The organism is Flavobacterium sp. CFBP9031 (assembly GCF_034044945.1).
GTDB lineage: Bacteria > Bacteroidota > Bacteroidia > Flavobacteriales > Flavobacteriaceae > Flavobacterium.
The window spans coordinates 1-115,343 of the sequence record NZ_JAXCWF010000003.1 but is presented as its reverse complement, the minus strand read 5'-3'; the positions used below and the strand labels follow the sequence as shown (position 1 = coordinate 115,343).

Annotated in this window: 103 protein-coding genes and 2 tRNA genes (1 of these 105 running past the window's edge); 44 read left to right on the top strand and 61 right to left on the bottom strand. The window is 33.8% G+C overall.

Annotated elements, in window-relative coordinates; all coding sequences use genetic code 11:
• Together SOM12_RS06200 and SOM12_RS06195 are read left to right on the top strand one after the other, a co-directional pair.
• On the top strand, window positions 1-316 hold the 3' portion of the coding sequence (locus SOM12_RS06200; RefSeq protein WP_320492779.1) for a PA2169 family four-helix-bundle protein. The gene continues 140 nt to the left of window position 1, outside the view; 316 of the gene's 456 nt are visible here — the last part of the coding sequence; its start codon lies beyond the left edge, outside the window; its stop codon occupies window positions 314-316.
• Between the two features lie 235 nt (window positions 317-551).
• Window positions 552-2,420: a U32 family peptidase gene (locus tag SOM12_RS06195; protein ID WP_320492778.1), complete on the top strand. Its 1,869-nt coding sequence runs from the start codon at window positions 552-554 to the stop codon at window positions 2,418-2,420.
• A gap of 40 nt (window positions 2,421-2,460) precedes the next feature.
• Here SOM12_RS06195 and SOM12_RS06190 read toward each other — a convergent pair whose 3' ends face one another.
• Window positions 2,461-3,222, bottom strand: coding sequence for a hypothetical protein (locus tag SOM12_RS06190; protein WP_320492777.1), 762 nt, complete (start codon window positions 3,220-3,222; stop codon window positions 2,461-2,463).
• A 640-nt stretch (window positions 3,223-3,862) separates the two neighbouring features.
• On the opposite strand from SOM12_RS06190, the gene purT reads away from it, so the two are divergent.
• From purT to SOM12_RS06175, 3 genes are read left to right on the top strand one after another with little or no spacing between them, the layout of a single operon-like run.
• On the top strand, window positions 3,863-5,023 hold the full coding sequence (gene purT, locus SOM12_RS06185; protein WP_414655670.1) for a formate-dependent phosphoribosylglycinamide formyltransferase: 1,161 nt from the start codon (window positions 3,863-3,865) through the stop codon (window positions 5,021-5,023).
• Between the two features lie 3 nt (window positions 5,024-5,026).
• On the top strand, window positions 5,027-5,347 hold the full coding sequence (locus SOM12_RS06180; protein ID WP_095928538.1) for a DUF6370 family protein: 321 nt from the start codon (window positions 5,027-5,029) through the stop codon (window positions 5,345-5,347).
• On the top strand, window positions 5,347-5,922 hold the full coding sequence (locus tag SOM12_RS06175; RefSeq protein ID WP_073407828.1) for a Crp/Fnr family transcriptional regulator: 576 nt from the start codon (window positions 5,347-5,349) through the stop codon (window positions 5,920-5,922). The genes SOM12_RS06180 and SOM12_RS06175 overlap by 1 nt, the downstream gene beginning before the upstream one ends.
• 194 nt (window positions 5,923-6,116) lie before the next feature.
• Here SOM12_RS06175 and aceA read toward each other — a convergent pair whose 3' ends face one another.
• Complete coding sequence (gene aceA, locus SOM12_RS06170) at window positions 6,117-7,397, bottom strand: isocitrate lyase (RefSeq protein WP_320492775.1); 1,281 nt, start codon at window positions 7,395-7,397, stop codon at window positions 6,117-6,119.
• Window positions 7,398-7,723: 326 nt separating this feature from the next.
• On the bottom strand, window positions 7,724-9,325 hold the full coding sequence (aceB, locus tag SOM12_RS06165) for a malate synthase A (RefSeq protein ID WP_320492774.1): 1,602 nt from the start codon (window positions 9,323-9,325) through the stop codon (window positions 7,724-7,726).
• A gap of 197 nt (window positions 9,326-9,522) precedes the next feature.
• Between aceB and SOM12_RS06160 the strand changes: the two genes are divergently transcribed.
• The 6 genes from SOM12_RS06160 to SOM12_RS06135 all read left to right on the top strand — a co-directional run bounded on the left by SOM12_RS06160 (window position 9,523) and on the right by SOM12_RS06135 (window position 14,318).
• The gene (locus SOM12_RS06160) at window positions 9,523-11,004 is read left to right on the top strand and encodes a helix-turn-helix domain-containing protein (protein ID WP_320492773.1); all 1,482 of its coding nucleotides are present in this window, start codon (window positions 9,523-9,525) and stop codon (window positions 11,002-11,004) included.
• Window positions 11,005-11,010: 6 nt separating this feature from the next.
• Window positions 11,011-11,370: a hypothetical protein gene (locus SOM12_RS06155; protein ID WP_320492772.1), complete on the top strand. Its 360-nt coding sequence runs from the start codon at window positions 11,011-11,013 to the stop codon at window positions 11,368-11,370.
• A gap of 112 nt (window positions 11,371-11,482) precedes the next feature.
• Window positions 11,483-11,893: a DMP19 family protein gene (locus tag SOM12_RS06150; protein ID WP_320492771.1), complete on the top strand. Its 411-nt coding sequence runs from the start codon at window positions 11,483-11,485 to the stop codon at window positions 11,891-11,893.
• A 604-nt stretch (window positions 11,894-12,497) separates the two neighbouring features.
• Window positions 12,498-13,214, top strand: a complete 717-nt coding sequence (locus tag SOM12_RS06145) for a pirin family protein (protein WP_320492770.1) — start codon at window positions 12,498-12,500, stop codon at window positions 13,212-13,214.
• A gap of 165 nt (window positions 13,215-13,379) precedes the next feature.
• Window positions 13,380-13,610: a (4Fe-4S)-binding protein gene (locus tag SOM12_RS06140; protein WP_095928532.1), complete on the top strand. Its 231-nt coding sequence runs from the start codon at window positions 13,380-13,382 to the stop codon at window positions 13,608-13,610.
• A gap of 174 nt (window positions 13,611-13,784) precedes the next feature.
• Window positions 13,785-14,318, top strand: coding sequence for a YceI family protein (locus SOM12_RS06135; protein ID WP_073407833.1), 534 nt, complete (start codon window positions 13,785-13,787; stop codon window positions 14,316-14,318).
• Between the two features lie 155 nt (window positions 14,319-14,473).
• On the opposite strand, the gene SOM12_RS06130 is transcribed toward SOM12_RS06135, so the two are convergent.
• Complete coding sequence (locus SOM12_RS06130) at window positions 14,474-15,334, bottom strand: helix-turn-helix domain-containing protein (RefSeq protein WP_320492769.1); 861 nt, start codon at window positions 15,332-15,334, stop codon at window positions 14,474-14,476.
• Window positions 15,335-15,514: 180 nt separating this feature from the next.
• On the opposite strand from SOM12_RS06130, the gene SOM12_RS06125 reads away from it, so the two are divergent.
• Both SOM12_RS06125 and fabD read left to right on the top strand, forming a co-directional pair.
• Window positions 15,515-15,877, top strand: a complete 363-nt coding sequence (locus SOM12_RS06125; protein ID WP_320492768.1) for a DUF983 domain-containing protein — start codon at window positions 15,515-15,517, stop codon at window positions 15,875-15,877.
• A gap of 71 nt (window positions 15,878-15,948) precedes the next feature.
• Window positions 15,949-16,821, top strand: a complete 873-nt coding sequence (gene fabD / locus SOM12_RS06120; protein ID WP_320492767.1) for an ACP S-malonyltransferase — start codon at window positions 15,949-15,951, stop codon at window positions 16,819-16,821.
• 89 nt (window positions 16,822-16,910) lie between these two features.
• Here fabD and SOM12_RS06115 read toward each other — a convergent pair whose 3' ends face one another.
• From SOM12_RS06115 to SOM12_RS06095, 5 genes are all read right to left on the bottom strand, one after another.
• The gene (locus tag SOM12_RS06115; RefSeq protein ID WP_320492766.1) at window positions 16,911-17,228 is read right to left on the bottom strand and encodes a hypothetical protein; all 318 of its coding nucleotides are present in this window, start codon (window positions 17,226-17,228) and stop codon (window positions 16,911-16,913) included.
• Complete coding sequence (locus SOM12_RS06110; protein WP_095928526.1) at window positions 17,216-17,410, bottom strand: hypothetical protein; 195 nt, start codon at window positions 17,408-17,410, stop codon at window positions 17,216-17,218. The genes SOM12_RS06115 and SOM12_RS06110 overlap by 13 nt, the downstream gene beginning before the upstream one ends.
• A 50-nt stretch (window positions 17,411-17,460) precedes the next feature.
• Complete coding sequence (locus SOM12_RS06105) at window positions 17,461-18,366, bottom strand: DMT family transporter (protein ID WP_095928525.1); 906 nt, start codon at window positions 18,364-18,366, stop codon at window positions 17,461-17,463.
• 81 nt (window positions 18,367-18,447) lie between these two features.
• Window positions 18,448-19,464 (bottom strand): UDP-glucose 4-epimerase GalE, encoded by a 1,017-nt coding sequence (gene galE / locus SOM12_RS06100; protein WP_095928524.1) that lies wholly within the window; start codon window positions 19,462-19,464, stop codon window positions 18,448-18,450.
• A gap of 46 nt (window positions 19,465-19,510) precedes the next feature.
• Window positions 19,511-20,641: a DegT/DnrJ/EryC1/StrS family aminotransferase gene (locus SOM12_RS06095; protein ID WP_320492765.1), complete on the bottom strand. Its 1,131-nt coding sequence runs from the start codon at window positions 20,639-20,641 to the stop codon at window positions 19,511-19,513.
• 137 nt (window positions 20,642-20,778) lie between these two features.
• Between SOM12_RS06095 and SOM12_RS06090 the strand changes: the two genes are divergently transcribed.
• Both SOM12_RS06090 and SOM12_RS06085 read left to right on the top strand, forming a co-directional pair.
• The gene (locus SOM12_RS06090; protein ID WP_320492764.1) at window positions 20,779-22,008 is read left to right on the top strand and encodes a 3-deoxy-D-manno-octulosonic acid transferase; all 1,230 of its coding nucleotides are present in this window, start codon (window positions 20,779-20,781) and stop codon (window positions 22,006-22,008) included.
• A gap of 317 nt (window positions 22,009-22,325) precedes the next feature.
• Window positions 22,326-22,541, top strand: a complete 216-nt coding sequence (locus tag SOM12_RS06085; RefSeq protein WP_008467260.1) for a hypothetical protein — start codon at window positions 22,326-22,328, stop codon at window positions 22,539-22,541.
• Between the two features lie 122 nt (window positions 22,542-22,663).
• On the opposite strand, the gene SOM12_RS06080 is transcribed toward SOM12_RS06085, so the two are convergent.
• The 4 genes from SOM12_RS06080 to mutS all read right to left on the bottom strand — a co-directional run bounded on the left by SOM12_RS06080 (window position 22,664) and on the right by mutS (window position 26,200).
• Window positions 22,664-23,050, bottom strand: coding sequence for a DUF1508 domain-containing protein (locus tag SOM12_RS06080; protein ID WP_320492763.1), 387 nt, complete (start codon window positions 23,048-23,050; stop codon window positions 22,664-22,666).
• 207 nt (window positions 23,051-23,257) lie between these two features.
• Window positions 23,258-23,343, bottom strand: a tRNA-Leu gene (locus SOM12_RS06075).
• Window positions 23,344-23,358: 15 nt separating this feature from the next.
• Window positions 23,359-23,431: transfer RNA gene (locus tag SOM12_RS06070), tRNA-Gly, on the bottom strand.
• 162 nt (window positions 23,432-23,593) lie between these two features.
• Window positions 23,594-26,200: a DNA mismatch repair protein MutS gene (gene mutS / locus SOM12_RS06065; RefSeq protein WP_320492762.1), complete on the bottom strand. Its 2,607-nt coding sequence runs from the start codon at window positions 26,198-26,200 to the stop codon at window positions 23,594-23,596.
• 156 nt (window positions 26,201-26,356) lie between these two features.
• On the opposite strand from mutS, the gene SOM12_RS06060 reads away from it, so the two are divergent.
• From SOM12_RS06060 to SOM12_RS06050, 3 genes are all read left to right on the top strand, one after another.
• Window positions 26,357-26,788, top strand: a complete 432-nt coding sequence (locus SOM12_RS06060) for a DUF1573 domain-containing protein (protein WP_095927851.1) — start codon at window positions 26,357-26,359, stop codon at window positions 26,786-26,788.
• Window positions 26,789-26,863: 75 nt separating this feature from the next.
• Window positions 26,864-27,400, top strand: coding sequence for an RNA methyltransferase (locus SOM12_RS06055; protein WP_095927852.1), 537 nt, complete (start codon window positions 26,864-26,866; stop codon window positions 27,398-27,400).
• A gap of 112 nt (window positions 27,401-27,512) precedes the next feature.
• Complete coding sequence (locus tag SOM12_RS06050) at window positions 27,513-30,830, top strand: T9SS type B sorting domain-containing protein (RefSeq protein WP_320492761.1); 3,318 nt, start codon at window positions 27,513-27,515, stop codon at window positions 30,828-30,830.
• A gap of 88 nt (window positions 30,831-30,918) precedes the next feature.
• Here the strand turns inward: SOM12_RS06050 and folK are convergent, their stop codons facing one another.
• Window positions 30,919-32,052 carry a 2-amino-4-hydroxy-6-hydroxymethyldihydropteridine diphosphokinase gene (gene folK, locus SOM12_RS06045; protein ID WP_320492760.1) on the bottom strand — a complete coding sequence of 378 codons (1,134 nt, stop codon included), beginning with the start codon at window positions 32,050-32,052 and terminating at the stop codon, window positions 30,919-30,921.
• Window positions 32,053-32,190: 138 nt separating this feature from the next.
• Here folK and sppA point away from each other — a divergent pair, with 138 nt between their 5' ends.
• The 3 genes from sppA (at window position 32,191) to SOM12_RS06030 (ending at window position 37,681) form a co-directional block, all read left to right on the top strand.
• Window positions 32,191-33,948, top strand: coding sequence for a signal peptide peptidase SppA (sppA, locus tag SOM12_RS06040; protein ID WP_320492759.1), 1,758 nt, complete (start codon window positions 32,191-32,193; stop codon window positions 33,946-33,948).
• A gap of 12 nt (window positions 33,949-33,960) precedes the next feature.
• Window positions 33,961-34,908, top strand: coding sequence for an alpha/beta hydrolase family protein (locus tag SOM12_RS06035; RefSeq protein ID WP_320492758.1), 948 nt, complete (start codon window positions 33,961-33,963; stop codon window positions 34,906-34,908).
• Window positions 34,909-35,083: 175 nt separating this feature from the next.
• On the top strand, window positions 35,084-37,681 hold the full coding sequence (locus SOM12_RS06030) for an AsmA-like C-terminal region-containing protein (protein WP_320492757.1): 2,598 nt from the start codon (window positions 35,084-35,086) through the stop codon (window positions 37,679-37,681).
• 117 nt (window positions 37,682-37,798) lie between these two features.
• Here SOM12_RS06030 and SOM12_RS06025 read toward each other — a convergent pair whose 3' ends face one another.
• Window positions 37,799-38,881 carry a glycosyltransferase family 9 protein gene (locus SOM12_RS06025; RefSeq protein ID WP_320492756.1) on the bottom strand — a complete coding sequence of 361 codons (1,083 nt, stop codon included), beginning with the start codon at window positions 38,879-38,881 and terminating at the stop codon, window positions 37,799-37,801.
• A 249-nt stretch (window positions 38,882-39,130) separates the two neighbouring features.
• Entirely contained in the window at window positions 39,131-39,925 is a 795-nt protein-coding gene (locus tag SOM12_RS06020; RefSeq protein ID WP_095927858.1) for a DUF2797 domain-containing protein, read from the bottom strand.
• Between the two features lie 241 nt (window positions 39,926-40,166).
• Here SOM12_RS06020 and SOM12_RS06015 point away from each other — a divergent pair, with 241 nt between their 5' ends.
• Genes SOM12_RS06015 through SOM12_RS06005 form a run of 3 tightly spaced genes read left to right on the top strand, consistent with a single transcriptional unit; the run spans window position 40,167 to window position 42,917 of the window.
• Window positions 40,167-41,678, top strand: coding sequence for a GH3 auxin-responsive promoter family protein (locus tag SOM12_RS06015; RefSeq protein ID WP_320492754.1), 1,512 nt, complete (start codon window positions 40,167-40,169; stop codon window positions 41,676-41,678).
• Between the two features lie 12 nt (window positions 41,679-41,690).
• Window positions 41,691-41,933, top strand: a complete 243-nt coding sequence (locus tag SOM12_RS06010) for a redox-active disulfide protein 2 (protein ID WP_320492753.1) — start codon at window positions 41,691-41,693, stop codon at window positions 41,931-41,933.
• Window positions 41,934-41,993: 60 nt separating this feature from the next.
• Window positions 41,994-42,917: a restriction endonuclease gene (locus tag SOM12_RS06005; protein WP_320492752.1), complete on the top strand. Its 924-nt coding sequence runs from the start codon at window positions 41,994-41,996 to the stop codon at window positions 42,915-42,917.
• A gap of 98 nt (window positions 42,918-43,015) precedes the next feature.
• On the opposite strand, the gene serB is transcribed toward SOM12_RS06005, so the two are convergent.
• From serB to SOM12_RS05975, 6 genes are all read right to left on the bottom strand, one after another.
• Window positions 43,016-44,245, bottom strand: coding sequence for a phosphoserine phosphatase SerB (gene serB / locus SOM12_RS06000; protein ID WP_250834083.1), 1,230 nt, complete (start codon window positions 44,243-44,245; stop codon window positions 43,016-43,018).
• 156 nt (window positions 44,246-44,401) lie between these two features.
• On the bottom strand, window positions 44,402-44,839 hold the full coding sequence (locus tag SOM12_RS05995; RefSeq protein WP_095927862.1) for a VOC family protein: 438 nt from the start codon (window positions 44,837-44,839) through the stop codon (window positions 44,402-44,404).
• A 90-nt stretch (window positions 44,840-44,929) separates the two neighbouring features.
• Window positions 44,930-45,370 (bottom strand): SRPBCC domain-containing protein, encoded by a 441-nt coding sequence (locus tag SOM12_RS05990; RefSeq protein ID WP_320492751.1) that lies wholly within the window; start codon window positions 45,368-45,370, stop codon window positions 44,930-44,932.
• 1 nt (window position 45,371) lies between these two features.
• Window positions 45,372-45,782, bottom strand: a complete 411-nt coding sequence (locus SOM12_RS05985) for a VOC family protein (protein WP_095927863.1) — start codon at window positions 45,780-45,782, stop codon at window positions 45,372-45,374.
• 112 nt (window positions 45,783-45,894) lie between these two features.
• Window positions 45,895-46,299 carry an SRPBCC family protein gene (locus tag SOM12_RS05980; RefSeq protein WP_095927864.1) on the bottom strand — a complete coding sequence of 135 codons (405 nt, stop codon included), beginning with the start codon at window positions 46,297-46,299 and terminating at the stop codon, window positions 45,895-45,897.
• Between the two features lie 32 nt (window positions 46,300-46,331).
• Window positions 46,332-46,742 (bottom strand): VOC family protein, encoded by a 411-nt coding sequence (locus tag SOM12_RS05975; RefSeq protein WP_320492750.1) that lies wholly within the window; start codon window positions 46,740-46,742, stop codon window positions 46,332-46,334.
• 141 nt (window positions 46,743-46,883) lie between these two features.
• Here SOM12_RS05975 and SOM12_RS05970 point away from each other — a divergent pair, with 141 nt between their 5' ends.
• Window positions 46,884-47,849 carry a GlxA family transcriptional regulator gene (locus tag SOM12_RS05970; protein ID WP_320492749.1) on the top strand — a complete coding sequence of 322 codons (966 nt, stop codon included), beginning with the start codon at window positions 46,884-46,886 and terminating at the stop codon, window positions 47,847-47,849.
• Window positions 47,850-47,986: 137 nt separating this feature from the next.
• Here SOM12_RS05970 and SOM12_RS05965 read toward each other — a convergent pair whose 3' ends face one another.
• The 6 genes from SOM12_RS05965 to SOM12_RS05940 all read right to left on the bottom strand — a co-directional run bounded on the left by SOM12_RS05965 (window position 47,987) and on the right by SOM12_RS05940 (window position 53,727).
• Complete coding sequence (locus SOM12_RS05965; RefSeq protein ID WP_320492748.1) at window positions 47,987-48,628, bottom strand: murein L,D-transpeptidase catalytic domain-containing protein; 642 nt, start codon at window positions 48,626-48,628, stop codon at window positions 47,987-47,989.
• 145 nt (window positions 48,629-48,773) lie between these two features.
• Window positions 48,774-50,006 (bottom strand): ATP-dependent Clp protease ATP-binding subunit ClpX, encoded by a 1,233-nt coding sequence (gene clpX, locus SOM12_RS05960; protein WP_095927868.1) that lies wholly within the window; start codon window positions 50,004-50,006, stop codon window positions 48,774-48,776.
• 164 nt (window positions 50,007-50,170) lie between these two features.
• Entirely contained in the window at window positions 50,171-50,845 is a 675-nt protein-coding gene (gene clpP / locus SOM12_RS05955) for an ATP-dependent Clp endopeptidase proteolytic subunit ClpP (RefSeq protein ID WP_095927869.1), read from the bottom strand.
• Window positions 50,846-51,128: 283 nt separating this feature from the next.
• Entirely contained in the window at window positions 51,129-52,451 is a 1,323-nt protein-coding gene (locus tag SOM12_RS05950) for a trigger factor (RefSeq protein WP_320492747.1), read from the bottom strand.
• Window positions 52,452-52,563: 112 nt separating this feature from the next.
• Window positions 52,564-52,908, bottom strand: coding sequence for a phage holin family protein (locus SOM12_RS05945; RefSeq protein WP_095927871.1), 345 nt, complete (start codon window positions 52,906-52,908; stop codon window positions 52,564-52,566).
• Between the two features lie 54 nt (window positions 52,909-52,962).
• On the bottom strand, window positions 52,963-53,727 hold the full coding sequence (locus SOM12_RS05940; RefSeq protein WP_320492746.1) for an alpha/beta fold hydrolase: 765 nt from the start codon (window positions 53,725-53,727) through the stop codon (window positions 52,963-52,965).
• Between the two features lie 210 nt (window positions 53,728-53,937).
• Here SOM12_RS05940 and SOM12_RS05935 point away from each other — a divergent pair, with 210 nt between their 5' ends.
• The gene (locus SOM12_RS05935) at window positions 53,938-55,350 is read left to right on the top strand and encodes a hypothetical protein (protein WP_320492745.1); all 1,413 of its coding nucleotides are present in this window, start codon (window positions 53,938-53,940) and stop codon (window positions 55,348-55,350) included.
• 31 nt (window positions 55,351-55,381) lie between these two features.
• Here the strand turns inward: SOM12_RS05935 and SOM12_RS05930 are convergent, their stop codons facing one another.
• The 3 genes from SOM12_RS05930 to SOM12_RS05920 all read right to left on the bottom strand — a co-directional run bounded on the left by SOM12_RS05930 (window position 55,382) and on the right by SOM12_RS05920 (window position 59,318).
• Complete coding sequence (locus SOM12_RS05930; protein ID WP_320492744.1) at window positions 55,382-56,251, bottom strand: DUF4249 domain-containing protein; 870 nt, start codon at window positions 56,249-56,251, stop codon at window positions 55,382-55,384.
• 6 nt (window positions 56,252-56,257) lie between these two features.
• Window positions 56,258-58,525 (bottom strand): TonB-dependent receptor plug domain-containing protein, encoded by a 2,268-nt coding sequence (locus SOM12_RS05925; RefSeq protein WP_320492743.1) that lies wholly within the window; start codon window positions 58,523-58,525, stop codon window positions 56,258-56,260.
• 79 nt (window positions 58,526-58,604) lie between these two features.
• Window positions 58,605-59,318, bottom strand: coding sequence for a pyridoxine 5'-phosphate synthase (locus tag SOM12_RS05920; protein WP_320492742.1), 714 nt, complete (start codon window positions 59,316-59,318; stop codon window positions 58,605-58,607).
• Between the two features lie 115 nt (window positions 59,319-59,433).
• Here SOM12_RS05920 and SOM12_RS05915 point away from each other — a divergent pair, with 115 nt between their 5' ends.
• The 8 genes from SOM12_RS05915 to murI all read left to right on the top strand — a co-directional run bounded on the left by SOM12_RS05915 (window position 59,434) and on the right by murI (window position 67,889).
• Window positions 59,434-60,093, top strand: coding sequence for a CBS domain-containing protein (locus SOM12_RS05915; protein ID WP_250834099.1), 660 nt, complete (start codon window positions 59,434-59,436; stop codon window positions 60,091-60,093).
• A 100-nt stretch (window positions 60,094-60,193) separates the two neighbouring features.
• On the top strand, window positions 60,194-61,078 hold the full coding sequence (locus SOM12_RS05910; protein ID WP_320492741.1) for an NAD kinase: 885 nt from the start codon (window positions 60,194-60,196) through the stop codon (window positions 61,076-61,078).
• Window positions 61,079-61,251: 173 nt separating this feature from the next.
• Entirely contained in the window at window positions 61,252-61,944 is a 693-nt protein-coding gene (locus tag SOM12_RS05905) for a DUF6089 family protein (protein ID WP_320492740.1), read from the top strand.
• Window positions 61,945-61,947: 3 nt separating this feature from the next.
• Window positions 61,948-62,688 carry an isoprenyl transferase gene (locus tag SOM12_RS05900; protein ID WP_320492739.1) on the top strand — a complete coding sequence of 247 codons (741 nt, stop codon included), beginning with the start codon at window positions 61,948-61,950 and terminating at the stop codon, window positions 62,686-62,688.
• Window positions 62,621-65,371, top strand: coding sequence for a BamA/OMP85 family outer membrane protein (locus SOM12_RS05895; protein ID WP_095927881.1), 2,751 nt, complete (start codon window positions 62,621-62,623; stop codon window positions 65,369-65,371). The genes SOM12_RS05900 and SOM12_RS05895 overlap by 68 nt, the downstream gene beginning before the upstream one ends.
• 42 nt (window positions 65,372-65,413) lie before the next feature.
• Window positions 65,414-66,448, top strand: coding sequence for an OmpH family outer membrane protein (locus SOM12_RS05890; protein WP_320492738.1), 1,035 nt, complete (start codon window positions 65,414-65,416; stop codon window positions 66,446-66,448).
• A gap of 14 nt (window positions 66,449-66,462) precedes the next feature.
• Window positions 66,463-66,966, top strand: coding sequence for an OmpH family outer membrane protein (locus SOM12_RS05885; RefSeq protein ID WP_172426837.1), 504 nt, complete (start codon window positions 66,463-66,465; stop codon window positions 66,964-66,966).
• Window positions 66,967-67,112: 146 nt separating this feature from the next.
• A complete protein-coding gene (gene murI / locus SOM12_RS05880) occupies window positions 67,113-67,889 on the top strand; it encodes a glutamate racemase (protein WP_320492737.1) in 777 nt (258 codons plus the stop codon).
• Between the two features lie 4 nt (window positions 67,890-67,893).
• Here murI and SOM12_RS05875 read toward each other — a convergent pair whose 3' ends face one another.
• Window positions 67,894-69,129, bottom strand: coding sequence for an aromatic hydrocarbon degradation protein (locus SOM12_RS05875; RefSeq protein WP_320492736.1), 1,236 nt, complete (start codon window positions 69,127-69,129; stop codon window positions 67,894-67,896).
• Complete coding sequence (locus SOM12_RS05870; RefSeq protein ID WP_320492735.1) at window positions 69,130-70,458, bottom strand: DUF4270 family protein; 1,329 nt, start codon at window positions 70,456-70,458, stop codon at window positions 69,130-69,132.
• 231 nt (window positions 70,459-70,689) lie between these two features.
• Between SOM12_RS05870 and SOM12_RS05865 the strand changes: the two genes are divergently transcribed.
• From SOM12_RS05865 to SOM12_RS05840, 6 genes are all read left to right on the top strand, one after another.
• Window positions 70,690-71,529, top strand: coding sequence for a DUF6268 family outer membrane beta-barrel protein (locus SOM12_RS05865; RefSeq protein WP_320492733.1), 840 nt, complete (start codon window positions 70,690-70,692; stop codon window positions 71,527-71,529).
• A gap of 14 nt (window positions 71,530-71,543) precedes the next feature.
• Window positions 71,544-72,551, top strand: a complete 1,008-nt coding sequence (locus tag SOM12_RS05860) for a Kelch repeat-containing protein (protein WP_095927887.1) — start codon at window positions 71,544-71,546, stop codon at window positions 72,549-72,551.
• A complete protein-coding gene (locus SOM12_RS05855; RefSeq protein WP_095927888.1) occupies window positions 72,541-72,867 on the top strand; it encodes a DUF4907 domain-containing protein in 327 nt (108 codons plus the stop codon). Before SOM12_RS05860 ends, SOM12_RS05855 begins: the two co-directional genes overlap by 11 nt.
• Complete coding sequence (locus tag SOM12_RS05850) at window positions 72,868-73,983, top strand: sensor histidine kinase (RefSeq protein WP_095927889.1); 1,116 nt, start codon at window positions 72,868-72,870, stop codon at window positions 73,981-73,983.
• A gap of 12 nt (window positions 73,984-73,995) precedes the next feature.
• Window positions 73,996-74,706 carry an intradiol ring-cleavage dioxygenase gene (locus SOM12_RS05845; RefSeq protein WP_095927890.1) on the top strand — a complete coding sequence of 237 codons (711 nt, stop codon included), beginning with the start codon at window positions 73,996-73,998 and terminating at the stop codon, window positions 74,704-74,706.
• Between the two features lie 108 nt (window positions 74,707-74,814).
• Window positions 74,815-75,528 (top strand): LytR/AlgR family response regulator transcription factor, encoded by a 714-nt coding sequence (locus SOM12_RS05840; protein WP_095927891.1) that lies wholly within the window; start codon window positions 74,815-74,817, stop codon window positions 75,526-75,528.
• 116 nt (window positions 75,529-75,644) lie between these two features.
• Here SOM12_RS05840 and SOM12_RS05835 read toward each other — a convergent pair whose 3' ends face one another.
• Window positions 75,645-76,163 (bottom strand): gamma carbonic anhydrase family protein, encoded by a 519-nt coding sequence (locus SOM12_RS05835; RefSeq protein ID WP_095927892.1) that lies wholly within the window; start codon window positions 76,161-76,163, stop codon window positions 75,645-75,647.
• Window positions 76,164-76,173: 10 nt separating this feature from the next.
• The gene (locus SOM12_RS05830; RefSeq protein ID WP_095927893.1) at window positions 76,174-77,163 is read right to left on the bottom strand and encodes a PorP/SprF family type IX secretion system membrane protein; all 990 of its coding nucleotides are present in this window, start codon (window positions 77,161-77,163) and stop codon (window positions 76,174-76,176) included.
• 143 nt (window positions 77,164-77,306) lie between these two features.
• On the opposite strand from SOM12_RS05830, the gene SOM12_RS05825 reads away from it, so the two are divergent.
• From SOM12_RS05825 to SOM12_RS05815, 3 genes are all read left to right on the top strand, one after another.
• A complete protein-coding gene (locus tag SOM12_RS05825) occupies window positions 77,307-78,206 on the top strand; it encodes a NifU family protein (protein ID WP_095927894.1) in 900 nt (299 codons plus the stop codon).
• 143 nt (window positions 78,207-78,349) lie between these two features.
• Complete coding sequence (locus tag SOM12_RS05820) at window positions 78,350-78,760, top strand: hypothetical protein (RefSeq protein ID WP_095927895.1); 411 nt, start codon at window positions 78,350-78,352, stop codon at window positions 78,758-78,760.
• An 86-nt stretch (window positions 78,761-78,846) separates the two neighbouring features.
• Window positions 78,847-79,659: a mechanosensitive ion channel family protein gene (locus SOM12_RS05815; protein WP_095927896.1), complete on the top strand. Its 813-nt coding sequence runs from the start codon at window positions 78,847-78,849 to the stop codon at window positions 79,657-79,659.
• 3 nt (window positions 79,660-79,662) lie between these two features.
• Here SOM12_RS05815 and tsaB read toward each other — a convergent pair whose 3' ends face one another.
• The 7 genes from tsaB to SOM12_RS05780 all read right to left on the bottom strand — a co-directional run bounded on the left by tsaB (window position 79,663) and on the right by SOM12_RS05780 (window position 87,556).
• On the bottom strand, window positions 79,663-80,334 hold the full coding sequence (gene tsaB / locus SOM12_RS05810) for a tRNA (adenosine(37)-N6)-threonylcarbamoyltransferase complex dimerization subunit type 1 TsaB (RefSeq protein ID WP_320492732.1): 672 nt from the start codon (window positions 80,332-80,334) through the stop codon (window positions 79,663-79,665).
• Window positions 80,335-80,423: 89 nt separating this feature from the next.
• Window positions 80,424-81,716: an efflux RND transporter periplasmic adaptor subunit gene (locus SOM12_RS05805; protein WP_095927898.1), complete on the bottom strand. Its 1,293-nt coding sequence runs from the start codon at window positions 81,714-81,716 to the stop codon at window positions 80,424-80,426.
• Between the two features lie 6 nt (window positions 81,717-81,722).
• Window positions 81,723-83,105 (bottom strand): TolC family protein, encoded by a 1,383-nt coding sequence (locus tag SOM12_RS05800; RefSeq protein WP_320492731.1) that lies wholly within the window; start codon window positions 83,103-83,105, stop codon window positions 81,723-81,725.
• Between the two features lie 85 nt (window positions 83,106-83,190).
• Entirely contained in the window at window positions 83,191-84,312 is a 1,122-nt protein-coding gene (locus SOM12_RS05795) for an efflux RND transporter periplasmic adaptor subunit (protein WP_095927900.1), read from the bottom strand.
• Window positions 84,313-84,349: 37 nt separating this feature from the next.
• The gene (locus SOM12_RS05790) at window positions 84,350-85,615 is read right to left on the bottom strand and encodes an ABC transporter permease (RefSeq protein ID WP_095927901.1); all 1,266 of its coding nucleotides are present in this window, start codon (window positions 85,613-85,615) and stop codon (window positions 84,350-84,352) included.
• Window positions 85,616-85,617: 2 nt separating this feature from the next.
• Window positions 85,618-86,862, bottom strand: a complete 1,245-nt coding sequence (locus tag SOM12_RS05785) for an ABC transporter permease (RefSeq protein WP_095927902.1) — start codon at window positions 86,860-86,862, stop codon at window positions 85,618-85,620.
• Window positions 86,855-87,556 carry an ABC transporter ATP-binding protein gene (locus tag SOM12_RS05780; RefSeq protein ID WP_320492730.1) on the bottom strand — a complete coding sequence of 234 codons (702 nt, stop codon included), beginning with the start codon at window positions 87,554-87,556 and terminating at the stop codon, window positions 86,855-86,857. The genes SOM12_RS05785 and SOM12_RS05780 overlap by 8 nt, the downstream gene beginning before the upstream one ends.
• A gap of 178 nt (window positions 87,557-87,734) precedes the next feature.
• Between SOM12_RS05780 and SOM12_RS05775 the strand changes: the two genes are divergently transcribed.
• Window positions 87,735-89,141 carry a DUF4403 family protein gene (locus SOM12_RS05775; RefSeq protein ID WP_320492729.1) on the top strand — a complete coding sequence of 469 codons (1,407 nt, stop codon included), beginning with the start codon at window positions 87,735-87,737 and terminating at the stop codon, window positions 89,139-89,141.
• 22 nt (window positions 89,142-89,163) lie between these two features.
• On the opposite strand, the gene SOM12_RS05770 is transcribed toward SOM12_RS05775, so the two are convergent.
• The 19 genes from SOM12_RS05770 to SOM12_RS05680 form a co-directional block, all read right to left on the bottom strand.
• A complete protein-coding gene (locus tag SOM12_RS05770; protein WP_320492728.1) occupies window positions 89,164-89,427 on the bottom strand; it encodes a hypothetical protein in 264 nt (87 codons plus the stop codon).
• Window positions 89,417-89,959, bottom strand: coding sequence for a DUF420 domain-containing protein (locus SOM12_RS05765; RefSeq protein ID WP_095927904.1), 543 nt, complete (start codon window positions 89,957-89,959; stop codon window positions 89,417-89,419). Before SOM12_RS05765 ends, SOM12_RS05770 begins: the two co-directional genes overlap by 11 nt.
• 2 nt (window positions 89,960-89,961) lie before the next feature.
• The gene (locus tag SOM12_RS05760) at window positions 89,962-90,648 is read right to left on the bottom strand and encodes an SCO family protein (RefSeq protein WP_095927905.1); all 687 of its coding nucleotides are present in this window, start codon (window positions 90,646-90,648) and stop codon (window positions 89,962-89,964) included.
• 13 nt (window positions 90,649-90,661) lie between these two features.
• Entirely contained in the window at window positions 90,662-91,303 is a 642-nt protein-coding gene (locus tag SOM12_RS05755) for a hypothetical protein (RefSeq protein WP_320492727.1), read from the bottom strand.
• A 79-nt stretch (window positions 91,304-91,382) separates the two neighbouring features.
• The gene (locus SOM12_RS05750; RefSeq protein ID WP_095927907.1) at window positions 91,383-91,733 is read right to left on the bottom strand and encodes a cytochrome C oxidase subunit IV family protein; all 351 of its coding nucleotides are present in this window, start codon (window positions 91,731-91,733) and stop codon (window positions 91,383-91,385) included.
• A 19-nt stretch (window positions 91,734-91,752) separates the two neighbouring features.
• On the bottom strand, window positions 91,753-92,736 hold the full coding sequence (locus SOM12_RS05745) for a cytochrome c oxidase subunit 3 (protein ID WP_095927908.1): 984 nt from the start codon (window positions 92,734-92,736) through the stop codon (window positions 91,753-91,755).
• 42 nt (window positions 92,737-92,778) lie between these two features.
• Window positions 92,779-93,366 carry a cytochrome c oxidase subunit 3 gene (locus SOM12_RS05740; RefSeq protein WP_248729378.1) on the bottom strand — a complete coding sequence of 196 codons (588 nt, stop codon included), beginning with the start codon at window positions 93,364-93,366 and terminating at the stop codon, window positions 92,779-92,781.
• 5 nt (window positions 93,367-93,371) lie between these two features.
• Entirely contained in the window at window positions 93,372-94,274 is a 903-nt protein-coding gene (cyoE, locus tag SOM12_RS05735) for a heme o synthase (RefSeq protein ID WP_320492726.1), read from the bottom strand.
• A gap of 157 nt (window positions 94,275-94,431) precedes the next feature.
• Entirely contained in the window at window positions 94,432-96,555 is a 2,124-nt protein-coding gene (locus tag SOM12_RS05730; protein ID WP_320492725.1) for an energy transducer TonB, read from the bottom strand.
• 19 nt (window positions 96,556-96,574) lie between these two features.
• On the bottom strand, window positions 96,575-97,318 hold the full coding sequence (deoC, locus tag SOM12_RS05725; RefSeq protein ID WP_095927912.1) for a deoxyribose-phosphate aldolase: 744 nt from the start codon (window positions 97,316-97,318) through the stop codon (window positions 96,575-96,577).
• A 113-nt stretch (window positions 97,319-97,431) separates the two neighbouring features.
• Window positions 97,432-97,815: a VanZ family protein gene (locus SOM12_RS05720; protein WP_095927913.1), complete on the bottom strand. Its 384-nt coding sequence runs from the start codon at window positions 97,813-97,815 to the stop codon at window positions 97,432-97,434.
• Complete coding sequence (gene gcvH, locus SOM12_RS05715) at window positions 97,808-98,188, bottom strand: glycine cleavage system protein GcvH (RefSeq protein WP_095927914.1); 381 nt, start codon at window positions 98,186-98,188, stop codon at window positions 97,808-97,810. The genes SOM12_RS05720 and gcvH overlap by 8 nt, the downstream gene beginning before the upstream one ends.
• An 86-nt stretch (window positions 98,189-98,274) precedes the next feature.
• Window positions 98,275-105,474: a cell surface protein SprA gene (gene sprA / locus SOM12_RS05710; protein WP_320492724.1), complete on the bottom strand. Its 7,200-nt coding sequence runs from the start codon at window positions 105,472-105,474 to the stop codon at window positions 98,275-98,277.
• Window positions 105,475-105,499: 25 nt separating this feature from the next.
• Window positions 105,500-106,081, bottom strand: a complete 582-nt coding sequence (gene ruvA / locus SOM12_RS05705) for a Holliday junction branch migration protein RuvA (RefSeq protein WP_320492723.1) — start codon at window positions 106,079-106,081, stop codon at window positions 105,500-105,502.
• A 78-nt stretch (window positions 106,082-106,159) separates the two neighbouring features.
• On the bottom strand, window positions 106,160-108,451 hold the full coding sequence (locus SOM12_RS05700; protein WP_320492722.1) for an NADP-dependent malic enzyme: 2,292 nt from the start codon (window positions 108,449-108,451) through the stop codon (window positions 106,160-106,162).
• A 153-nt stretch (window positions 108,452-108,604) separates the two neighbouring features.
• Window positions 108,605-109,030, bottom strand: coding sequence for a CBS domain-containing protein (locus SOM12_RS05695; RefSeq protein WP_095927918.1), 426 nt, complete (start codon window positions 109,028-109,030; stop codon window positions 108,605-108,607).
• 482 nt (window positions 109,031-109,512) lie between these two features.
• Window positions 109,513-111,525: an OmpA family protein gene (locus SOM12_RS05690; RefSeq protein WP_414655669.1), complete on the bottom strand. Its 2,013-nt coding sequence runs from the start codon at window positions 111,523-111,525 to the stop codon at window positions 109,513-109,515.
• 8 nt (window positions 111,526-111,533) lie between these two features.
• On the bottom strand, window positions 111,534-112,445 hold the full coding sequence (locus SOM12_RS05685) for a type IX secretion system membrane protein PorP/SprF (protein ID WP_320492720.1): 912 nt from the start codon (window positions 112,443-112,445) through the stop codon (window positions 111,534-111,536).
• Window positions 112,446-112,492: 47 nt separating this feature from the next.
• A partial coding sequence (locus SOM12_RS05680) for a gliding motility-associated C-terminal domain-containing protein (protein WP_320492719.1) occupies window positions 112,493-115,343 on the bottom strand: 2,851 nt, incomplete at its 5' end.

The following is a 115,343-nucleotide window of genomic DNA, read 5'->3' as shown; positions in this document are numbered from 1 at the left end:
ATACGCCCGCGAAAGAGCATTGTTTATTGTAGAATTACAAGACCAAATCAACAAATTAGGAAAATCTACAGACAACTCTGGCGGAGGACCACTTGGCGCACTTCACCGAGCTTGGATTGATATTAAATCGGCATTTACTGGCGGCGACACAGAATCCATTATAAACGCTTGTATTATAGGTGAAGAAGCTGCTGTTGAAAAATACAAAAAAGCACTAGAAGAAAATCATTTAGAACACGATCAGATCTATATTGTTTCTAAACAATTAAATAGTATCCAAAATACTTTATCGCAAATTAAAATGAGAGCAAGCTAAACGATTCATGCTTTTTTTTTGAAAACTGCTCAGTCTTCGGATTGGGCGGTTTTTTTGTTTTATATACATAACATTGAATAAACAGATTAATTCAGTATTAAAAAATTAAACCGATTCATTCCATATTGCGTTAACAATTTCAAAAAAATCGCTTCATCACTAGCAAACTCGAATAATTTATTAGACCTTTGCACACTTTTTTTCGGGAATACCACAAAAGTCTAAAGTTTTAGAAATGAAGAAGAAAATCGAAATATTAGCTCCTGCTAGAGATTTAATTGGAGGAATCGCTGCCATTAATAGTGGTGCAGATGCTGTATATATTGGCGCGCCACAATTTGGAGCACGCTCTAATGCCAACAACTCAATTGAAGATGTTGCCGAATTGGTAAAATACGCGCACTTATTTAACGCACAGGTTTTTGTGGTTATGAATACCATTTTGTACGATAACGAATTAGAAACTTGTCGTGCCATGATCTGGGAATTGTACGATATTGGTGTCGACGCCCTGATCATTCAAGATATGGCGATTATGGAAATGGACTTACCTCCTATTGTGCTTCACGCCAGTACACAAGCCAATAATCGTGATGCAGATAAAATTAAATTCCTTAAAGATGCTGGAATCAAACGTGTCGTTTTAGCACGTGAATTAAACTTGCATCAAATTAAAACAATATACGACGAAGCTGATGTTGAACTAGAGTTTTTCGTAACCGGAGCTTTATGTGTTTCTTTTAGCGGAAACTGTTATATGAGTGTGGCCAACGGAGAACGAAGCGCTAACCGTGGTTCATGCGCGCAAAACTGCCGTTTACCTTATAACCTAATCGACGGAAACGGAGATACTTTAATCCGAAACAGTCACTTGCTTTCTATAAAAGATTTAGATGTTTCAGATCAGATTCCGAATTTGATTGAAGCTGGAATCGTTTCTTTCAAAATCGAAGGAAGATTAAAAGACGTTGCTTATGTTAAAAATAACGTATCTTATTTACGTCAAAAACTAGACAGCTATTTAGAAGGAAGTGATAAATACATTAAAGCCTCTTCAGGAAAATGCACGTATACTTTTGATTCTACTTTAAGCAGAACCTTCAATCGTGGTTATACCGATTATTTCGTAAACGAAAGACACAGTTCTATTGGTTCTTGGGAAAGCCCAAAATCAAAAGGACAATATATTGGTAAATTAATTCGAACTGTTGGAAACGCATACGAAATCGAAAACGGCGAATTATTAAATAACGGTGACGGACTTTGTTTCATCAACGAAAATAATGAAGCTGACGGAATCTACGTAAACAAAGCCGAAAACGGAAAAGTATATCCAAACGTTTTAAAAGAAATCAAAGACGGGACTTTCATCTACAGAAACAACGACGCTGCTTTCATCAAAATTGTTGAAAGAGAAGACAGTGCAATCCGTAAAATCGGAACTACTTTATTGCTTACAGAAAACGAAAACGGTTTTGAATTAATCGCTACCGACGAAGATGGAAACATAAGTACAGTAAAATTAGAGCATCCTAAAGAACAAACTAAAACTGGTGAATCGATCGAAGAAAACATTAAAGTTCAATTGGCAAAAACAGGTTTTACACCTTACAGCGCCGATGAAATCAATGTAATGTTCTCTCAAAACTGGTTCCTTCCTATTTCAAAAATCAACGAAATGAGAAGAAATGTTTTCGATCAATTATCAGAAATTCGTTTGGCAAATTACGTGCGCGAAGAGCACCAATTGGTAAAAACGTCACATCCGTATCCAGAAACCAAATTGGATTTCATGTACAATGTTTCGAACAAAACCGCTCGTAAATTCTACGAACGCCACGGTGTTACCGAAATCGAAAAAGCATTCGAATTACAATGGGATCCAGGAAAATCTCGTGTAATGACAACCAAATATTGCATCAAATACGAGTTAAAAAAATGCCCAATACACCAGAAAGACATCGTTGGTGTTAAAGTAAAAGAACCTTTGGTTTTAAAACAAGGTGAGTTGGAATACAAACTAAAATTCAACTGCAAGCCCTGCGAAATGGAAATCTGGGAAAAAGATGCCGAATTTGAAATTGAAGAAGATCATTTTCATTAATATAAAAAAAGCGATACCTAATTAAGTATCGCTTTTTTGTTTATTTATTTTTCGTTGTTTTCGTTTTAGAATCAGGTGGCGTAATCTTTATTTTGGTTGCCTTTAATGCTGATTTTGATTCTGCCTTTTTCTCTCTTTTTGCATTATACAAATCTACAACCTTCTCTATATCATCATATTTATACTCCTTGTCTTCAATTTTTTTAGCGATTTCTGCATTGTCGCTAAAATAATAAACCCCATACTCTTTAAAAAAAGCGTTGTAGCCGGAAGAAAGGGCGTTTGAACTCACAGATACCAATACAGGATAATCTTCATTACCTCTTTTTAAATAATGATTTATTTCTTTAGAAACCACCTGCATTTTCTTTACTTTAACCTTTTCTTTCGTTTTTTCATCCTCAACCTTCACTTCTTTTATTCCGTATTCTTCACCACCTAAATACAGAGAAGCTTTACCTGTAATAATTTTACAGATCCAGTTTTCATCAATAACCTTAAATTCTGTCCCTTTCTTTTTATAGATCTTTGTTTTTGTTCTTACAAAAGTATAAGACAATTTTTTATTGTCGTCAAAAATCTGAATTGAATCAAGATCACTGCTAGCATATTTTTCATTTTCCTCGCCAACTTTAATTTTTACTTTTTTATCGGCAAACCCAGGAAAATTAACTATTCCACTAACTTTTTGTTTGTCTTTTTTAAAAATAACAGCATTAGCTTTTTGTTCCCCCATTCCGAAATTAAATGTAAGTCCTGCCGATTGTGAATGAACAAACGATGTAATGCATAATGCACTCATTATTAAAATAAATTTTATTCTCATCTTATGATTATTATTTGTTTTGCGGGCAAATATAGAAATATACTAATGCCTACATCAAAATTCCTGAATTAATTTAACCTGAATTTTCTACAGATATCTGCAGACACTATTCATAAATAAAAACATATAAATTTGGGCGTGCCCCTCCGGGTCGGGCTATCCGTTCCAAGTCCTCGCACTTCCTTCGTCAGGCTGTGGGCTTTCCACTTCTATCCCTCACGCAAACGTACTCATAAGGACTTTTACGTTTATAATTTAACTTTTACTTCTCACAATCTTGTCATTTCGACGTAAGATTGGCTTATTGGAGTGGAGCCCCTTGTGGAGATTTCTCCTTACGTCGAAATGACAAACTGTGTGGTTACTTTGTCTTAAAATTAAAATCTCATACAAAAAATAAATCTGCAAAATCTGCGTAAAACCTTTGCGAACCTCATCTCAACTTATAAAAACAAAAACTTAGCGAGCTTTGCGTAAATCCTTTGCGAACTTTGCGGTTAAACCTAGATTACCTAGACGCACTGCGGTGCGTCTCTACACCAATCCATGCGAATAGGCTTTGTGGTTAAAAACATTTTTCCCTACTTTTACTACTCAAACAATACACTACTCCAAAATGAAAATATTACTCCTAGGTTCAGGCGAATTAGGCAAAGAATTTGTCATTGCCGCACAACGAATCGGACAAACCATAATTGCAGTTGATAGTTACGAAAATGCACCGGCAATGCAGGTTGCTCACGGCTTTGAAGTCATCAACATGCTCGACGGCGAAGCGCTGGACCGAATCGTAGCCAAACACCAACCCGATTTTATCGTTCCAGAAATAGAAGCTATTCGTACCGAGCGTTTTTACGATTACGAAAAACAAGGCATCACTGTTGTTCCTTCAGCAAAAGCGGCAAACTTTACCATGAATCGTAAAGCCATTCGCGATTTAGCAGCAAAAGAATTGGGGTTACGAACAGCAAAATATCAATACGCAACATCTGCAGAAGAACTGCAAAAAGCCGTTCAAAAAGTTGGAATTCCTTGCGTGGTAAAACCTTTAATGTCATCTTCAGGAAAAGGACAATCTACAATCAAAACAGAAAGCGATATCGAAAAAGCATGGCAATATGCTGTTGCAGGTTCTCGTGGTGATGTTATCGAAGTTATTGTAGAAGCTTTTGTAGATTTCCATTCAGAAATTACACTTTTAACGATTACTCAAAATAACAACCCAACTTTGTTTTGCGCTCCAATTGGTCACAGACAAGAAAGAGGTGATTATCAGGAAAGCTGGCAACCGGCTTTGGTATCAGAAAAGGATTTATATGAAGCTCAGGATATGGCCGAAAAAATTACGGAAGCGCTTGGCGGTGCCGGACTTTTTGGTGTAGAGTTTTTCCTGACCAATGAAGGCGTTTATTTCTCTGAGCTTTCTCCTCGCCCGCATGATACTGGAATGGTAACTCTGGCAGGAACGCAGAATTTTAACGAATTTGAATTGCATTTGAGAGCGATTTTAAGTCTTCCGATTTTCGAAATTACTTTGGAAAAAGCTGGAGCAAGTGCTGTAATTTTAGCATCCGAAGATTCTGCCAATCCAACTTTTAGCGGAATCGAAAAAGTAGCCGCTTTACCCAAAACCGATTTCAGGATTTTCGGCAAACCAACTTCAAGACCTTACCGCAGAATGGGTGTTGTTTTAAGCCACGATACACTTTCAACTCCAATTAACGAAGTAACAGAGCGTGCCAAAGAAACGGCAAAATTAATAACTGTAAACTCTTAGAAAATGAAAAAACTCATATTTATGATTTTCCTATTTATTGGAATTTCAGCGCAAGCGCAAGACAAAAAGAAATTTGACAAACCAACAATCGTTGAAGCTTCTTGCGGAGAATGTCAATTCGGAATGAAAGGTAAAAGCTGTGATTTAGCCGTTCGCATTGACGGAAAAAGCTATTTCGTTGACGGAACTACGATTCACGATCACGGAGATGCTCACGCTGAAAAAGGTTTTTGCAATGCAATCAGTAAAGCATTAGTTACGGGAGAAATCAAAGGAGATAGATTTAAAGCAACTTCATTTACTTTAATCGACGATAAAAAATAATGGCATTAATTCTCGAAAACATTGCCAAACACGTTTCTCTGACACCAGAAGAACAGGCGCTTTTTTTATCTAAACTAGAAACGAACACTTACAAAGCCAAAACGCTGTTATTAAACGCTGGCGAAGTCTGCAAACATTCGTATTTTGTAAATTCAGGTATTTTAAGAAGTTTCAATATCAACGATAATATTGTTGAACATGTTTTATCGTTTGCCTGCGAAGGCTGGTGGATGAGCGACATGTACAGCTTTTTTTCACAGAAACCAGGACAACTTTTTATTGAAGTTTTGGAAGAAGCAGAAGTCGTTTCTTTGTCTAAAGAAAATCAGGAACAATTGTATCTTGAAATTCCGAAACTAGAACGTTTTTTCAGAATTTTAATTGAGAATTCATTAGTTGCGAATCAACAGCGATTAATGGACAATTTAAGCTTGCCTGCGGAAGAACGGTTTGAAAAATTCACAAAAAAATACGGAACATTGGTACACAAAGTTCCTCAAAAACAAATCGCTTCTTTCATTGGCGTAACACCAGAATTCTTCAGCAAAATGAAAGCTCGCCTTTTGAAGAAATAGTTTTTTTTAGCCACAGATTTCACAGATTAAAAGGATTTTTTTTTCGCCACGAATTACACAAATTTTCACAAATTAAATTGAAATGAAATTCGTGAAAATTTGTGTAATTCGTGGCAACATTTTTTTAATCCTTCTAATCTGTGAAATCTGTGGCTATAAAAAAGCCAGTTCAATGAACTGGCTTTTCTTTTGAATTAAAATTGCTCAACCTCAGTAGAATGTTCCATTGCGGTTATTGCTGATTTTCCTAACATTACCGTGTTCTGAACGGCGTCGAAATAAGAAGTTCCCACAAAAGCTTGATGTTTTACTGCTCTGAATCCGTTTTTTTGTAAAGCGAATTCTCTTTCCTGCAATTCAGAATATCCTGCCATTCCGCGCTCTTTGTACGCTTTAGACAATTCAAACATACTCGTATTTAAAGCATGGAATCCTGCCAAAGTAATGAACTGAAAACTATATCCCATTGCAGCCAAATCCTCTCTGAATGTTTCCATTTCGGCTACTGATAATTTTGCTGCCCAATTGAAAGACGGTGAACAATTGTAAGCCAGCATTTTATCTGGGAATTCTTTTTTCATTGCTTTTGCAAATTTTCTAGCATAATCTAAATCTGGATTACTAGTTTCCATCCAGATCAAATCGGCGTAAGGTGCGTAACTCAAACCTCTTGCAATTCCTTGATCGATTCCGTTATTTACATAAAAGAAACCTTCAGGCGTTTTCTCGCCCGTTAAAAACTTTCTGTCTCTTGGATCTGCGTCGCTCGTTAATAAATTAGCGGCATCAGCATCTGTTCTTGCCACAATTAAAGTTGAAACACCCATAACATCTGATGCCAGACGCGCTGCAATTAATTTGTTGATCGCTTCCTGAGTTGGCACCAAAACCTTTCCGCCCAAGTGTCCGCACTTTTTAGCAGAACTGAGCTGATCTTCAAAATGAACTCCAGAAGCTCCCGCTTCAATCATCGATTTCATTAATTCGAAAGCGTTCAGGTTTCCCCCAAAACCTGCTTCGGCATCAGCTACAATCGGAACCAAATAATCTTTTTTATCTTCAATATTGTTTACAATCTGAATCTGATCGGCACGCAACAACGCATTGTTGATTTTTTTAACCACCATCGGAACGCTATTTACCGGGTAAAGTGATTGGTCAGGATACATTTCGCCCGCCAGATTTGCATCAGCAGCAACCTGCCATCCGCTTAGATAAATCGCTTCTAAACCCGCATCGACTTCCTGAATTGCCTGATTTCCAGTCAACGCCCCCAAACCCGCAACATAATCCTGACTTTTTAACTTTCTCCATAATTTTTCTGCACCCATTTTCGCAATAGAATGCTCAATTTTATAAGACCCTTGAAGCGTTACTACTTCGCTTGCGGTGTAAGGACGCTCAACACCTTTCCATCTCGGGTTTGTAATCCAATCGTTAATCAATTCCTGAATTCTGTCTTCTGTTGTTTTCATAATATAGTTTAGTTAAAGTGGTTCGTTTTTAGTGTTCAGTCGCAGTTTTTAGTGTTCAGTTTTAACTGGACTTATTTTTTTTAAACATAGAAACATAGCTTTCCTTTGTGGTTAAAGGCATTCCATTTGTTTTAATACATCCCGATAGCTATCGGGACTATGTGTGAAAAACTAGTTTTTTTCTTTTCTCTCTTATTTAAAATCTAAATCTATGTTTCTATGTGTTTAAATAATTTAAGAGTAAATTTTCTCTGCTTGATCTGCTAAATCTGCGGAAAAAAAAATATTCGCTCGCAGATCTGGCAGATTGAGCAGATTTTAAAAGTTTATAAGTATTTGTAACACGGAATCGTCAAGAAATCAACGAAATCTGGATTTAAAACTAATCTTTCCAATACTTTTTCAGCCAATGGAAATTGCTGTTTTTCGTGATTTTTTTCGCCTAATTCCTCTTTGATTTTTCTGAATTCGTCCAAAGCCAATTCATGATAATAAGCCAAATCTAATTTTCGTCCATTATCCAAAAGCACTTTATTCTGAAGCCATTGCCACAATTGCGATCTCGAAATTTCGGCCGTTGCGGCATCTTCCATCAAATTATGCAATGCTGCAGCGCCTTGTCCGTTCAGCCATGAAGCCAAATACAAAACTCCAACATTGATATTTTTTCGAACACCATTTTCAGTGATGATTCCAATTGGTGGTTCAATTAGATCAGCTTCCGTAATTTTTCGATGTTCTCTTTTTATATGAATCTGATTTGGAGTTGGCATTCCTTTATCAAAAATTTCTTTTGCTATTGCAACTAAATCCGGATGTGCTACCCACGTTCCGTCATGACCGTTTCGAACTTCACGTTCCTTATCGGTTTTTACTTTTGCAAAAGCAACTGCATTGGCTTCTTCATTATTTCGAATCGGGATCTGTGCTGCCATTCCGCCAATCGCATGAATTCCTCTTTTATGGCATCTCTGAATAACCAAATTTGAATACGCATTCATAAAAGGCGAAGTCATATTTACCTGATCGCGATCTGGAACAATGAATTTTGGGTTTTTTCTAAACTTTTTGATATAAGAAAAAATATAATCCCAACGCCCACAGTTCAAGCCAACAATATGTTCTTTCAATTCGTGAATAATTTCATCCAATTGAAAACTTGCCGTTATGGTTTCAATTAAAACCGTCACTTTTATGGTTCCTCTTTTCAGTTTCAAATAATCCTCGGTAAAATCAATTACATTATTCCACCAGCGCGATTCCAGATAATGTTCTAATTTCGGAATGTAGAAATACGGTCCAGAATTGTTTTCTAAAAGTCGTTTATGATTATGAAAAACATACAACCCAAAATCTACCAAAGAACCCGAAACTTCTTTTCCTTCAATTAAAAGATGCTTTTCTGGCAAATGCAAACCTCTTGGGCGAACAATCAGCGTTGCAATTTTTTCATTCAAATGATACGATTTCTGTTTAACCAAATCTGTAAACGTAATTGTCTTTTTTATGGCATCAATCAAATTCACTTGCCCATCCATCAGGTTTTGCCAAGTTGGCGAAGTGCTGTCTTCAAAATCGGCCATAAATGTTTTGGCTCCCGAATTCAGAGCATTGATAATCATTTTGCGGTCAACTGGGCCAGTAATTTCTACTCTTCGATCCAGTAAATCCTTAGGAATTTCTCCAGCTGTCCAATTACTTTCTCTGATGCTTTTTGTTTCAGGAGTAAAAACGGGCATGATTCCCTGATCAAAAGTGACTTGTTTCTGTTCTCTCTGTAAAAGCAATAATTTTCTTTGCGATTCGAATTTTCTGTGCAATTCGATAATAAACGCAGTCGCTTCTTCTGTCCAGATTTTTGGATAAGCAAGCTTTTTGTCGGCTAGGAATTCTATAGCCATTTCAGTAATCTCTAATTGGTTTTTCATAGCTGTGGTTTTTAATTTCATTAGCAGTAATTGAATCGATTCTATATTTTTCAAAAACACAAATCCATAACAAACTGATAATTAACATTTTCTACACCACAATATTAGAAAAAAGTTTTTTAGAAAACAAGCGAACGTTCGCTAAAAATGAAAAATAATTTTTTGGCGATTATTTTTAGAATACTTATATTTGGTTCATGGATATCGAAAAAGACTATATAAAGCTGATCTTCGGATTAAAATTGAAGCAAGTCAGAACGCAAAAAAATCTGTCTCTTTTTGGCTTGGCCAAATTGACCAATCTTTCAAAATCGTACTTAAACGAGATTGAAAAGGGAAAAAAATATCCAAAAACAGATAAAATTTTACTTCTCTGCGAACATTTGGACGTGAATTACGACCAAATGGTGTCGTTAAAACTCGACAACAATCTCGCTCCGATTGGCGAAATCTTGAAATCTGGAATTTTAAAAGAGATTCCACTAGAGCTTTTTGGAATCCAAGAAGCCGATTTAATTGATATTATTGCCAACGCTCCGGCCAAAGTCAATGCATTTATTAGTACGATAATAGAAATTGCACAGCATTATAATTTAAGCCGAGAAAGTTTCTTTTTGGCTGCTTTACGTTCGTATCAGGAAGCGCATAGTAATTATTTTGAAGATTTAGAAGAAAGAGTAATTGCTTTTTCAAAGTCTTTTCAGATTAATCTGGATTCTAAAATCAGCGTTGAAGAACTGGAAGCGATTTTAAAGGAAGAATACGAATACAAGATCAAAGAAATCGTTTTTACAGATCAGGAAGCTTTGGGCGATTTGCGCTCTATTTATGTTCCGACAAGCAAAACTTTATTGCTTTCTACCGAACTTGACGCTCCACAAAAAGCTTTTATTTTAGCTAAAGAAATCGCTTATAATTATCTAAAAATATCCGATCGATTACTGACTTTTAGCTGGATTAAGTTTGAAAATTTCGATCAGGTTTTGCACAACTTTTATGCTTCTTATTTTGCCGGTGCTTTATTATTGCCGAGAAAATTAGTTGTCGATAAAATCAATTCTTTTTTAGAAAATGAAAATCCAAAACCCGAAGAATTTGTTCAATTAATTGAAAGTTTTGAAGTTTCGCCCGAATCTTTTTACCAAAGATTGACCAATTTATTGCCGAAAGATTTTCAGTTGAAAAATTTATTCTTTTTAAGATTGTCACATAAAATCGATTCTGATTTTTACCAGATCAATAAAGAGTTGCATATTACACATCAGCAGGAACCGCACGCTAATGAAACCAACGAACATTATTGCAGAAGATGGGTTTCGGTAAAAACAATTGACGAAGCGATCAAACAAAACAAATCTCATTTTTTTGATGCACAAATATCGAGTTATGCCAATAGCGGAAACGAATATTTGGTTTTTTCATCGGCTACAAAAGATCCTTTCTTGCATGATACCATTCGAAGTATTTCTGTTGGAATTTTGATTAATCCAACAATGAAAAAGAAATTCAAATTCATCGACGGAAAACCTTTGGTGAAACGAATTGTTGGTGTAACTTGTGAGACTTGTGCCGTAAAAGATTGCTTAGAAAGAGCCGCTCCGCCAATTGTTTTAGAAAGAAAAAAACGCCACGAGAATACAGATGCTGTTGTACAGCAATTTATGAATCAATATAGCTAAAATGCCATGAAATATTTTGCTTTACTAATCACGCTGTTTTTCATTAACTTCAACCAGAAAACAGATAAACTTATTGGCCGCTACAATTATTTGATTGAAGATGATAATGCCTATATCCTAAAAGATAAAATTACTTTTAAGGATAGCATTTTTGCCTTTGACAACAAATATCTACCGAAAGGAAAAGTTTCTTATGGCAATGTAATACTACTGGATAATTTCATTAATACCGATTTGATTATCAGTATTCCAAAAGACCAAATCGAAAAAGATACGATTCCTTTTTTCATGCATGATAAGAAAAGTTCTTCTGCGAATTATCTTGATGAAGTGGTTGGGAAAGGGAAATTGGTTCGGATTAAATAATCTCGCAAAGACACTAAGTCGCAAAGATTATTCTTTAACATAATCTTGTCATCTCGACGAAGGAGAGATCTCCGCGAGTAGCTCGACAAAGTAAAATCTACAACGAAAAACAATGAAATTATTCAACTTCATTTTATATTTATTACTAATAACATTTTCAAGCTGTTTAAGCCAAGTTGCATCAGATAAAGAGAAAACCAATATTTCAAAACCTATGACTAATATTGAAGAATTAGAAACGGAAGTAAATAATGGGGGATTTAACCAATATTTTTTTAATTCTAGTGGGCAAAATTGTTTCGAAACCTTAAAAGCATTGAAGAAAAATAAAAAATTTAAAACCGCAAAAATTCTCGAATCAGCAATTAATTTAATTAATCCTAAAAAATTACCTAATGAAGATTTGATTAATAAACTTCGAAACCAAGAAGTTGAAGAACTAAACAATAAAAAAATAAATGCAAAATTAGAACTCTTGGATTTAGAGTTTTATAAATATCCTGATGGAAATTTACAAGAATAATCTATACTCAATCTTAGTAGAGCTACTTGCGAAGATTTCTCCTTTGTCGAAATGACAAACTTTGTGGTTACTTTGAGTTTAAAAATTATATAATTTCAAATCTTTGTCGAGTTACTTGCGGAGATCTCTCCTTCGTCGAGATGACAAACTTTGTGGTTACTTTGAGTTTAAAAACTATATAATTTCAAATCTTTGTCGAGTTACTTGCGGAGATCTCTCCTTCGTCGAGATGACAAACTGTGGGGTTACTTTGAGTTAAAAAAACTTATAATTTATAATCTTTGTCGAGCTTCAAGTGTGATCCTTCGTTCCTCAGGATGACAAACTGGAACATTTAAGTTTTTGTATCAATAACTTCTTCTGAAAACAAAAACTTCTAATATAGCCCCGATAGAAGTGGAAATCCTTTTGTGACGGGGTTCGGCACAAAAGATTGAAACGGATAGCGGGACTAGACGTCTTTTGAAAACGATACTTCTGCTCCCGAAAAAAACTTAGTATCTCAGCATCTTAGAACCTTAGAATCTTTCTTAATCTACATTAAGTGCTTTTCGTTTACATCGACCGTATCTTTGTACTATCAAAATCAATAAAAGACAAAATCATGGAAAATATAGTATTGCACAAAGCAGACACAAGAGGAAACGCAAATCACGGATGGTTGAACGCTTATCATAGCTTTAGTTTTGCGAGCTGGTACAATCCGGATAGAATTCAGTTTGGAGCACTTCGCGTTTTGAACGATGATACAATTGCTGCGGGAATGGGATTTGGGACTCACCCTCACGATAATATGGAAATTATTACTATTCCGTTGGAAGGAGATTTGGCTCATAAAGACAGTATGGGAAATACGGAAGTGATCAAAAACGGTGATATTCAGGTAATGAGTGCAGGAACTGGAATTCAGCATAGTGAGTTTAATCCGAATGAAGATCAGCAGACTAAATTGTTGCAGATTTGGTTGTTTCCAAACAAAAGAAATGTTACGCCACGTTATCAGCAAATTACTTTGGATGTTGCCGATAGACATAATAAATTGTCTCAGGTTTTATCTCCAAATGCAGATGATGAAGGGGTTTGGATTCACCAAGATGCTTGGTTCAATATGGGCAATTTCGATTCTGGAGTTACTACCGAATATAAAATCAAAAAAGAAGGAAACGGAGTTTATGCTTTCGTTTTAAAAGGAAATGTAACCATCAACGGTCAGGAATTAAATTCTCGTGATGCGGTTGGAATTTCAGGAACTGATACTTTAAATATTAAAGCGAATACAGATGCTGAATTTTTATTAATGGACGTTCCGATGAATTATTAATTCAAACAAAAACAATTAATACCTGTACTTTGAAACGATAATAAATCTGAAAATCAGATTATTATCGTTTCTTTTTTTGTTCCATTTCAAAAAAGAAAGACTAACTTTATGAATAAGAAATTGGTCTGACTTTAAAATTAAATTCATCCTTAAAATTTTAAAACCATGAATCCAAATAACCTAACTAAAGAATACACAAACGGAGAAGTTACGATTGTATGGCAATCTGGAAAATGCATTCATTCGGCAAATTGTGTCAAAAACAATCCGGATGTCTTTCGTCCAAAAGAAAAACCATGGATTACTCCAGAAAAATCTACAACTGAGAAAATAATTTCGACAGTTAATAAATGTCCGTCGGGAGCGCTGACTTATTATCTTAATAATTCCAAATAACAAAAGACCTAACAGCTTTTAAAAACCTGTTAGGTCTGTACTTCATAAACAAAATCTAATAATCAAAAAATTATCACATTTTTCATTTCTTAATCTAGGTTAAGTGCTCCAGGACAACTGTCACCGTAACTTTGTCCTATCAAAATGAAATTAATTATTTAAAAAAATAAAATTATGGCAACTACAAAATGGTCAATTGACCCAACTCACTCAGAAATTGGTTTTAAAGTTAAACACATGATGTTTACTAATGTTTCAGGAAAATTTGGAACTTATGATGCTTCTGCAATCACAGAAGGAGAAAGTTTTGATAATGCAGATTTCAGTTTTTCTGCTGATATTGCTTCAGTAGACACTGCAAACGCGGATCGTGACGGACATTTAAGAAGCGGTGATTTCTTTGACGCTGAAAATCACCCGAAATTAACTTTCAAATCTTCTGCTTTCAAAAAAATCAATGATGGTGAATATGAATTAACTGGAGATTTAGACATTAAAGGTGTTTCTAAAACAGTAAAATTCCCAGTTGAATTTAGCGGAATCATGACTGATCCTTGGGGAAATACAAAAGTAGGTTTAAGCATAGAAGGAAAAATTAATCGTAAAGATTGGGGTTTAAACTGGAACTCAGCTCTTGAAACAGGTGGTGTTTTGGTAGGTGAAGAAGTTCGTTTGAACATTGAATTACAATTTGTAAAACAAGCCTAATTAAGCATTCTCGGATTTAATTGGTTGGTTAAGAAATCCTGTACTTTTTAGTATGGGATTTTTGCTTTTAGGAACGGGGCTTCGACTTCGCTCAGCCTGAAAATCGTATTCTTAAAGATATCATATGTCAGGCTGAGCGAAGTCGAAGCTCTTTTTTACTTTATATTTCTAAATTCAGTCGGCGACATTCCCGTTTGTTTTTTGAAGAATCTGGAGAAATACGAATAGTCCTCGTAACCTACTTTAAAGGCAACTTCGCTTACTGCTAATTGCTTATCGATCAGCATTCTTTTTATTTCGAGAATAACACGATCTGTGATTACTTCTGTGGCTGTTTTTTGGAGAATTTCATTGCAAATTCTGTTTAAATGCTTCAGCGTAATATTTAGTTTTTCTGCATAAAACGAAGGCAGTTTTTCGGTTCTGAAATATTCTTCTAAAAGCGATTCAAACGTATTGATTTTAATATTGTAAGAATGGGTTTGATGCGAATACGTTTCGCCATATTTTCTAGCGACTTCAATATGAATGCAATCCAATAGATTCAATAATTTGTCTAATTGGTATTTATTAGCTTGACTATTTTCCTGAATCAACAAATCGAAATAAGGTAGGATTTTCGGAATTTTCTTTTCTTCAAAAACCATCTCGGGACGGTTTTGAATGGAATGGTAAAAATTGTAATCGTTAATCTTTTTTTGTCCGAAATACAAATTGTACAATTCTTGAGAAAAAATAATAACGAAACCTTCAATATCTTCCGATAAATTCCAATGGTGCATTTGTCCTGGCTGTAACACAAAAAGACTTCCTCTTTTTATATCAAATTGATCAAAATCAACTTCATGCAATCCCGAACCTTTTGTAAAAAAGACCATTAAGTACGAATCATGTCGGTGCGGCTCTTCGACAAAACTGTGATTTTTTAAATGCTCCGTAAAAGTATTGACATAGAAATCGCGGTGAATATCGTTACAGCTAAAATTCTGAACACTATAAATGGGATATTTTTTCATAAATAAGTATTATTTATTTTTTTGATTATAAAAATCACCGTTTTCCATTTTATAATTTGGAATTTGTTTTTTGAAAATTAAAATCAAAAATGTCTTTATTGTGCTATAAGTAGCGAAGATACTAAAAAGACTTTTACCGAACGCTGAATTACCTTTGTGTAAATAAAAACAAACAATATCATGTCAAGTGCATTAACTCATATTTTAAGCAACGAATGTCCGATTTGTCATAAAGGAAAAGTATTTACAGACAAAAGTATTTTTTTTACTTTCGGTCTTCCAAAAATGAATGAATATTGCAGTCATTGTAATTATAAATTTCAAAAAGAACCTGGTTATTTCTTTGGCGCTATGTATGTAAACTACGGATTAACAGTCGCTCAAGGAATTGCAACCTATTGTATTGCTCAATTTTTCTTTGAGAAAAATTTCGATTTAAGAATTATCCCAATCATTGCTGTTGTTATTACTTTACTAACTTCTTTTAATTTAAGATTTTCAAGGTTAGCATGGATTTATATGTTTAAGGATTATACGAAATAAAAAAGTATTATTTTTGCCTTTCAATTGAAACTAATTTTCAATTCAAAAAAAACAAAAAACAAATTAGACAAATGAAAGCATACGTATTTCCGGGTCAAGGAGCGCAATTCACAGGAATGGGTAAAGACCTTTATGAAAATTCGGCTTTAGCCAAAGAATTATTCGAAAAAGCAAATGAAATTCTAGGTTTCAGAATTACAGATATCATGTTTGAAGGCACTGCCGAAGAACTAAAAGAAACTAAAGTAACGCAGCCAGCTGTATTTTTACACTCAGTTATTTTAGCTAAAACTTTAGAAGATTTCAAACCGGAAATGGTTGCGGGACATTCATTAGGAGAATTTTCAGCTTTGGTTGCTAATGGAACTTTATCTTTTGAAGATGGTCTTAAATTAGTTTCTCAGCGTGCTTTGGCAATGCAAAAAGCTTGCGAAATCACTCCATCAACAATGGCTGCTGTTTTAGGTTTGGCTGATAATGTTGTAGAAGAAGTTTGCGCTTCTATCGATGGTGTTGTGGTTGCTGCTAACTATAACTGCCCTGGTCAATTAGTTATTTCTGGTGAAACTACTGCTGTTGAAAAAGCTTGTGAAGCAATGAAAGCTGCTGGAGCAAAACGTGCTTTGATTTTACCTGTTGGAGGAGCTTTTCACTCTCCAATGATGGAACCAGCAAGAGAAGAATTGGCTGCCGCAATTGAAGCAACTACTTTCTCTGCCCCTATTTGCCCAGTGTATCAAAATGTAACTGCAACTGCAGTTTCTGATGCTAATGAAATTAAAAAGAACTTAATCATTCAGTTAACTGCTCCTGTAAAATGGACTCAGTCTGTACAGCAAATGATCGCCGACGGTGCTACTTTGTTTACTGAAGTTGGTCCTGGAAAAGTATTAACTGGTTTGATTAATAAAATTGATAAAGAAGCGGTTACTGCGAATGCTTAATTTTTAGTATTCAGTCGCAGTGATAGTTTTCAGTCATTAACTGCATAAAAAAATCCTCATGAACAGATTGTTTATGAGGATTTTTGTTTTTATATCTCTTTTGCTTCTTCGCTGTAATTATTTAGAATTCCGGTAATCAAATAATTTTGATTGCTTTTTTCAAAAAAAATATACCAAGTTGTTCTTGCATTAGATTTATAAAAGATATAATTTAAACCTAAATATTGAAGAGCTTTTGGAGTTTTCTTGTGAGGAAAACTTGAAACACTTGAAATAATAAAACCAACTATTTTATCTATATAATTCTGAGCAGATTCAGAAAAACCAAAATACTCTTCCTTAAAAAGTGTATAGACTAAATTATCAAAATATTCCAGAACGTTATTTTCAAAAATTATTTTTTCCAAGGATAAGCTTTTATTCTTTTAGACATTTCAGCTTTAAACTCCTCCGGCGTTAACCCTTTTGCAAATTCCGCATCAAAATCAAAAGTTTCACGATCTATACCTTTAAATTTTGGTTTTTGAACTTCATATTCAACTGCAGGTTCTTCAACCTTGTTCTTTTTATTTTCTTTATCCAAACTCATTATTCCTACATTTTAATCTTACAAATTTATAAAATAAAATGAATCAAATTTTATAAAACTTTCTTTTCCTTCTTTTTGTAATTAATAATAAAAACTCCCAAAATGATCAGGATTGTTGCAATTATAAAATCAATGGTAATTTTTTCATCCAAAATCAGCCAGCCAAAAAATACTGCAATTATGGTGTTGATATATGCTAAAATAGAAACCTGAACTGGCGTGACGTGTTTCAGAGCATAATTATAGCTAAAAAAAGCAATTACAGATCCAAAAATCGACAAATACAATGCTGCTAAAATACTTTTAGAACTCCATAAATTCACATCAATAGTAGGCGAAAAAATAAATGCTAAAACAATCTGAATGCACGAAGCCATCGTAAACTGGTAAAATAAATTAAGAACGATATTTTTAGATTTATTCCCATGAAGTTTGGTATAAATTGTTCCACCGGCCCAAGCAGTAATCGCAAATCCCATAAACATCATTCCGATTCTGTAATCGGCATCTAAAAAAGATCCTAGTCCGTCTTTAAATATAAAAACGACTCCTGAAAATCCTATTATAACTCCAATAAATCCTCTCAAACTTGGTTTTTGTAGTTTAAATAAAATACTGCCCAGAAAAATAAGTATAGGAGACATAGCACTGATTACCGAAGCCAGTCCGCTTGGCACAGTCTGCTCAGCAACAGTTGTAAAACCATTTGCAATTACAATCATCAAAATAGAAGGAACAAGCTGATGTTTTAAATTTTCCCACCCAATCCATTTCAATTCTTTTTTAAACAATAAAATAATCATCATGATGATTCCCGCCAATCCCTGACGAATTGAAGTTACAAACCAAGGCGGAATAGTCTCAACCGCAACACGAATTCCTAAAAAGGTAGTTCCCCAAATAATTCCAACAGCCGCTAAGGCAAATATTAATTTATAATCTAAACTTTGTTTCATGATAGTTGATACGCTAAAAAAAAATCCCAAACTATAGTACTATAATTTGGGATCTTAAAATTTATAATTTTATTTAAAAAACTATTTATTCCTCACTTTTTGTTCCCATTTCCAAGCACTTGCCATAGCTTCGTCTAAACTTAGTTCAGCCTTCCATCCTAAGACATTATTTGCCTTATCAGTATTCGCGTAAGCTTCAGTAATATCACCTTCACGACGAGGCATCATCTTATAAGGCAATTTTTTATCGCTGACTTTTTCAAAACTATGAATGACCTCCAAAACAGAACTTCCTTTTCCTGTTCCTAAATTGAAGGTTTCTACTTTTGCTAAATTCTTTTTGTTTAACAAACGCTGCAAAGCAATTACGTGGGCTTTTGCTAAATCGACAACGTGAATGTAATCGCGAACAGCAGTTCCGTCTGGAGTTGGGTAATCATTACCAAAAACAGATAATTCCTGGCGCAACCCTACACCTGTTTGTGTAATAAAAGGCACTAAATTTTGAGGAACACCCAAAGGCAATTCTCCAATTTCTACCGATTCGTGTGCTCCAACTGGGTTAAAATAACGCAATAAAATTGCACTGATATTAGTAACTTTAGCTGTGTCTGTAATGATTTCTTCGCCAATCTGTTTGGTGTTTCCATAAGGAGACATTGCCGCCTGAACCGGAGCATCTTCTGTAATTGGCATTTTTTCGGCTTGACCGTAAACTGTACAAGACGAGCTGAAAATGAAACTTGCTTCTGGTTTTTGCTGTAATTCCTGTAAAAGATAAATTAAACTGCTAATATTGTTTTCATAATACAATAAAGGCTGCTCAACACTTTCGCCCACTGCTTTTGAAGCCGCAAAATGAATTACCCCAGTAACATCATTATGTTTTTTAAAAAAATCCTGCACAGCAGTTTTTTCTCTTAAATCTAATTTTTCGAATAAAGGTGTTTTTCCTGTAATTGCTGTAATTCCATTTAAAACATCTTCTGAAGAATTGGAAAGGTTATCAATAATCACTACTTCGAAGCCTTCATTCTGCAATTCGACTACGGTGTGAGATCCAATAAATCCTAATCCTCCTGTTACTAATACTTTCATTTCGTGGTTGTTTGTGGTTATATTTTGGCTAATACTTAAAATTGTCTTATTTTAAAAATTCGATTACGCTATCTGTAATATATTTAATCTGCTCATCATCAAGTTCTGTATGCATTGGTAAAGCAATTACTTCTTGAACTAATTGATTTGTTACAGGAAATTGTTCTTCTTTATAACGAGGATCTAAATATGCTTTTTGAGAGTGAAGCGGAATTGGATAATAAATTGCACAAGGAATTCCTTTATCCAATAAATGCTGCATCAAAGCATTACGATCTGCATCAACGATTCTTAATACATATTGATGAAAAACGTGATCATTTTCGTTTGCATCAAAATCTGGAGTTATGATATGCGCATTTCCAGCAAAAGCAGCATTGTATTTAGTTGCAGCCAAACGACGTGCTTGATTGTATTCATCTAAAAGTGGCAATTTTGCATTTAAAACTCCAGCCTGAATACTATCTAAACGTGAATTTACACCTACAACATCGTGGTGGTAGCGCTCATACATTCCGTGATTTACGATTCCGCGGATAATGTGAGCCAATTTATCATCATTTGTAAAAATCGCTCCTCCGTCACCATAACATCCTAAGTTTTTAGATGGGAAGAATGAAGTTGCTGCCACGTGACCAATTGTTCCAACTTTAACTTTTGATCCAGATTTAGAAATATAATCTGCACCAATTGCTTGAGCATTATCTTCGATTACATATAAATTGTATTGAGCTGCAATTTCCATAATCGCATCCATATTTGCAGCGCGTCCAAATAAATGAACAGGAACAATCGCTTTTGTTTTTGGCGTAATTGCTTTTTTCACCGCATCAATATCGATGTTCATATTATGCAAATCAACATCAACCAAAACTGGAGTTAATTGCAATAAAGCAATCACCTCAACAGTAGCAGCAAAAGTAAAATCGGCAGTGATAACTTCGTCTCCAGGCTGAAGACCAAGTCCCATCATTGCAATCTGCAACGCATCTGTACCATTTGCACAAGGAATAACGTGTTTTGCACCTAAATAATCTTCAAGATTTTTTTGAAACTGATGAACTAAAGGTCCGTTGATATAAGTATTTGTATCTAAAACTTCTTGAATTGAAGCATCTACAGTCGATTTTATTTTTTCGTATTGACTCTTTAAGTCAACCATTTGTATTTTTTTCATTTTGAATCTATTTAAAAAAATTAAAGACACCGTTTTTAGGCAGAAATCTCTAAAAGGAGGAACAAAAATAGTTATTAATAGCTTCAAACCAATGAAAATAGTCGAAAGAAATGTAATTTAGCTGCAAAAAAAATTACATGCTTTTTTTATACAATCTAACCATTTACATCGCAGGATTTTTCTTAAAAATCATAGCGCTATTTAGTCCGAAAATTAAGCTTTTTATTGAAGGCCGAAAAAATGTATTTTCAGTATTAGAAGAAAAAATTAAAGCAGACGACAAAACAATCTGGTTCCATTCTGCCTCACTTGGCGAATATGAACAAGGACTTCCTGTTATAGAAAAAATCAAAGAAAAATATCCCTCACATAAAATTATTGTAACCTTTTTTTCACCATCTGGATACGAAGTGCGTAAAAATAACACAGTTGCCGATGTGACCATTTATTTACCGCTTGACACTAAAAGCAATGCGAAAAGATTTTTAAAGCTGGTTCATCCCGAATTTGCTTTTTTTATCAAATACGAATTCTGGCTTAACTATTTAAAGGAATTAGAAAAAAGCAAAACACCAACTTATCTGATTTCGGGAATTTTCAGAGACAATCAGATGTTTTTTAAATGGTATGGCGGTTTTTACAGAAAAGCCCTGAATACTTTCACTTATTTTTTTGTTCAAAATGAAAGCTCCAAACAAAAAATTGAATCAATTGGATTTCATAACGTAATTGTTTCTGGTGACACTCGTTTTGATCGCGTAAACGCTATTTTAGAAAGAGACAATCGTCTTGATTTTATTGAAAATTTCAAAAACAATCAACCGACAATTGTCGTTGGAAGCTCATGGCCAAAAGACGAGATTTTAATTGCCGAATACATTAATCAAGCGCCTGAAAATATAAAATTCATAATTGCTCCACACAATATTAAACCGGATCAGATTTCAGATCTTCTGTCAAAAATCACGAAACCAACGGTTCTATTTTCAGAAAAAGAAAACAAAGATTTATCTGATTACAGCGTTTTTATAATAGATACTATTGGAATTTTGACTAAGATCTATAGTTACAGCACCATTGCTTATGTAGGCGGCGGATTTGGAAACCCAGGAATACACAATATACTAGAGCCTGCTACTTTTGGAATTCCAATTGTAATTGCCCCTAATTATTCGAAGTTTGCAGAAGCAGTTGATTTAGTGAAAATTGGTGGCTGCATGCCCATATCAACAGGCGAAGAACTTAAAGCCGTTTTTGACCAATTATTGAATGATAAAAACTTTCTAGAAGAAAAAAGCGCAATCTGCAAATCGTTTATTCAAGACCATAAAGGAGCCACTGAAACGATCATGAAACTCATCTCATAGCCTTTTGACTTGATAAAGGTGTTAAAATTGAAGAAAAAAGCAAAAACCATTCTGCTGAAATACTCTTAAAAAACAAAACAAACCCTTAATCAAAGAAACTAAATAACTGATTTTCATAAAGATTATTCAACAAAAAATTATTTAGACGAGAAATTAGATAATTTAAGAAAAATTTATAATTTTGGCATATTCTTTGATAAATAAGATAAACGTGAGTAAGGAAAATATTTTAAAAAAAAAGTGAAAAAATATTTTACATATTAAAAAATTTATATCTTTGCCACGAATTAATAATTAACCTTTTATAATAAAGTAAGATGAAAAAAGTATTTTTAAGTTTAGCTGTTGTTGCTGTATTAACTGTTGTATCTTGTAAAAAAGCTGACGCTGCTGCTGAAGCTCCTGCTGTAGATTCTACTGCTGTTGCTGTTGATTCAGCTGCTGCTGTTGTTGATTCTGCTGCTGCAACTGTTGATTCTGCTGCTGCTAAAGTTGATTCTGCTGCTGCTAAAGTAGAAGAAGTAAAAAAATAATTAGAACCTAAGTTCTAACGATTTTAAAACCATCTTTATAGATGGTTTTTTTTTGCGATTAACTTTTTTTTTCGCAAAATTCACAAATAAAAAAAAGCGTCCGCAATTGCGAACGCTTTTTTTTATTCAGCCGCCTCCTCCACTTCTTCGTCTTCAGATTCTTCGTCACCAAAAATTGATTCACTCGAAGAAAAATCCAAAATCTCCGACCTAGAAGAATAAGTCACAATTTCCTTTACCCCTTTCTGCAAAAGCAATTCTGTGCTATATTTTCGACTTGTAGCAAAATGAACATCACCAAGCATCAATTTGAAAAAATATTTCCCACCAGAGCCTTTAAACTTCAAAAACTTCGCAAGATCGATATTCGCTTTAAACTTTTCAATATCCTCTTCACACTCAAACCTCAACTCATAACTCAAACTCGTAAAAATTACTTTCCCTCTCCGAGAAGTAAACGTAAACTTATATTCATCATTAAACCGCTTGCTAATTACAAAAGCACCCATTTATAAATTTTAGATTTTAGATTGTTGATTTTTTTTGAGATTCTGAGATTCTGAGATTCTGAGATTCTGAGATTCTGAGATTCTGAGATTCTGAGATTCTGAGATTCTGAGATTCTGAGATTCTGAGATTCTAATAAATTTACTGCGTAAATTTATTACCTGCAAGTCTGCAAATAAAAAAAGCCTCTTCAAAAGAAGAGGCTTTAGTACTCAGAGCGGGACTTGAACCCGCACGAACATTGCTGTTCACTGGATTTTAAGTCCAGCGTGTCTACCAATTTCACCATCCGAGCATTGTATGGTTTTTGAGCGAAAAACGGGGCTCGAACCCGCGACCTCGACCTTGGCAAGGTCGCGCTCTACCAACTGAGCTATTTTCGCATTTTCAAATTCTATTTAAGAACTGCAACACTTGATTTGTTTCGTATTGCGAGTGCAAATTTAGGACATTTATTCAATTACACAAGCGTTTTTTCAAAAAAAAATCCACTTATTTTATAACATTCTGATAACCTAAACTTTAAAATTGAAAATTTTTAGATTTTATTTTTTAACCAGCATTCTTTTGATCTCATTCAGCTTCATCAATGCTTCTACTGGTGTAATGGCATTAATATCGAGACTCAAAATTTCTTCTTTTATCTCTTCCAACAAAGGATCGTCTAGATTAAAGAAACTCATCTGCATTTCATCATTAGCCGATTTTATTCCGTTTAAAGCATCACTTGAATGGTTCTTTTCTAATTTCTTTAAAAGCTTTTGTGCTTTCGAAATAACCAGCTGAGGCATTCCAGCCATTTTAGCAACATGAATCCCGAAACTATGTGCGCTTCCTCCTTTTACCAGTTTTCTAACAAAAAGAACGGTATCTTTTAATTCTTTCACCGCCACATTAAAATTCTGGATTCTCGGCATCGATTCTGTCATTTCATTCAACTCATGATAATGCGTTGCAAAAAGCGTTTTTGCTCTTCCTGGATGCTCGTGCAAGAATTCAGCAATTGCCCATGCAATCGAGATTCCGTCATAAGTACTAGTTCCTCTTCCAATCTCGTCTAGCAATACCAAACTTCTATCTGATAAGTTATTCAAGATCGAAGCCGTTTCGTTCATTTCGACCATAAAAGTAGATTCTCCCATAGAAATATTATCAGAAGCTCCAACTCTGGTAAAGATCTTATCGACAATTCCCATTCTAACACTATCAGCAGGAACAAAACTTCCCATTTGAGCCAAAAGCACAATTAGAGCCGTTTGTCTTAAAATCGCCGACTTACCCGACATGTTTGGTCCGGTAATCATAATAATCTGTTGTGTCTCCCTATCCAAGAAAACATCATTGGCAATATATGGCGTTCCAACTGGCAATTGCTTTTCGATTACGGGGTGTCTTCCGTTTTTGATATCCAATTCGAATGTATCATCGATTTCAGGTTGCACATATTGATTTTCGACAGCCATTTGCGTAAACGAACATAAACAATCTAATTGCGCAACCAAATACGCGTTCATTTGAACTGGTTTGATGTAAGTAGAAATCCAAGCCACTAATTGCTCAAAAAGCTCACTTTCTATTTTATAGATCTTTTCTTCTGCTCCTAAAATTTTGGTTTCGTATTCTTTTAATTCTTCGGTAATATAACGCTCTGCATTTACCAAAGTCTGTTTACGAATCCATTCTTCTGGAACTTTATCTTTATGCGTATTTCTAACTTCAATGTAGTATCCGAAAACATTGTTAAACGAAATTTTCAATGAAGAAATTCCGGTTCTTTCCGATTCTCTTTTTTCAATTCCTTCTAAAAATTCTTTCCCTGAAGTTGAAATCGCACGCAATTCATCCAGTTCTTCATTTATTCCCGCTGCTATCGCATTTCCTTTTGAAATTGCAACTGGCGCATCTTGATTTAAGGTCGTTTTAATTTTTTCGCGGAGCAAATCACAAGCATGCAAACTATCTCCGATAACTTTCACCGCTTCCTGCGGACTTTCCAGCGCAAGAGTTTTAATCGGAATAATGGCATCTAAAGATTCCTTTAAATACACAATTTCCCTTGGCGAAACTTTTCCTGCAGCAATTTTTGAAATCAAACGCTCTAAATCTGAAATCTGTTTAATCTGATATTGGATATTATGCAGAATTTCTGGATTTGATTTTAAATACGCTACCACTTCATGACGGCCTTTTACCTTATTAGCATCTTTTAAAGGCAATGCCAACCAACGTTTCAGCAAACGTCCTCCCATTGGAGAAAGCGTTTTATCGATAACATCCAAAAGCGTTACCGCATTTGGATTATAGCTGTGATACAATTCAAGGTTTCGAATGGTAAAGCGATCCATCCACACGTAAGCATCTTCTGCAATACGCTGAATAGCTGTAATATGCTGCACACGATTATGCTGCGTCTCGGATAAATAATATAAAATCGCTCCAGAAGCAATAATTCCTTCTTTTAATTCTTCAACCCCAAATCCTTTTAAGGAATTCGTCTGAAAATGCTTTGTTAAAGTTTCTAAAGCGTAATCTTCTTTATAAATCCAATCTTCTAGGTAGAAACTATGAAAATCTTCTCCAAAAGCAGTTTTAAAATCACTTTTATTATTCTTTGCAACCAAAACCTCACTTGGATTAAAGTTTTGCAACAATTTATCAATATATTCTGCATTTCCTCGAGCCGTTAAAAACTCTCCTGTCGAAACATCTAAAAATGAAATTCCGATATTTTTATTAGCAAAATAAACAGACGCTAAAAAGTTGTTTGATTTCGACTGTAAAACCTCATCATTCAAAGAAACTCCAGGAGTCACCAATTCTGTTACCCCTCTTTTTACAATTGTTTTGGTCATTTTTGGATCTTCCAGCTGATCGCAGATCGCAACACGAAGTCCAGCTTTAACCAATTTTGGCAAATAAGTATTAACAGAATGATGCGGAAAACCAGCAAGCGCCGTTTCTGTATCAGATCCCGCACCTCTTTTTGTTAATGTTATTCCTAAAATCTTAGAAGCTCTAATGGCGTCTTCTCCAAAGGTTTCATAAAAATCTCCTACTCTGAAAAGCAGACATGCATCAGGATATTTAGCCTTGATTTCGTTGTACTGTTTCATTAAAGGTGTTTCCTTCACCACTTTCTCTTTAGCTGCCAAATTGTAATGTTTTTAAATGAAAAATTAAGACAGCGAATTTATGCTTTTTTAGCCGCATATGAAAAGCTTCAAAAATTAAAATATTTTAAGATTTTTTTAGGTCGTAGTACAAGAATTTTATATAGCTTTGTTTATCATTAAAAAAGACCCTTAAAGATGAAAAAAATAATCTTATTCGCAATGTTAGCTGTTGCTGGTATTACAGCTACTAATGCACAAACAACTAAAAAAGCTAAAGCGGCTAAAGTTGCTAAAGTTGAAGGAGCTGGAATGGCTTTCGAAACTGAAACTATCGATTACGGAACTATCGCTCACAATGCTGATGGAAAACGTGAATTCGTTTTTGTTAACAACGGAACTAAGCCATTAATCATTACTAACACTACAGGATCTTGCGGATGTACTGTTCCAACTACTCCAAAAGAACCAATCGCTCCAGGAGCTAAAGGTGTTATTGGTGTAAAATATGCTACTGATAGAGTTGGTGCTTTTACAAAAACTGTAACTGTAACTTCTAACGCAGAAGGACAACCTACAAAAATCCTTACTATTAAAGGTACTGTTTTACCAGATCCAGTAAAAAGCTAATCTGAAAAACATTTAAAATAATCAAAAAGCTTCCTTATCTTTGGAAGCTTTTTTTATGACTACAATTCAAAAACAATGAGAAAACTCGAAAACAGCGAACTAGACCGTAAATCTATTGAAGATTTTAAAAAATCGGAGAAAACACCTTTAATATTAGTTTTAGACGATATTAGAAGTCTACACAATATTGGCTCTGTTTTTAGAACTGCTGATGCGTTTTTGATTGAAAAAATAATCTTATGCGGAATCACTGCAACTCCTCCAAATAAGGAAATCCATAAAACTGCCCTTGGCGCAACCGAAACTGTTGCTTGGGAACATCATGAAAATGTTTTGGAAGTTATCGAAAACTTAAAGAAAGAAAATGTTCTTACAATGGCAATTGAGCAGGTTGAAAGTTCTGTTTTTCTTCAAGATTTTAAAATCGAAAAAGACCAGAAATATGCTTTAGTTTTTGGAAATGAAGTTTATGGCGTTTCGCAAGAAGCCGTAGCAATCTGCGACGGATGTATTGAAATTCCTCAACTTGGAACCAAACACTCTCTTAATATTTCTGTAAGTGCCGGAATTGTGGTTTGGGATTTATTTCAAAAAATGAACTGGCCAGAATAAAATCAATCCGGTTTTTACTAAAAAAAATGTGATTTTATGATATTTTTAAGCATTAAAATGTTAGAAATGTAAATATATTTTTTTATTATTATAAAATTGATACTTTTATAAAATGAAAAATAATTATTTCTTAAAAGCATCTTTTTTATTCATCTTACTGCTGTCCAGTTTTATTGGATCTGCACAACAATATACTTCAATTCCCGATTCTAACTTCGAACAAGCTTTAATCGATTTAAATATTGATAGTGGCACTATTGATGGTCAAGTTCTGACTGCAAATATTATTAATCTAAAGACATTAGTCCTACAAGGAAAAAACATTTCAGATTTAACCGGAATAGAAAACTTCACAAATCTGGAATATTTAGACTTAGGTGCAATTAATAATGATCCTGATAGGAATAACAAAATCAGCTATTTAAATATCACCAAAAACACAAAGCTAAAGCTTCTAAGCTGCAACTTCAACAATCTAACCGGTCTTGATTTATCAAAAAACATCAATCTGACTGAACTACATTTAAATGGAAACAAATTAAATAGCATCAACATATCTAACAATAACCTTTTAGCCATTTTTAATTGCGGCGGCAACAATCTTACAAATCTAGATGTAACCCAAAACATAGCATTAAAACATTTATCTTTCGACAGAAACAAATTAACAGATATAGATTTATCAAACAATACAGCATTAATCGGTTTAGCATGCAATTACAACCAATTAACGAATCTTAATATCAGCAAAAACATAAATCTTGATAATTTAAATTGCATTTTCAATAAATTAACCACTCTAGATGTTAGTCAAAATACTATTATTCAAGGCATATCCTGCGATGGCAATCAGCTAACAAGTTTAGATGTCAATAATAATCCGATTTTAAAAACTTTAACTTTAAATAGCAATAAAATAAGTGCGTTGGACATTTCTAAAAATCTTCAATTATATATTATAGATGCTGGCAATAATCAACTAACTAGCATCGATGTAACAAAGCATTTAAGATTAATCCATTTATACATTGGTAGTAATCCAATATCCAATCTAGATGTTGCAAATAATAGCGATTTAGCAACATTATCTTTTAGTTCGACAAAGATTCCCAATATTGATACTTCTAAAAACCCCAAACTAACACAGTTATATTGTTCTAACACATTATTAACTTCTTTAGATGTTTCTAAAAATCCTGAGTTAACCAGCTTAGTCTGCAATAGTAATTCATTAACTTCTTTAAATTTAAAAAACGGGAACAATACTCTCCTTAATAACTTAAGTTTTGTCTCCAACCCAAACCTTAACTGCATTCAAGTAGACAACGCAAATTATTCTAATGCCAATTGGGCTGCTTACAAAGACAATTCGGCTATTTATTCTAACGATTGCAGTAAATTTTCGGCTGTGGCTCCGCCAGTAATTAAAGCTACTGGCGATCAATTATATTGTCCTCAAGAAACTATAAAAATTGTAACAGACGTAACCATAACAAACGATCCTTCTGAAACTGGAACCGAAGCCATTTACATTCAAATTTCTTCTGGATATTCTAGCGGTTTTGATAAACTTGTACTTTTAAATCCTACAGCTCATTCTAACATTACCACAAGTTGGGATGCTGTGGCAGGAAAACTAACATTATCAAGTACTACTGCCGGAACGGATGTTTTATATTCCGATTTTGTTGCTGCTATTAAAGATGTTGCCTTTACAAATTCTTCTGCAACAGCTTCCGGAATCAAGACATTTTCTATTACAATGGGTAAAGCAAATTATTTACCCTCTACACAACATTATTATGAATATGTTCCAAGCATCGGGATAACTTGGACAGCTGCGAAAGAGGCAGCGGCAGCTCGTACTTATTACGGTCTTCAAGGTTATTTAGCAACCATATTATCTGCTGATGAAGCAAAACTAATTGGCGAACAAGCTTCTGGAACCGGATGGATTGGAGGAAGCGATGCTGAAACAGAAGGGGTCTGGAAATGGGTTACTGGTCCTGAAGCAGGAACTATTTTTTGGAATGGAAACGCAAATGGTTCAACGCCAAATTATGCTTTTTGGAACACGAATGAACCCAACCAACAAGGCGATGAAGATTATGCACACATTACACAGCCCGGTATAGGAATACGAGGCTCTTGGAACGACTTATCAAATGCAGGAGATACCTCTGGAGATTATCAGCCAAAAGGATATGTAGTAGAATATGGCGGAATGCCAGGAGAAACTCCTTTACAGATTGCAACCAGTACCAAAATCACTATTCCTGTGGCAACACCAGCCAGTAATCTGAGTCCAGTTTGCGACTCAGGAAGCTTTACTTTAACTGCAACAGCAAATGCCGGTACGATTAACTGGTACGATGCCGCTACAGGAGGAAATTTATTAGGAACTGGATCTACCTACAATACTCCACCAATACATACAACTACCACTTATTATGTTGATGCAGGCTGCGAATTAAACCGAAAATCGATAACTGCAACTGTAAATACAACTCCCGCAACTCCTATTGCAGAACAAGACACCTATACCAATTGTGGCCCAGGGGTTTTAACTATTAAAGCAACTTCAAATATTGGTTCTATAAATTGGTATACTTCAGCAACTGGAGGAACAAGTCTTTATGTGGGAACAAGTTTTACCACTCCAACAATTTCATCCAATACCACTTATTATGCCGAAGCATCAAATAGTGGATGCATAAACCCAACTAGAACTCCTATAAATATAGAGATTTACACACCTCCAGCTGTTACTGATGAGACTTTGCCATTGTGCGAATTTAAAACCATAACATTAGATGCTGGAATTTCTGGAATGAGTTATTTGTGGTCAAATGGAGCTACAACTCAAACTACCACTGTTAATGCTGGCGGAACATACACAGTAGCCGTTACAAGTCCGTCTCCTGAAAATTGTACAAGCACAAAAACAATTACAGTCGAAGAGCATAAAATTCCTCAAATTGCGCGAGTTGATGTTGAAGGAACAAGAGCTATTATCTATCCTGTAAAAGCAGAAGATTATTATGAATATTCTGTAGATGGTGTCAATTTTCAAGATTCTACCATTTTCTACGATGTCCCTGGCGGATTACAAACTGCGTATGCACGAGAAAAAAGTGGCTGCGGGCAAAATACCAAACAATTTGTAGTGCTTGTTTTTCCTCCATTTTTTACACCAAACAACGATACTTACAATGATGTTTGGGAAGTAACCGGAATGGAAAATTATCCTCAGGCAGTCGTTACTATTTTTGACCGCTACGGAAAATTAATAGCACAATTAAGCCGCTTCAAAATGACTTGGGACGGTACTTTAAATCAAGTTCCGCTTCCTGCTTCAGATTATTGGTATGCTTTAAAAGTAGATGATTCAATGCCTATTTTAAGAGGACATTTTACTTTGAAGAGATAGTTTTTAACGAGAGAATATGTCAATTTGATAATTAGATAATTTAAAAAAAACATCTCTACAAAATTATCTAATTGACACATTATCTCAATTAATTAAGCTTCTTCTTAATTTCATTCAATATATAAAGATAATCTTCGTGTTTTTTTACAAAATCTCGGTCTGAAACATCAATGATTAAAACATTCAAATCGGTTTGAGATTTTATGTATTCCAAATACCCGTTGTTGATTTTATCTAAATACGAAGCTTCAATATTCTGCTCATAAATACGTCCGCGTTTTTTTATGTTTTGAAGAAGTCGCTCTGTATTCTGATATAGATAAACATACAAATCTGGTTTTGGCATTTCTTTATAAATGATATCAAACAGATTTCTATACAAACGATATTCATCTTCGGCAAGCGTTATTTTCGCAAAAATCAAAGATTTAAAAATATGATAATCGGCAACTATAAAATCTTTAAACAAATCAAATTGCGCCAAATCATCGGCCAATTGCTGATAACGATCTGCTAAAAAAGACATTTCTAAAGGAAACGCATATCTATTTTGATCTTTATAAAATTTGGGCAAAAACGGATTATCTGCAAATCGTTCTAAAACAGTTTTTCCGTTAAAATCTTCGGCTATTTTATGCACCAAAGTAGTTTTTCCTGCCCCAATATTCCCTTCAAAAGCAACATAATTAAATTGATTTAGGGGAATTTGTGCAATCGGACTTTCCAGATTCTGTACAACTGTACAAACACTATCATCTGGAGTTACGGCAATCAATTCGGGAATTGTTTTTTGCAAAATCGGATGTTTCCAACTTAACCTTAAATCCTGCATCGGAAGTAAAACAAAATTCCTGTTCTGCATTAGCGGATGCGGGACTTGAAGTTTTTCGGTATCGATTATTTCGTTATCAAAAGCAATCAAATCAACATCAATAATTCTAGACTGATACCCTTCTTGATTCAAACGGATTCTCCCTAGTTCTTTTTCGACTTTTAAAATTTGATTTAATACTTTTTGCGCAGAGGAATTGGTGTGCAAAAGAAGTGCGCAATTATAAAAAGCATCACTTTCAAACCCCCACGCAGGAGTTTCGTAAAGTTTTGAAACCTCGATAACAGTCCCCACATTTTGATGTATTAAATCAATACAATTTTGAATGTTTTCTAGTCTGCTGCCTTGGTTGCTGCCTATCGATAAAACGACTTGATGCTGTAATTTCATAATTAATGCAAATTAACTAAAACTATTTTAGAATTAACCAATATATTTGTGAAACGACGTCTCAAATACAATCCTAAATTTAGATGTCTAGTTTGTAACATTTTGCCCTTTTTTGCTACTTATTAAAAAAATATACATATGAAGTTTTTAGGAAATGTAATTGCCACAGTTATTGGTATTTTTGTTTTTATTATGCTCTTCTTTTTTGGAGTAATCTTTATCGGAGTTGTTTTTGGCGGTGACGACAGTGTCTCTGTTAAATCTAATTCGGTTATTGAATTAAATTTAAAAGAAATTAAAAATGATTACGCAGGAAAATATAAAGATCCATGGGTAACTCGTTTTTCTGAACAAAAAGGCATTGGTTTAACCGATGTAATTAACGCTATTGAAGCGGCAAAAAAAGACGATAATATTAAAGGAATCTCGATCTTAAATGATGAATCGTCTCTTGGTCTTGCACAATATAAAGATTTAAGAAATGCTTTAGAAAGCTTCAAAAAATCTGGAAAATTTGTCTGGGCTTATGCCAATACGTATTCTCAAAAAGAATATTACTTAAACTCTGTTGCCAATACCATTTATCTAAATCCAGCTGGAGATTTAGATTTTAAAGGACTTTCTTCTGAAGTTATGTTTTTCAAGGATTTTCAAGATAAATCTGGAATTCATATGGAGGTAATTCGTCACGGAAAATACAAAAGTGCTGTTGAACCTTTCTTAGACAATAAAATGAGCGATGCCAACAGAGAGCAGATTACTGCACTTTTAAACTCCATTTGGGGTATCGTTTCGGCAGATATTTCAAAAAGCAGAAATATTCCGTTACCAAAATTAAACGAAATTGCAAATGGTCTTTTGGCTAGAACTCCAGAAATGGCAAAACAGCATCATTTAGTAGATATTATTGCTTACGAAGATGTTTATCACGATGCCATTAGAAAAGTTCTAAAAGTAGATAAAGATGAAGATTACAACAAAATTTCAATCTCAGATTACACTCAAAATCATGTAACAACAGCTTTAGCCGATAGTTCAAGCGATCAGATTGCTATTATTTATGCTCAAGGCGAAATTGGAAGCGGTGAAGGAGATGTAAATACAATTGGAGAAGGTTCTATGCGCCGCTCTTTACAAGAAGCTAGAAAAAATGATGATGTTAAAGCAATTGTCCTTAGAATTGACAGTCCAGGCGGAAGTGCGCTAACTTCTGATTTAATCTGGAGGGAAATTGAAATTACTAAAAAAGTTAAACCAGTTGTGGTTTCTATGGGTAATTATGCAGCTTCTGGCGGTTATTATATTGCTTGTAACGCCAATAAAATTTTTGCTGAAAACAATACCATAACAGGATCTATTGGAGTTTTCGGAATGTTGCCAAACTTTAGTCCATTGGCAAACAAATTAGGAATCAATTCTGAACAAGTTAAAACGCATGAAAACTCAGCAAACTACAGTCCGTTTGTTCCTGTAGATGAAAAATTCAAAGCTTTCACGTTAGAAGGAGTCGAAAAAGTATATAACACTTTTGTAACTCATGTTGCCGAAGGCCGAAAAATGACTTTTGCACAAGTGGATTCTATTGCGCAAGGTCGAGTTTGGTCAGGAACTGAAGCTTTAAAAATTGGTTTGGTGGATAAAATTGGCGGATTGAATGATGCGATTGCTGAAGCAGCTAAAATTGCTAAAGTAAAAAAATACAGTACTCAGAATTATCCTGAATACGAAAAAACGTTAAACGATTTGTTAGCTAATCTTCCTTTTGCAAGATCGAAAGAAGCTTTCATAAAAGAAGAAATCGGCGAAGAAAACTATCTCCTTATCGAACAGGTTAAGAAATTTCAAAAACAAAAAGGAGTGCAAGCGATATTGCCCTACGGAATCAATATTTATTAATTCAATTAAAAGATGAATAAAGTAATTCTTTTTTTAACGGTTTTGTTTTGGAGTTTCATAAATGCTCAAGACAAAAAAGAAATCACGTTTAAGGAAACTCCGGCTATATTAAAAATTAACAACGACCAGATTTTCGGTACGCTGACAACGCCAGATTTGACTAAAAAATTTCCGGTTGCTTTAATCATTGCTGGCTCTGGCCCAACAGACAGAAACGGGAATAATCCGATGATGAAAAACAATTCGTTAAAAATGCTGGCAGAAGCTTTGGCTAAAAACGGGATTGCATCTTTGCGATATGACAAAAGAGCTATAGGAGAAAGTAAGGCAGCAGGCGGATCTGAAGGCAGTCTAGTTTTCGAAAATTATATTCAAGATGCCAAAAGCTGGATTAATTACCTGAAACAAGACAAGCGTTTTTCTAAAATAATCATAATTGGTCATAGTGAAGGCTCTTTAATTGGCATGGTTGCCAGTGCAAAAGCAGACAAATTTGTATCTATTGCGGGCGCGGGCGAACCGGCAGATCAAATTCTGAAAACACAGATTGGTGCCAAATCAATGAAACAGTTAAACGATATGACTTTTCCGATTATCGATAGTTTAAAAAACGGATTTCAGGTTAAAAAAATTGATCCAATGTTGAATTCTCTTTTCAGACCAAGCATTCAACCCTATTTGATTTCGTGGTTTAAATACAATCCGCAGACCGAAATACAAAAACTGACTATTCCTGTTTTACTAGTACAAGGAAATAATGATATTCAAATTGCAGTAAAAGATGCAGAGAATTTAAAACAAGCCAACAAAAATGCAGATTTTCAGATTATTGATAAAATGAATCATATCATGAAAATTGTTGATGGCAATCAGGAAGCTAATTTGGCTACCTACAACAATGAAACACTTCCTATTTCGGAAGTCTTGGTCGAAAAGATAGTTTCATTTATTCAGAAATAATAAAATAAATTCACTTAAAAATCCGTTTTGAAAATAGTTCTTAACGGATTTTTTTTATTTAACAATTTTAATAAAATTCTTACTTTTTAAGAAAACTTTATCTGCAAACTGTAGTAAAAAAAACTATTTTTGCAGGAGTCGATTTTAAAATGTTAACCCTCAAATCTATTAATATATGCTAAAAAAAGTTTTAAAAATAAGTGCCATAGTTATTGTGGTATTTGTTGCTGCCTTATTTGCCATTCCGTTTTTGTTTAAAGACCAAATCAAATCTAAAATCGTCGAAGCAATTAACGAAAGTGTTGACGCCAAAGTAAGTTTTACAGATGCCGATTTAAGTTTATTTAAAAATTTTCCAAATGCAACGGTTGGAATCGAGAAATTAGTTATCATCAACAAAGCTCCTTTTGAAGGAGACACATTGGTTTCTTTAGGAGAATTAAATTTAAAAATGAGCGTTAAAGAACTTTTCAAAGGAAAAGATGAACCTTTAAGCATTCAGGGAATCAGTTCTACAAACGGATTAATAAACATTATTTTCAATAAAGATGGTGTCGGAAACTTCGATATTGCCTTAAAAGACAAAAAAGAAGATAAAAAAGATGAAGCAAGCAAACCACTTGCGCTTAAAATTCAAAACTATAAGATTGAGAATTTTACTTTTAGATACATCGATCAAGGTTCTAAAATTAAAATGGTAATTGACAGTTTAAACCACGAAGGAACTGGAGATTTTACCAATTCAAAATTAGATTTGACAACAAAATCTACTGCAAAAGTTTCATTGGACATGGATAAAATGAATTACATGAAAAATGTGAAACTGACTTTAGATGCCGTTCTTGGAATTGATTTAGAGAAGAGCAAATATACTTTCAAAGAAAATAAAGCTTTAATCAATCAATTGCCTTTAGAGTTTGACGGATTTATCCAAATGACTGAAAAAGCTCAGATTTACGATTTGAAATTCAAAACGCCTACTTCATCGTTTACAAACTTCTTAGGTTTAATTCCTTCGGCGTACGCCTCTAGTTTAGAAGGTGTAAAAACGACTGGAGATTTTACTGTAAATGGTTTTGCAAAAGGTGAATTGACAGATACAACAGTTCCTAAATTTAATATCAAAATTGCATCAAACAACTCTTCTTTTCAATATCCAAACCTTCCAAAATCGGTTCAGAATATTGTAATTGATACGAAAATCATTAACGAAACTGGAATCTTAAATGATACTTACGTTAATTTAGATCAGTTATCTTTCAGAATTGACCAAGATGTTTTTAATGCTAAAGCAAATATCAAAAACATAACGGTAAATCCAATTGTTGATGCCGCTTTAAAAGGAACTATCAACTTAGCTAATCTTTCGAAAGCCTATCCAATTAAAATGGATAAGCCTTTGGCAGGTATTTTAAAAGCTGATGTAACCACAAATTTTGATATGGCTTCTGTAGAGAAAAGCCAATATCAAAACATAAAAAATGCGGGTACAATGAGTTTGTCAGGATTTAAATATACTGATGAAAACAATAAAGCAATGAACATCAGTACAGCGTTGGTCGAATTTAATCCGAGCAAAATCAACTTAAAACAATTTGATGCTACAACTGGAAAAAGTGATATTAGCATTAACGGGGTTTTAGAAAATTTCTATGGTTTTATGTTTAAAAAACAAGAACTAAGAGGAAATTTCAACATGAGCTCAAAACAATTGGCTGTTGATGATTTTATGACTTCTGGCGAACCTGCAACTGCAAAAACAGAAGCGAAACCAGCTGAAGCGATGAAGATTCCGGCTTTCTTAAACTGTACTTTAAATGCTAAAGCGACAACCGTTTTATACGATAATTTAAAACTTCAGGATGTTGCTGGAACATTAATTATTAAAGACGAGAAAGCAACTCTTCAAAACTTTAAAACAAATATCTTCGGCGGATCAATTGGTCTTAACGGAGCCGTTTCTACAAAAGAAAAAGTACCTACGTTTGATATGAACTTAGGATTCAATCAAGTTGATATTGCACAGACTTTTACACAGTTGGACATGATGAAAAAAATCGCTCCAATTGCGGGAATCATCAACGGAAAATTAAATTCGACTATCAAATTGAATGGTAATTTGGATGCAAAAGAATTGACTCCAGATCTTAAATCAATTTCAGGAGATTTATTAGGCCAATTATTATCGACTACGGTAAATGCCCAAAATTCAACTGTTTTAAATTCACTTACTTCAAATGTTAAGTTTTTAGATTTGAACAAACTAAATCTAAATGATTTGAAAATGGCATTAACTTTTGACAACGGAAAAGTAAATGTAAAACCATTCGATATTAAATATCAAGACATTAAAGCGACAGTTGGCGGAACTCACGGTTTTGACCAAACCATGAATTATACAATTAAATTTGATGTTCCTGCTAAATATTTAGGAACTGAAGCCAATAATTTAATTGCAAAATTATCTCCTGCTGATGCTGCAAAATTGGAAAACATTCCAATTAATGCCGCTTTGACGGGTAACTTTTCAAATCCTAAGATCAGTACAGATATGAAAGCTGCTGTAAGCAATTTGACTACACAATTGGTTAATCAGCAAAAAGAAAAACTGACTCAAAAAGGAACTACCGCACTTACAGATTTAATCAATAAAAATACTAAAGCGAAAGACACAACTCAAGCTGCTAAAACTGAGAAAGAGCAAAAAACTCAGGAAGTAACTAAAAAAGCCAATGATTTGCTGAATGGATTGTTTAAGAAGAAGAATCCATAAAAAAGTTGCTAAGATGCAAAGGTTCTAAGATACTAAGTTTTTCTAAAGCTTAAAAAACTTAGAAACTTAGCATCTTTAAAAAAAAATCCTGTTCGAATTGAACAGGATTTTTTTTTATTATATCGCTCTTGAATAAAAATTTAATCTACCGTTATTCAAAATTGAATTTATTGTTTTTATGTATTGTTTTTTCGTGTAGAGATTAACATCTATTCCGATACTACAATTGTCATACGGTTCATATTTTTTCAAATTAGATACAGAAAACAATCCAATAGTTGGTGTATGTACTGAACTTGATAAATGCATAATTCCGCTGTCGGCACCAATAAACAAATCTGCGTTTGCAATAACAGATCCTATTTCTCGAATATCTTTACTGTAAAATGTTGGTGCTTTAAATCCAATTTGCGATACGTTTTCTACAGGCAAAATCTCGACAATATTATAGTCTTTATACTCTGAAGTAAGTTGAGAATAGAATTTTTCCCACCATTCTTCCGACAGACATTTTGTTCCCGTTGCATAGGTAAAAATACAAATCGTCTTTTTATCGTTATTCGTTAGTTCACTTAATATCTTTCTGCCTTCTGCAATTTCAGAAGCAGATAATTTAAGTTCTAAAGGAGCAATTATTTTGTTGCTGTTTGTTGGTAGTCTCAATTTTGAAAGATAATTGCGAAAATTATAAACAGGATATTTTGCAATATGTTCAAAATCACTTTTATGCTCTGTTTCTTCCTCATTTGAGTCTCCAAAAAACTTGTATTTGGCATTTGAAAATTGAACTGCTAATCGTCCAGAAGAAGAGTTTTGATCTACGTTAATCGCTAAATCATATGGTGTTCTCTTTAATGAAATCCAGACTTTTGAATAGGCCAACAAACTTTTAAATGGTTTTTTAGGCAGATGAATTATTTTGTCAACAGTATCGTATTTTTCAAAAATAATTGGAGCCAAATTTCCTTTTACAAATAAATCAATTTTACAATTTGGAAACATTTCAGACACTTCCTGAACAAGTGGCGTGATTAACAAAAGGTTTCCTAATCTTCCATTTGGTCTACAGATCAGAACTTTTTTGATCTCGCTCTTATCGACCAAAATAAAATCGTCCTGCATATTTGTCTTTCCAACATTCTTAGTCAGATTCCGCATTATGCTACGTCTGTGTACGTTTATTTTGCTTAAAATACTCATTTATGGAATAATTTATTAATTATAAAATCTTAATTAAATTTTAGAAATAGTGGCAGTCTCAAATCTACCTTCTTTTATTATCTAAAAATAAATTCTTCCAATAAGCATTTGTTACAAAATTGTAACCAAATGTATCATCATTTACACCTTTTTGTGTTTTGGAATTGAGCTAAAATTACAATAAATTATCACAGAATTAACAAATTAATAGACGATTATGCAATAAACATCGACAACTCCTTAGAAAACCTAGACATTTATTGAAACCACATACCCTTCAGAACCGCGAATATTAAAAACGGTACCATCCTCAAATAACAAATACTGACCTTTAATTCCAGTTAATTTTCCGCTGAAAGAAGGTGTTTTATCAAGATTTAAACTGTTCACTTTAGCCGGATAACTCAAAACGGGATACTGAAGTTCATAAACATCATTTTTTTCAGCATAAAAATAATCCCTAACTTCTGTTGGAATTAAACTTTCGATTTTTGCTTTCTCTGCAATTAAATCAAAACTTTCAACAGCGTTTTGCAACATTTTTCTCCAATTGGTTTTGTCTGTATAATGGTCTTTTAATGCTACCTCTGTTATTCCTGCCAAATATCGGTTCGGAACCTCAACAATGGCAATGGCCTGAGAAGCACCTTGATCGATCCAACGAGTTGGAACTTGCGATTTGCGAGTCACTCCAACTTTTATTTCACAAGCCGAAGCCAAATACACCACGTGTGGCTGCAATTGCGCTTTTGATTCATATTCTAAATCTCTATCTGCAATTCCTAAGTGCGCTGTACTCAATTCTGGTCTCATAATCCAATCTCCTACTGCAGGGCTTGAATAAAAACACTCGTAACAGAAACCTTGTCGGTATATTTTTTTCTTTTTACCGCAATTTAAGCATTGACAGCCCACAAAATTGATTTCAATTTCTTTATCTAATAATTGATTAACATTTAAGAAACTATCTTCGAAAACCAAATAATATTGAATTGGACTTCCAAGTTCGGTTTGCATTTTTGTGAGTACGCCTTGATATTGCATTCGTATTTTTTATTTATAATTGCTGATTTAGATTTATCAAAAGATTTAAATTTTTTGTGTTAAAATTCGACTTATTAGGTAGAATCTTTACCTTAAATCGAATTGTTTATTACAAAAAAATATTATTTTTGATATGAAGACAAAGTTACTATTTGTCTATCGATATTCAAATTTTAAGTTTTTTGTTTTATATAGATTGTAAGATTTAAAACCTAAAATTAGCTAACTAAAAAACAGATTCATGCCTTTATCTATTATCAATTCGTTTGCATCTTGGGTTCTTAAACAAAGGATTCATCAAATAGAGCTTTTTTTAAAATACCCAAATGAAGTTCAGGAAGAATTATTGCACAACTTATTGACGGCATCTGAAAATACGGTTATTGGAAAACAATATGATTTCTCGAGTATTAACTCTTATCAAACCTTTGCAGAAAGAGTTCCAATTGCAACTTATGAAGAATTACAACCGCTAATCGAACGTACGCGTTTAGGCGAGCAAAATGTGTTTTGGGAAACGCCAATTAAATGGTTTGCCAAATCTAGCGGAACTACAAATGCAAAAAGTAAATTTATTCCAGTAAGTAACGAAGCTTTGGAAGATTGTCATTATAAAGGAAGTAAAGACCTTTTGTGTCTGTATTTGAATAATAATGAAGATTCTGAATTGTTTTTGGGTAAAAGCCTTCGTTTGGGAGGAAGTTCTCAGATTTATGAAAACAACAATACTTTCTTTGGCGATTTATCGGCAATTTTGATTGAAAACATGCCTATTTGGGCTGAATTTAGCAGTACGCCTAGCAGTAAAACTTCGTTAATGAGCGAATGGGAAACTAAAATGGCTGCAATTATCAACGAAACTAAAAATGAAAACGTAACCAGTTTTGCTGGAGTTCCTTCTTGGATGCTGGTTTTAATGAATAAAGTTTTAGAAAATACTGGCAAACAGAGTTTATTGGAAATTTGGCCGAATCTTGAAGTCTATTTTCATGGCGGAGTAAGTTTTTCTCCGTACAAAGAACAATACAAGAAAATTTTACCAAGTAAAGATTTTAAATATTATGAAATCTACAACGCTTCTGAAGGGTTCTTTGCTATTCAGGATTTAAATAACTCAAGCGATTTATTATTGATGTTGGATTATGGAATTTTCTACGAATTTATTCCGATGGATACTTTTGGAACTCCAAACCAAAAAGTAGTTCGTCTGGCCGATGTAGAATTGAATAAAAACTACGCAATTGTTATTACTACTAATTCTGGTTTGTGGCGTTATTTAATTGGCGACACGATTCGTTTTACTTCTTTAAATCCGTACAGAATTAGAGTTACGGGAAGAACCAAACATCATATTAATGTTTTTGGCGAAGAATTAATGGTCGAAAACACTGACCAAGCTATTGCAAAAGCGTGCCAGGTTACACAAACAGAAGTTATCGATTATACGGTTGCTCCTATTTTTATGCATGATAAAGAAAAAGGCGCTCATGAATGGATGATTGAATTTAAGAAAAACCCTGCTGATGTAGGTCTTTTTCAAAAAGTTCTAGACGAGACTTTACAAACTCTAAATTCTGATTACGAAGCGAAACGCTACAACAATATGACATTAAATCCTTTGGTGGTGAATGTTGCCCGCGAAAATCTTTTTTACGATTGGCTGAAAGAAAGAGATAAACTTGGCGGTCAGCATAAGATTCCGAGACTTTCGAATCAGAGGGATTATTTGGAACAATTGAAAGAAATGTGCTAAAACAACTATAAAATGAAAGACACAAAATTCAGCGAAATGAGCAATGAAGAACTGATTAAAAATCAGAAGACATTAAAAACCGTGAATACGATTTTTTGCGTTGTACTTTTTATGCTGTTCATTCTTAATATATTCATTGTTTTTATGAAAGGTTTTAGCGCTATGAATGTTATTCCTGTCGCCTTATTGCCTATTCTTTTCTTGAATCTTAAGAATTTAAAGGAAATGAAAAGGGAGTTGGAATCGAGAAAGTAAAATCTGAAATTTTCAAATCATAGAAATTATTTAATCGATTAATATCAAAAATTCTAAAATATGCCAATCCCAAGACATGATGAGATAAGAGTCCCCGCGCTAAATTTGTTACTAGATGGATCAACAATGAAATTAAAAGATTTTATTGAACCTCTCTCTAAAGAATTTTCATTAACGGAACAAGAAAAAAATGAAATGTATACTTCCGGAAATGGGCATATCTTTTATGATCGAATATCTTGGGCATTAAGCTATCTGAATATGGCAGGTCTTTTAGACAAGCCTGCAAGGGGTAATTACAGAATAAACTCTAAGGGCGTAGAAATGCTAAAGAGTCCAGAAAAAATTAATACATATGTTGATGTAGAAGTTGCAAAACGCGACAGAACAAAAAAAATAAACAAAAATCCTGAAATCACAATAATTGACACAAATGATGGGTCAACTCCTCAAGAAAAATTATATACATCTTTTAGTAATATTAGAAATTCTATTTATGATGAAATCCTAACAACAATTCTAAGTAAAACACCAACTGCTTTTGAAAAGTTAGTTGTGCTATTATTGCAAAAAATGGGATATGGTGGTGAAATAAAAAATTCAGGATTAGTGACGCAAAGATCTAATGATGGAGGGATTGATGGAATTGTAAAAGAAGATATCTTGGGTTTTGGAAGAATAAATATTCAAGCTAAAAGATATCGTCTTGATATTGCTATTGGACGTGAAGAAATTCAAAAATTTGTAGGAGCACTAGCGGTTGCACAATCCAATAAAGGTGTTTTTATAACGACATCCTATTTTTCTAAAGGTGCTATTGAGTATGTCGAAAATTTATTTGGAAATACGACTGTTGTATTAATTGACGGAAAAAATTTAGCAAGTTATATTTATGATTATGGACTAGGAATGCAAGTGGAGCAAACTATTGAAATTAAGAAAATGGATTCAGATTTTTGGGATTCAATGACTGACGAGTCATAATACCTCAAATCGAAACTACTTATAAAAAACCTCAGTTCTTTTTTGATGAACTGAGGTTCTGTTTTATTCTGATTATAGTAGATAAATTACATGAAAACTTACATCATATCAATATATCGATCGTGATATCCTAAAAGATATAAAACACCATCAAGACCTAAACTTGAAATTGAAGTTGAGGCGCTTTCTTTTACTTTTGGTTTTGCGTGAAAAGCGATTCCAAGACCTGCTAAATTTAGCATTGGCAGATCGTTGGCTCCATCGCCAACCGCGATAGTCTGATTGATGTGGATTCCTTCTTTTTCGGCAATTGCTTTTAGATATTCTGCTTTTTTCTGACCGTCAACAATATCACCTAAATATTTACCTGTTAGTTTACCATCTTTTATTTCTAATTGATTGGCGTGAACGTAATCTATTCCTAATTCTTTTTGAAGGTATTCTCCAAAATAGGTAAATCCTCCCGAAAGAATGGCAGTTTTATAGCCATAATATTTTAACGCTTTCATTAAACGATGCGCCCCTTGTGTTATTGGTAAATTAACTGCAACATTTTGCAAGACTTCTTCGCTCAAACCTTCTAGAAGAGCCATACGTTTTTTGAAACTTTCGTTGAAATCAATTTCGCCATTCATAGCCGATTCTGTAATCGCTCGAACTTGATCTCCAACGCCATTCAATTCTGCAAGCTCATCGATTACTTCGGTTTGAATTAAAGTCGAATCCATATCGAAGCAAACCAAACGACGGTTTCTTCTATAAATGTTATCTTCTTGGAAAGAAATATCAACATTCAACGTTCTAGAGATCTCCATAAAACTCGCTGTCATGATGATCTTATTTACAATTTCACCCGTTACAGACAATTGAATACAAGAACGCGGATATTCTTCTTTTTCTACAATTGAAGTTCTTCCAGTTAATCGGATAATAGAATCGATATTTAAATTTTGATCTGACAATATTTGAGTTACTGCAGACAATTGTGAAGCTGCGAGTTTCTCACCTAAAATATTGATGATATAACGTTGTTTTGATTGTGATTTTACCCACGTTTCGTAATCTTCGATAGAAATTGGAATGAATTTCACTTTGATTTCCAATTCGTATGCTTTAAACAAAAGATCTTTTAAAACGGGTGCCGAAGAAGAACCAGCAGCAATTTCGAACAAAATTCCTAAAGAAAGCGTATCATGAATATCGGCTTGGCCAATATCTAATATATTAGCATCATATGCTGCCAAAACAGCCGTTAAACCTGCTGTAACTCCAATTTTATCATGTCCTGAAACTTTTAATAAAATTATTTCTTTATCTTCTGCTGCCATTTTTCTTTCTTGATTATGAAGCGACAAAAATCGGCAATCTCTCGTTGATAAAAAAGAATAATCTTTGTTTTTTTGAAAAGAAAAAGCACATATAAATGTGCTTTTTCGAGTAATTTAACAATTATCTTTTATTATTAAAATAACGTAACTTTTATGTTATTTCATTCCTTCATTTTTATCAAAACTCACCATCCAGTTGATGCCGAATTTATCTTTAAACATTCCAAAATAAGATCCCCAAAAAGTGTCGTTCATCGGCATTTCTACTTTTCCTCCAGCCGAAAGTCCGTTAAAGATTTTATCGGCATCTTCTCTGCTCTCTGCATTAATAGAAACAGAAAAATTATCGCCAAAACCGACATCTCCGTATCTTGGATGTGTGTCGCTTCCCATTAAAATACTACTTCCAATTGGAAGAGATACGTGCATAATTCTATTCAAAGCTTCTTCAGAAAGGACTTCACCTTCTTCTGCGGGAGCATCTTTAAATTTTCCGATATACGGAAAATCTCCGCCAAAAACTGATTTATAAAACAGAAATGCTTCTTCACATGTTCCGTTAAACATTAAATAGGGGTTGACTGCTGTTGCCATGATATTTTTTTTTTAATTGTTAATTATCAATTGTAAATTGTAAATTCTCTTTCTTCTATTCTCTTTTCTCTTTTCGCTCTCTCTTCTAGTTTACTTCTCAGACAATTCTTTAATTAATTCCACTGCTTTCGGAAATGAATCTTTGAAGTAATCAATATGTTTTTCAATTACATCCACCTCAACATGAAGATCTACAACATCTCCTTTTTGAGTCAGTCTGTAAGTTTCCATTGCACCGCTCCATTTTTCTGTTTCCGCATTTGGTGGCACTTCTTTATGATCCTTGATTTCGCCAAGATGCTTAAAAGCCATATATTCATTCGGAATTTTGGTCTCAATCAGACTATTCATTCCATCTGCTCCTCCAGGACCTAAAAAATAAATTTTGTCCCCTTCATTCCAAGTCGATTCAGCATAACTTCCTTCGGCAAAAACACTCGTCCACTTTCTGTATGTTTCGTCATCCCATAAGACTTTCCAAATCTTTTCTTTTGAAGCCTTTATTTCGATATTAAATACTAATTTTTCCATCTTAACCTGGTAATTTACTAAAATCCATAAATAAAACATTCCAACGATGACCATCCAAATCGGCAAAACCACAGCCATACATCCAGCCCTGACTTTCGGCAGGAGGAGCAAAAACGTTTCCGCCGGCTTCTTTGACTTTCTCTGCTAGTTCATCGACTTCTTCCCTGCTTTCTGCATCAATCGAAATCAACACTTCTGAGCTTAATTTCGTATCTGTAACACTATTTTGCGAAAAGCTTGAAAAAAGCATTTCTTCAAAAAGCATTACTACAAAATGTCCTTCACCTACAATCATGCACGTCGAACTTGGCGTGTCATGCTGTTCATTAAACGAAAAACCTATTTTCCAAAAAAAATCTTTCGCTTTTGCCACATCCTTTACAGGAAGATTCAACCATATTTGTTTTGTCATTTTTTGTTTTTTTTTGTTGGGTTAGATATTTATTTCTTTTTTAAACCATATTAGTATTATTTAGCATTCTATTTTTAACCTTTAAACCTTTGTCACTCTGCTTCTTTGCACCTTAATTAGCCTCAACGTAACTTTTAAAATTATCCAAAATGGCCTGCCATCCAGCGCGTTGCATTTCTTCTGGATTTTGTGTTTCTGGGTCAAAACTTTCAATTATCTCAACACCATCTGCCGTTTCTGTAAAAGTGATTTCAACTTTTCTTCCGTCTCCCATAACATAAGATAATGCTTCGTTTGGTTTTACTAAAGTAAATTCGCCCTCAAAGTCAAAACTCATGCTTCCGTCTTTTGCCGCCATAGTCGATTTGAATTTTCCTCCTTCTCTCAAATCAGCTTCAGCATAAGGTGTGTGCCAGTCAGGAGAAGCAAAGCTCCATTTTGTAATATGTTCTGGAGTATTCCAAAAATTCCAAACTTTATCAAGAGATGCGTTGACAGTGTTTTTTATTGTTATCATTTTTATCGTTTTTGTGATTTATTAATTGATTATTACATGTTAGCTGGAATCTGACTTTCATCCATAAAGAAAACTTCCCAGTGATGTCCGTCTACATCTAGAAAAGTTCTTTGGTACATCCAGCCATAATCTTGAGATTGCTGGTAATCTGTTCCTCCGGCCTTAATGGCCTTTTCCATCATTTCATCTACCTGTTCTCGTGTTTCTACAGAAAGCGCTATAAGAGCTTCGCTGGTTGTTGTAGAATCACAAATTTGTTTCTTTGTAAAGGTTTGATAAAACTCTTTTACTAAAAGCATAATAAAGATGCTTTCGCTTATAACGATACACGCTCCTTTGTCATTAGTAAATTTCGGATTGGTCGAAAAGCCAAGTTCGTTAAAAAAAGATATTGCGCGATTTAAATCTTTTACAGCAAGATTTAAGAAGATTTTTGTTTTCATCTTTATAAAATTACGAATTAATTAAAACAAATTTAATTTTTTAAGATTACTTAAAAATGCCAATAAAAGTCATTTTTAGGGGCATTTGAGACAATTTGCTTATTTTTGTATGATATTGAAATTCCAAAAAACCAAAATATCATGAGCACGAAACTAGGTTTAATCATACCTCACGATTATAAATTACTGAGTATTGCAGCGATTTTGGAAGTATTTGAAACTGCCAATAAACTTACTGCTGGAACCAAAAAACCATTTGAGATTATGATTTTTCAGTCGCAAGAGCAAACGGATCAGGGAAATTTATTTGGATATAAAAGCAATGCTATTGAAACTTCAGAAAGTCTTTTAGACTTAATTTTAATTCCCGCTTTTACTACCGATAATATGAGCGAGATGATTAAAAAGAATAGAAACTTTATTCCGTGGTTGCAAAAACAGCATAAAGCCGGAGCCGAATTAGCCAGTTTTTGCACTGGAGCTTTTTTGTTTGCTGCTTCTGGTTTATTGAACGAAAAATTGGCCACAACACATGTTGACGCTTGCAGTGCCTTTACCAAAGCTTTTCCGATGGTAAAATTAAAACCTGAGGAAACTTTGACTGCAGACGGAAGTTTATACACCAGCGGCGGATCTACCTCAACTTTTCATTTATTGATTCTTTTGGTTCAGAAATTCTGCGGTAACGAAATGGCGGTTAAAATTGCTAAAATATTTTCAATCGATTTGAATCGATATAAACAAAGTTATTTCAGCACCTTTAGACCCAATCATTTGCACAATGATTCTTTAGTTGCACTATTGCAACAAAAAATTGAAAATCAGTATCATTCTATCGAAAAACTGGAAGAAATCACAAAAGATATCCCGACCAGTGCCCGAAACATGACTCGACGTTTCAAACAAGTAACAGGAATTCCTCCGATTGAATATTTACAGAATATCAGGGTCGAAAGCTCAAAGAAATACTTAGAACAAACTCAGCTTTCAATTTCGGAAATCATCGAGAAAACTGGATATAATGATCCAAAAGCTTTTAGAAAAGTATTTTATAAAATGGTCGGTATGAAACCTATTGAATATCGAGAAAAATTTAGAGTGCAATAATTTTAAGGAGCAGATCAATTCGTTTTCATAAGAACGTTTCGTCCTGCTCTACACTGTATCTTTTGTTGTGAACCCCACAACAAAAGGATGCCGTTTCGATCAGGGCTAAAATAGAACTTTTGTTTTTCAGAATTGCTTTAAGACTTAACAACCCAAAGGAGTACTTTTTTATTGGCTTTCAAAAGTTCATCGATCTCTCTCATGCTTTCGTTTGAAACTGCAGGACAGCCCCAGCCTTCTGGTGTTCCTTTTGGATAAACTTCATCATCTGACACCGCTTCCCAAGAATGCAAAACAATAGCACGTTTTCGTGCATTAAAATTGCTTTTTTCTTTTCCTTGCAAAACATAATTTACTTTTATTCCCCACTGACTTACACCACGATCTAAAACAACATATTTTCCAACCGAAGAACAATGCGAATCAAATTCGTTACTCATACTTGCGTTATTTTTAGAGGAAGTTCCTCCCCATCGATTATCTCCACAACCATGACTTACCATATACGATTTTGAGACTTCCTTCTTTTTAAAATCGTAAACAAAAAACCTTTTATAACCAGAATGCAATCCGAGATCAATCAAAATAAATTTATCTTGATTTAAATTATTGACTTTACAATAGTATGCTGCTTCTTTATAATAATTACTGTAATTAACTTCAATATGAGGATTTTCTAATGAAACTGCTTCGCTTTTATGCTTATTTTCAGAAACAGTTATTCTTTTGCTTTCTTTATTACAAGAAAAAACAAATACCAGACAAATTATAAAAAGCATTCTTTTCATATCAAATATTTACACAAAAGCACAAACGAAAATAGAATTAAAAAAGTATATAAAAAAACCTGCTCAAATAAATGAGCAGGTTCTATAAATTGATCTTTACCAAAGTTTAAATCTTTGAAAAAGTTGATTTTAAAATTTAAGAAGCAATCTCCATACGTTTCAATAAGTTTTTACTTAACGTATGTTCTGCATATTCTTTGTCGATTGTCAGACTAATATCATCAGATGTTGGCAGTTCGTACATGGCATCTGTTAAGATAGCTTCACACAAAGAACGTAATCCACGCGCACCTAGTTTATACTCTAAAGCTTTATCTACAATAAAATCTAAAGCTTCATCGGTAATTGTAAACTCAACATCATCCATTAAGAATAACTTCTGATATTGTTTGATCAACGCATTTTTAGGCTGTGTCAAAATTGCACGAAGCGTTGCTTTATCCAAAGGATCCATGTGCGTTAAAACTGGTAAACGTCCAATAATCTCAGGAATTAAACCAAAGTCTTTAATGTCTTTTGGGATAATATATTGCAACAAATTGTCTTTATCTATATTGTCAGCATTTTTAGAAGTTGAGTACCCAACTGCCTGACGATTTAAACGTTTTGAAATAATACGTTCTACCCCATCAAAAGCACCACCAGCAATAAATAAGATATTTTGAGTATTTACCTCAACAAATTTCTGGTCTGGATGTTTACGTCCTCCTTTTGGCGGTACGTTTACAACTGTCCCTTCTAATAATTTCAATAAAGCCTGCTGAACACCTTCTCCAGAAACATCACGAGTTATTGATGGATTATCGCTCTTACGGGCAATTTTATCAATTTCATCAATAAATACGATTCCTCTTTCTGCTTTAGCCACATCATAATCTGCAGCCTGAAGTAAACGTGTCAAAATACTTTCAACATCTTCTCCAACATAACCAGCTTCTGTCAATACAGTTGCATCAACAATTGCTAACGGAACATCTAACATTTTAGCAATAGTTTTTGCCACTAATGTTTTTCCAGTTCCTGTCTGACCCACCATAATGATGTTACTTTTTTCGATCTCTACTTCATCGTCTAATTGCTGTTGCATTAAACGTTTGTAGTGATTGTAAACCGCAACTGACATTACTTTTTTCGTCTGGTCTTGACCAATAACATATTGATCTAGAAAAGCTCTAATTTCTTTCGGTTTCTTTAAAATTAAGTCCCCAACTAGTTTCGCGCTTCCGCTAGATTTTAATTCTTCTAAAACAATTCCGTGAGCCTGTTCAATACACTTATCACAAATATGTGCATTGATACCTGCAATTAATAAATTAGTTTCTGGCTTCTTTCTTCCACAAAACGAACATTCTAATACTACTTTTGCCATTCTATATTTAAGTTACTAAGCTGCAAAGATACTAAGTTTCTAAGCTTTTTGACCTAAAACTTAAAAACTTAGCTCTTTACAGCTTAATATTTTTGTTTAAAGTTTAAAGTTTCAGGTTTCAGATTTGCCGAAGCAACTTGAAACATGAGACCTGAAACTAATTCTTAGCTTCTTCTTAATACTTCGTCAATCATTCCGTACTCTTTTGCTTCATCTGCTTTCATCCAGTAATCACGCTCACTGTCTTTGTGCACTTTATCAAAAGTTTGTCCAGAATGTTGAGAGATGATGTTGTATAATTCATCTTTTAATTTCAACATCTCACGTAAGTTGATTTCCATATCTGTTGCAACACCTTGCGCTCCTCCAGATGGCTGGTGAATCATTACTCTTGAGTGAGGTAATGCAGAACGTTTTCCAGCAGCTCCTGCACATAATAAAACTGCTCCCATAGAAGCTGCCATTCCGGTACAGATTGTTGCTACATCTGGTTTGATGTACTGCATAGTATCGTAAATTCCTAAACCTGCATAAACACTTCCTCCTGGAGAGTTTAAATAAATTTGAATATCTTTTGAAGCATCAGCGCTTTCTAAAAATAACAACTGAGCTTGAACAATATTAGCAATCTGATCGTCAATACCAGTTCCTAAAAAGATAATTCTGTCCATCATTAATCTTGAGAAAACGTCTAATTGAGAAATATTCAGCTGACGCTCTTCGATAATATATGGAGTCATGTTTGTTGGTGTCATCGCTGCTACGATTTTATCGTAATACATTGCGTTTACTCCTTGGTGCTTTGTAGCAAATTTTTTGAATTCTTTACCGTAGTTCATATTTTTAGTTTAAAGTTGAAAAGTCTAAAGTCAGCATGTGACTTAAACGAATTAAACAAAGTTCATACCTTTTTATAAGAGATGCCAATTTGTCTTCTTTTTATAATAGAAGTTTCGTTATTGAAATTTAAGAAATAATTATTTCAAAACAACGATCTTTTTAAAACAAAAAAAGAGCGTCAAAAATATCTTTTGACGCTCAAATATAACTTTTTTTATCTTTCAGTTTCTGTAATAAAATCTTAAAATTTGACTTTACAACTTTAGACTTTCAGACTTAAATTTATTCTCCGTAAGAAGCAGCAATAAATTCTTCGTAAGTAACCTCTTTAGTAGTTGGGTTAGCTTTTTCTTTGAAAATATCTAGCATTTTAGCTGCTACAACTTGCTCAGAAAGTCTTTTTACTTCGTCTTGGTTAGATAAAACTCTAGCCACGATTCCTTGAACTTCTTCTTCAGTTGGGTTTGTTTGACCAAATTGAGCCATTTGCTGTCTGATTGCGCCTGATGTAAACTCTTTCAAGTCATCAAATGTAATTTGGATATTGCTTTGAGCCAATGCTTTTCCTTCGATTAATTGGAAACGTAAACCTTTTTCAGATCTTGCGTATTCAACTTCAGCTTCTTCTGCAGAAAGTTTTTTCTCTCCTACAGTTTGCAACCATTTTTTAAGGAATTCAGCTGGTAAATCAAATTTTGTGTTTTCGATCAAGAAATCCTGAACGTCTAATAATAATTTTTGGTCAGCTTGTTGAGCGAATTGCGCTTCAGCATCTTCTTTAATTTTAGCTTTTAAATCTTCTAAAGAAGCCACATTTCCTTCTCCAAAAAGTTTATCAAATAATTCTTGGTTTAATTCAGCTGGCTCAGAACCGTTGATGGCGCTGATAGTAAAGTTTACTTCAACATCTAAACCGTGAACACCTTCGTGACCTACTTTTAAGTAATCCATTAATTGGTGATCGTCTTCAAATAAACCTTTTGTGCTTACTGTAACAACATCTCCAACTTTTTTACCTGTGAATTGTTTTTGAGCTTTTTTGCTAAATGCATCAACAGAAATTGTAGTCGTATTATCGATTCCGTTTGCTTCGTTTGAGAAAGTTCCAGTTAAATCAGATTTAGCATCAGAAACTTCTTGAGGAACTGCTTTTCCAAATTGTTTTTGGATACGCTCCACTTGTCCGTCGATTAATTTATCGTCTGCAGTAACGATATATTTTACGATATTATTTTTAGCTTCAAGATCAATTTCGAAGTTTGGCACTAAACCAATTTCGTATTCGAAAGTTAACTCTTCAGCATCCCAGTTAAAGTTTTCGTCTACTTTAGCAAGAGGAGTTCCTAAAAGATTTAATCTTTCAGATTGAATATAACGCTCTAAAGCCAAATCAACTACTTTTTTGATCTCTTCTTGCTTAATAGCTTTTCCGTATTGTTTTTCAACAAGATCTTTAGGCACTGCCCCTTTTCTAAATCCTTTAACTTGTGCTAAAGGCATTTTTTCGTTAATTCTTTTTGCTACTTGACCTTTATAATCCATATGAACAACGTTCATAACGATTGTCTCGTTTACAGCGTCTATTGCTACTCTTTTAATATCCATCTTCTTCTTTAATTTACATAATAAAATTGGGTTGCAAAATTATAAAATTTTTGCAACCCAACCAAGTTTTTAATCTATTGTATTTGAAGCAGTTTTAATCTGCTCAATTGTTTTATTTATCGTCTCCCAATATTTTATAAGTAAGAGATTGAAGGATAGACAAAATAATGCTGAATATTAATGCTGTCCAGAAAGTATCGACTACAAAACCGCCAACAATTTTTGTACAAAGCAAAATAATCAAAGCATTTATAACTAATAAAAATAAACCAAGTGTAACAAACGTTACCGGCAGAGTTAGCAATACCAAAATTGGTTTAATGAAGATATTTAGCAATCCTAAAACTACTGCAACAATTACGGCCGTACCAAAACTAGCAACATGGACTCCAGTTAAAATGTTAGACAATAATAAAACTAAGGCAGCTGTAACAAGAAGTCTAAGTAATAATTTCATAGTTATTCAGGTTTAAAATTTATTTAAAAGTACTAATTTTTCATCAAAAAATAACTACTCTTTCAAAAACTCCGTTGTCAATTCAAAAAACATTTTCGGATTTTCAGCATGCAGCCAATGTCCAGCATTTGGGATGGTTTCTAGTTTTAAATTTGGAAAATGCTTACGGATTCCGTCCAAATCTTCATCTTGAATGTATCCAGAGTTTCCTCCACGAATAAATAATGTCGGGTTATTAAAAACTAAATCGTCTGCCAAAGGCTTTCCAATGGCATCCAGATTATTATTAAAAGCTTCAAGATTAAATCTAAAAGCCAATTGTCCAGGTTCCTTCCAATATAAATTTTTCAACAAAAACTGACGTGTTCCAAAATCTGGAACGTATTGAGACACAATTTCCTCAACATCATTTCGGCTTGGTTTTACCGAAAAATCAACCGCATTTAATCCTGCCAAAATCTCCTGATGGTGCTGTTTGTAGAATCTCGGACCAATATCTGCCACAATCAATTTATCGACAATCTCTGGGTGTGTTGTTGCGAAAAGCATTGCTACTTTTCCTCCCATAGAATGTCCAAGAATATCAATTCGCGTTAGATTATTTGCTTGACAGTATTCGTATACATCTTGAACCATTGCTTCGTAACTCCATTCGTTTGAATGAAAACTGCGCCCGTGGTTTCTTAAATCTAAAATATGAACCTGAAATCCGGCTTCTACATATTGCCCCGCAAGAGTTTTCCAGTTATCAGACATTCCTAGAAATCCGTGCATGATGACAAATGGTTTTCCTTCGCCTTCTATTTTTGAGTATAACATTTAATTTGCTTATAAAAATTCTATTTACAAATGTAAAAAAACTTATCCATTACGATGATAACAGATATACCTATAAAACATTTTCAGATCCTGATATTAATAAAAAAAACTTTACATACTTACGGTTTCCCGTAATGTTTAGAGAATTTAATCTGCTACCTTGCGCTCCAAAATAAAATCTAAAATTTCATTTTAATTTAAACACAAATCATGATCAAAAAACTACTTTTATTATCATTGATTGCTTCGCAACTTATGATTTCATGTTCTAGCGACAACAGCGACGAAGTAATTCCAGAAGTAAAACCAGACCCAAAACCAGAAGTAGAGCTAACCATAGAAGAGCAAATTGCTGCTTTATTAAAACAGCCGTATTCAAACCTTACTCCTGCACAGCAAAAAACAAAATTTGAAGCTGAAGCTAATGAAATGCTTGTTCAATTGGACAAAAGCAAAACCTCTGGAGCAATCGAAGCTATTAAAAACTTAGGCCGTTTGTTTAGCCTTAAACATATTGATCTTTTTGACGGAAAAAGTCAAAATGGTGTAGAAGAAGTTTTAAACATTTCGGGCGTATATGGTACATATACTTGGGATGATGCTAAAAAAACATGGACTAAAACGGCTTCGACTACAGAATTGAAATTCGTTTTTCCTGCAAAAGAAGGACAAACTACAAACAATGCTGTATTAACATCTAAAAGCACTTCTTCAAGCATTAAATTTTCAAATGTTGACACTTATGCTGACTGGGGCTACAATTCAGAAACGCAGCAATACGGACCTATTACTCCTTCTGTACAAGATTGGTTTTACTTACCATCAACTGTAGAGGCTCTTTTAACTATTAATGGTGCACAAGCTGCTACTTTTACTTCAAATGCAAAATACTCAAGCCAAAACAAATCGCCAGAAGATTACAGCTACAAATTAGCCTTAAATGACGGTTATACTTGGGAAATGAGCGGTAAGAAAGGTACAGAAACTACTTCTAAAGCATTGTTTACTTACAACGGAAAAAGCTTAATTAACTTTAATGTTACAAGTAGTGCTGATATCGATAAATTGATCGAAAATGTAGAATTAAGCCAATACAAAGGAAAAGCAAATACGCTGTTTTCAATAATGGATAACTTTATTGTTATTGGTAATACAGATTTAGCTGCTGACGCTGCCGATAAAGAAGCTTTATACAAAAACAATACTCGCCCTGCATCTCCTGACGGTGAAAATCCTAAAAGTGACTATAAAGCTTATTACACAGCTTTGAATGCCTATGAGAAAAAAATATCTGAAGGAAAAGCAGCTAGCTTTAACAAAAACACGAAATTGTCTTTAGTTTCTAAAAAAGACGGTACTAAAATCGCTGATATCGTTTTGCGTTCTGAAAAAGTTGGAGACGATTATCTTGTTAGTTTACCTGTTTGGAATGCTCAAGGAAAATATTGGACATGGAGCCCTAATGGCGAACTATTTGCACAACCTTATCTTGATGAAGTAGTTTATTTAAAGTTCAATGATACTACAGAAGCTGCGATGGATGTTTATTTCTCTGAAATATTTAATTCACTTCATACTAAATTTACAGATTTCACAAGCGCTTTTCAAACAAAAAGCAAATAAACCTTTTTAATAAAAATGAAGCCGATTTGAATTACTCAAATCGGCTTTGTTTTTTAGAAGAAGTTTGAAGAATAATATTACTTTGCCCATATCCTGCCCAAATACCTATTCCTCCTTTTATATTCGATTTTAAACTTGTATTCGACGGATAAATTGGATTTTTGGCATTCACAATTTCGTTTTGCCAACTATTCCAGAAGTCTAAAGATTCTTTAGTTTGAGTTCGTAACTTTACATGAATCAAATCTCCATCAGTAAAATTCGGTGTGAATTTAGTTTTAGGAAACAATAAAATTCCTCTGTTGATCTGCATTTCAATGGCAGAACTTTTGAAATTTTTATCATCTAAATTACCATAAAAAGAGGGAACAAAAATCGGTTCTTCTCCTTCCACTTTTGTTGCAATTTGGTAATAATTTTTTTCAGACACTGGATCATCAAATTTCACAAAAACATATCCTGTTGTATCTGTTGCATTCTTTTTTATGTATTCTGCACTTTTAAGCTGTACCGATTTTGGAATTGTGGTAGTTGCTTCAATAACACGGTTTAAATATTCAATTTTCATCGTGTATTCTTTCCCTGCTTGCCCCATTAGAGTTGAACCAAAATATACGAATGGAGGAATACGGTTTTTATCGTTTTTTACTCTTAAAACTTCTGAATGCTCTCCGTCAGAAATTGTAATTTTTGCAGATCGAATCACATGATTTAAAACGTTTGTAGAATCAATGCCATCTGTTACCGGAATACTGCTAGACAACAAAACATTTGCATAATCTCCTTCTTCAATCCAGCTTTCTACCACTATTTTAGATTCTATGTTTTTCTGCTCACTAAAATTATCATTAGAACAGCTTACTGTTAATAAACCCAAAAGAAACAATAGATATTTTTTCATCTCATTTTAAAATTTAAATCTCCAACTTATCGAAGGAAGAATTCTATATAAAACTTTCTCATCTTGCTTTACCACAACTTTGTCTTTGTTTTCGTTTACTTCGACATCCAAAACAACATATATAGGATTAGAAACATTAAGTGTATTGTAAATCGAAAAGTTTAAAGCACTTTCTTTCTTAGAGGTTTTTATAAAATAATAATTAACTGAAAGATCTGTTCTGATATAATTTGGCATTTGAGCATTATTATATCCCGAATATTCTTTTACAGGATTATTATTTATAAAATACCACGAGGTTGGCATTGTAAATCTATTTCCAGAACCAAATATTTGAGTTATTCCAAAATTCCATTTTGTATTTAAATCATACATTCCAACTACTGAAAGATTATGTCGTCTGTCATATTTTGCAAAATACGTGTTGCCATTATTCAATTCATCAAAGTTTCTTTCAGACCAACTCAAAGTATAGCTTAACCAGCCTGTAAATTTTCCATTGCTTTTTTTCAACATCATTTCAAATCCGTACGCCTTACCTTCTCCAACATACAAATCGTTCTTTAAAGTTGTAATTTCATTAAACTGAGTTATTCCATAAGGATATTCGAGTAGATTTTTCATCGAACGATAAAACCCTCCAAAAGAAGAAGAAAAATTTCTGCTTATATTTTGATTCGATCCAATAGAAAACTCATTAGAAGACTGCGGTTTAATTCCGTCAGAACTCGCAATCCAAAAATCAGTAGGAATACCAACACTCGAAGTTGTGATCAAACTTAAATATTGATATTGTTTATTGTAAGAAGCATAAAACGAATACTTTTCGCTTGCATAATAATTCAGTACCACTCGCGGTTGAAAATGCAGATACGAATCAGATCCCGAAATATAATAGTTTATTCTAAGTCCTAACTCGGCTATTAAATTCTCCAATAATTTAGGTTTGGCGCTCACAAAAATTGCGGCTTCGTTGGCATCAATTTTTCTTTGAGAATAATTGTCAATTGTTGCCAGATTTTCGACATTTATTTTTTGAGGTTGCAAGTCATGATAAACATATTGCAATCCAGATTCAAACGGAACATTATGGATTGAAAATCTTACTGAATTTGCAAATCCTAAGTCCTTTACATAAGAAGAAACTCCAAACTGAATTGTTGCCTGCTCCATATTTAAGTCATTCAAATATTGACTAAAATAAACCGTATTAGACATACTTACTTTAGACGAAAATGTGGTCGTTAAAGATGGTGATACTATAAAATTACTCCATTTTAAATCGGTGTCAAGCGCAAAATTTTTATCTTTTATTTTGAGTTTATCAGCGCTGTAAAAAGCATTTAAAGAAAATGAATTCTTTTCTGAGACTTGAGACAAAAAAGTAATATTGGCATCCGAAAAACCATATTTCATATCCTGAACATCATTCTTCGAATCAGATTTTAGCAACGGTCCAACGACTTCATCAATATAGGTTTTTCTTCCAGAAATGTAGAATCCGGTTTTGTCATTTACAGGAACTGCTAAAGTTACCTGCGATGCCAGAATTCCAGCATTCCCTTGAATCGAAAACTCAGAAGGAAGTTTTTTACTGGCATTTAAAAGTGTTGTAGAACTCAAACGTCCGCCATATTTTGCATTCGAACTCGATTTGTCAAATTCAACATCTTTAATATGATCTGTATTGTAAAAAGGAAATATCCCTAATAAATGCGACATTCCATAAATTGGAGTTTCATTATATAAAATCGCATTATGGCCCGGATCGCCACCACGAACATACAAATAACCATTTGCGTCTCCTGAGTTTTGTACTCCAGGCGTTAACTGCAAAAGTTTGATCACATCTGTTGTTCCCAAAAGTGTTGGAACACCGTTTAATTCTTTCAAGTTAAAAGATAACCTTCCGCCAGATAAATTTTTAATTTGATTTTTTTTATCACTTGAAACGATAACCTCTTTTAACTGAGAAATATCTTTTTCTAAGACTATAGCAATTACGGTATCTTTTAGAATATCGAACTCAATAGTTTTTAAGATAAAATCAGAGTGATCGACTTTTATAACAAGTCTGCCAGAAGAAATGTGTTCTGAAAAATTCCCTAAAACATCAGTAGCAACATTCCATTGTTTTTTATTTACTTCTAAAAAAAGATTTGCGCCAACAAGATTTTGGCTGTCAGAAGATTTTATATTTCCAGATATCTTTACGGTCTGTGCAAAGAGGCCAGAAAAGGAAAACAAGAGAAAGAAAATAATAGATTTTGGCACTTCGTTTTAATAAGAAAAGTGCGAAAATAAACAATTATAACCCAAATGTATCAGGTTATAATTGTTTTAAGTAGAAAGTTTATTTCAATTTATTCAGATACATATTTACGGTATTATCCAATCCAAGATAAAGTGCCTCTGAAATTAAAGCGTGGCCTATAGAAACTTCTAATAAACCTGGAATATTTTCTTTGAAAAATTTGATATTGTCTAAACTTAAATCATGTCCAGCATTGATTCCTAAACCTAATTCGTTTGCCAATACTGCCGCTTTTGTGTAAGGATCAATTCCTTTTTCGTTTCCTAAGCTATATTGATGTGCAAAAGATTCTGTGTATAATTCTATTCTATCCGTTCCTGTTTTTTTAGCGCCTTCAATCATTTCTAGAATTGGATCAACAAAAATCGAAGTTCTAATTCCGTTTCTTTGAAACTCGCCAATGACCTCTGTTAAATATTCTTGATTCTTGATGGTATCCCAGCCTGCAGATGATGTTATTGCTCCAATTGCATCTGGAACTAAGGTTACCTGATCTGGTTTGCATTCTAAAACCAAATCAATAAAATTATGCTGTGGATTTCCTTCAATATTATATTCTGTAATAACAACTGCTTTTAAATCGCGTGCATCCTGATAACGAATATGACGCTCATCTGGACGCGGATGAATGGTGATTCCTTGCCCTCCAAATCGCTGAATATCTGCAGCTACTTTTAATAAATCTGGAACATTTCCGCCTCGAGCATTTCGAAGCGTTGCTATTTTATTGATATTTACACTTAATTTTGTCATATAAATAGATATTAATTCTAGTAATCTTATATTTGTTACGACAAAAATACAAAGTAAAACAGAGCGGTTTTCGGTATTTTTTGATTATTTTGCATCAAATATCCTCAATTGATTTATGACAGAAATTACAAACTATATCACAAACGATTTCAGAGCGATTGACAGTCAGGAAACGATTGCTTCGATTCAGGACTTTTTTATCGATGTAAATTTTTCTCATTTTCCGATTTTAGAAGATGGTATTTTTATCGGAAGCATCTCTTCTGATGATGTTGAAACATTTGACATTGATAAAAAAGCAATTGATTACAAATATACTTTGGAACGTTTTTTTGCGCGAAAATCTATGATTTGGTTAGATGTTCTAGAAGTTTTCGCAAAAAATCATACCAATATTCTCCCTATTCTTGACGAAAACAATACTTACATAGGCTACTATGAAATGGAAGATATCATGAAGTTTTTTCAGGAAACTCCGTTTTTAAAAGAGCCAGGTGCAATTATTATTGTTCAGAAAGGACTTTTGGATTATTCTATGAGCGAAGTAACGCAAATTGTAGAAAGCAATAATGGTAAGATTTTAGGCTGTTTTGTTTCTGAAGCTGATACCGAAAATGTTCAGATTACGGTAAAAATAGGCTTAGGAGCAATCAATGAAATTATCCAGACGTATAGAAGATATGGATACGAAATTATTTCAGAACATCAAGAGGACAACTATATTAACAGCTTAAAAGAGCGATCAGATTATTTAGACAAATATCTCAACATATAAATTATGAATGTGCCAATGGGAGAATTAGTTAATTAGATAATTTTCGCATTTTTCCAAATTATCTAATTGACACATTGACAAATTATCTAATTTACAAAGAATGAAAATAGCCATTTACGGACAATACTATCAGAATAGCACTGAACCTATCATAAAAGACATTTTCTCATTCTTCAATACCAATAATGTCGAAATGGTAATTGAAGAAAACTTCCTGAATATGCTTTATGAAAAACAGCTTGTAAAAAAAGAATACAAAACTTTTTCGCCAAGTACTGCTTTAGACAATAGTTTCGAAATGCTGATTAGTATTGGAGGTGATGGAACGATTTTAAGAGCCGCTGCTTTTGTTCGTAATTCTGGTGTTCCTTTATTAGGTATAAATGCTGGACGTTTAGGATTTCTTGCTAAAGTTCAGAAAGAAAATATCGAGAGTTTATTGGAATATGTAATAGATCAAAACTACACCACTTCTGAAAGAACTTTATTAGGAATTACATGCGAACCTTTTAATGAAGCCTTTAAAGAACTTAATTTCGCTATGAACGAAGTTACAGTGAGTAGAAAAGATACAACCTCGATGATTACAGTAGAAACTTATTTGAACAACGAATATTTAAACTCTTATTGGGCCGACGGATTAATCATTTCTACACCAACTGGTTCTACTGGATATTCTCTAAGCTGCGGCGGACCCATTTTAACTCCAGATGTAAAAAGTTTAGTAATTACGCCAATTGCCCCTCACAATTTAACTGCCAGACCGCTTGTTATTCCAGACGATACCGAAATTACACTTCGAGTAACAGGAAGAGAAGACCAATATTTGGTTTCTTTAGACTCGAGAATTTCTTCTGTAAAAAACGAGTCTATTTTAAAGATTAAAAAAACAGATTACAAAATTAAAATGGTTGAAATACCAGGCGAGACTTTCTTAAAGACCTTAAGAAACAAACTGCTCTGGGGAGAAGATAAAAGAAATTAAACTCTTTTCTGATTCTTCACTATACGATAATACCACATTTTCTCGTTCTGCATGTAGTGAATCATCATTAAATGGCTCTAAATCATATCGTAAATTGAAAAAAAAGCACATTTAACCAAAGGAACTTTGATTCGTATTGATAATTATTATATTTGCACGCAATTTTGAATTAAATGAAGAAAATTTTTAATTTATTGTTATGTTTTTTCCCCTTTATTACACTTAATGCTCAAATCAATGAGCTTGGTGTTTTTCTTGGCGGAAGCAACTTTGTAGGTGATATTGGAAAAACAACTTACATAGCCCCAGAAAAGCTAGCTTTTGGAGTTCTTTACAAATGGAACAGAAGTCCGAGACATGCCTGGAGATTCTCTTATACACAATCAAACATTAGTGGAAATGATTATAAATCTGATGAAACTGGAAGAAATCAGAGAGGCTATCGTTTTGACAATGATATAAAAGAGCTTTCTGCTGGTTTAGAATTCAATTTTTTTGATTTTAATCTTCACGATTATCACACCAAAATAACACCTTATGTATTTACTGGTCTAAATTACTTTTTCTACAATAATTTATACCGATATACTTCAAGTCCAAACACCGTATACGAGCTAAAAAATCAAAGCTCGGTTGCTATACCTATTATATTAGGTATAAAATCAAATATATCACCACGTTTTGTTTTAGCCGCTGAAGTTGGTGCGCGCTACACCTTTACAGATAATCTTGACGGAAGTAATCCTAATACAAGCAGTCCAAATATCATGAAATTTGGAAATTTAAATAATAATGACTGGTATATTTTTTCAGGTATGACATTAACGTATACCTTTGGAAAGAAACCATGCTATTGCGCATACTAAAAAATGAATTTACTAGAATCAATAGATCACAAAAACTTACCTAAGCATCTGGCCATTATTATGGACGGTAACGGACGATGGGCAAAACAACAAGGTTTTTTGCGCGCATTTGGCCACGAAAACGGTACAAAATCTGTAAAAGAAATAATCAAAACTTCAGCTAAGCTTGGTATTGAATATTTAACCTTATACGCTTTTTCTACAGAAAATTGGAATCGTCCTAAATTGGAAGTTCAGGCATTGATGAAAATATTGATCAATTCATTAAAGAAAGAGCTTGTTACGCTTCAAGAAAACAATATTCGTCTCAACGCAATCGGAAATCTTGACAAATTACCCAAAACAGCCCAAAAAGAACTTTTGGATGTTATGGAAAAAACGAAAAACAATACTCGCTTAACTCTTACTCTTGCTTTAAGCTACGGCTCTAGAGAAGAATTAGTAAATGCCATAAAGTCAATTAGTGATAAAGTTAAAAATAATATAATTTCAATAGACACTATTGACGATTCAATTATAAATGAGCATCTTTACACGCAAAATTTACCAGACGTAGATTTATTAATACGAACAAGTGGAGAACATAGAATAAGTAATTTTTTACTGTGGCAGATTGCCTATGCAGAATTATATTTTACTAATGTCTTGTGGCCAGACTTTAAAGACCAAGATTTATATGAGGCTATTATTAGTTATCAAAAAAGAGAACGTAGATTTGGAAAAACCAGTGAACAAATTAAATAATTTTTTAGTGTTACAAAAAAGAATACCACAAATAATCTGTGCCCTTTTATTACTGGGTAGTTTTTCACAAGTCAAAGCACAAGAAAGAGTTCCTTTTGATCAAGGAAAAAAATATATTCTAGCTAAAGTTTCTGTTGTTGGTAAAATAAGCTTCAATGAGCAAACTGTTGTAACCTTTTCAGGACTTCAAAAAGGTCAAGAAATTACTGTGCCTGGAGAAGAAATCAGTAGCGCAATTAAAAAATTAGGTAAACTAGGACTTTTTGACGAAATCGCTTTCTATGTTAACAAAGTAGAAAACGACAGTATCTATTTAGACCTAGATATTGTGGAGCTTCCTAAATTAAACGAAGTTAAAATCGTTGGTGTTAAGAAAAGCAAAATCGAAGGATTAATTAAAGATAATAACCTGACAAAGAATAAAATTGTCAACGAAAACTTAATTACTACGACCAAAAATTACATCGAAAACAAATACAAAAAAGAAGGTTTTTATAATACGAAAGTTACTATAACAAACACTCCTGACACTATTAATGGACATCAAGTTAATATGCTTGTTAGAATAGATAAAGGAGACAAAGTTAAAATTAGCAGCATTGATTTCATAGGCAATAAACAGCTTACTGACAATCAATTGCGCGCCGCAATGAAAGACACGAAACAGAAAAATTTCATTCGTGTATTTAAAGCATCTAAATTTATTCCAGAGAAATATAAAACTGACTTAGAAAAAGTAATTGCTGCCTACAAAGAAAAAGGATATCGTGATGCCCGTATTATCTACGATTCTGTTCAATACAGCAAGCAAAAAAATACTCTTGCAATTAAGATTAATGTAGAAGAAGGAAACAAATATTACTTTGGAAACATCAAATTCTTAGGAAATACTGTTTATTCAGATCAGCTTCTAAGCCGTTATTTAGGAATCAAAAAAGGAGAAACTTATAATGGAGTTTTACTAGAAAAAAGAATTGCAGATAAGACTAAACCAGACGCAGAAGACATTACGAATCTATACCAAAACAATGGTTATTTATTCTCTAACATCAATGCTGTAGAGGTAAAAACGGTTAATGACACTATTGATTTTGAGATTAGAGTTACAGAAGGTCCTATCGCTTATTTCAATAAAATTACTGTTGTTGGAAACGACAAAACAAACGACCACGTTATTTACCGTGAGTTAAGAACAAAACCAGGTGAAAAATATAGTAAAGAACAATTAGTTAGAACCATTCGTGAGATTGGACAATTAGGTTTCTTTGATCCTGAGGCAATTGACCCTAAGTTTAAAAACGTAGATGCTGGAGCAGGAACTGTAGATATTGAGTACAATGTAGTAGAAAAAGGATCTAGCCAGGTCGAACTTCAAGGAGGTTATGGCGGTGGAGGTTTCATTGGTACATTGGGGCTTTCGTTTAACAACTTCTCGGCGCGAAAGATCTTTGACAAAGAAGCTTATAAGCCTTTACCAATGGGAGACGGACAAAAAGTTGCGCTTCGTTTACAAGGAAGTACCTATTTCCAAACCTATAGTTTATCTTTCTCAGAGCCATGGTTTGGAGGAAAGAAACCAGTACAGTTTAGTTCATCTATTTCATACAGTAAGCAATTTCTTAACAATTACATCACTAGAACTGTTGATAAAAGCAAAAGTTTTAATATTTTTACAATCCAAGTTGGGTTAGCAAAAAGGTTAACTGTGCCAGATGACTACTTCGTATTATCACAATCTGTAAGTTATCAGCACTATGACTTGAATAATTATAATACAGGTTTGTTTACTTTTGGTAATGGTGCATCAAGAAACTTAGCTTATACAATTGGACTTTCAAGAAGCAATAAAGGGGTAAACCCAATATTTCCTACTTATGGTTCTGAATTTAGTATTAGTGCTAAAGTTACGCCTCCATATTCATTATTTAACGGTGTTGATTATGGTAATTTACAAAATGAAAAGGAATACAAAACACAATATACAGGAACATCAGGAAGCGGTATAGACGGAAAACCACTTAACACTGGCGACTATGTTAAAACAGAAACTATAAATGGAACATCTGGTTATGTAAGTGTTGGATCTGATTTTGCAAGTGCTGATACAGATGTAGCAAAAGTCGATCAGAAAAAATACAACTGGTTAGAATACTATAAAATTAAATTTAAAGGAGACTGGTATACTAAAGTCTATGGAAAATTAGTATTAAGAACACTTACTGAATTTGGTTTCTTAGGGGCTTATAACCAAGAAAGAGGTGTGATTCCGTTTGAGCGTTTTTACTTAGGAGGTGACGGTATGGCAAACTACTCAATGGATGGTAGAGAGACTATTCAGTTGAGAGGTTATCCAAATAACTCTTTAACTCCGGTAAATGCAAATGGTGATGCAATTGGAGCAACGATTTACAACAAATTCTCTATGGAATTACGTTACCCAATTACATTAAAAGCATCGGCTTCTATTTTTGCATTAACGTTCTTAGAAGCAGGTTCATCATACCCAACGTTTAAAGATTATAACCCATTCGACTTAAATCGTTCTGCTGGTGCTGGTTTACGTGTATTCATGCCTGCATTTGGATTATTGGGTATTGACTTTGGTTACGGGTTTGACGCTCTTCCAGGACAAACAAAAGCTAATGGTTGGGAAACACACTTTATCATTGGACAACAATTTTAAAGAAATAACGTTTGGTTAAAAATCATCAAATAAAGTTATGTTATGAGAAAACAATTTTTATTTATATTTTTAGCCTTGATTGTAGCAAATACAAGTCAGGCACAAGGTAAGACTACTCGAATTGGCTACATCGACATGGAATATATTTTAGAAAATGTTTCCGATTATAAAGAAGCTAAATCACAATTAGAGCAAAAAGCTCAAAAGTGGAAACAAGAGGTAGAGGCCAAAAAATTAAATATAAATAATTTGAAAGAAAGCTTAAAGACAGAAAAAGCTTTACTTACAAAAGAATTAATAGAAGAAAGAGAAACCGAAATTAAGTTTCTTGAACAAGAAATGATGGATTATCAGCAGAAACAATTTGGTTCTGATGGAAATCTAATGAGACAAAAAGCGGCTTTAGCAAAGCCTATACAGGATCAGGTTTTTACTGCTGTACAAGATATCGCAGAAGCAAAAAATTACGATTTTGTTTTTGACAAATCATCAGATCTTACAATGCTTTTTAGTAATAAAAGATTTGATATTAGCGATCAGGTTTTAAGAATCTTAAACCGTACTGAAAAACGTGAGCAGCTAACAAAGAAACAATTGAAAGAGCAAGAAGTTAAAGAAAATCTTGAGAATGCAATTGACGAAAATCCAGCAATGGCTGATCGCCAAAAAGCACTTGACGAGAAAAGAGCTGCTAGAGAAAAGCTTATTCAAGATAGAAAACTAGAGCAAGAGGCTAAGAGAAAAGAATACGACGACAGAAGAAAAGCCCTGCAAGAAGAGAGAGATGCGAAAAAAAATGGCACGGTTTCTGGAACAGCTACAACAATAGCCACTCCTGCTGCAACGAGTGGTGCTGTTAATACAAACTCGACTGCAAAAACAGCAACGCCTGATGCCAACGGAGAGACACCTTCAGCTGAACAGTCTGGAATGACAAAAGCAGAAGAAAGACAATTACTTTACGAACAACGTAAAAAAGAATTGGAAGAAAGAAGAAAGAAAATTTTAGAAGAAAGAGAAGCGGCTAAAAAAGCAAAAGAAGCCGAATCGCAAAAAACAAATACGACCAATAATTAATTAATATTTTAAAAATGATGAAACAAATCAAAACTTTACTAATTGCTGCAATTCTTATTTTGGGAGCAAGTAACACAATGAACGCGCAAGCGAAGGTAGCTCATGTTGATGTAAGCGAGATCATGTCGAAAATGCCTGCTATGCTAGATGCTCAAAATCAACTGCAAAAATTAAGTGGTACATATGATGCTGAATACAAAAAAATGGTTGACGAATATCAAGTAAAAATCAAAAAGTACGAAGCTGAAGCTGCAACTGTAACTGATGCTGTAAACGGTGAGCGTTCTAAAGAGGTTCAAGATATGCAAAAGAGAATTGTTGATTACAGAGACAATGCTCAAAAAGAATTACAACAAAAAGAAACTGACATCGTAAAACCATTAATGGAAAAAGTTAGAACTTCTATTCAAAAAGTAGGAAAAGCTAAAGGTTTCCAATATGTTTTAGACGGTTCTACTTTATTATTAGCTGATGGTCCAAACATCACTGCTGACGTGAAAAAAGATTTAGGATTCTAAGAAATTAAATCTCTATAATTAAACTGCTCAATTTTGTAATTGAGCAGTTTTTTTTTGCAAAAATTTAAAAGTAATCTTTGAAATTATTTCAAGATTTGACTTAACTTAGAATAACGAATTATAGTAAAAAATATTAAATTTGCTTTATGATAAACAATAATCCTATAGGCGTTTTTGATTCTGGTATTGGCGGAACTTCCATTTGGAGCGCTATTCATGATCTTCTTCCAAACGAAAAAACCATTTATTTGGCTGACAATAAAAATGCTCCTTATGGGCAAAGAACCAAAGAAGAGATTGTTGCATTAAGCAAAAAAAACGTAGAATTTCTACTAGAGAATAATTGTAAACTAATTGTTGTAGCATGTAACACTGCAACTACAAATGCTATATTTGAACTTCGTGCAGATTATGATGTTCCGTTTGTTGGAATTGAGCCCGCTATTAAACCTGCTGCAAACAATTCTCAAACACAGGTAATTGGAATTCTAGCTACAAAAGGAACTCTCAACAGCGAATTGTTTAATAAAACTGCTGAGATGTTTCAGAACACTAAAATCATTGAGCAAGTAGGTCACGGACTTGTACAGCTTATTGAAGATGGCAATTTGTATTCGCCAGAAATGACTCAATTATTAGAATCTTATCTACGACCTATGATTGAAGCTAATATTGATTATTTGGTTTTAGGATGCAGCCATTACCCTTATCTAATTCCTCAGATAAAAAAAATTCTCCCAGATCATATTAAAATAATAGATTCAGGAGAAGCTGTTGCGCGTCAGACTAAAAATCTGCTACGTGATAAAGTCGGTTTTTCTGAAAGTGCAGATCATGATCCTATATTTTATGTCAACTCAAACCCAAAAGTTTTGGAGTCAATTTTAGAATATAAATATCCCGTAATCAAAAAAGACTTTTAAATCATTATTCAAACTTTCGCTTGACGAACCAAATTCCGTCCAGCGACAAATTGATTGATATTTTATGGTAATTTTCTTTTATTAAATCATTTGCAATTCGGCCTTTCTGCCCATAAGAATACGAAATGTTAAGTGACGAAAATGTATTTTCGATAGGCAAGTTTAATCCAATAGAAACAGATGCATTATTGACACGATGTTTATCAACTTCAAGATAACCATTGTCAAAATTTATACCTGCAGAATACCCTACTCTATCCCAATATTTCCTAATATTCTTTTTAGCATTATAGGAAATTCCTAGTGCAAAACGGTCTTGATTTACAAATTCTCCATAAAGTTCAGATTGCTTTGTGCTATCCCAGAAACTCTTCTCATAATCTAAAGTTAGATTCAAATTATTTTTAAATCGTTTACTAACTCCAAAACCTAACTCTAAAGGCATGTAATAATCGTCTGTATCTGTAGCTACATTGGTTTCTACAGCAGTCTCCACTTCATCTGCAATACTTGCTACCGACTGTACTTTGGACGCTTTTATTCTTGACGGAACTTTAACTGTCGTCCCGATTGTAAAAGTGGAATCTATTTTGAATTGCCCTCCTAATGTTGCGCGTACGCCATTATAATCTGTTTTTTTATGTATGGTCGTAATGGCATTCGAAATCAAAAAAGCACGATCGTCTACTGTGTTTCCAAAAAGAAACGTTCCTGTTGCTCCCAATGTTAATTTTTTTCCAAATCTATATCCGTATGAAAAATCCAAATTGTTCAAACCTCCAGATCCCTGCGCCGTCACATAATAATATTCCTGGCTATCGGCAATTGGGAGTTTTAAATTTGAAATCTTAAACACCGAACTAGAATAAGGACGAAGTGCTAAACTAAAACCAGAATTTTTAGTAACTGGAAAAGCAAAAGCCAAATGAGAAAATTGAAAATTATTTCGCTTTTCTGTACGAGTACTGCTCTGATAAGTTGTCGCAATGGCTTTCCCTCCAATATCAAAAAGAAAGTGATTCTGATACATAAATCCTAAAGATGCCGGATTTAGATTATTGATAAAAGTATCTGAAGGCAAAGCAATTCCAGAACCACCAATTGAAGGCAAATTACCAAAATCTGAATCATACAAGCTTCCAACACCATAAAGTGAGTATGGAGAACTTGAGATACTTTGAGAAAACGAAGACAGCGACATTAAAAGGAAGCAACTCCATAAAACAATTTTATTTTTCATTTAATAAGAGATGTAATAAATTTTGAGCTGAATTTTGTTGTCGACATGTTTTTGATTTCCTAAAACAATTCGATTAACCGATTTAGAAATCGAAGGTAATGTCAGAATAAGCGATGATCTAGAATCGGCTTGCTTAAGCATTTCTTTTTGAAGAAAAGCACCAATCGGAATTGTATAGCCTAAATTTTCATTAAACTCGTCACTCTTTTTATTCAATATTCCATATACAGTGGTTCCAGCAGAATTCACCAATGTCCCGCTTATTCGATTCAGATTATCTCCAACATAAACCGCCAAAGAATCTGCCAACGGATATTTATCTGAATAAGAATTATTGATTGGTTTAACGACCAATTCGGCATTTACAATAGCTCCGTTGGTCGAGATATTTTTAAACTGCTTAATATTCGGAAATTCAACTCTGCAAGCAACTCCTGTTCCTGACTGAATAAATCCTTGATTATTGGTTAACTTACTGGAGAGATTACTGCTAGAAACGGGAAGATTTTGCAGTATGGTTCCCGTTTTATCCAGAGAAATAGAATTGAACTGTTTTGTATTGTCAATAATTGTAAAATCGAGATAATAAGAGGCTTGATCTGCATCTCCTTTATACTTTGAATAATACAATCGAATTTTACTGTTTCCCCCACTAAATCCGATTACACTAGAAGAATTCGATGTGTCTGGAACCAAAACAAGTCCTTTTAAATATTCGGTAAAACTATCTAAATCTGTAACTTCTTTCTTTTTTACTTTCTGAAAGAGAGCTTCTCCAAACTCATCATTCATTTTAATATTTATAGAGTCCTTTTGTGTTGGTCTTGGCATAAAGGATATCTTTCCCAAGCTTTCAGAACTATAATTAAATGCCGAATTGTTGTATAAATCACTCTCGCCAGTATTGGCCTTAATTTTTTGAAGCAAACGATGAATATCAAATGTTTGAACTTTTGTAGTATCTCCATAATAATACTTATCGTATTTAAGAATCATCGAAATAGAATCGAAAACATAATTTACAGCGTCAGTATCAGAGCCTGCACTATTTAACGTATAAATATTGCTTGAAATCTGAAAATAGCTGTTTGATTTGACTTTCCCAAAAATAGGATCATCATAATTTCCAACCAAGATTCTGTTTTTAGCCGAAGTTACCAGAGAGTCAAAATTGATTGTTGACATTTCTACTGTCACAGTATCTATCATAATTACTTTATTGCTTAAAGCAAGATAATCTGAACCAACAGTAAATTCTCCAGTATCTGTATCTGTACCACATGAAAATAGGGTAAATACAAAAAGCAGTATCAATATAAACTTGTGCATAATTTAATTTTTGGGCAAATATAAATTGTGCACTTTGGCAACACACTATAACATATACTATCGCGCTTTTTTAAGCTACAAATTGCGCAAAACGATCTATAATCTGAATTCTATTCTCAAATTCTAATTCGACCTTAAAAACAGCGATTTTGTCTATCAAAACACGTCATATATATATCTTCTTTTTTTTAAGGGCTCCATCCATCTAATTTTGAACCAATAAAATAAATAATGAAAGTAAGGTTTTTAGTTTGTTCTCTTTTTTTGATTTCGTTTTTAGGTTTAAAAGCTCAGGAAAACTTTAGCGCTACGGTAAATTTTAAAACTGAGCCAACAGAAAAGATAAATTTTAGCGAAACAGATGTTGCTGTTTTTTATCAGAAGAAACTAGGAACAAAAAGCAAAATAGCGAACACGTTAGAATATTCTAATTTGAAGGTGAATTACGAATTCAATCCCTATAATTTTTATGCGGATGAGGATAAATTCAATCAAGTTCAAAACAAATTCGAATATTCGTCTGAAATAGCCGAAAAAACTAAATGGCAACTTTCTGTAATTCCGACAGCAAATTTCCAAAGTAAACTGGATTTTTCAGACCTGACAGTTCTAGGAAGTTTGACAATAAGCCAGCAGTTGACTTCAAAAATAAATTTAATTGTCGGAGCTGGCAGAACATCGATTTTTGGAGCACCAAAAATAACGCCGATTGTGTTTTTTGATTATAAAATGAATGAGCAAACCGATTTTAAAATTGGATTCCCAGATTCGAGAATTTCTTATTCTAATAATGATCGAAACCAATTCAGTCTGACGAATAGTTTTAATGGAAATTTTTATCATTTGAACGAAACAAATACAGATAATAATGCCGAAAAAGCAGTTTTATCGCAAATGACATCTGCTCTAGAATATGAAAGAAATGTTACTGGCAATTGGTTTTTAAATTTTAAAGCTGGTTACGATTTCAATAAAAAATACAATTTACTAGATAACAGTGACCATAAAGTATATGACTACAATAGCGGAAATGGTTACGTTTTAGGAATAGGGATCAAATACAAACAATAAATATTAAATACACTATGATTAATCTAAAAAAAGGAATTTTATTCACCGCGCTTTTTTCAAGCCTCTTTTTGATAAGCTGCAGCAATGATAATGATGATGATGATTTGATGGGTAACTGGATTAAAAAATCAGCTTTTGACGGTCCTGCAAGATCTAGTGCTACAAGTTTCGTTATCGGAGATTATGCTTATGTAGTTGGTGGCTATACTGGCGATGTTTATTTAAAAGATTTATGGGTTTATAACTCAAACGGAGATTACTGGGAGCAAAAAGCAGATTTTGGAGGCGTAGGAAGAAGTTCTGCGTCTAGTTTTGCATTAAATGAGAAAGGTTATGTTGGTCTTGGTTATGATGGAACGAACAAACTGAAAGACTTTTACCAATATGATCCTTCTGCAAATAGCTGGACACAAAAAACAGATTTTGCAGGAACAGCGCGTTATGCCGCCGTAGGTTTTCAAGTTGGCGGTAAAGCCTATTTTGGAACAGGTTACGACGGAAACTATTTGAAAGATTTCTATCAATACGATGATCAGGCAAATACGTGGACTCTGGTAAATGGTTTTAGCGGCAACAAAAGACGAAATGCAACGGTCTTTACAATTGCAGACAAAGCATATTTAGTTACTGGTGTAAATAATGGAGTTTATCAGGAGGATTTCTGGGAATTTGATCCAGCGACAGATGTCTGGACCAGAAAAAGAGACGTTGACAAAGATACAGATGACGATTACAGCTACAATGATGATTATGCTATTGTACGTTCTAATGCTTCAAGCTTTTCTATGAATGGATTAGGATACATTATAGGTGGTGAAAACATAAAAACAGTTTGGGAGTACAATCCGTCAACTGATTTATGGACAGAAAGAACTCCAATGGAAGGCGCTACAAGAACAGATGCTGTTGGTTTTGCCATCAACAACCGTGGGTTCTATATGTTAGGAAGAGTTGGCTCTACTTATTTTGATGATGCATGGGAGTTTAGCCCATTAGACGAACAAAGCGACGATGATAATTAATATTAAACAATTCTTCTGGAGTAACATCCAGAAGAGTTTTGTAGTTTTTGCTATTCTATTTTTCATCGCTTGTGCGAAAAAAGAAACTTTAACAACGGCTTCTTTTAAAACAAACTCTGGTTGGGGATACACCATTGCCTACAAGGAAAAAGTTTTAATTAAACAGTCTGTTATTCCCGTAATAAGCGACACTAAAAGTTTTGAAACAGAAACAGATGCTCTAAAAGTTGCAGATCTTGTTAAGCAGAAACTCAAACAAAACTTATCTCCAACGGTAACCAAAAATGAATTAATTTTATTAAAAATAAAATTGTAAATGCAGATCGATACCATTAAAAATACAGGCTATAACAAAATATTGTTCCATTCTATGATATGGATTTTCTTTATTTTAACTTCTTTGATTCAATTTTACGAAAGTCCATTTAAACTCGACAGCGATTTTTACGCCCAATGGCTTTCTGGAATTTTATTGTTTTATCTGAACTATTTTTATTTGGTTCCCAATTATCTGTTGCAAAAAAAATATTGGCTGTATGGTATATTTGTTGTTGGCCTGATTGTACTATTTATGGTAATAAGATTTAATTATTTTGTTCCTGAATTTAGACATTTAAGACCTGAAAATGCAATGTATGCTAAGACCGTTATTCGTGACCCCCATTTTTTTCCGAGAGACGGTCGAATGCATCACAGAGTAGAAATGAGACAGCCGTTTTTTTTTAAGATTGCTCCTTCATTTTTCTACATCCTGATCATTACCATTTCAGCAATCATTAGAACATTAACTGAATTTTATAATAATCAGCAAAATAAACTGATTGCCGAAACACATAGAACAAATACAGAATTGATTTATCTGCGCAAACAAACCAATCCGCATTTTTTATTCAATTCTTTAAACAGTATTTATTCTTTGGCACACAAAAAATCTGATTTGGTCCCTGATGCCATCGTGACCTTGTCTGAACTGATGCGCTACATGCTGTATGAGACAGATAACAAAACGGTGGCTTTAGAAAAAGAAGTCAATTATATCCAGAATTACATAGAGTTACAAAAGCTACGATTAAATAATATCGAAGACATTGTTATCAACGTACATGGCGATACTAAAAATAAATTTATTGAGCCTTTGTTACTGATTTCTTTTGTTGAAAATGCCTTTAAGTATGGAACAGATTATAAAGGCGCAGCTCATGTAAAAATTAAGATTCTAATTACAGATCATAATCTGGATTTCTGGATTGAAAACACCATTGAGAATTACGTAAAAGATCCTGAAAACTCAGGAATCGGATTGGTAAATATTCAAAGCCGTCTTGATCTTTTATATCCTAACGCACACGAACTAACCATTACTCAGGATAATGAATATTACCGAGTTCATTTGAATTTAAAGTTGGACGAAATTAAAACCGCAATACATTAAACAAAACTGATTATGGACAGAAAGAAATTTATCCGAAATGGTATTTTGGGCATTGCATCATTGGCAACAGCTTCAAAATTTTTAGAGTCTTGTTCTAAAAGCGACAATGACGAAACTGACACGAGCAATTCTGGAGACGGAAGCTGTGCCGTTTCTCCTTCAGAAACAAAAGGTCCATTCCCTATCAAAACGCCAAGTCAGCTGGTTTTAGAAAACATCAAATCTGATCGTGTTGGAATTGCGCTATTGATTAATTTAAAAATCGAAAATAAAAGCAACAATTGCGAACCTCTTTCGGGAGCTTTAGTAGATGTTTGGCATTGCGACAAAGACGGAAATTATTCTGAATACGGCGGCACGCAAATGCAGCAGACAGATTATACTTCTGTCCATTTCCTTAGAGGTAGACAAACTTCTAATGCTAGCGGAGAAGTTTCTTTTATTTCAATTTATCCTGGTTGGTACCAAGGAAGAGCACCACATGTGCATGTAGAAGTTCTATCAAGCACAGGAACTTCTTTATTGGTAACACAAATTGCTTTTCCTGAAACCATTTCAAGTGAAGTATATTCAAGTACCAATTATATCGCACACGGGCAAGCAGATACTGCAAATACAAAAGACAATGTTTTTGCTGATAGCTTATCCGACGAGTTAGCTACTATAACGGGTAATTTGACAGATGGTTTCACATTGACTAAAACTATAACTGTTAACGCATAATTTTGATTTGTAAAAACCAGTATTTTATGAAAATTTTAAAACTTAATTTACTGGTTTCAAACTACTTTTGACTGCGAAATAAACTTTAAAAAATTAATCCCGAAAAAGATGAAATGTGTAATTATTGATGACGAACCTTTAGCTGTAGACTTATTGCAGGATTTTGTCAAAAAAGTAGATGCTCTAGAGCTGGTAAGCACTTTCAATAATGCTATTGATGCTGTTTCATTTATCAACCAGAATAATATTGATTTGGTTTTCCTAGACATTCAGATGCCTCATTTTTCTGGAATTGATTTTTTAAATACAATTGAAAAAAAACCTCTTGTTATTTTTACAACTGCTTATTCTGATTATGCTGTAGAAGGTTTTAATCTTGGCGCTGTTGATTATTTAGTGAAGCCAATTCCATTTCATCGATTTTTGAAAGCAGTCGTAAGAGCACAACAAGTCTTGCAACCTGTAACCAATACTGCAATTGCTGAAAACAATAATGCACCCGAAATTGAGCAGGACTTTATGTTTGTTAGGGCCGAATATGAAAATGTAAAATTGAATTTTGCTGACATTCTTTTTATTGAAGGCCTAAAAGATTATGTCAAAATTTATACAACAGATAATAAATTTACACTGACATTAATTAGTTTGATCAAACTTGAGAATCTACTTTCAAGCAAAGGTTTTTCAAGAATTCACAGATCGTATATTATCAATATCAAACACGTAAAATCGATTCAGAAAAACAAGGTTTTAATAAGTGATAAAAGAATTCCAATTAGCGAAAGCTATAAAAATAGTTTCTTCGAAAAAATCAACCTATAATTTTCTGAAATTCCAATAATAAAAATTCCAAATTCCAAAAGTCTGATCTTTTTGGAATTTGGACCCGAGCGATAGCGAACGGGCGAAGCAATTTCTATTTTGGGATTTTATTATTTTTATTTTTCTTCTTTGAACCAACTAGAATACATCACGTAATTGTTTGAAATACGCCCTATTTCGCCTGCAAAATCAGATTGATCGATGTCTTTTACTTTTTTGGCAGGAACTCCAGCATAAATACTTCCAGAGGTTACAACAGTATTCTGAGTTACAACGGCGCCAGCAGCGACAATAGCATTGCTTTCTACCACACAGTTATCCATTACAATTGCTCCCATTCCGATTAAAACATTATCATGAATAGTACAGCCGTGCACAATTGCATTGTGCCCAATTGAAACGTTATTTCCTATAATTGTTGGGTGTTTTTGATAAGTGCAGTGAATTACGGCACCATCCTGAATGTTAACCTTGTTTCCGATTTTAATGAAATGAACATCTCCTCTCACAACAGCATTAAACCAAACACTGCAAGATTCTCCAAAAGTAACATCTCCTACAATAGTCGCATTTTCGGCAACATAACAATCCTCTGGAATAAGAGGTGATTTTCCGTTTACAGATTTAATAAGCATAATAATAATTTTAGTTAACCGCAGGACAATTACAGTCGTAACGTGCTTTTCTGCAGAATAAATTAACTCCTAAAGTAATTTGATGAAAACCGCCTGTATCAAACTTAACATCTCCCATTAACTGAGTATAGGTGTAAGCAAACATAAAGTTCTTGAAATTAACTCCAACAATCGGTGTAAAGTATTGTAATTTTTGAGACGACACTCCAGTTCCCGAAATATATTGCGCGCCATCAAAACCTCTTCTATAAGATAAAGCCGCCCATAGACTTCCAAAATCCATGTTTTTGTAGGCTTTCATATTCAAATCAAGCGTTTTTGCTTTTGTCTGATCAAATAGCTGAAAAAGAAAAGAAGGCTCCCAAGTCCAACTGCTATTTTTTCCAAATACATAACCAGCGCTCAATAAAAACTTTCTAAGATTATCCGATTCATAATCAGTATATAATTCTCTTCTAGTTTCTAACAATCCTTGAACTGTTGCGTGGGCATAGAAATCTAAATAATTATAAGACGCTCCAACGTCAAGATTGAAATAAGAATCTTTCTGAATTGACCCAAAAACAATTGGATCAAAAGTTCCTCCAAATTTTGTTTCGTCCAATTGGCTTTGTATTAAACCTCCGCTAATTCCAAAAGACAACTGATTCAAATCTAATTCATCTCTTGAAAACATAATATGGTGTGCGTAAGTCAATTTCACACCTTTTTGAGAATGATATCCGTTTTTATCATTAAAAAGAATTATACCAGCTCCAGAACGTTCTCCAACTCTTCCGTTAAAACTTAAAGTCTGTAAAGATGGAGCATCTTCTTCTCCAAACCATTGCTTTCTGGCCGTTAATCTTATTTTGGCACAGTTAGCCGCGCCGGCCATAGAAGGGTGAATTAAGTAATAATTATCAGACAAATAATCCGAATAAACAGGTAGTCCCTCTTGAGAGTAAGAATAAAAAGTAGTAATGAGAAAAATTAATAAAACCTTGATTTTAAATTCCATAAAGACAATTTTGTTTTCGGATAATTTTCACTCTTGCAATTTAACACGATTTATTTGAAAAGAGTCTTAATTATTTCATTAAAAAATCAAATATAGCCATTAGTAGAAAATAACTTTAGTAAATTTGCAAAAAATATATTACCATGACTAAAATCACTATAAAAGAAACCCAAAATCCAACTATTTTAAAGTTCGAATTTGATGATTTCATTACTCAAAATCAAAACTTTGAGTTCAAAAATATTGATGAAGCGCAAGCTTCTCCTCTAGCACAGCAATTATTCTATTTACCGTTTGTTAAAACAGTTTATATCTCAGGAAATTTTATCGCTATCGAAAGATATAGCATTGTAGATTGGGACGACGTAAAAGATGCGGTTGCTGAACAAATTAGTGCTTTTGTGGACAAAGGTGGCGTTATCATTAAAATTGACGAAACAAAAGCAAAAAAACAGCCTATTACAGTTTACGGAGAAACAACTCCAAACCCTTCTGCATTAAAATTTGTTGTAAGCAGAATGTTAACTCGCAATGCTGTAGAATATAAAAATATTGACCAGACTGCTTCTTCTCCATTAGCTCAGGAATTATTTAAATTTCCTTATGTGAAAGAAATTTTTATTGACGAAAATTATATTTCGGTAACCAAATATGAAATCAATAATTGGGATGAAATCACTTTAGAATTAAGAACTTTCATTAAACAATTTATTGAAAACGGAGGAACGGTTTTAGACGAAAGTTTAATCGAAACTAAAGTCAAAAATGAAGCAACAAAAGATGAAGCTTTTGATAAATTGGATGTTACTTCACAGCAAATCATCAATATCTTAGAAGAGTATGTAAAACCAGCTGTAGCTGCTGATGGTGGAAACATTGCTTTTGAATCTTATAATGAAGAAGACAAGACAGTAAAAGTATTATTGCAAGGTGCTTGCAGTGGTTGTCCTTCATCTACATTTACTTTAAAAAGCGGTATCGAAAATATGCTGAAAAGCATGCTGAATGATGACGCTATAAAAGTAGAGGCATCAAATGCATAGTTTGACTAAATTATTATTCAAAGCGTCTCATTGAGGCGCTTTTTTTATTATTAACCACTAGTTACCAATTATTTACCATTAAAAACACGAGTAATTCTATAAAATTAATTAATATTGTAATCTTAACCAATTAATTAACAACCATGGGATTATCTTCATTTTTTAAAAATCTATTTGGCTCAACCAAAGAGTCTGTAACTGAATTGGCAAATAATGCCGAAAGTACTTTTGAGCAAGCAAAAGAAGCTGCTGCGCCATACATCGAAAAAGCGGAAGCTTTTGCAGAAGAAGCAATTGAAAAAGTAAAAGAAGTTTCGGAACCTATTATTGACAACGCAGCAGAGTATGCTGAAAAAGCAAAAGATACTGTAAGCGAATATGCCGACAAAGCCGCTAAAGTGGTAAATGATGTAGTTGATTCTGTTAAAGAAAAAACAGCTTCTGCAGCTGTTAGCGATACGCCAGAAACTATTTCTGAAACCGTTGTTGATGTAAGCGAAAAATCGGCTGCAGAAGTAGAAGAAATCGCCGATGAAGCAGCCGACAAGGCATAAACACACTTTTCTGATAATGTAAATATTTTTATATTTGCACTACTAATATACCTTCTCTTTTGAGAAGGTTTTTTTATTTCAAAATCATGAACATTAGCCCAGAACAAGTCAGTAAATACGTTGCTCGATTTATTGATATTTTAGTCGATTATTCACCAAAACTGATTTCTGCATTTTTAATCTTATTTGTTGGTTTATACGCCATCAGATTGATTAATCGAATTATTAGAAAAATAATGATTCAGCGAAATCTCGATCCAACATTAACAAAATTCTTAGCTGACATTTTATTATGGGCTTTAAGAATTTTATTATTTGTAACCTTTATTTCTAAATTAGGAATTGAAACTTCTTCATTTGTTGCCATCTTAGGAGCAATGGGACTTGCGGTTGGCTTATCATTACAAGGATCACTTTCTAATTTTGCTGGCGGAATGCTTATTATTGTTTTTAAACCATTTAAAGTTGGAGATACGATAGAAGCACAAGGCATTGTTGCTACGGTTGAAGAAATTCAAATTTTTGTAACAAAAATGATTACTGGAAACAATCAGACTGTTTTTGTTCCCAATGGTGCTTTGTCTAACGGAAATATTATTAATTATTCCATGAAAGGAGAAAGAAAAGCCGACTTGACATTTTCAGTTTCCTACGACTCTGATATTAAAAAGGCAAAAGAAGTTCTCTTAGATGTCTTGCTTAAAAACCCAAAGGTTCTTAAAAATCCTGCTCCAGAAGTTTTTGTAAAAAATTTATCTGCAAGTTCGGTGGATTTTGCAGTTCGCCCTTGGGCTAAAAATGCCAATTATGGAGCTGTTTTTTCTGAAACTTTAGAAAACTGTAAAATAGCATTAGACGAAGCCGGAATATCGGTTCAACCCTACACTATACAAAAATAAATATTACTGTTTCTTTGGAGGAGCAATCATAAAATCTTTTAAATAATAAGGTTCAAAATAAGCGACATCTACAGTGTCGCTTTTTTGATACTTATCAAAACTGATTTTACTCATTGCTTTCGCTGAAGGATATTTTATGTCTTCTAAAAACACAAAATTATCTTTAGTCAAAACAGGTTTACATTTATCAGCACAATCGCCAACAAAATAAACTTTCTCTGTATATTCTTGAAATGAATTTTCGTCAATAATTTCAGCTTGAATCGCCCTTTCGACTGTCAAATCTGAATTAAAAATAGCGCTGTAAACTTCCATACGGCGAGCATCTAACATGGGTATAATTTTTCCGTCTGTAACTCCAGCCTGAGAAGCTAGAGCCTGTAAAGTGTCGACTGCAATTAACGGAATATTTAAAGCATAACACAACCCTTTTGCTGCTGAAACCCCAATTCTTAAACCTGTGTAAGATCCTGGACCTTGACTAACCGCAACAGCATTTAAATCCTGCGCCGAAATTCCTGCTTTTGCTATTACCTCTTCAATAAAAACATGAAGTTTTTCGGCATGCGAATAGCCTTCATCTGCCAATTCATTGCAAACAATTGTTTGACCATCTTTTGCAATAGATACAGAACAATTTTTAGTAGCCGTTTCGATATTGAGAATAAAAGACAAAATATGTAGTTTTAAAAATTAATTATTGATGTCAGGCTGAGCGAAGTTGCAACTTCGAATTCGCTCAGGATGACAGTATGCTTATATTGTTATTTTTTTGGAGCCTCAGCTTTCTTAAGTTTAACCTTGTCTCCAGAATTAAGATCTTTAGAAACTGTTGTGTAAGGCCCTGTAATTACGACATCCCCAGGTTTAAGACCAGACATTACTTCAATATTAGTATCATCCTGAATTCCAGTTTTAATAACTCTAATCTTGGCCTTATCTCCAACTTTCACAAAAACACATTCGAATTTTTTATCGCTTTTTGGAGCTGCTTTTTTATCTTCATTAGGATCTTCAACCTTAAAATCTTTTACAGCAGTAGTATCCGACTTTACGACAACAGAACTAATTGGCACTGCCAAAACATTGTTTTTCGTTGTTGTAATAATATCTACAGTAGCAGTCATTCCTGGTCTAAAAGGAGAATATGTACTTGGTTTTCCTTCTAACAGATCTTGATAAGAATCTTTCAGAATACGAACTTTAACTTTAAAATTCGTTACCTGATCTGAAGTTAATGTTGTGCTTGCAGAATTAGAAATACTGGTTACAACGCCCTTAAATTTCTTTTTTAAATAAGCATCAACTTCAACATTTGCTTCGTCTCCAATTTTAATCTTTACGATATCATTTTCATTCACATCTACTTCAACCTCCATATTGTTTAGGTTTGCCACGCGTAAAAGCTCCGTTCCGGCCATTTGCTGTGTTCCTAAAACTCTTTCTCCCAATTCTACATTTAGTACCGAAATGGTTCCATCTGCAGGAGAATAAATTGTGGTGCGGCCTAAATTGTCTTTGGCTTCGGTAACAGATGCCGAAGCACTTTGAACATTGTAATAAGCGCTTTGTTTTGTTGCTTTGGCCACTTCAAAAGAAGAAATGGCTTTATCCCAATCTGATTTCGAAATTACACCTTTATCATACAATATTTTATTACGCTCATAATTTGCTTTTGCTTCTTTAAAACTTGCGTCAGACTGAGTTAGACTTGCTTTTGTTCCAGCTAAATTTGCGACAGATCTTTCTAATCCTGAGGTATATAAATCGGGATTTATTTTTACTAATAAATCTCCTTTTTTAACCACTTGCCCTTCTTTTACGTTTAATGAAATAATCTCGCCCGAAACCATCGAAGCAATTTTAATTTCAATTTCAGGCTGAATTTTACCTGTTGCAGAAACAGTTTCAACAATTGTTGAAGCGGTTACTTTTGCAATTTCTACTTCTTTTCCTTCGTCCTTATTTCCTATTACTCCAGCCTTAGAAAGACCGACCAAAGCTGCAATAATAACTATTGCACCACCTAATAAGAAATAAACAGTTTTTTTTGACATAATGAATTATTTTGTAATAATTGGAACAATTGGAATTCCGAAATAAAACTCTAATATTTTAATTTTAAACATGTAATCGTATTTTGTTCTGATAACATCAGACTGCGCATTAGTCAATAATGTTTGGGCTTGAGTGAAATCAAATGAATTCATTAAACCAACATCATATTTTTCTTTTGCATAATTGTAAGCCTGCTGTCTTGCCTCTAAAGTTACAGTAGAAGATTCGTATGTATTTAAAGCTCCTCTTGCATCTGTAAAAGCGGTGTACACGTTACGTTGCAAATCTAAACTTTTTTGCTCTAAATCTATTTTAGATTTTTCTAAACTTACTTTATTACGCTCTACATTATTCTTAACTGAGAAACCATTGAAAATAGGAACATTTAACTGCAAACCAAAATTATGCCCTTTATTATCGCTAAACTGCTGGAATATAGGGTCTGGCCCTACTGTATATGGATTACCGCTTGCATCCAACCTAACTTGATCGCTATAACTTGCTCTGGTATTAAATCCATAGAAACCAGAAAGTGTTGGCTGATAAGCTCCTTTGGCTATAGAAACATTTTTTTCAGCAATCTCCAAATTGGTTTGTGCTAATTTTAACTCTGTTCTAGTTTCTTTCGCTTTGTTATAAATTTCAATTGGACTCTGAGCTAGGATATTATTTTCATCCGCTACATTAGTATCATCAACTACATCAAAATCTGCAAACTCTTTTAATTGTAAAAGCTGAGCCAAACTCAATTTAGAAATCAATAAATTATTTTCAGAAACCGCAATGTTTTGTTTGTCTGTTGCAACAGTAGCTTTCAAATCGAACAAATCTCCACGCGGAATAGTTCCTGCATTTACCATTTCTTCAGAACGAGCATATCGTTTTTCGTCGATTAACAATTGCTCTTTTTTAACCTTTAAATCTTCTTTATTAGATAAAATCTGCAAAAAGGCACTAGCGACATTCAACGAAATATCTTCCTGCATTTTTAACAGCTGATAATGTGAGGCAATAATACTTAATTTTGCCTTTCTCATCGTGTTTTGATTCTGCAGACCTTTGTAGATGTCAACTCCCGCGTTTATCCCAACTGAAGAATATTGTGTAGTTTGGTTACGTAAAATACCTGTTGTAACATCCTGGTTCAAACCGATATTCCAAGAGTGAGAAGCGGTTCCATTTACAGATGGAAGATAATTTCCTAAAGCTCCTCTTTTATCGATCTCAGCATTTTTTACATCTAATTCAGATAGTTTTACCGTGATATTATTTTCGAGTGCATATCTCACACACTCTTCCAAAGTCCATTGTTTTGATTGCGCCTGCCCAGTTAATCCGAATCCGAATAACACTGCAAAAATCAGACTATTATATTTATTTATTTTCATATACTTTTAATGAAGGCGCAGTAAACCGAACTACGCAAATTTAACATTTTTAAAACCAAAAAGATCCTTAACCTTTCAAATTAGCTTATTTTTTTTCTTTGTCTCCTTCGTTAATCAAGCCCTGATTCCAGATTTTAATTTTATCTGTATCACTTATACCGCTTTTAACTTGAACATAGATTCCGTCGCTTACCCCCAGAACCAAATCTCTTCTTTGAAATTTCTGTGGAGCATTTTCGACTTCTACATAAGGCTTTTGTGTTTTTTTGTCAAATTGAACCAAAGATTCTTTTATTGCTAAAACTTTCTCTGCTTTCTCCAAAATAATAGAAGCATTGGCACTTAAACCAGCTCTAATAAAAGTATCATCTCTGTTGATCATTTGTGCTTTTATTTCAAATTGGATTGCGCCATTTTCTGTAACTCCTTTTGGAGCAATATAGTTTAAAACTGCATCAAATTTTTTATTTTCGATAGCACCAATTGTAATCTCGATTGGCATTTTTTCTTTAATTTTTCCAACTTCAGATTCATCAATTTTTCCAATAAAAATCATTCTTCCAACATCGGCAACACTAGCAATTGTAGTTCCTTCGTTAAAGTTATTACTTTCGATAACTTGGTTACCTACTTTTACTGGAACGTCTAATACCATTCCGTTAACTGTCGAACGAATTAATGTATTAGCATAATTTCCTAAAGATGAAGTTGTTCCTGTTTTAACAATATCCAAACCTTGTTTTGCAGCCAGATAATTTTGTTTTGCCTGATTGTAAGCCAGCTGTGCAGCATCATAATCATTTGCAGAAATTACATCTTTCTCAAATAATGTTTTCTGTCTTTTATAGATTTTTTCCTGATTATCTAATGCTATTTTAGCAGTCTGTACCTGATTCTGAGAGCTACTTACATTCGAAACGTTTGCTACAACTCTAATCTTAGCAATCATATCACCAGCTTTGATTTTTTCACCAGCTTTGATGTACACTTCTTCTATAATACCTGAAATATTTGGTTTGATTAAAACTTCTTCATCAGGCTGAATATTTCCTGTCGCAATAGTATTTTTTACGATAGTTTTTATTTCTGCTTTTTCCGTTTTAAATACAATCGGTGATTCTTGGTTTTTAGCATACAAATAGTAAAGCGCGCCAAAAAAAACAACTGCAATAAATATTAAAATGGTTACGGTTACTCCTTTTTTCATTTGTTCTTGGTTTAATCGATTTATTTTGATTGATAATTTATTCTGTCCTTAATGCATCTACGGGTTTCACATTGATGGCGGTCTGTGCCGGTATAAATCCAGCAAGCAAACCAGATCCGACCAATATAATTAATGCTACAAATACAACTCCTAAATCTACAGTTGGATTGGCAAACATAGTATTTTGATCAGGAGGCATCGAATCTAGTACCATATTTAAAAGTGCTATAATTCCTGTTGCAACAGCAATTCCGAGCATACCTGAAATAATGGTTAAAAATATAGACTCCGATAATATCTGCCCTCTAATTGCTCCAGGAGTTGCGCCCAAAGCTCTTCTAATTCCGATTTCTTTTGTACGTTCTTTTACCACAATCAGCATGATATTCGAAATTCCGATTACACCCGAAATCAAAACTAATGTTCCTACGAAATAGGCAATTACTTTTAGGATATTAAATAAGCTTTGTACTTTATTAAACTGCTCATACAAATCAAAATTTCCAACCGCTCTTTCATCTGTCGGATTTATAGAATGCAATGCTTTTATAATCTCTAAAATTTTAGGTTTTAAATCGGTTATAGAAGTTTCATCTTTTGCGGTAAGCGCCATCCATCCTACTTTATCTCCATAATTAAAGGCTTGCTGAAAAGTTGTAAAAGGAATAAAAATATTCTTCTGTTCCTGTTCTGCATTTCCTCCCTGCTGTTTCGATTTATAAACTCCAACAACCATAAAATTAATGCTATTAATTTTTATATAAGTTCCAACCGCTTCCTCTTCTTTACCATAAAGCTCACTGATAACTCCTTTACCAATTACACAAACTTTTCTTCTCTGCTCAATATCCTGCTGATTTACAAATCTTCCTTTAATAATATCCATCGGCTGTTGTTTAATCAGCTCTGGGTAATCTCCATAAATTGTAAATGCAGAAGTTTTTGTGCCTCTTACCACGTTATTTGTTCCGTTAAAATCACCTAATTGATTTCTCGGAGAAACATATAACAAATCTGGCAATGCCGCTTTTAAAGCGGTTACATCACTATTTCTAAAGTCATAACGTCTTGTTTTTGGTAAACCTTTATACGCCTTAGAAGTAGTCTGGCTCCACATAAACATGGTATTGGTCGCAATTCCATCAAAACCTTTTTTAATACCATTTTCCAAACCATTACCTGCAGCAAGTAAAATTACCAAGATAAAAATACCCCAAAAAACACCAAAAGCTGTCAGGATAGTCCTGAAAGGATTGGCGGTTAAGGCCTGTAAAATCTCGTCCCAATTATCTTTTTTAAACATAATTATTCGTCTCTAAGTGCTACAATAGGTTTAATTTTGGCTGCTCTGTAGGCTGGGAAAAATCCTGCCATTGCTCCGGCAAAAACAAGTAATACCAAAGTAGTTAAAGCTACACTAAAATCTACTTCAGGATTTCTGAAATACTCACTCTGAACCATCGGACCAACGAACTCCAATAAAGCAAGACTAGCCAATAACCCCACAAAACCTGCAATGGTCGTAATGAAAATTGATTCATGAAGAATCATCGTAATAATAGAAAAAGGCGAAGCTCCCAGTGCTTTTCTAATCCCGATTTCTTTTGTACGTTCTTTTACAATAATAAGCATGATATTACTTACTCCAACAACTCCTGCTATAATGGTACATATACCAACCCACCAGAAAAAGAGTCTGATATATAAATTTAAATCGTAAAACTGTTTAGCGTCTTTAACTGAATTATAAACTCCTACCCCACCATCATCTTCGGGAGCTACTACGTTTTTACTTTTTAATAAGTTTTTTAAATCTTGGGTAAATTTTTCTGATTGAGCCAATGCTTCATCATAATCGCTTGTCTTTTTTAGGGTAAAAAACAAGTTGCTAATTTTATCGCCACCTCCAAATGTTTTCTGAACTGTAGTTAAAGGCAAATAAGCACGAGTCTCTTCTCTTTCTCCTCCTGGATCTGTAAAGACTCCGACTACTTTAAAGTTAATGTTGTTAATTAGAATTTCTTCTCCTATTGCCTCTTTATCTTTAAGCAAATCGGTTTTCAATTTCATTCCGATAACCGCCACTTTTGCATTACTTTCTAAATCCTTCGCGTTTACATAACGGCCTTGAACTATGGTTAAATTTTCGATTCCGCCATAATCTGGATTTACTCCTCTAAATTGATAATTACCAGATTCTTTGCCATAAGCAAAAGACTGCCCCCAATAATTATTTGTTGAAGCTCTCAAATCTAATTTATCTTCGAATTTCTGTACCGATTGATTATAATCGCTATTGCGAAATTGAATTTGTCTCCCTGGATTTAATCCCTTATATTCTTTAGTAGTAGTTCCAGACCAAACCTCTATAATTCCAGCCGCATCGCGTTCGAATTGTTTTTCAATTCCGTTCTGAAGACCTTTTCCTGCACCAAGCAAGATGACCAAAATAAAGATTCCCGAAGCCACAGAGACTCCCGTTAAGAATGTTCTTAAACGGTTTTTAGAAATGGCTTCAAATATTTCCTGCCAACGTTCAATATTAAACATAAGACGAAGCTCTAACTTGTTCTACTTTTTTATCATCGATAATTAATCCATCTTTTAGGACTACATTTCTTTTGCACATTGCTGCAATATCGGGTTCGTGTGTCACGATCAAAATTGTTTTTCCCTCGTCATTAATCCCTTGAATAAGCTCCATAACTTCATAAGATGTTTTGGTGTCAAGAGCTCCTGTTGGCTCATCGGCAAGTAATACTTTCGGATTCGAAGCTAATGCTCTTGCAATAGCAACACGCTGTTTTTGACCTCCAGAAAGTTCATTTGGCAAGTGGTTAACATGAGAACCCAAACCTACTTTCTCCAAATACTTCATCGCTATCTCGTAACGTTCCTTCCTTTTAACGCCTTGATAATACAAAGGCATCGCTACATTGTCTAATGCTGTTTTGTAATTTATTAAGTTAAAAGACTGAAAAACAAAACCTAAAAATTTGTTACGATATTTTGAAGCAATTGTTTCGTTTAATTTCTTAATTGGTGTTTTGTCTAAAATATAACTTCCTGAATCGGCTTCATCCAAAATTCCTAAAATGTTAAGAAGTGTTGATTTACCCGAACCAGACGATCCCATGATTGCAACCAATTCCCCTTCCTCTATATTAAAATTAATCCCTTTTAATACATGTAATTGCGAACTTCCCATTTTATAGGATTTGTGTAAATCTTTAATTTCAATCATGGTATTGTTAATTTTTTTAGACAATAATAACGTATTTATTAAGTAATTTATGATAATAAAAAGTTAATAATTATGTTACCTATTTTCTATTAGACTACCTTTTTTAGTTATTGTTACACTTTTTTCAGAAAATATGATTGTTTTTGTAATTTTACCTTGTCTAAAAATTCATACTAAAATGAAGCTTACTTCTATTATTACAATGTTTTCGGTGCTTGCCGTACTAACAAGCTGTTCTTCAACTTCAAAATTAGAAACATTAAAACCTGAACCCGATGATGCCAGCCCGCTAGTTTATGATAGCAGCCCGTCTTTTATCAATCTTCCTATTACGATTAAATTAAGTGATATCGAAAATCAGACAAACACGCTCCTTAACGGATTGATTTATGAGGATAATAACATCCAAGATGATGATATTGAAATGAAAATCTGGAAACAGGCACCGATCAAAATTCAAAATGATCCATCAAATCCGAATAAAAGAATTAGAACGATTTTACCGCTTAAAGCGAATATCAAATATCGAATCGGAACAAAAAAAATGGGGATAGAGCTCTACGACGTTAGAGAATTTAATCTAAACGGAGTGATAACTTTATCTAGCGAAACCACTCTTACCAATTGGAAACTAACAACAAAAACAGAGTTCAAGTCTCTAAATTGGAACGAAAGCCCAACAATGACCGTATTTGGCAAAAACATGCCGATTACTTATTTAATAAATCCGGCTATTTCTATTTTTAAAAACCAGCTGGAAAAGGAAATTGATGGAGCAATTGAAAAATCAATGGATTTCAAACCAAACGTTCTTCAGGCTGTTGAAAAAATCTCTACTCCTTTTCAAATGAGTGATACCTATGAAAGCTGGTTGCGAATTGTTCCGATCGAAATTTACTCTACCAATGCAAAACTGAAAAACGATTCTTTCTTGCTTGATATGGGAATGAAATGCAATATGGAAACCATCGTTGGAAAACAGCCAGAATCAAAATATAATTCTAGCAAAATTGCGCTAAAACCTGTTGCTAAAATCCCAAATCAGATTTCTGCTAATATTGCTGCCATTTCGAGTTATGTAGATGCATCAAAGATTATGACCAAGAATTTTGCAGGTCAGGAGTTTGGCTCCGGAAGCAAAAAAGTAACCGTAAAAAATGTTTCAATTTGGCATAAAGACGGAAAAATGGTCATTGCTTTAGACGTTTTAGGATCTATAAACGGAACACTTTATTTAAATGGATTTCCTTCATACAACGCACAAACAAAAGAGATTTATTTCGAAAAGCTAGATTACGTCTTAGACACCAAAAGCAAATTGATGCGTACAGCAAACTGGCTCGCGCAAGGTTATATTCTTAGAAAAATGGAAGAAAGCTGCCGTTATTCCATTCAACCGAATTTGGAAGAAGGCAAAAAAAGTATGGCAGGTTACTTAAAGAACTATTCGCCGATGCCTGGAGTATTTGTTAACGGAAAAATGGAAGACATTCAGTTTGATAAAATACAGCTAACCAATCAAGCCATTATAGCCTTCATCAAAATAAACGGAACGGTTAATGTTTCGGTTAACGGACTTAAATAAAAACAAAAAAAAAGCAGTGTAATTACACTGCTTTTTTCTTTTTAGAATACATTCGATAAATCAAATATCCAATTATTAATACAAGTAAATACGGAATTACCATTAAGTAAACAATTCCATCATTTACAGCTTCAGCCTTTTTGGTATTAGAATCTCCTCCTAAAGCCGCACGGCACATTGCACATTGCGCATTAGCAGAAACTCCAATAAAGAAAAAACAAATTCCAAAAAACAGAGCTTGAAATTTGAATTTCACGATTTGAATATTATTTTTTTTAGTGTACATAATATGGAGAAATCATTAAGTAAACCACCACTCCCGTTACTGCTACATATAACCAAAGCGGGAAAGTGATTTTAGCTATTTTTCTATGTCTGTCAAAACGTTTTGCAAGCGCTCTTACATAAGTAATCAAAACAAGTGGAATAATAGCAATTGACAATAAAATATGCGTTACAAGAATAAAGAAATACACATAACGCAATACTCCTTCTCCTCCGTATTTTGTAGAATCTGAAGTCATATGATACGCTACATACATAACCAAAAATGCAACCGACAATGCAATAGCAAAAGTCATTAATCTTTCGTGTAATTTTTGATTTCCTTTCTTAATTGCCATAACAGCCAAAATTAGCACAACAGCAGTAATACCATTTGTAGTTGCATAAATTGGAGGTAAAAATGATAAAGGTTCTACATTAAAACCAAAATCTTTTAATTTAACACCAAATAAAATTGCCACGACAACTGGAATTACAATTGAAACCGCAATAATGAACTTGTTATATTTTTTCTCTAAAGTATTATCTTCCATTTTTATTCTTCTAATAAAATTTTAATGTCTTGCTGAATATCTCTTACTCCTTTTTTATCTAAACCGTCGTAGTATATACTCGGATTTCCGAATTCATCTTTTCTGCATCGAATGTTTCCGTCTTTGTCAATTAAAGCAAACAAACCAGAATGCTCAAATCCGCCGCTTACTTTATCATTTTCTCCTGCATAAAGATTAAATCCTTTATTAGACAAATCCATAATTACGTTTCTGTCTCCAGTTAAGAAATTCCAGTTTGAAGATTTAACACCTAACAGTTTAGCATGATCTTTTAAAACTTGTGGAGTATCGTGTTTCGGATCGATTGTAATAGAAACAATTCCAAAATTAGGATTCCCAAAAAAAGTCTTTTCAATCTCCAGCATGCTCATGTTCATCTTTGGACAGATAGAAGGACAAGTTGTAAAGAAGAATTCCAAAACATATACTTTTCCTTTATACGTTTCATTCGAAATTTTCACATTGTCTTGATTGGTCAATTCGAATTTTGGAGCCGGACCAATTGTCAAAAGCTTCGCATCTTTTGAAGTTTTAACCCCAACATTATCCAAACGGTTTCCTTTTACAACGTCACCGTTTTTAACTCGATCGACAATTTTAGGAATGGCATAAATCCCGAAAATTAGAATCACAAAAGAGATTCCGATATATGATTTGTTTTTAAACATTATAAATGATTTTTTAAAGTTGCTTTGTAGCGTTATGATTCTTCTTTAAAGCTGCGCGATACTCGTAAAGAATAATCTTGAAGTCATCAAGCATTTCATTACTCAACTCAGACGGATGAAAAGTATCATAACCTTCTTTGTATTCTTTCTGATCTTTTCTTCCTCTCAGATTGCGTTCTTTATCGACAATATACACATTAGAAGTTCCAAGGTTTTCATTCAGTTTTTCTTTTAAATGCAGTCCGTCATAAAATTTCTGGATCTCTTCTTTTGAAGCAAAAACAAAATTCCAATTCTTAACATCTGTGAAAGGAGATAAAGCATCAACAATTTTTTGAGCTTCTTTTTCAGTTCCTATCGGACACAACACTACAAACTGAAGATCTTCAAAACCGTTATAACGTTTGTAGATCTTTTCATTTAGATTAAAATAATTACCTCTATTTTCTAAAATATTTGTACCAGCAAAACCTAGCACGGTAATCTTTTTATCAAGGGAGATTTTTTTTCCGTTTAATGAATTCCAATTTCCAAAGTCGGCCACTTTTGGTGTTATTACAGGAAGTGTTGTAAAACTATTTACACCTGAAGCGAAAAACAAATACGCTACAATTGGCAATACAAAAAGTACAAAGAGAACTATATTTTTTTTCATTGTATTAACGGAGAATTATTGAGGTACAAAAATAAAAAAAGCTCCGTAAATCGGAGCTTCTTTTCGAATTAATATCATGTTAAAAATTCCATTTAATAGTAGAATCTTTAAAAACCCCATAAATATAATGTCCTTCTGTCAATAGAATAAACAATAAATATAAAACTAGGAAGATAACAGGAGAAACTACAGACCATCTAAGGCTGCTTTTTTCACCTTCCATGTGCATAAATGCCCATACAATATAGTATGCTTTGAAAATTGTAAGGATATAGAAAATCCAGTTTAACAAATTCAAACCAATAAAGTGAGTAAATTCTAATGATGCAGGTTTGTAGATACCCAAAATAACTTCAACTGTAGTTACTACTGAAAGTAATGCGAAAACAAACCAGATTCTTTTTGTATTTGATACGTGCTCGTGTGACATAATAATTAAATGCTAAAAATTAAACTAGGTAGAAAACTGTAAATACAAATACCCAAACTAAATCTACGAAGTGCCAGTATAAACCAACTTTTTCTACCATTTCGTAGCTTCTTCTCTTCTCGTAAGTACCTAATAATACATTAAAGAAAATAATGATATTGATAATAACTCCAGAGAATACGTGGAATCCGTGGAAACCTGTAATAAAGAAGAAGAAATCAGCAAATAATTTATTACCGTACTCGTTTCTGATCAAGTTAGCACCTTCTACTACATACTTAGCTGTTGCTAAATGTTTTTCAGATTCTTCTCTTGACAAGATTGTCTTTTTCTTTTTATCTGTAAGTTTTTCTGTTCTGATTAAAACTTCAGGGTGTGCTTTAAATCCAGCCTGAACTTCAGCAACTGTGTAAGTTGGAAGAGACTGAGCGTCTTCCATAAACCAAGTTGAGTGGCTTCTTGTTAAAGCTTCTCTTTGTTCTGGCAATTTAACAGCAAAATCAGCTAAAGCTACTCTTTTACCATCTTTATCCACAAACTGAAGCAAACTACCTCCAGCAGTTTCAACTGCACCATATTCTCCTTTAATGAAGTTTTTCCATTCCCAAGCTTGAGAACCAACGAAAATTAAACCTCCAATAATAGTTAAGAACATGTAAACAGCAACTTTTGTCTTTTTCAATTGGTGTCCTGCATCAACAGCTAATACCATTGTTACAGAAGAAAAGATCAAAATAAAAGTCATTAATGCTACATAATACATTGGAGCCGCAACACCATGCATAAATGGGAAGTGAGTGAACACTTCATCAGCCAAAGGCCAAGTTTCAATAAATTTGAATCTAGAAAAACCATAAGCTCCTAGAAATCCAGAGAATGTTAAGGCATCTGATACGATAAAAAACCACATCATCATTTTACCATAACTTGCTCCTAAAGGCTCATTGTGACCGCCTCCCCAAGTTTTTTCGTCGTTGTTTGCAGTAGTAACTGTCGCTCCCATAAAAGATATTCGTTAAAAAGTTCCCAAATTTACGTTTTTTTCTTATTTAAAGAAATATAAAAATAAAAATAAATATACCCATAATAAATCCAAAAAGTGCCAATACATCGCACCTAGCTCTATCCCAAGAGTTTGAGTCGAATTGTATTTTTGTTTAAAATGATTATAAATTATAATTAAAAGTGAAATTAATCCGCCAGCTAAGTGTAACAAGTGTGTAACTGTTACCACATAAAGAAAAGTTGTAGTAATTGAACTACCTTCTCCTGTAAAGTAATACCCTTCTGAAACGATTTGTCCAAACCCTTTGAATTGTAATACCACAAATAAAACCCCTAAAGCTAAAGTTCCAAGAAGCAATCCTGTAACCGCACTTCTATTGTCTTTTTGAATGGCTTTTTTTGCCAAGTAAAAAGTAACACTGCATGCAATAATTACCGCTGTACTCCAATAGAAAGCCGAAGGAAGTTCAAAATTCTTCAACCAGTCTGCTCTTGATTTACTAACTACAAATGCACTAGTTAAACCAGCAAACATCATGGTCATACTAACCATTGCGAAAAGCAGAATCAGTTTTGCCGATTTTGATTTCCTTACTTGCTCTTCATTTGTTTTCAATGTCATTTCCATAACAACTATCTTAAAAATTTATCTACTATAAATACAATTTGCAAAAGCGAGATATAAGAAACACTCACTAGCATTAATGTTCTCGCTGCCTTTGCAGTTCTTAACTTATACAAACGAACCGCATAAAAAAGCATCCAAATCCCTAATAGAAACACTAAAACTGCCGCAATTGGAGAAATAAACAACTGACCCGTAAAACCTAACACAGGTAATAACGATGCTATAATAAGCCAAATTGTATACAATATTATCTGTAATGCTGTTCCTTTATCTTTTTTACCTGTCGGAAGCATAAAAATTCCTGCTTTCTCATAGTCTTCATACAAAAACCATCCAATAGACCAAAAATGTGGGAACTGCCAAAAAAATTGAATTAAGAATAAAGTCCCTGCCTCGATGCCAAATTCGCCCGTTGCTGCTACCCAGCCCAACATAAACGGAATCGCTCCTGGAAATGCCCCAACAAAAACAGACAACGAAGTTACTGTTTTTAATGGTGTATAAACACTTGTATACAGAAATATAGAAATCGCAGCAAACATTGCTGACTTTGCATTTATCGTATAAAGAAGTGCAATACCAATAACAGTAAGCAAACTTGCTACTAATAAAGCGACTTTAGGAGACATGCGTCCTGAAGGAACTGGACGGTTTTTGGTACGATCCATTAAAGAATCGATATCTTTTTCTATTACTTGATTAAAAGCATTTGAAGCTCCTACCATACAATAGCCTCCAACGGCCAAAACAGCCAAAACACTCCATTTAAAAGGATGTTCAGAATCTACTCCTAACAAATATCCAGCAATAGAAGAAAACAATACACTAATAGCTAAACCAGCTTTAGTAATCTCTTTAAAATCTAGAAATATTGATTTGAGTGATAATGTGTTTTTTGCAGCGTCCAATACCGTTGTATTTTGTGTATTTTTTTTGAGTGGTGCAAATGTACAAATTAGATTGTAGAATTTAAACCTATAATTTTAGATTTTTTTCAATAAACCCTATAGAAATTAAGATCTCAGCATTCTTTAACACTATTATTTCGAAAAATCTTATTAAAAACTAGTAATCAAAATACCAATTAAAAATATCTGAACGTAATCCGATACTAAACCAAGTAGTACTTTGTTTAAAAGTTGTTGCCGTTTCTTGAGTCGGATCAAAATTTCTGTAGATCAAACTTCCAAATAGTTTCAAGTTTGTCATCGGGTTAATTAAATATCCTCCTTGAACATCTGCAATAAAAACACTGGTTTTATTTCCTTGTCCGATTTTCACACCCGTATCAAACGGACGTTTTACATCGTAACTTTTATAAATATTTCCTCCGTAGTTATATGAGTCTACTGCGGTATCAAAATCCAAACCTCTAGTTCCAACAGTCAATTTTGCATCGGCAAGCCAACGCCCTTTGTGGTATCTCGCAATTGCAATAAGTTCTTTAAAATTACCACCCCATTGATGTCCTACACTCTGATTGTTGTGTCCGTAGTTTGTAATAACAGCACTGTGCGAGTACACATAAGGACGAACACTATTTAATTCAACCTGCAACAAAAGATCTTTTACATTAAATGCATTGAAGTATTTTGCTCCAAGCTGAAATCCGAATTTATTTTTCCAGCTTTGATTTCCCGCTCCAACATCTGAAACAGAAAACTCATCAATCAAGAACTGCGAATAAAGATTTATACTATTATTCCATTTGTATTTACCTGTTATCCCCAAAAGTGCATTTCCACTTTTAGATGAAGATCCAAATTCTACTGCACGATAAAAAATAATCGGATTAACAAAATTAGCATCAAAACCTCTGTTGTTGGTGTCTGTCCAAACTACAGATTCAAAAAATCCTAAGTTTACTCTATTTGAAACGTTCCAGCTTAAATAATGGTTCGCCATAAATTTTGTTGCATACGTCTTTTCGGCTGTTACTTCTGGACGAACATCTTTCATCCACATATACGTATTGGTATATTTAATTTTCCAAAATTTAGTGTTGATTTTAAAGTACGGGTACGGACTTGCTCCATCGCTTTCCAACAAAGAACGATAACCATCACCTATGAAATTTCTTCCGTAACCCAATTGAAAATCAAATATTTTTCCTGGTGCGAAAGTGATATTCGCTTCCGCTAAAGGAAAATCATAGGCATCGGTTTTGAATCTTTTTGCAATTCCAACTCCCGGAATTATTGCCGGATTTCCTCCAGATGGCTTAATAGATTCCGCATAATCGTTAAAATAACCTGCAAATCTTCCCTGACTTTCAAAAAATGTAGTCGTAAAGTTAATTTGTTTCCCTAAACCTCCTCTAAAGTTTAGCGCCCTTGTATTCACGTAAGTGTAAGATGCATCAAGATCTGAAGCCTTACCCATTTGTAAATCTACAATCGGATTTAAGGCAAACCAATAATCTTCTCCTTGAATCTGCACTAGATTTTCATTCCACCATTTTCTTCCCAGCCAAGTCGATGTTTTTTTCTGCAAGGATTCATTTACCGCTCTCAAATTATAATATTTTGAAACCTCAGCGTAAGTATAAGGTTTAGATGCTGTATGATTATTAATCCCAACTTGATTCATTTCTGCATCAAACTGCGCATAATAACTATGTGAAAAAGGAATATTTAAATGACTATCAAATTCTGGGTTATTGTATTTTTTGTATACAATACTATCCAGCTCAGTCATTGGTTTTTGTGTTGGCTTTAATATTTCTGCCGCTGCCTGAGCTTCTGCTGCAAGCTGTGAAGCGTTTTTTAGTGGTATATCAATAGAAATCGTATATTTAGAATAGGTTGGTTTTCCATTGTAAGTTGAGGGTTTTATTTTTGGAAATGTGCCAAAAACTCTTTTTGCTTCTTCCGACAATTCTTCCGTTTCTGCAGAAACATAAATTACTTTAAATTCGCCTTCTGCATTTACCTCAAAAAGTACTTTTACCACTCCTTTATAATTGTTTTCTTTTAATTTTTGAGGAACTTGAAAATTGCTAAACACAAAATCTTGAACTTCTTTATAAAAACAATTTTCTAATTTTTTGCCTTCTAAATTTTCGCAGTTAGGAAAAACTGGAAACATTTCTGCTGCAAAACCTGGCTGAACAGAAGAATTACCATTTTGCTGAGCAGAAACAATAAAGAACGAAGAAATTAAAACAAGGGACAAAAAAAACTTATTCACTTAAAATTTGGGTATTTATTTAATATTGATTTGGGGAAATTTCTCCGTTTACAATTGCTTTTGCTGCCGAAGTTCCGATACGTTTTACTCCTAAACGAATCATTTCTGCCGCTTCTTCAAATGAACGAACTCCACCAGCTGCCTTTACTGAAAGCGGCGAAGCATTTTCTAGCATCATAATTATTGCTGGAACTGTTGCTCCATTTGGAAGATCATTCTCTGTTTTATAAAAACCTGTAGAGGATTTCACAAAAACAGAATCAAAATCTTCTTCTTTAAAATTAGACACTACAACATGTTTTATTAAAGAAGATAACTGGATAATTTCTTTATCTGTTAAGGCCGCAACTTCAATAATCCATTTTACTGTTTTATCATTTGCCAATCCAATCTGCGTTCCAATTAAAATTTCTTTTTTAACCAAATCGAGATCTCCATTCTTGAACGCTTCATAATTACAAACAAAATCTAAATCGTCAGCTCCATTTGCAATTGCTTCGTTTGCTTCTTTAATTTTGGTTTCCAAACTTGACTTTCCTTCTGGAAAATCAATTACAGTTCCAACCAATAAAACAGAATTGGCTTCAACAATCATGTTTTTTGCCAAAGAAACATACTCTGGACGAATCATAATTAGCTTAAAACCTTCTAGAATTGCTTCCTTAATTGCATTTTTAACCACAACAGTATTTTCTGCTTCCGAAAGACCAGCTTGCGATGCAGTTTTCAAATACGTGGAGTCTAAATATTGCTTTACATTCATTTTGATTGAAGTTGCAGGAAACCAGCACAAAAGTACATTTTATATTGAAAAAACATAGCTTTTAACTGCTTGATTTTCTTGTAATAAAAAACCCACCGAAGTGGGTTTTGAAATTATATTTTATCGATTTGACTCTTAAAAGCTATTGCAGAAAAAACTGCCACAAACGCTCCTAGTGCATTTGCTAAAACATCTGTAACATCTGAAGCTCTTGTTACTGTAAGAGCACTTTGGAGAATTTCTATCGTAATTCCGAAAAAAACAGAGAATATAAAAGAAATCAAATACGCTTTATAAGCGTCTGCTTCTTTTCCTTTTAATTCTTTTTTGAAAAACAAAATCCATGAAATTGTAAATCCAAAATGAAAACAGAAATGTACAATTTTATCAATGCTTGGAAAACTAACCGCTGGTATATTACTAGAATCTGTAAGACAAAAATAAGTAATGATTCCAGAGCAGATAATTGCCCAAATTAATAATAGTTGTTTAGGCACCGATTAATTCTTTATAAGCTTGATCAGACAATAAAGTGTCAATTTCTGAAGCATCAGCAATTTTTATTTTAATCATCCATCCAGCCCCATAAGGATCTGAATTTACAGTTTCTGGAGCACTTTCTAAGTCTTCATTAAAAGCAATGATCTCACCTGTTAATGGTAAAAATAAATCAGAAACTGTTTTTACAGCCTCAACAGTTCCAAAAACTTCATCTTTTGAAAGTGTCTGATCTAAAGTTTCTACCTCAACATACACGATATCTCCTAACTCTTTTTGTGCAAAATGAGTAATTCCTACAGTTGCAACATCTCCTTCGATGCTAACCCATTCGTGATCTTTTGTGTACTTTAAATTTGCTGGTATGCTCATAATCGTTGTGTTTGAAAATTGATTGTTTAAAATTTAAGCCACAAATGTAATAATCTTCTAATAAAATCTAGTTTAGAAACTAAAATTTAATTTCCAAAATTATAACGAAGTGTGAAACCTGATCTGATATTCGTTAAAGGGAAAGAAGTCGAAATAACTGCTTTCGAGAACGAATGATCGTAATAAAATATTGCTGTTAAGTTTTTACTAAACGCATAATCGGCCGTTAATTTTAAAGTCCAGATGTTCTGTCCCGCTGCCAGCTGATTATTATCGTAATCTAAATATCGAACTAAAGTTTCATTATTTCTATATGAAAAATCAGCTTTTATATTGATATCACTCTTAATAATTCCAGTTGGATTATCTGCCAATCTTGATGAAATAATAACATCTTTAAAACGATATCCTACTCCAACAACATACTCTACTCCTTTAACCTCTGTCAATAAATTATTATCAAAACTCATAGACAATGCACGGTCTTTTTTAACTTCTGTCAATAAACGGAATGAATTTTTCAACTCAAAATCAATTCTCATCAGCGGGCTAAATTGCTCCACTAAGTTAACATTAGACATGATTGTTTTATTGAAGAAGTTCGTATTTACGTCTTGCCCTCCAGGGGTTTCCAAATAATCAAAATTTGACCTAAACTGACTTATTGTATATGATGCTCTATAATTATGTTGTAACGAAAAACGTCTAAAATGATCTTTGAAATACTTATAACGCATTAAACCATTATACTTCACATTCCAGTTCGGGATAGGGAAACTTCTAAAAATCCCTGTTGAACTCTTTGAAGCATCTGCTCCTGTATATGCCGCCATAAATGAAGGCAATAATACCGCTTGATTACTTTTTGAGAAACCAATAGGATAACCTTGATTGGCTACATAAATTTTATAATTTGGATCTGATTCATCTGGAATAGGATTATTTGCATCTCCATATCTAGGAATCTCCCCTCCTCCATAATGCTGTTCTGCCAAACGATTTGCAATAACTAAACGATTGCTTCTAAAATCATCAAACGCAGAAGACTCCGTTTCTGAACTTGTTGAGAAAGCAGTCTTAATCAATACTGTAGAAATTGAAAACATTCCATAACTGTATGGTGATAATGCGATATACTCGCCTGTATTTTGATCTACACTGTATTGCTCTGATGAGTTTTCAGAATAAGCACGATCCATAGCCAGATCGATTTTCAAATCAGGCAGTAAATCTACGTTTGCCATTACTTTCAAAAGCTTATTACTTACTTGCGTAAAGTTTTGATTAAAATTCTGGTAATTAGTCAGCCATCCATTTTTGGCAGCTTCAAAGCGTACATCATCCTGACTACCGAAAACAAACCCTAACGAAGGTTTAGATGTACCAAAGAAACCAACTCCAGGAATATATCCCGGCAAAACGGTTCCGCTATTTTTTGTATAGTTGATTTGAACATTTTTAATACTTGTTAAAACCCCGATCAAACCATCATAAAAAGGATTACTGCTGGTAACTGGTTTAGCCGTATTTACAATTTTCTCTCCCGGTTTTGGTGGTGCAACAGGTTTTGGTTTTGCTGGTTTACCCCCTGGTGTCAAACCTAAATATTTATACAGCGTATTCATATTTAATGTCGTAGAGAAAGTATTCGAATTGGCATTTTGAACCGTATTTCCTAAATCCCAAGACACTCCACTGTCATCAACGTATTGAGAAAGCGCCGTAGACGATCTTTGCCAATTGTAATCTGCCGTATAAGAATAGTTTGCTTTTATAAAACTAAATATTGGAATTTTATTAATTGGAATGTCATAGTTTAAAACCAATTGCTGTAAATGCTGATTTGGTATACCAATATCAAAATAATCATCCCAGATATTAAAATCTTCTTTTGGCGTATTATCGTCGTTCAAAAAGTTTCTTACAATATTGTTAGACGCTGCTGTGTAATTTAATTTTAACGATTTTGTCAAATTAAATCCGAAACCATACTGATAATTAAATGCAAAGTTTCTTCTGTAAAGAGGATCTAATCCAATGCCTTCTACATCAACTTGTCTGTATTGCTGGCGATTACTTTGCCTTAAAATATTGGTATTAAATGAAACGTTCGAAGGAAGATAATTGATATTAAAGTCGCTTAGCAATTTCCAATATTCACTTGTTTTCATGAATTTGGTTTGCTTAAACGGAACTACTTCTTTAGGCTGAAAAGTGTAAGCATAATTGACCGAAGTATTAGACTGCTCATCATTATAACTTTCAACTTCATAATCATGTCGCTCTACCTGATTATATGACTGCGAGAACGTAAAGTTTTCTACATCATAAACATGCGGCTTCTGTTCTGGCGCTCTATCTTTTCTTACCCCAATAAAATTGATGCTTTTACGCTTCGTGTAATCAACCGCACGGGTTCTAATATTTTCTTTTTCTGTCGGATCTGTAGTTTCTGCTATTAATTGATCTAACTTAATATCCTGATTAAACGGATCGTATTCTGGCGTAATAACTTCTTCTCCAATAGCATAATTGAATGGAAGATTAATACCCCATTTCGGTGGCAATAACTTTCCTAAATTTATATTGGTTACAATGTTGTACTGCTGAATATCTTCACGATCTCTCTCGTTGGCTCCTTGCTCAAGAGAACCAAAACCGATTGTGCTCTTTTTTCCAGAAGCAGATAATGTCATTAAATCGGCCATATTGGTATCTACATTCAGTAATGCAGCCATACCTCCTTTGTTTTCCAAATCGGACATACGAAGTTCGTTAAACCATACTTCTCCCATAATATCCTTATGGTTTGCCGCGCTTTTTACCCCGACCATTAAATTTCGAACTAAACCGAAATTCGGATTTCCTTTAATACCTAAAGTCAATTTACCATCCTGGTCACCACCGTCTACATCTGGATCTCGGTCTGGATAATAAATACCATTTATATCTCTTTTTGGCGAATTAATATCGATATTCATTCCCAAGATTTTCATTCTAGTAAGTAATGAAAGTGCTACATCAATATTATTTTCTTCAAGCCACACTTGATCTGGACTTATAGTACAACTTCCTCCAGTTCTCGTTACTTTTAATGGAATCTCAATTTGATAAAAGTTTTGTGTGAAGTCATTACCAAAACGAATAAATCCGATCATCTCATCGTCTAAAAGCTGAGTTTCGTTTGGCAGAGATTCTGCGTGAAGGAACATTTTCAGTTTTTTGTACTGACGCATATCAACACTTACATTTTTGAAAACTGCTCTAGAATCTTGATATTCTAATCCGGAACCTGCAATTCGCAATGCTAAAGACTGTTCGTTCTGATTGATAATTGTGTTGTTGTTGTACAATTGCTCTCTTTGAACTCCTGGCGGAATAACATAATTTACAGGACATTTAGTTCCGTTTTCCTGAATATTTACAGCTGCAACATCAAATTGAGTTCCGTCATCATCAGGATTTGTATCATTTGCATCAAGTGTTCCTGTATACTTTCTCCATTCTCCTCTAACTAAATCTAGTGCTCCAAAACGAACTGTCATTTGATCATTAAATCCAGTCATGAACATACGCATGAAACGAATAGATCTAAAATCGGTAATATTTCCAATAGTATTTTGAGGTTTCGAAACCGGAATTTTAAACTGAATCCATCTTGCATTGGTTGTACTACCATTAGGAAGATCTACGTTTTGAACCTCTCTAATATCCGTAATATAATTTTCTCCAACTTGCATTCCTGGTCTTACATCAATACTATATTCATAATACGCATTGATTGTACTCATGGTATTATCACGATTGATGTCTTCAACGTCTGGAAGAGTTGTAGAACCACGATTTGGATCATCAACACTTACAGCAGAGTTCCCCTCTGTTCCATTGTATCTTTTATAACGCTGTAAAATGCCTCCTTCTGTATTTAAGAAGTATTTATAGTTATCTGCTGCGGGATCTTCTTCTCCTGCATAGTTGGTATAGATTGATCCCTCTTTTGCGTCTGGCAAACCATCTAAACCAACATCCTGATTTTTACGATTGTCTGGATTAGTATCAAATGCATAAATCAATGATTGAGATGCTGGCACGTCTCCCCAAATCGGTTGTGGATTTACCATAATCTGATCTGGTCCTAAACCATTTTCATATTGTTTTCTTCCGTCTTTTAGAACGTCTTCTGAAACTTCTCCTAAATTGAAGTAAATTTTTCCATTATTAGTTCCTTGAGCCTGCCCCGTACCCACATAAGGATCCAATACCCAGAACTGAATGTATTCAACGTTTCCTTGCTCAAAGTTTGTAGAATTCAGCGCACGCATAATTCCACCAAAATTAGATGAAGGGCTGCTTGAACTAAAATTAGGGTTATTATTGTAAGGCCCTCTATCTGATGGATAATATGTTAAGTCTAATGTATTAACAACCTGAATCTGTCCTTGTGCAATATCTGTATTTGGATAAAGCTCTCTGCTATAAATTCTTCTTGTTGAGTTTAATGATAAATCATCATTTGAGACTCCTGATGGTTTTGAGGTGTAGAAAATTGGATCGATAGTATACCAAGCCAATTTTGCACGTTTAAAACCATACTCAAGCGTATTGGAGTTGGCATTGAAAGTATTGTCTGTTGCAGAAGTAATAAATGGCGTAGAAGCCAAACTCCATGCATAAGCAGATCTCATATCGATTGTAGTCTGAGTACCTTCAAAATCGTCGATATAAATAGTGGCTTCGCCTTCAAAATCACTTGCTTTTGGAGCATCTGGTTTCAAAAATGCTACTTCTCCACGAATCGAAAGATTAGACGGAACATCGGTATCTATATTAGGTAATTTATTAGCCAATCTTGTCAAAAACGGAACTTCCGTCGCATAATTTCCATTAAAACCAAAAATGGTATTATTTACAGATTCTTGTCCGTAGCTTGATTTTTGAGTGAAAGGACGTTCTGTCATTTTTAAGAACGTACCTCCAACAACAAACTTTTCAGAAATTTTATGTTCAACATTGAATCCCATAAATCTTCTTGTCTGCTGCCCAAAGATTGAATTGTTCTCCAACGAAACTTCAATCGGTGTATTAGAAGCTTGAAGCGAAGGATCCAATATCTGTACACGTCCTAATTGATAATCGACACTATAATCTATACCCTCTACTAAAACACGTCCTGCAGCAGTTACCACAACAGACCCTTGCGGAACATTAAAGGCTCCAATAGGAATACCATTGCTTCCTGAAGATTTATATTTTCCTCTTAATAAGAATTTATTTTTATCGCTATCCTGCAATGCACCAGCCTGAGTATTCTTGTACATGTTTCTAAAGACATACTTTCTCTGATTTGCATTATAGGTAGCTGGATCATTATAACTTTCTCCAGAGTTGGTGTTTAACTTTCTAAATAAAAGTTCTCCAAAAGGCTCTTTAGTGGTGAAAATAATTCGGGCATTCTGCACATCAACCGTAACTCCTGGAACATAATCAAAGAATCCATCTCCTCCTGTTTGCGGATCGTTGTTGTAATTTAAACGGTCAAGATTAAAAACATTCAATAATGGCGTTTGGTCTACTTTATCGTCTGGAGCTGGATTTGCCGGAAAAGTACTTCCTGTTACTGGCGTAATATAATTTATTGGCGAAGGATCGGTATAAAGAATATTAAGTCTAAAATCTTCTTGTTTGATTTGATAGGCTTGAGGAATTTGATAAACGTTTTTCATCATCAAGTTCCAAACCGGATTTTGAACGTTTGTCAAACTACTTTTCAGCATTTTTAAAACCAAACTCTGTGTTACAATTGCCTGATTGGCATTGTTGTTTCCTGTAACTACAGTTGCATCTACACCATCACTACCAAACTCCCCTACTTGGTATGTTTTTCCTCCAACTGTATATTCAAACGCAACCGCTAGAATTTCGTCATTGGCCAATCGCTGCTGTAACGAGATGTAACCCAACTGTGCATTAAAAGTATATTCGTTTGCAGTTAATTTCCTAGCATTTTCCAGAACAGAATAATCAGTTCCCTCGTTTACGTTGGTATTATTAAATCCAGATTTTGCTGTTACAATTTCTCTAATATTAGAGTTTAAATAACTTCCTGCTTTTCCAATTGATGCCGGATCGTATTTGTTATTTGTATTATCTGTAGGTGAATCTATTGGGTTATTAAAGAATCCCACAGGATTTGTAATTACAACAACCTGGTTATCTGGCACACCAGAAACTTGTCCTTCCCCTAAATCCTGAAGAGCAATAACGTTTCTTAAGTTGTTACTGGTTGTTGTTACCCTATTTTGTTTATTCGTTACCCATACTTCGATTCTGGTAACTTGAACACGGCTGTCAATTAATGGATAGTTTTTAAGAGAAGAATCATATTTATTTCTAAAGTATTGTGATAAGAAGAAATGTCGGTCATTATCATAATCTAAGGCAAACAAATCGAAGTTTTGTACGGTACCACCACCCTCTGCGACTATACTTTTGGTTTGAGACTTTTGTTCTGAGAAAACTCCCGTAACAGTTGTCTTACCAAATTGCAGTTGCGCTTTAACCCCAAATAAACTTTGTGCGCCTCGAATTAAGGTACTGTTTAAAGGCATGCTCACATTACCGACCTCAACTTTCTGAACAATATCGTCCTCTGAAGGCGTGTAAGCTAGTTTAAATAAGTTCTGAAAAGCAAATGTAGATTGTGTATCGTAGTTGGCATTTACCTCCAAACGAGTTCCAATTTTTCCCATTAAACTCATACTGATTCTTTGATCAAAATCAAAAGTTAGAGAGGATCTGTTTCTTGGCGAAAATGATGGGTTGTCTTGTTTAGTATAACGCATACCCAAGTCCATTTCTACTGACCCTGTGGGCTTTACATCAATGGTATTACTTCCAAAAATGCTTTCGAACAAACTCGAATTGATATAATATCTTGGCAATAAATCTTTTTTGGCTGCCTCGGCTCCCGCTTTTTTACCATCAATAGCATCAGATTTTTTTCTAAAATAATCTCTTCTTGCTTCTTTCAGAACTAAATCTTCGTATTCTTTTGGAGTTAGAATTAAAGGGTAATTGATGGAGAAACCATCTACCGAATTGGTATAGATATAACGATCCGTAATAGGATCGTATCTATATGCCGAAAGTACGCTCGGAGGATCTTCGAGCTCTATCTTACCTACTGAAAACTGAGTTTTAGTTGTATCTTGTGCCGCCGGTGTAACCTGTGCCCGTAAAACATTACCGCAGAGCAATACCAGCAACAAAATACAAATTTTACGCATAGAATTCTTTTATATAAAATGAAATTTATAAGCTTTTTAAAGCCTTTTTGATAATTGTTTCAACGGTAGCTTCTGGATCTTCTTTTACGATTCTTTCTACCACTTTTTCTGAAGCTTTTCGGACAAAACCTAACACTTCTAGAGCAGATAACGCTTCATCTCGGTTTCTATTGTTTTGAACAGCAAAAACTTCGTCAATATCGTACAATTTAACAACTTTTTCCTTTAAATCAAGTATAACTCTTTGTGCCGTTTTGTTTCCAATCCCTTTGATAGATTGGATTACGCCAACATCTCCCGATGCAATAGCGTTTATAATTTGTTTTGGCTCTATAGACGAAAGCATCGTTCTCGCGATTCCAGCTCCGATTCCTGAAACAGAAAGCAGTATTCTAAAAATTTCGCGCTCCGATTTTTCGGCAAAACCATATAAAGTATGCGCATCTTCTTTAATTTGAAGATGCGTATACAATTTTATATTTTCAGAATTTGGAATTAAGGAGAAAGTATGTAGCGATATATTTACCTGATAACCAACCCCTCCACAATCAATTACAACCTCTGTAGGATTCTTTTCTACTAATCTTCCCTGCAAATGTGCTATCATAAATGTAATTTATTAGTATCAAATATAACAAAAATGCCATAAAACTACGACAAATTTGTTCAATCCTTGTTAGAACGTTTATTGTGTTATTTTATTCTTTTTACTTTCTTTTTCCTGTGCATCAATAACAGCAATAGCTGCCATATTTACCATTTCTTCAACGCTAGCACCCAATTGGAAAATGTGAACTGGTTTGCCCATACCCATCATAATTGGTCCTATTGAATTCACTTTATACAATTCTTTCAATAATTTGTAAGTGATATTTGCTGACTCTAAGTTAGGGAAAACCAATGTATTCACTTTTTTTCCTGCTAATTTAGAGAATGGGAATTTCTCTTGAAGCATTTCTGGATTTAATGCAAAATCTGCTTGAATTTCTCCATCAACAATTAATTCTGGATGATTTTTATGTAAGTAAGCTACAGCTTCTCTAACTTTTGAAGCGCTTTCGCTAGTTGAAGAACCAAAGTTTGAGAATGAAACCATTGCTATAACTGGCTCAATACCAAACATTTTTGCCGTTTTTGCGGTCATAATTGCAATGTTAATCAAATCTTGTGCAGACGGATTAATGTTTATTGCAGTATCTGATAAAAACATTGGCCCACGAGAAGTAAGCATCATATTTGCAGTTGCTACCAAAGAAGCGTTAGGCGCCTTTTCGATTAACTGAAGCATTGGTTTAACTACTGAAGGATAGCTTCTAGAATGTCCTGTTACCACTGCATCTGCCTCTCCTTCGTTAACCATCATAGCGGCAAAGTAGTTTCTCTCGCGCATGAATTTTTCAGCATCCAATTTAGAAACACCTCTTCTTCCTCTAGTTTCCCAGAATGATTTTGCAAACTTATTACGTCTTACGGCTTCCTCATCTGTTTTTGGATCGATAATTTCTAAATCGGCATCAAAACCTAATTCTGCTTTTAATTCCAAAATCTGTTCTTTATTCCCTAATAAGATTGGGAATCCGATTCCGTCTTCGTAAACAATTTGAGCTGCTTTTAAAACGTTTAATTGATCTGCTTCAGCAAAAACAATTTTCTTTGGATTTAATTTTGCACGGTTTGTAATCAAACGCACCATTTTGTTATCGTTACCCATACGTTCGCGAAGAACATCTTCGTAAGCTGCCCAGTCTGTAATAGGATTTTTTGCCACTCCAGATTCCATTGCTGCTTTTGCAACCGCTGGAGCTACCACTGTAATCAATCTAGGATCGAATGGTTTAGGAATGATATATTCTTGACCAAAACCAAGTTTTGTTGCACCGTATGCTACGTTAACTTGTTCTGGAACTGGTTCTTTTGCCAAAATAGCTAAAGCTTTTACAGCCGCCATTTTCATTTCTTCATTAATTTTTGTCGCTCTTACGTCTAGCGCTCCTCTAAAAATATAAGGAAAACCTAAAACGTTATTTACCTGATTAGGAAAATCTGAACGTCCCGTAGCCATAATAACATCTTTACGAGTTTCTGTAGCTAAGTTATAATCGATTTCCGGATTCGGGTTTGCCATTGCAAAAACGATCGGATTTTTAGACATTGTCAATAACATTTCTGGCGAAAGAATATCTCCAGAAGATAATCCGATGAAAACGTCAGCGTCTTTTACCGCTTCTGCCAAAGGAATCTGAGGTCCGTCAATTGCATATTTTAATTGTAAATCTGAAAGTGCAGGATTATCTTTAGTTAAAAGTCCTTTACTATTGTACATTAAAACGTTTTCAACTTTTACTCCAAGTAAAACATATAAATCTGTACACGCAATCGCCGCAGATCCTGCTCCAGAAACTACTACTTTTACGTCTTCTGCTTTTTTACCTGCCAATTCAAGTGCGTTGATTAAAGCTGCAGAAGAGATAATTGCTGTTCCATGCTGGTCGTCGTGCATTACCGGAATATCCAATTCTTCGATCAATCTTCTTTCGATTTCAAAAGATTCTGGAGCTTTAATATCTTCCAAATTGATACCTCCAAAAGTTGGAGCAATATTTTTTACCGTTTGAATAAATTCTTCCACATTTTCAGTATCGATTTCGATATCAAAAACATCTATATCAGAAAATATTTTAAATAATAAACCTTTTCCTTCCATTACAGGTTTTCCTGCTTCTGGACCAATATTTCCAAGACCTAAAACAGCTGTACCGTTTGAGATTACGGCTACTAAATTTCCTTTGGCTGTATATTTATAAACGTCTTCTTTGTTTGCTGCGATTTCTAAACATGGTTCTGCAACTCCTGGCGAATAAGCCAATGATAAGTCTCTCTGGGTTGCATATTTTTTTGTTGGAACTACCTGAATTTTTCCTGGAGTTGGTTCTGCATGGTACAGTAACGCCTCTCTTCTTTTACTCTCTTTGTTCATTTTTTTAGCATTTATTCTAGCTTACAAAGATATAAGTCTTGTTTTAAAATGGCGTCTTTTTAGCGTTTTCTTTTCTTAAAATCTATTCGAATAAATAAAAAAAGTCCAATAGAAATTGGACTCGTTTGAATTTTTATCGTTTTTAGCTACTGTTTATTGAGAAATATAAGAATTCAAATGGTTGATTGTGTCTTTTTGAATTTCTATAATTGCCTTCACCACATCGCTGATTGAAATTACTCCAACCACTGTTCCGTCTTCTAAAACAGGCAGGTGTCTTATTCTTTTTTCGCTCATAAGTTCCATACAATCTTCAAGATTATCTGAAAGTTTTACCGTAAAAACATTACTTTCCATAATCTCATGAACAAAAGTTTCTTTAGAAGATTTATCCTTCAGAACAATTTTTCTGGCATAATCCCTTTCCGATAATATTCCTTTTAAAATAGTATCATCCATAACTAAAATTGCTCCAATGTTTTTTTCTCCCATAACTTTTAACGCATCATAAACCGTTAAATTGGAGAAAATAGAATACACATTCCTTCCTTTTGCTTTAAGTATTTGATCTACAGTCATAATGAAAAATTTTTAGGTTTATAAAGTTAAAACAAAAACCAACACGATCTACAGCGAAATCGATTTTTTAAAAACATAAACAATTCATTTTAAACATAATACATCAAAATTTATATTTTCAAAATTATAGTGTAAAGAATGAAATTGTTTAGAATTGTTTTTTGAGGAAAATTAGATTTTTTAACTTTTACCGACCAGAAACCCCTAGCGGGGTTTTTTCATTTTTTTTGACCAATCAAATGTCCCTACGGGACATTATAAATACGGATAAACATTCACTTTCTACCGACCAGTCACTCTTACCGGAGTGTTTTTTTCACACATTATATATAATTCGAACCCCACTCCGGTAGGAGTGACTGATCGGTAGAAAAAAAAATTATCACACCACCTATCCATTATCCCGTAGGGATGATTTATAACCCAAAAAACCCTTTTCTAGAATTTAGAAAAGGGTTTTTAAATTTTATGTGAAGATTCTTTTACATCGCAACAATAATAAACTCGCTTCGTCTATTTTGCATATGCTGTTTTTCGGTACATTTTACTCCGTCTGCACATTTATTGACTAATTGCGTTTCTCCATAACCTTTTGCACTTAATCGATCTTCGCTGATTCCTTTTTGAACTAACCAGTTTTTGGTTGATTGTGCCCTTTTTTCTGAAAGAATCTGATTGCTTTCTGAAGAAGAACGGCTATCAGTATGCGAACGAATATCAAGTCTCATATTTGGATAATCATTTAAAAGATTAACCACTTTCATTAATTGTGGCTCTGATGTCTTTTTAATAGTTGCTTTACCCAAATCAAAGAAATTCATAGGCAGGTTTAACAGTTTTGCAATGTCTACACCTACACGCATAGAACTCAATTTTACTGGACTAATTGCCACTTTTTTGATCGCTACCGTTTTTGCTGCAAGTGGTTTAAAGACTTTATTTAATGCAATCATTTCAGTAGTTTCTCCTTTTTCTTTAAGGATTGTTACTACAACTTCTTTGGCATTATAATCGTTTTTAGCAGTCCTAATGGTGTATTTTTTACCACATCTTAGATCAGGAAAAATGTAATTTCCTTTTTCATCTGTAGTGATTGTTCCAACTGGATCAAATTTTTCATTAAACAAAGTCAGAGAAGTATTAGACAATATTTCCTTTGTCTCTGCGTCTGTTACTGTTCCCGATAAATTTTGTTCGCAGATTAATCTTCTTGTTTCTGTAAATCTGTAAATATCATCCATCCCCAGTCCGTTTTCTCTGTTTGAAGAAAAATAACCGCTTCTGCTTTTACTGTCAATACTGAAGGCAAAATCGTCTTGTTTACTATTTACAGGTTCTCCAACATTTAAAACGTCATCATAAGTTCCGTTAGCTTTAATACGAGAAGCAAAAATGTCTAATCCACCTAAACCTGGACGTCCGTCTGTAGCAAAATACAATTCATTTTCTCCAGAAATAAAAGGAAAGGTTTCTCTTCCTTCTGTATTAATAGTTGGGCCTAAGTTTTCGGGTGTACCAAAAGTTCCATCATTATTAATTGCAACTTTATAAATATCAGATTGTCCTAATGTTCCCGGCATATCTGATGCAAAATAAAGTGTTTTTTCGTCTACGCTTAAAGCGGGATGCGCCGTACTGTATTGATCGCTATTGAACGGAAGTTCTGCAACATTTTTCCATTCGTTATCGATCAATTCTGCTTTGTACAATTTTAATAGCGTTACATTTTTGTCGTTGCTTCTTCTTTTACCATCTGTAAAATTATTTCTAGTAAAATACATCGTTCGTCCATCTTTAGTAAAAATCGGACTCGACTCATTGAAATTATCTTTTTTCCTTTTTACTAAAAGTTCTGGTTTTCCAACGCTTCCGTCTGGAAGCAGATCTGCTGTGTATAATCTAGAGAAAGATCGGTTTGTCCATTGAAAATTAGCTTTAACAACTCCGCCTGTATCGCGTGCAGAAGTAAAAACGATTTTATTATTGTAAACAGCACTTCCGTAATCTGAATATCGAGAATTAACGCCAGCGTCGGCAATTTGGAATCGGCCTGAGTTTTCTTTTATATCTTCTAAATAATTCTTGTCACTTCTAATAAGATCTGCTCTCTTTTCTGCAGTTGCTTTTTGATTGAATTTCTGCAAAATCTCATCAGATCTACGATAATCTCCTCCCGATTTTAATGATTGTGCGTATCGATACAAATATTCAGCATCTTGGTTTTCGTTTATTATAAACAGTTGTTCATACCATTTTAAGGCTTTCTTTAATTCACCATTAAAATAGTATGAATTTGCCAAACGCTGAATTACACCTTCGTTGGTAGTTTCAGCATTTACTAAAGTCTCGTATACTTTTATGGCATCCGCGTAAGCGTACTCTTCGTATTTTTTATCTGCATATTTTATATTCATCGTAGTAAATGGATTTTGTGCATTTACATTTGAAAAAAAACAAAACAGTAAAATAATCAATATTAAATTTCTAGCTTTCATAGGTTGTATTAAAAGAATCTTGGGGATATCATTTTATTGTAATTATTAAAGAATTCGAATCTTAGGAAAACCTCATGAGATCCAGAATTGTATTTTCTTAATCGTGTCGTTTCATGATCGTAACCATAACCTATGTACATTCCTTTTGTAACTTGAAATCCTGCCATTGCACTAACAGATGCACTCCAACGATAAGCAAGTCCTAAAACGAATTTGTCATTAAACATAAAATTTCCTGAAACATCAACTTGCAAAGGAGCTCCTTCTACCATTTTGGTCATTAAAGCTGGCTTGAACTTTATGTACTCTAAATGATCTAGATTAAATACATAACCTGCAATTAAATAATAATTGATTTTTTCTTTGAAAATAGCTACATCGTCTGAGTCATAACGATTTGTTTCTATAAAATTAGGAACCGATAACCCGACATATGCTCTGTCTGAATGAAAATAAAGTCCCGCTCCAACATTGGGCGAAAATTTATTCTTAAGGTTCTGAAACTGGGGATCATCTTGATCTTCATAACTCAATTTATTGATATCGATGTTAAAAAGATTAGCTGTTCCTTTTATTCCGAAAGACAAATTCCATGTATCTGAAGTTGGAATTGTATACGACAAATCTGCCGATAAAGTATTCTCTACAGTTGGTCCGATTTTATCATTTACCAAAGAAACTCCAAGTCCTAAATCACTATTATTCAAAGGTGTATTAACAGAAAATGTACTCGTTTCTGGCGCTCCATCTAACCCAACCCATTGTGTACGATACAAACCAAAAACGCTTAATGCTCCACGTGAGCCTGCATAGGCTGGATTGACTTCGATTGTATTATACATGTATTGTGTATATTGCGCATCTTGTTGCGCATTTGACACAATCGAAAAAAACATAAAAACTAAAATTAATTTTTTCATTTATTAAGTTTTAGAACGGCCTAGGGTTAACTAAGCCGTAATCCATTTTATTTATTAAGGTATAAGTAACCAGATTCTTGATGAGATTTCTGAGCGCTATCTTTGTATTTTAAGATATAGAAATACGTTCCAACTGGAAGACCATCTGTTTGTTTGACTGTAGAACGTCCGTTAGAATATCCTTCAAAAACTCGGTCGTTATTATTGTACTGATCTATACTGAAAACCAAAACTCCCCAACGGTTATAAATTTCAACCGTATTATCTGGATAACATTCAATTCCTCTAATATAAAATCTTGCATTCTTGCTGTCTCCATTTGGAGAGAAAGCATTCATTACTTTAATTGAACATCCGTTTAGGTCTAAGACTGTTGGACTATCTCCGCTATTGCTTGCATCGTCTGACTGATCTTCAACTACAACTCCTCTTACACTACTTCCTTTAACTGTTGCTTGATTACTCACACTGCCACGGTTAATATCTTCTTGAGTGATTTTGTAAACCGCTGTAAAATTAGTTTCGTTAGATTCGTTGACACCCAAATTAATTGCTGGTCCAGAAACTACTACTCCTGGCAACGGATCGTTTATAGTGATTCCAACAAGTGGTACATTTCCTGTATTGGTTACAGTAAATTTGTACGTAATTGTTTCTCCTGCATTTGCAAAACCGCTCTTATTTTCGTCATTGAAAACTGCTGTTTTGATCACAGAAATAGCAGGCACTTCTACAAAAACATTTAATGTCGCAGTAGAACAATTTGACGAATTTGCTTTTTCGCAAACCTGATAAGTCAACGGATAATTTCCTCCTGGCGTGTTTGGCTTAACATTTACCGTTCCGTCAGCATTCCATTCAAAATACGGACTTTCTGTTAAAGGCTTAATTGTAACATCTGCAGGATTTATTGGTTTTCCGTTTATTAAATCATTTTCTAAAACATTTACAAATTCTAATGAACCATTAATTCCATCTGCACTAACATCATTATCATTGTTTAAAGTAATTTGATTTTCTGTTGGCGGAGCTGGGTCTGCAACATTATCAACTGTAATTTTAATTACTGCTTGACTGCAATTTGATGTATTTGCAGCTTCACAGATCTGATAAGTCAATTCGTAAATTCCATCTGGCGTATTTGCAGCAATATTGACTGAACCATTTTCATTTAATGAGAAGTTTGGATTTACTACAGGTATTGATAAAATAACATCTGAAGGCTTAATTTGCGCTCCATTCAATAAGTCATTTAGAAAAATATTAACCGTAGCGTTTGCTCCTTTTTTCACATTTACAGGTCCCGTTTCATCATTATTTGCTTTTATTGAGAATGTTGGACGTGCATTACAATCTGGCGTAGCTGGCGGATAAGCAACAGAAACTGTAACCGTTGGATTTAATGAAAACTCAATTTTCACTCCATTTCTGGTAGCTTCAAATCCGTCGGCACCTTCTGACCATATTCCGTTATTTAAAATCCATCCTGGCCAATCTGTTCCATTTTTGTTGCTGTCAATCTCTGCTCCTGGCCATAAAATATCTCCGCTTAATGGCAGATTGGTTTGAGTTGCCACTACATTATTATTACTATCAATCCATTTTACTGTTAATAGATTATTTGTTGTGAAATTTTCTGGCGAAACAGAATAGTCAACATAAGGAACATTATTTGAACAATAACTATTTGCAGTTACTGCCATTTTTGGTTCTGTTACCGTAACTTTTACAACATTTGAATCACAGTTATTCGGATTTAATTTCTCGCATATTGTGTATGTCAATTCATATTCTCCTGCAGGTGCATTAGGAGCTAGTACAACATTTCCGTCTGCATCCACCGTTAAATATCCTTTTGGATCATCTTTAGTTACTTTAAGATCTACATCTGAAGGCACTAATTTATTTCCATCTTTAGTATCGTTCTCAAAAACATTGATTAGTTTCTGCGGAATGTTTACTCCAATTGCCGATGGCATAAGGTCTTCATTTGCTACAAGATTTCCCCCTGTAACTTTTACTACTGTAATTACCGAATCACAATTTAATGGATTTGTAATTTCACAGATTTTGTATTCGACTTTATAATCTGCTGCCGGCGTATTTGGCGCAACACTTATCGTGTAATCTGAATTCAGAGTCAATCCTGATGGAAGCGTTCCGATAATTTCAAATTTAACTTCTCCTGCTGCCGTTCCAACTGTGATTGGATTTCCGTTTAATTTATCGTTTGCAGTCAATGAAATTGTTTTTCCGCCAATGTTTCCGTTTATCGAAGCGATCACATCTTCAACTGCATCAATTACTGGCAATACTACTGTTACCTTCACAGTATTTGAACTGCAGTTGTCTAGATTTAATTTCTCGCAGATTTCATATGTCAGTTCATAATCTCCTGCTGGAGGATTTGCTCCCAAGATAATTTTTCCGTCTGCATCTACAGTCAGATATCCTTTCGGATCTGCCGCTGTAGTTTTCAGCGTAACATCTGAAGGATCTAATGGCTGCGCGTTTTTAGTGTCATTGTCATATATATTTTTCCCTAATGTCTGAGGAACATTCGATCCTAAAACTGATAGAATTTCATCAGCATTTGCCACAAGATTTCCTGCTGTTACCGGTACGGTAATAGTAACCGAGTCGCAGTTTAGTGGATTCGTGTTTTCGCAGATTTTATATTCTACTTTGTAATCTCCTTTTGGAGTATTTGACGCAACAGTTATCGTGTAATCTGAATTCAGCGTCAATCCTGTTGGAAGCGTTCCGATAATTTCAAACTTAACTTCTCCTGCTGCCGTTCCAACTTTGATTGGATTTCCGTTTAATTTATCGTTTGCAGTTAATGAAATCGTTTTTCCGCCGATATTTCCGTTTATCGAAGCGATCACGTCTTCAACT

Bases quoted from the DNA above. Each gene is read 5' to 3' on its own strand.
- SOM12_RS06110 (WP_095928526.1), bottom strand. From the start codon at position 17,410: ATGAGTTTGGATAAAGAAAATAAAAAGAACAAGGTTGAAGAACCTGCA.
- SOM12_RS06195 (WP_320492778.1), top strand. From the start codon at position 552: ATGAAGAAGAAAATCGAAATATTAGCTCCTGCTAGAGATTTAATTGGA.
- SOM12_RS06025 (WP_320492756.1), bottom strand. From the start codon at position 38,881: ATGAGTATTTTAAGCAAAATAAACGTACACAGACGTAGCATAATGCGG.
- SOM12_RS06180 (WP_095928538.1), top strand. From the start codon at position 5,027: ATGAAAAAACTCATATTTATGATTTTCCTATTTATTGGAATTTCAGCG.
- SOM12_RS05835 (WP_095927892.1), bottom strand. From the start codon at position 76,163: ATGCTTATTAAATCTGTAAACGGAAAATCACCTCTTATTCCAGAGGAT.
- clpP (WP_095927869.1), bottom strand. From the start codon at position 50,845: ATGAACTACGGTAAAGAATTCAAAAAATTTGCTACAAAGCACCAAGGA.
- SOM12_RS06175 (WP_073407828.1), top strand. From the start codon at position 5,347: ATGGCATTAATTCTCGAAAACATTGCCAAACACGTTTCTCTGACACCA.
- SOM12_RS06010 (WP_320492753.1), top strand. From the start codon at position 41,691: ATGAAAGACACAAAATTCAGCGAAATGAGCAATGAAGAACTGATTAAA.
- SOM12_RS05850 (WP_095927889.1), top strand. From the start codon at position 72,868: ATGCAGATCGATACCATTAAAAATACAGGCTATAACAAAATATTGTTC.
- SOM12_RS05690 (WP_414655669.1), bottom strand. From the start codon at position 111,525: ATGAAAGCTAGAAATTTAATATTGATTATTTTACTGTTTTGTTTTTTT.
- SOM12_RS05780 (WP_320492730.1), bottom strand. From the start codon at position 87,556: ATGATTGAAATTAAAGATTTACACAAATCCTATAAAATGGGAAGTTCG.
- SOM12_RS06160 (WP_320492773.1), top strand. From the start codon at position 9,523: ATGGATATCGAAAAAGACTATATAAAGCTGATCTTCGGATTAAAATTG.
- SOM12_RS05855 (WP_095927888.1), top strand. From the start codon at position 72,541: ATGATAATTAATATTAAACAATTCTTCTGGAGTAACATCCAGAAGAGT.
- SOM12_RS05805 (WP_095927898.1), bottom strand. From the start codon at position 81,716: ATGTCAAAAAAAACTGTTTATTTCTTATTAGGTGGTGCAATAGTTATT.
- SOM12_RS05940 (WP_320492746.1), bottom strand. From the start codon at position 53,727: ATGTTATACTCAAAAATAGAAGGCGAAGGAAAACCATTTGTCATCATG.
- sppA (WP_320492759.1), top strand. From the start codon at position 32,191: ATGAAGTTTTTAGGAAATGTAATTGCCACAGTTATTGGTATTTTTGTT.
- SOM12_RS05775 (WP_320492729.1), top strand. From the start codon at position 87,735: ATGAAGCTTACTTCTATTATTACAATGTTTTCGGTGCTTGCCGTACTA.
- SOM12_RS06145 (WP_320492770.1), top strand. From the start codon at position 12,498: ATGGAAAATATAGTATTGCACAAAGCAGACACAAGAGGAAACGCAAAT.
- SOM12_RS06055 (WP_095927852.1), top strand. From the start codon at position 26,864: ATGAGAAAACTCGAAAACAGCGAACTAGACCGTAAATCTATTGAAGAT.
- SOM12_RS05860 (WP_095927887.1), top strand. From the start codon at position 71,544: ATGATTAATCTAAAAAAAGGAATTTTATTCACCGCGCTTTTTTCAAGC.
- SOM12_RS05935 (WP_320492745.1), top strand. From the start codon at position 53,938: ATGATCAAAAAACTACTTTTATTATCATTGATTGCTTCGCAACTTATG.
- fabD (WP_320492767.1), top strand. From the start codon at position 15,949: ATGAAAGCATACGTATTTCCGGGTCAAGGAGCGCAATTCACAGGAATG.
- SOM12_RS05945 (WP_095927871.1), bottom strand. From the start codon at position 52,908: ATGAAATTATTACTTAGACTTCTTGTTACAGCTGCCTTAGTTTTATTA.
- SOM12_RS05970 (WP_320492749.1), top strand. From the start codon at position 46,884: ATGAGCACGAAACTAGGTTTAATCATACCTCACGATTATAAATTACTG.
- SOM12_RS06005 (WP_320492752.1), top strand. From the start codon at position 41,994: ATGCCAATCCCAAGACATGATGAGATAAGAGTCCCCGCGCTAAATTTG.
- SOM12_RS05825 (WP_095927894.1), top strand. From the start codon at position 77,307: ATGACTAAAATCACTATAAAAGAAACCCAAAATCCAACTATTTTAAAG.
- SOM12_RS05745 (WP_095927908.1), bottom strand. From the start codon at position 92,736: ATGGGAGCGACAGTTACTACTGCAAACAACGACGAAAAAACTTGGGGA.
- galE (WP_095928524.1), bottom strand. From the start codon at position 19,464: ATGAAAGTATTAGTAACAGGAGGATTAGGATTTATTGGATCTCACACC.
- SOM12_RS06090 (WP_320492764.1), top strand. From the start codon at position 20,779: ATGCTTTTTTTATACAATCTAACCATTTACATCGCAGGATTTTTCTTA.
- SOM12_RS05755 (WP_320492727.1), bottom strand. From the start codon at position 91,303: ATGAAAAAAAATATAGTTCTCTTTGTACTTTTTGTATTGCCAATTGTA.
- clpX (WP_095927868.1), bottom strand. From the start codon at position 50,006: ATGGCAAAAGTAGTATTAGAATGTTCGTTTTGTGGAAGAAAGAAGCCA.
- SOM12_RS05765 (WP_095927904.1), bottom strand. From the start codon at position 89,959: ATGGAAGATAATACTTTAGAGAAAAAATATAACAAGTTCATTATTGCG.
- SOM12_RS05950 (WP_320492747.1), bottom strand. From the start codon at position 52,451: ATGGATATTAAAAGAGTAGCAATAGACGCTGTAAACGAGACAATCGTT.
- SOM12_RS05990 (WP_320492751.1), bottom strand. From the start codon at position 45,370: ATGGAAAAATTAGTATTTAATATCGAAATAAAGGCTTCAAAAGAAAAG.
- SOM12_RS06030 (WP_320492757.1), top strand. From the start codon at position 35,084: ATGCTAAAAAAAGTTTTAAAAATAAGTGCCATAGTTATTGTGGTATTT.
- SOM12_RS06155 (WP_320492772.1), top strand. From the start codon at position 11,011: ATGAAATATTTTGCTTTACTAATCACGCTGTTTTTCATTAACTTCAAC.
- SOM12_RS05700 (WP_320492722.1), bottom strand. From the start codon at position 108,451: ATGAACAAAGAGAGTAAAAGAAGAGAGGCGTTACTGTACCATGCAGAA.
- SOM12_RS06150 (WP_320492771.1), top strand. From the start codon at position 11,483: ATGAAATTATTCAACTTCATTTTATATTTATTACTAATAACATTTTCA.
- serB (WP_250834083.1), bottom strand. From the start codon at position 44,245: ATGGCAGCAGAAGATAAAGAAATAATTTTATTAAAAGTTTCAGGACAT.
- SOM12_RS05695 (WP_095927918.1), bottom strand. From the start codon at position 109,030: ATGACTGTAGATCAAATACTTAAAGCAAAAGGAAGGAATGTGTATTCT.
- SOM12_RS05685 (WP_320492720.1), bottom strand. From the start codon at position 112,445: ATGAAAAAATTAATTTTAGTTTTTATGTTTTTTTCGATTGTGTCAAAT.
- SOM12_RS05845 (WP_095927890.1), top strand. From the start codon at position 73,996: ATGGACAGAAAGAAATTTATCCGAAATGGTATTTTGGGCATTGCATCA.
- purT (WP_414655670.1), top strand. From the start codon at position 3,863: ATGAAAATATTACTCCTAGGTTCAGGCGAATTAGGCAAAGAATTTGTC.
- SOM12_RS06080 (WP_320492763.1), bottom strand. From the start codon at position 23,050: ATGGGTGCTTTTGTAATTAGCAAGCGGTTTAATGATGAATATAAGTTT.
- folK (WP_320492760.1), bottom strand. From the start codon at position 32,052: ATGAAATTACAGCATCAAGTCGTTTTATCGATAGGCAGCAACCAAGGC.
- SOM12_RS05760 (WP_095927905.1), bottom strand. From the start codon at position 90,648: ATGTTTAAAAACAAATCATATATCGGAATCTCTTTTGTGATTCTAATT.
- SOM12_RS05840 (WP_095927891.1), top strand. From the start codon at position 74,815: ATGAAATGTGTAATTATTGATGACGAACCTTTAGCTGTAGACTTATTG.
- SOM12_RS05910 (WP_320492741.1), top strand. From the start codon at position 60,194: ATGAAAATAGCCATTTACGGACAATACTATCAGAATAGCACTGAACCT.
- SOM12_RS05865 (WP_320492733.1), top strand. From the start codon at position 70,690: ATGAAAGTAAGGTTTTTAGTTTGTTCTCTTTTTTTGATTTCGTTTTTA.
- aceA (WP_320492775.1), bottom strand. From the start codon at position 7,397: ATGAAAACAACAGAAGACAGAATTCAGGAATTGATTAACGATTGGATT.
- SOM12_RS05905 (WP_320492740.1), top strand. From the start codon at position 61,252: ATGAAGAAAATTTTTAATTTATTGTTATGTTTTTTCCCCTTTATTACA.
- SOM12_RS06140 (WP_095928532.1), top strand. From the start codon at position 13,380: ATGAATCCAAATAACCTAACTAAAGAATACACAAACGGAGAAGTTACG.
- SOM12_RS06135 (WP_073407833.1), top strand. From the start codon at position 13,785: ATGGCAACTACAAAATGGTCAATTGACCCAACTCACTCAGAAATTGGT.
- SOM12_RS05750 (WP_095927907.1), bottom strand. From the start codon at position 91,733: ATGTCACACGAGCACGTATCAAATACAAAAAGAATCTGGTTTGTTTTC.
- SOM12_RS05875 (WP_320492736.1), bottom strand. From the start codon at position 69,129: ATGAAAAATAAAATTGTTTTATGGAGTTGCTTCCTTTTAATGTCGCTG.
- SOM12_RS05985 (WP_095927863.1), bottom strand. From the start codon at position 45,782: ATGACAAAACAAATATGGTTGAATCTTCCTGTAAAGGATGTGGCAAAA.
- SOM12_RS05930 (WP_320492744.1), bottom strand. From the start codon at position 56,251: ATGAAAAAATATCTATTGTTTCTTTTGGGTTTATTAACAGTAAGCTGT.
- SOM12_RS05795 (WP_095927900.1), bottom strand. From the start codon at position 84,312: ATGAAAAAAGGAGTAACCGTAACCATTTTAATATTTATTGCAGTTGTT.
- SOM12_RS05995 (WP_095927862.1), bottom strand. From the start codon at position 44,839: ATGGCAACAGCAGTCAACCCCTATTTAATGTTTAACGGAACATGTGAA.
- SOM12_RS05915 (WP_250834099.1), top strand. From the start codon at position 59,434: ATGACAGAAATTACAAACTATATCACAAACGATTTCAGAGCGATTGAC.
- sprA (WP_320492724.1), bottom strand. From the start codon at position 105,474: ATGCGTAAAATTTGTATTTTGTTGCTGGTATTGCTCTGCGGTAATGTT.
- SOM12_RS06035 (WP_320492758.1), top strand. From the start codon at position 33,961: ATGAATAAAGTAATTCTTTTTTTAACGGTTTTGTTTTGGAGTTTCATA.
- SOM12_RS06125 (WP_320492768.1), top strand. From the start codon at position 15,515: ATGTCAAGTGCATTAACTCATATTTTAAGCAACGAATGTCCGATTTGT.
- SOM12_RS05920 (WP_320492742.1), bottom strand. From the start codon at position 59,318: ATGACAAAATTAAGTGTAAATATCAATAAAATAGCAACGCTTCGAAAT.
- SOM12_RS05790 (WP_095927901.1), bottom strand. From the start codon at position 85,615: ATGTTTAAAAAAGATAATTGGGACGAGATTTTACAGGCCTTAACCGCC.
- SOM12_RS06105 (WP_095928525.1), bottom strand. From the start codon at position 18,366: ATGAAACAAAGTTTAGATTATAAATTAATATTTGCCTTAGCGGCTGTT.
- SOM12_RS05900 (WP_320492739.1), top strand. From the start codon at position 61,948: ATGAATTTACTAGAATCAATAGATCACAAAAACTTACCTAAGCATCTG.
- SOM12_RS05965 (WP_320492748.1), bottom strand. From the start codon at position 48,628: ATGCTTTTTATAATTTGTCTGGTATTTGTTTTTTCTTGTAATAAAGAA.
- SOM12_RS06130 (WP_320492769.1), bottom strand. From the start codon at position 15,334: ATGAAAAAATATCCCATTTATAGTGTTCAGAATTTTAGCTGTAACGAT.
- SOM12_RS06190 (WP_320492777.1), bottom strand. From the start codon at position 3,222: ATGAGTGCATTATGCATTACATCGTTTGTTCATTCACAATCGGCAGGA.
- SOM12_RS05980 (WP_095927864.1), bottom strand. From the start codon at position 46,299: ATGATAACAATAAAAAACACTGTCAACGCATCTCTTGATAAAGTTTGG.
- deoC (WP_095927912.1), bottom strand. From the start codon at position 97,318: ATGAATGTAAAGCAATATTTAGACTCCACGTATTTGAAAACTGCATCG.
- SOM12_RS06020 (WP_095927858.1), bottom strand. From the start codon at position 39,925: ATGCAATATCAAGGCGTACTCACAAAAATGCAAACCGAACTTGGAAGT.
- SOM12_RS06050 (WP_320492761.1), top strand. From the start codon at position 27,513: ATGAAAAATAATTATTTCTTAAAAGCATCTTTTTTATTCATCTTACTG.
- SOM12_RS05820 (WP_095927895.1), top strand. From the start codon at position 78,350: ATGGGATTATCTTCATTTTTTAAAAATCTATTTGGCTCAACCAAAGAG.
- SOM12_RS05895 (WP_095927881.1), top strand. From the start codon at position 62,621: ATGAGGCTATTATTAGTTATCAAAAAAGAGAACGTAGATTTGGAAAAA.
- SOM12_RS05770 (WP_320492728.1), bottom strand. From the start codon at position 89,427: ATGTACACTAAAAAAAATAATATTCAAATCGTGAAATTCAAATTTCAA.
- murI (WP_320492737.1), top strand. From the start codon at position 67,113: ATGATAAACAATAATCCTATAGGCGTTTTTGATTCTGGTATTGGCGGA.
- gcvH (WP_095927914.1), bottom strand. From the start codon at position 98,188: ATGAGCATACCAGCAAATTTAAAGTACACAAAAGATCACGAATGGGTT.
- SOM12_RS05815 (WP_095927896.1), top strand. From the start codon at position 78,847: ATGAACATTAGCCCAGAACAAGTCAGTAAATACGTTGCTCGATTTATT.
- SOM12_RS05800 (WP_320492731.1), bottom strand. From the start codon at position 83,105: ATGAAAATAAATAAATATAATAGTCTGATTTTTGCAGTGTTATTCGGA.
- SOM12_RS05890 (WP_320492738.1), top strand. From the start codon at position 65,414: ATGAGAAAACAATTTTTATTTATATTTTTAGCCTTGATTGTAGCAAAT.
- SOM12_RS06015 (WP_320492754.1), top strand. From the start codon at position 40,167: ATGCCTTTATCTATTATCAATTCGTTTGCATCTTGGGTTCTTAAACAA.
- SOM12_RS05870 (WP_320492735.1), bottom strand. From the start codon at position 70,458: ATGCACAAGTTTATATTGATACTGCTTTTTGTATTTACCCTATTTTCA.
- SOM12_RS06060 (WP_095927851.1), top strand. From the start codon at position 26,357: ATGAAAAAAATAATCTTATTCGCAATGTTAGCTGTTGCTGGTATTACA.
- SOM12_RS05830 (WP_095927893.1), bottom strand. From the start codon at position 77,163: ATGGAATTTAAAATCAAGGTTTTATTAATTTTTCTCATTACTACTTTT.
- SOM12_RS05975 (WP_320492750.1), bottom strand. From the start codon at position 46,742: ATGAAAACAAAAATCTTCTTAAATCTTGCTGTAAAAGATTTAAATCGC.
- SOM12_RS06085 (WP_008467260.1), top strand. From the start codon at position 22,326: ATGAAAAAAGTATTTTTAAGTTTAGCTGTTGTTGCTGTATTAACTGTT.
- SOM12_RS05885 (WP_172426837.1), top strand. From the start codon at position 66,463: ATGATGAAACAAATCAAAACTTTACTAATTGCTGCAATTCTTATTTTG.
- SOM12_RS06095 (WP_320492765.1), bottom strand. From the start codon at position 20,641: ATGAAAAAAATACAAATGGTTGACTTAAAGAGTCAATACGAAAAAATA.
- SOM12_RS05740 (WP_248729378.1), bottom strand. From the start codon at position 93,366: ATGGAAATGACATTGAAAACAAATGAAGAGCAAGTAAGGAAATCAAAA.
- SOM12_RS05785 (WP_095927902.1), bottom strand. From the start codon at position 86,862: ATGTTTAATATTGAACGTTGGCAGGAAATATTTGAAGCCATTTCTAAA.
- aceB (WP_320492774.1), bottom strand. From the start codon at position 9,325: ATGAAAAACCAATTAGAGATTACTGAAATGGCTATAGAATTCCTAGCC.
- ruvA (WP_320492723.1), bottom strand. From the start codon at position 106,081: ATGATAGCACATTTGCAGGGAAGATTAGTAGAAAAGAATCCTACAGAG.